Raw genomic sequence first — 115,343 nt, 5'->3', positions numbered from 1 at the left:
CGAAATGCTTCTTGCATATAGAATGGTCTTACGGTTACATTATGTGCATCTGATGCCACAAAATGAGTTAAATTATTTTCAATAAATCGCATAGTCATTTTTTTGGCTTTTTTTCCATTCTTTCCAATAAGACTTGCTGCAGTGATTTGAGATAGTGCACCGTCGGCGATGAAAGAGTAGAGCCGTTCGGGATGGTCAATAATTTCTTGATTCAATTCCGGGTGGACTATAACTGGTGTTATACCTTTAACTTGCAAATCAAAGAACAACTGTTGCGCATATCTTGGAACGTGATGTGTAGGAAACTCAACGAGGATATAGTTCTTGCTGTTATTAACCGTTACTAATTCTTGTGAAACTTCATCATCCGCCATTTCACCGAATATACGCGGCTCTTGCCCTGGAAGGATCTCTAGCCCGATTTGATTGTCTTTTAATAACTCATTTAGCTTTTTAACTCTTTGTAGTACTTCTGACTTTGGATTATTCCAATGACGGTTACGGTGATGAGGCGTCGCTACAATCTGTGTAATACCCTCAGAAACTGCTAGCTTTGCCATTTCCAATGACACAGATTCATCTGACGCACCGTCATCAATGCCAGGAAGTATATGGCAGTGAATATCAATCATTGAATTCAAACCTCCTAAGAGTAACCAATTCAAGCATCAGCTTATTCATTACCATAGTAGCTGTAATAATAATAACCGCTACCCTTCGCCATTGGTTTACCATTAAGAACTGCTCCGAGAATTTTCGCCTTAGCCTTTGTTAAGAGATCCTTTGCCTTAAGTACGGCTTCTTTTTCTGCAACACCGCTTCGGATAACTAAAATGGTACCGTCACAGAGATTTGCAAGTACTTGAGCATCGGTAACCGCCAGAATTGGTGGTGTGTCAATAATAACATTGTCAAATAGCGTTAAAGCATGAGTGATAAAGCTCGCCATTTCTACCGAACTAAGCAATTCAGCCGGATTAGGTGGAATCGGACCACTTGTCAAAACAAACAAGTTATCCACTTCTGTTTTTTTTATCGTTTCTTCAAACTTGGTTAACTTTCTAAGCAGAGTGGTCAAACCGTCGGTATTTGGCAAACGAAAGGTATAGTGCATGGTTGGTTTGCGAAGATCTGCGTCAATCAGTAGCACTTTCTTTCCTTGTTGTGCCATTACTACGGCGAGGTTCGCTGCGGTCGTTGACTTTCCTTCGCCAGGACCTGATGAAGTTAACATAATGGTTTTTAATTCGGTATCAATCTGTGAAAAGTCAACATTGCTTCTGATTGTGCGGTATTGTTCTGCGGTCGTTGATTTTGGTTTATAAAACGCAATCAGATGTCGTTGTTTTGAAACAATCTTATTACTTTGCTTCAACTCTGCCAGCCCCTCTCGCGCGGTGACGTCCTGCTGTATGGACAGAGGATCTTAAACGCTTATTCTTACTGTGATCATTCTTCATTTCAGATATGACGCCAAGTACCGGCAAATTTAAGATTTGCTCAATATCATCTTCATTTTTAATTGTATTGTCTAAGTATTCGAGGAGGAATGCCAATCCGACCGAAACCATTAACCCAACTACAAAAGCGATGGCGAGATTAATCGTTGTTTTTGGTTTTACCGGGTTCAGACTTGAAGCAATATTTGCTGGAGATAGAATGCTGACATTATCAACATTCATCACTTTCTGAACTTGTGATCGAAAAGCAACAGCAATGCCATTGACGATCCTTACAGATTGCGAAGGACTTGTTGTTTCAGCTGTCAGCGTAAATACTTGGGAATTCTGTTCTGTACTTACCGTCAGGATCCCTTTTAACTCATCTGGTGTCATATCCAGTTTCAATTTCTTAATGACCTGATTCAATACAGAAGGATTATTGATGATCACACTGTATGTATTGACCAACTGAACATTTGTCTGAACTGAATTTGTCTGATAGAGACTTGTGTTGTTTGCATTCGATTGATTGACAAGAATCTGGGTTGATGCATCGTACTTCGGTGTCATCAAGAAATAGGTAACAAACGCGCTTGCCATAACTGCTAATAATGTGATTGTCATAATCATAACCAGACGCTTCCGTAGCGTTTGAAAAATATCTTTCAAACTAATTGTCTCTTCCATAGTATCCCCCAACCAACATATACAATATTTTCTTTTTTAAAATTCCGATAAGATAGTAATATTATAGCATAAATCATGTCGAGGAATGTCAACGCTCAAACAATAGTTACTGAAACATTACACTTTAAAAATGAAAAAAACTGATTATTTTCTTAAATGAAATTATATCATTTTAAAATTCAACAATCACTGCCAAAAAAAGGAAATCATCAGTACCAATGATCATAGTTCATTAGTTCCGTTTTTACCTTTTCATACAAATATAGCAACAAAGAATCAGTTAACGAGTCTTATATTATCACATTTTGTCATATATATGTGTAAATTATTACATTTCATTTTTAATACCAAAAGAAAGTATACACCCTTGTATGCATCGAAGAGTTCAAGCTTTGACTATCATCCCACCCCACTTTGTTTAATTTTCGGAATCTTGTCCCATAACTTTTGTTTTTAATATCATCGTCTTCCCGGTATTTCCTGTACCCTTCTCATCTTTCTGCTCGTTGCTTACCGTTGCTTCATGATGAGTCGGTAAAACTTGAGTGACTGACGTTTGGGGCTCATTCGGTCTTTGAACATTCGATTTCAGCTCAGTTGTTTCCTTGATAACATGCTGACCTGGTTTCAGAATTGGCTGAAGTTCAATCGTCTCATGAGCCTGAGGATTCGCTGCTTCATTAACTGGCAAGGTATTTGTTCGATCTCCATCTCTAGTCTCTAGTTCCACTGTAAGATTACCGGATTCACTAATGTTTTGATGATACTCTGGAACAATTAAAGGCTTTCGAAGTGTACGAATGAATAAGAATAACGATATCAAGCTTCCGACTATACCAACGATAATCATCAAGATCCCTTTAGAAATCATAGTGAGCCTCCTATTTGATCCATTTTTTCGCTTTCAATTCATCAATCAGATGATTCAGCGGTGCCATTTGCGGATCATCTTTTCCATTCGGGCTGTATTCTACGGCTTTTTGATAATTATCCCAAACTTTGCTGTAATCTCGGTCTTCAAATGGCTTATTATTTTCCATATCGGCATAGAGTAAGGCGAGTTGGATATAGCAGGTATAGTCATGCGGGTATTTCTTCTTCATTGCCATTAACGTTCTTTCACTTGCTGAGTAGTCATTCATTTCTTGTTCAATAATTGCGATATTACGATACACATAGGGGCGCTGATATCCATCAGAGAGTAATTGTTTAAACTGCGCGATCGACTTTCGATAGTAGTCATTATGGTTTTTTTCAAGTAAACCTTTATCATGATACGCTTCTGCTAGCATTTCATGGATCTGAAGCGGATTTTGGTTCGGCAACAAGCGAAGTCCTTCTTTTAAGATGCCAATACGCTGATCAATGTGCTGATCCTTAAGCGGCTTGGCATGCATTTTATAGAGATCTGCCATCGCGAGGACACTTTTCAGTTTCAGCACATCATCGTTTCCCTTTTCAATGACTCTGCGATACTGCGTGACTGCTTGAGCGTAGGATCCTTTAGCACTTTCTATTTCCCCGTCTACATACCAAGTCGCTTCATCTGCCATATGCATGGCCTGCATCCTCTTCAACACCGCCTGTGCGTCATTGAGTTTCTTGTCGCGGGCAAGTGCAACGGCAAAATCCCGATTATAAAGTGTCGACGATGGCATTCCTTTAGCTGCGATTCCCAAAAATTTCGCTGCATCTTCATTATTGTTTTGCTCGAGGAAGGCTGTCCCCAGCAAATAATTAAACTGAGGGTCCTTGACAACTTCCGGTATTTTCTCTGAAAGCTTCTTAATGTAGGCTGTCTCTTGATCATATTTCCCCTGTAAATAGAGACCTTTTGCAATGCCTTGATACGCACTCAATTCCTGAGGTTCGTAGTGAATCGCCTTATTAAATCGTTTTTGGGCTTTATCATATTGATATACCGCTGAGAGCATATTACCTTCTTTAACCAAAGACCTATATAGCTGCATCTTTTCCGCCTTCACTTCCGAAAATCCTGACAGTGTGATGAAAAAAAACAGAAAAACACAGGCAATTTGAGTGAAAATAGTCATTCTTCTTTTCCGGCGTGCCCGTTTATAGCGTGAAGACATCTTCTCGATATTTTCAAAATTGGATAATAGCTCGCGGGCATTCTGGTAACGTTCATCGGGATTCTGCCGAAGCATCGTTTCTAGGATTTCTTCAAATCCTTCAGAGCACGACGGAAGAATTGTCCGAATCGGTTTACTTAATATAGCGGCACTTGGTGATTCGCCTGTCGCCAATTGATAGAGTGTAACGCCTAAACTGTAGATATCCGACCTTTCGTCCGTTTGCATGCCTAATCGCTGCTCAGGTGCAGCGTAAACGGCCGTTCCCAGAACTTGAGTATCTGTCTTTGATTCCTTTTTATATTCTCGGGCAATACCAAAATCAATAACACGGATTTCACCATCCGGTGTCTTCATTAAGTTCGATGGTTTCATATCTCTGTAAATGATCGGATTCGGATGATGTTCATGCAAATAGATAAACACATCGCAGATTTGTTTTGCCCATTCCACCAAAACAGATTCGGAAATTGTCCCTTCCCGATTCAGTACCTTATTTAGCGACTCGCCTTCAACATAGTCAACAATGATAAATATGGATGTCTTTGTGTCGAGAATGTCAAAGATCCGCGGAAGTTTCGGATGTTTCAGCTGTTTCATAATATTTGGTTCGGCAAGTAAATCAACGGCGACACTTGCTTGCTTGTCCACTTGTTTAATGGCCCATAGTGTCCCTAATTTTATATTTCTAGCCAAATAAACCTTGCCCATTCCGCCTTGACCAAGCACTTTAAGGATTTCATATTTGTCATCAAAGAGTTGACCAATTTTCAGATCCATTATTTATTCACCTCAGAATCAAACAATCTGTACCGCCAGAATCGTTGCATTATCATTTCCTTTATTATTCAGAGCTTCATTGACACATTGCTCGCACAAAATAGTGAGTTCCTCGTTTTCAAGAAGTTTCTGTTGATCAAAAAGCTGTTTTAATCTGGCTTCTTCGACAAAGTTATAGACTCCATCAGAGCAAATTAAATAGATGTCAAGTGACTGTGGGTCCAATATGTTCATATAAGGAAGTACGGTTGCCCCTGCTCCAAGTGCACCGGTCAATACATGCTTATAGGGACTGTCCTCTATTTCTTCACGACTGATTTTTCCTTGCTTGAAGGCCTCCCATGCAGCCGTCTGAATATCGGAAATGCATACGAGTTGATCATCCCGTATTTGAAACACCTTTGTATCACCGACATTGCTGACGATGAGTTTATTTCGGAAGATATTTAGCAGGGAAAGTGTCGTTGCTGTAACGACTCCTTTTTGACTTGCTTCTTCAAAGATAAAGCGATTAATCTGTTCATATTTCTTCTTCATCAGCAATGAAATATATTCAGACGTGTATTTGCAGTTTGATTCAAGTTCACTGCGCAGTGCGTCAACGGTCAGCCGACTTGCATGTCCACCAAATTGATGACCGCCCGCCCCATCTGCGACAGCAAAGCTTGCCATGAGCAACTCAACTTTTGCAAAATGGCTGTCTTGATTTTCAGAACGGATCCCACGTTTGGAGGAGACGCCATATCTGACAAACGGTTTAATCGTCTTTGTTTCGTCTAGGTCTTGACTCGTCACTTGACCAACCTCCGTTATTTAACCACCAATTCGGTTTGGCCGATTTTAAAGAATTGATTCAACTGGATCTCTTGCTGACCTTTCACCGCCGCAGATTCGATAAAGGTTCCGTTTTTGCTTGCCAAATCAACAAGAAAGAGTTTTCCTGACTTCTCATAGAGCAAAGCATGTGTTCGGCCAATATATCCGTCATCCATTATGGTTAAATCAGATTGATCGGAGTCCCTGCCAATTCGCACAACTTCATTACCCGTCCATGTAAATTGCTCTGTTCGGTTACCAACATGATATTCAATAAGATGAGCGGTCGGTAATGGTTTCTGTTCCTTTGGTTGATTCAAAACCATCGTCGCATCCGATACTGGGATTTTCTCTAATTCATTCTTTTCTTCCCTTGAGAGATTGCTGATTGGATGAAGAACTTCTGTTTTTTCTTCAATTGCTGCAGCTACACTCACTCCGTCGTGTCCCGCTTCTTCTCGGTAAACATTTTCGTCATGCTTTGATAACGACGTCGTTTTCTCATCTGAGGACGGTGCATCACTCGTCTGATGCAGTTTCTTGTAAAGCTCATCAACAGGTTGACTCCCTGTTGAACTCTTTCTTTTCATAATGGCAATGATTAAGATAAAGTTCGCAACCAAAGCCACTCCAATAATAATTAATATAGCCGTCATGTTATCCGCCACATTGTCTCCTCCTCTGTATTATTGACTATCTTTTCTTTTCAGGAGCACAGCGCTCAATATGAGACAAAGCACGACAACTCCGGCAAGAATTCCCCAGTTCGTCATAAGAAGATCCATTCGGTGATCAAAATATTCCGGGAGGTCTCTTGGTGGGACCGATGCCTTCGTCTCAATTTTCATGGGCATGCCGTTTATATCAAAGGAGATGCCCAGTCCACGACATACCCATTTGCTGATTGCAAAATTTGAAACAAAGCTGCTCCATCTCTTCAAATCAAACACAAGGCCACTGAACATCAGCTGTGGAATCAGCAGCATCGGAGCGAGACTCATTGCCCGATCTGAGTTTGACACCAAGCAGGAAATAACCAGTCCCATCGCTGTTGATGCAAGCACCCCTAAGAAAAAGGTGATCATCACTTCAATAGAAATGCTGCCCATCAGGCTATGTGCCGGAAACACAATGACATAGCGAAGAATCCAGACAAATAGAACCGACTGAATCAAAGCAAGAATACCCAAAATGCTCATCTTTGACATCAAGTACGGCCAGATTTTCAGGTTCACCATACGTTCTCTTTTATAGATGACTTGTTCCTTTGTGATTTCCTGAATAGAATTCAAAAGGCCGATCCAAACCGCCGAGGAAGCCGTCGTAAAAATGACTTCTTTTGCCGTTTCGTAATAATCAAATGAATTATGCTTCCCAACAAATCCCAAGAGCAATGCAATCACGGGAACTTGAATGATAAGGAAAAAGAAACGCGTGTGATCAACTAAGGTTAGTTTCAAATAACGTGACATCAGTATGCTTAGCTGACGAAAAGAGCTTCTTTTCGCCGTTTTTGGCTTTGGCTTCTCAGTGCCTGTCCCTTGAGTCAAGCTATTTATATATGAATAGTACTGCGACTGTCTGAAGTTCTTTTGCCACAATTCAGCTTCAGAACCAATCCGATCATAAACATCCGTATAGCTGTCCACTTTAAAGAAATCAAGTGCTCCCTTGGGCGGACCGAAATAGCATAGTCTTCCTCCTGTTCCCAGGAAGACAACTTTGTCACAGATGAAAAGATTGGCCGTTGCATGGGTAATCAAGATAATTGTTTTCCCTTTATTCGAGAGCTTTCGCAGTAAGCGCATCATGTTCCGTTCCATACCGGGATCAAGGCCGGACGTTGGTTCGTCAAGAAAGAACAGCTTCGGATCAGCAATCAATTCTACAGCGATGCTCACCCTTTTCCGCTGACCACCACTCAATTTGCTAATGGTAAGCTCTTCTTTTCCTTCAAGCTCCACGTCACTGATCACGCTGCGCACGCGTTCGGAGATTTCCTCTTTTGTTGCATCCTCAGGCATTCTTAATCTGGCAGCATAAGTAAGCATCTGAGTTACAGTCAGGTCGTCATAGACAATATCCTGCTGGGGTACATAACCCATAATATTTTTGTATGCATTGAAATTCGCGTAAAAGTTATCTCCATTAACAAATACGCCGCCTTCCGTTGCCGGTCGAAAGCCGTTTAACGTATCCATAAACGTCGATTTGCCTGCGCCACTTCCTCCGACGAGTGCGACTAACTCTCCAGGCTTAATGGTAATTGTGATATTATCCAAGATTTTTTTCTTTTTCTTCTCTTGAAAAATGCCGTTTGTTTCTTCAACGGTTTTGGAAATGGTAATTGCGTCCAGTTGAAGTCCATGGATATACGAATTGTAGATTAATTTATTTCCTTGAATGATGAACTTTGTCTGCCCAATCATAAAGGTGTCGATGGACTTCAGTCGCACCTTATTCCTGATTTGTTTTCCATTAACAAAGGTACCATTTGTGCTATCTAAGTCTTTAATTGTCAGTCCATCACTACTATTTTCGAGCAACGCATGGTGACGGGATACCAAGCTATGCGCGAGGACGATTGTGTTTCCCTGATCACGCCCGATGGAAACCTTCTCTCCTTCAGAAAGAAAGCATTCATTCCATTTTTCATCTGTATCCGCTTCGAGTTCCGAGTAAAGCATGAGAACGCCTTTATTGTGATGCAGCGTTGGGTCATCAATAAGAATCTGCGTACCATTTTCCAAGATTGTTCGATCTGCCCTTTTTCCGTTGACCATCAATCCATTCGTACTGTGCAAATCGAGGATCTCACATTTCCCATCATGCACGACAATTTTAGCGTGACGTGATGAAACAAGTTGCGAATGGATCTTAATATCATTCTCTGAACCACGTCCGATCGTGTATGATCGATCTTGTGTCAGATTGAATTCAAAAGGGCTGATGAGCTCATGATCAATATATATATTCAAAACCGCTTTACGAATTTTAGTTGACCGTTCAGACATGTCCTTACTCTCCTATTATTTCTTTTTCATATTAAAGAACACGAGAAACAGACCGGCAAATTGAACGAGAATAACTGCCAGCAACACATAAATTAAAAGATTAGATGATGAGCTTGTCGTACTTGGGGTATTTTCCTTAGTCCCACCGATTGAAAAATCTTTGTGGTCCAGTGTCTCATAAATACTTTCGACCGGCGAGAAATCCTTAATCTCATTACCTGCCAGACGAAGTTCTGTCAGACTGTTTAAATTTTCCAATGGACCCACTTCTTCAATCTTATCATTGTTCAAATAAAGAGTTTTCAGCTTTACCAAACCGCGCAAGGGTTCCAGCTCTCTCACTCGTGTATTTGCCAAGTCAAGCACCCGAAGTTCGGATAAATCGCTCAACGGTTTAATTAAGACGATTGGATTGTCTGACAACGCCAGTACTCTCAAATCGTTTAATTCCGATACGGAATAGATTTCAGAGATGTCATTTCCCGAAGCGCGAAATACCTTTAGATTAACCAACTTTTTAACAGGAGCCAAATCTTCAATTCTATTATCACTTAAATGTAAATTCGTTAATTTATTCAGCTTATTAATTCCATTAATAGATTTGATGTTATTATCATCCAGCATGAGCGTGGTTAATTTAGACAGATTATTGAGATCATCAATTTCTTCGATTTCATTTCCATCTAAATAAAGCCGTTCCAATTTGGTCAAGTCTTTCAAAGGAGTAACTGACTTGACTTGGTTATTGGTCAAATCTAATACGACAAGATCCTTTAATTTGGCTAGTTGCGCACTATTAACGATTAAGTTATCTGCGAGGTTTAGATTGGTTAGGCTGCTTATTTGGTCAATGCCGTCCAAGTTTTTAATATGTTCATTACTTGCATCGAGTGTTTTCAGATTGCTTACATCACTTGTGTAAATCGTGCCATTTGGTTTATCAATCGCTTTTCTCACCGAATTTTCCAGATTTTTATCTTTAAATACAACTGCCTTGTCCGCTGCATGCGCTGTAAATTGTATTGGAACGATAAACAGTGCTACTAGTAACAGCACAGTGATTACCTTTGAAAAAGTTGACATATGTTTAGCCCCTCACCTGTTTATGTAAGAATAGAAATTCCCCGGTTAGTTACCAGAGAATTTCTCAATTTATTATTGTTGTGATGATCCTGCACTTGAATCTACGTTCGATGATGAGTCTGTTGATGCTGAAGAATCCGAGCTTTCAGAGTTTGCAGCACTTGTGTCTGATGAAGCATCACTTTCTACTGTTTCCGGAACTGTTGCTGATCCATCCACATTGCTATCATCTTCGTTTGGCACCGCAGGACTCGAAGCGTCATCTTGACTGGAAGAGCTTGATGAAGCTGAATCACTACCGTTTTGTTCTGCCGATTCAATTGACGAGGAATCGGAATCGTCTTCAATAGCCGAAGAGTTATCTTCGTCTTCAAGATCTGAGGAATCTCCTATGTCTTCTTGATCGCCATCACTACCATCGTCAGAAGTTTCCTCATATTGCGGATTGTCATTTGCACTATCGTTATCAATCTTATTAATTGGGATAACATTACCATCTTGATCGATCTCAAAGACGTGCCATACAAATCCTTGTTGATTTTCTGGAACATTAAAAGTCTTCACGAGCCTGTTCTGTTGATATAGTTCTACCTTAGCCTGACTTTGTGGTAAATCCGTTTCAGAATTTTCACCGAAATCATGAACATAATATCTGAATACACCATTTGTCTTTATGAAACTGGTAATGGTTTCAGGTCCAAAGCCATCAGTGTCGTCCCTATCTAGTTTGGCATAGACCATCTCATCACCGTTAAGGTCGGAAGCGTATTGTTTGTTGCCATAATAAATATGGAAGCGTTCCAAAGGATTATCCGCTTTTGGACCGGTTAAGTGGGAATCAAGGTCATCCGGAGTCTCACCCCAGGTTAGTACCACTGAAAATTCTGCTGTTCCTTGTTTCTGAATCGATTCGTTGTGAGCAACTGTTTCAGCTTCTTTAACGGTTATCTCCGAACTTTTTGTAATGTATCCTTCCTTAACAACTTCTAATGTATAGTCGCTCGGACGAATACCAGTTAAATTGTAGTTTCCATTTCCATCCGTAGTCACTTCTTTGATTGGCTGATTGTCTTTAACCAAACGGATGGTTGCCTGGCTGACAGAATCTCCCGTTTGAGCATCTGTAATTGTCCCAGAAACAATACCCAGTTGAATAAATACAGCTTTAACATTTGCATCCTTGTTCACAGTGACGCTGACTGGATTTTCCGTTCCTGTCTTATCACCTTCCCAATGATCAAATACCCAGCCTACATCATCTGCTTCTGCAGTTAATGTCACTGACGTGTTCTCGTCGTATCGAGCAGTATTAGGATTCTGCGCCACATGACCTTTTCCATCTACTGATGTAGTTAATGCGTACGTCTTAGGTTGTTCCGTAGCTGCCGGAGCGCTTGGTTCCTGTTGATTATTTTGAGCAGGTTCTTGTTGCTGTTGCTGAGCAGGTTCCGAGGTTATTTTATTCCCCACGTCAACCTGTTCCGGTTTCGTTAATACGTCTGATTGATTGTCCGTTATTGCATGATTAACGGGATTTACTGAACTTTGTGTTGCTGATTGATGTGATGTTTTTGATGTTTGAGGTTGCTCTGAGGAAGTGCCGCTTGAAGTTGACGCGGTCTGTTCTGCAGTAGTACTTGTTTCATTGGCCGATGTCTGATTTTGAATGTCCTGGCCGCTGATTTCTTCATCATTCGTCTGCTCATCAACAACAGAAAGCTCCACTGAATCTTCTTTTCCATTGTCTTGAGCAACAATTTTTGTATTTCCGGTTCTTTCTGAAGTGAAGGTCACTTGGTCGCCATGTTCGCTCGAAAGATCACCTACACCGCTCTCTATAGTCCAAATCGGATCAACATCCATTGTTTTTCCATTCGCATCTTTGCCGACTGCTTTTAGACTGATGCGCTTTCCGACTGTCACGCTCGTTGAAGGCGAATGTATCTCCAGTTTTGACAATACATGTTTACGTACGGTTAAATTCTTTTCTTCGGAAATTGAACCAACGTTTGCGACAACTGTCTCATCCCCTGACTTTTTTGCTGTAAAGTCAGTCTCTTCTGATGATTTTTCAGACAAACTGCCAAGTTCATTTGGAATCAAAGACCAGGTCGCTTTAACCAACGTTCCTTTTTCATCCGGACTTTTCTTATAAATAGCTTTCAAGTGAGTTTCTTGCCCTACTTGAACTTCGTCTTTATCCGAAACGATTACAATCTTTTGTTTCATCTCGTTTAATCTCGTTTGAATCTCGGCATCTTTCGTTTTTGAAAATCCATCATCTAGTTCTTGGATCGCTGCCAAAATATCATTCATCACGAGTTTTGCATCACTCAGTGATAAGTAAAACTGCGGCTCTTTCGGTATTAATTTTATACCAGCCGTCAGAACTTTAACTGCAGGTTTATATCGCTTTAGGGCCAAATACGATTTTGCCAATCCAATTCGAGCTTCAACATTGTTTTCATCAATGTCCAAAACTTTCTTGTAAGCGATAATTGCTTCTTTGTACTTATGTTCCTTGTAGTAATGATTACCTAGAGACAGCTGTTGTTCAATTGTGCGCGCATTCGCCAGATGTATGGTGAAATATGTACCGAATCCACCAAGAACCAGTAATAGAGCAAGAATAATCAAGAGTGTTTTCTTCTTGCTGTTACCTTTGGGCTCCGATTGTTCCATCTGGATAATCCCTCCCCCGAGTTATATTATTTTTTCTATCTAGTAAATAAGATATAGGTATTTATAAATGATATATTACCATATATTTGATGATGATTGTGGGATATTTTTTCATTTTTTTGGGTATTATTTCAAATATTGTTTTATTTATGAAAGAAGAATAGAACGTTGAATAAATTTAAATAAACCATACAAAAAAGCCCTGCAATGATGCAGAGCTAAATACTAAACGTAAATTTTCACTAATGCCATCAATTTTTAATTCAAACCTGTCCAGATTGATGCAATTGGATCAACCTCAATCTGACTAATCTGAGCGGTGCCGCCCGTTGAAAATAATGCAATTCCTTTTGAATCGAGCGGCTGATCAGGATTCGGATAGATAATTTGTGTCAACGTCTTTTCCCCATCATTAACAAACAGTTCGATTGAGGAACTGTCCACGTAGGCCGTGAGCTTTATGCGGCTTGCTTTTTCGTTTCGTTGAACACTGGTCTGGTTCCGGGTTGACTTCCCGCCGCTGTTTGATTGATCAATAGACACCGTATGGTTCTGGACATCATAGCTAGCGGTGATGTATTTACTGTGATCCTGAGATACTCTGAGGCGAAAGCCCACCTGATCAGGGCGATTTTTAGCGTTCCATGAGAACTGCGCCTCCGCTTTATACTGTCTTCCTAAAACTTGCTTGATTGCCTTTGTACCGCTAAGCTTCAAATCACTCGTTTTGAACGGATTCTGAGTAAGTCGCGCAAGCTCTCGCGCCGGTTTTTGAATAAGTACATCCTCCTTACCTGCGCGAACTAAGGTCAGCTCACGCGGGAGGGACATCTCACCTTTCCAAGGGGAAGTCATTTGCTCGCCGACATAGTCCCAATTGGACATCCAAGAAAGCATCACCGTTCGTTTCATATTACTGAATGTGACTCCAGCGTATAAATCCTCGCCGTAATCAAGCCATTTAGGATGACTCAGCGTTTGTTCTGTGTCCGGTACAAATTCCTTGCCATTAAAACTGCCGACGAAATACTGCATTCCGGATCCTCCGGCAGGCGCTCCCTTCTGCACACTGATCGAGAACACCCATTTCTTTCCCTTTGTTCCCTCAACTGTCATCGGAATTAATTCCGGGCATTCCCAGGCACCGTTGCCAACATCATGTTCTCGGATAATTGCTGATTGGTACGTCCAATGAATCAGATCTGCCGAAGTAAAAATGTCAGCCTCTTGCCCCGCTGCCAGAATCATCACCCACTGTTTGTGCGCTTCATCATACACAACTTTGGGGTCGCGAAAATTGGCCGGATCCCTTGTTGGAGTCGCTTGAGCCGGAATAACCGGATTCTTTTTGTACTGAATAAAGGTTTTGCCATCATCCTTGCTGTAGGCAATGCATTGCTCCTGCACGTCGCGTAATCCTAGAAAATTGCCCATTGAATCCTTGCTGTAGTCGTCATCTCGAACTGCCACAGAGTAGGCACTCGTATAAAAAGCAATCAACGTGTTTTTGCCCAAACCCGAAACGTTAGACTTATCTTTAATGATTGAACCACTGAACACAAATCGTTTTCCATTAGGATTGCCCGCATCTCCATTCGTTGTCGGCCGTCCATAATAGTGAACCGGTTTTGAATCATGGCTAGTCTGCATCCAAAAATCAACCCATGGCGTCGCCTCACGTTGATGAATCGCGACCGGCTGCTCCTTCCAATGAAACAAATCACGGCTGACGGCATGTCCCCAGCTCATATTGCCCCACGTGTTTCCTTGCGGATTCGTCTGATAGAACATATGGTACGTGCCATTGCTGTATATTGCCATCGCAAAGATCCATTTGTGCCATAATTTTGAGCCACTTCGGACAGATTTGAGAGCAGCTCTTGCCATAGAAAGAGCCACCATCGTTCAATGGTGGCTCAGCTTCATTTATTGCTTTATCCCATGGCGTTCTCTCATAGATACTTCACCGTCAATTAAAAGGCTATAAGAGTCATGGATGATCCGATCCAAGATCGCGTCGGCTAAAGTTGCTTCGCCAATGCTTTCATACCAACCTTGTGTATCGAATTGTGAGCAGAATATCGTGGAGACTGTTTGGTGCCTTGCTTCTACAATTTCAAGTAAATCTCTTGCTTCATTCCCCTTTAGTGAAGTAAGAAGCCATTCATCTAGAATAAGAAGATTTACCTTTCGGTACACTTTCATTACCTTTTGAAAAACACCTTCTCCCCTAGCGACAGCGAGCTCATCCAATAGATCTGGCAAACGAATATACTTTACGGTATAAAATTGCCGACATGCAGCGATTCCAAACGCACAGGATAGATAAGATTTACCGTTTCCAGAGGCTCCTTTGATAATCAAATTATGCTTTTCTTGAATGTATTGGCCAGAGGCTAATCGGAGAATTTGAGCTTTATCCAGTTTACGATCCGGATGATATTCAATATCTTCAATGCAGGCTTGAGGATATCGGAATCCGGCATTTTTGATGAGACGGTCCAGCTTGTTGTTTTTTCTGCGATCCCATTCTCGATCTACGAGCAGGCTGAATCGTTCTTCAAAGGATAGGTCATTAAACTGAGGATTGTGAAGCTGTTCATGATAATACTCAGCCATTGCACTTAGGCGCATATCATTTAACTTTGAAAGTGTACTGTCATTGGTCATTTTTCTGTCCTCCCGTAATAAGCTGCTCCTCTAATAAATCCATGGGATTTTTGCTGATCATTGGTATTTCTTTGTTCTAGTGACTCATGCCGCTGTTTATCCTGTCCAGTCTTTAGAATCGTGGTGATGCTTTTGATATTAGGTCTTGGAGAATAACTGAGAGCCCTCATGCATGCATTCTCTAATCGTTCGACTGAATATTTGTCCGCAAGTTTTGAGAGAGCTAAACAGGATTTCAAAGCTTGTTTCTCCACTTTATAGGAATTGAGAAATCCTTGAACCGTTGTCTGTGTATGAGTGCCTATGGTTTTTGACCATGTTAAAAAATGCTCTGAAGTAAAAGTTAAATAGTCTTTATGTTGATCAGGCATATGATCGGGGTTTGTGGATAATTGACCTGAATTTCCATAGAGACGAACATGCGACGCAATGCGCATAACATGATAGAAGACTTCGATAATATACTGAGTCATGCGAATATCTACTTGATGTTTTAAGTATTCATAGGGAACGGAGTAATACATTTTTTCTACAGATATGTGATAATCATAGGGTACGGTAGCTGTTCTCCAAGTGGCTAATTCGTATGGGGAAGCAGGCAAAGGGAGCAGCGCAAAGCTCTCTTCCTCCGCAAAAGCGGATTGTCTACTTCCATTATTTTTCTTTTGAAATGGTTTTTGATTGTATTCAACTAATTTTTCTTTAATGGCTTCATTGAGTTCTTGAATGGAAAAGTACTGACCATTTCTTAATGTGGCAATAATCCAAGTTGATATGATTTTTACGGTTCCTTCGACATTGGGTTTATCTTTGGGATGACGAACTCTTGCGGGGATAATCGCTGTCTGATAATGTTCCGCTAATTCTTGATAGGTCCTATTGATGATAGGGTCTGTTCTTGAGGAATGATCGACACCTGTCTTGAGATTGTCAGGAACAATCGTCCGAGGAACACCATTAAAAAACTGAAAAGCATGGATATGTGCCTGGATCCAGCTCGACGTGCCCATGGACAAAAAAGCCTCTACATACGCAAATTGGCTACACGGAAGGACAGCGACAAAAACATAAGCTGGATTTACCTGTCCAGTGATGGAATCCTTAACTGAAGTCGTTTGACCTGCCCAATCGACTTCCATTGTTTCTCCCGGCTTTCGCTTAATTCGCATGGTTGCTTTTGTCTTGGTGACGTAGCGCGTATAGAAACGACAAAATTGCCGGTAACTCTAGGGAATTTCTCTTTGTTCTCGGCATAATTGAACATACTCATGCCAAAGTAGAGACAAAGTCACACCACTTCGAGCCATTTCCTTGTGAATGTGGACACAGTCCGGCTTCTTTCTCACATCGGATTGATTCTTTTCTGGAAACAGAAGCGCCTGCAGTTCTGCGTCATCCACATCTTTTTCAAGCGGCCATAAAACGTCTTTTTCCTTAGCACGTTTCAAGACGTCACTGACTGTATTCCTAGAACTACCCACGCCTGAAGCAATGCTTCGAATACTTAAATCCTGCGCATGAAGACGTAAGATTTCACGGTATTTGATCACACAAAAACCTCCTATTTAATGAATTTGCACCGATGGTGCATGCCCATTATACAGGAGGTGGCTCTTATCATGGCACAAGTGGCTCTATATTTTGTCCTAACATGCTCTAAATTATGGCACAGCTGGCACTATTCAATGGCAATATACAGCTGTAAACCAAACCGTTCGGATCATTCAGCCATGTTTTCTTAGCTGAATAATGATATTGATCCCGGTAAGGCTGAGCGTAATTAGGATCGACATTGCGCTGCGTCTGCGTCATATTTCGAGGTTTGATTGCTTTCTTTGTTGGTCCCTTGTGAAGCACATAAACGTAAGCGTCAAATAGTCCCCACCTACAAAAAGCGTGGGGATCAGTGTATTATTCATGTGTAGTTAGCTTGCATTCTGCAGGAATAGAATCAGACCAGGGCAGAAGGGCGTCCAATGCGACAACCAGTGCCAAGGCTACCAGCACACTCATGCTTATGAGCCATTTCTTTGTTTTCATAGTGAATCCTTTCGTTTTGAGAAAAAAAGACGAGAAGCTTCTCTCGTCTTTTTTACATATTTTATTATTTTTATAGGTTATTTTGTCGTTACTTGACCTTGTTCGAGCACACTATTTTGTTGTACTTGCGTTTGAGCACCATTCACAGTCAGCAAGAAGCTCGGTGCGAAGGTAGAATGCTGGGTTGATGATATATTGCGATTGGTCATATAGCTTGTAATTAATAGATTGTTTGATCCCGAAGAAACAGGCATTCCATAATAGGCATACGTGTAGGTTCGGCTGTTGAAACCTTCATTACCTGTTAATACGAGTCCAGTGTCATTAAGCGGTTTATAAGGACCGGTCAGATTATCAGAAACATAGCCAAGCATGTAGGTGTTATCCGATGGAAAACCATCAACCCTCTGATTGTAGCCCTTAGTAATCGTAAACAGGTACCATTTTCCATTAATTTTCACTACATTCGGTCGTTCAATCTCGTCAGTCACAAGATTAGCTGTTACAAGCGGCTTCATTACCGTTTTTAATGTGTAGTCATCATTCAACTCAATAATGCCGATTGCAGCATTTGCTTTAATGATGCTGTCCCTATCTGTCCGCGCTAACAGACTGTTCTTGGATGAGTTGAAATAATTATCGTCGCCACCGTAGTACGCTTTGTTGTACAGGGAACGGTACTCCTGATAGCCGTTAGCTGTACCCGTATTTCCTTCAAAAACGAGGTACTTGCGGCCATTCTCTTCCACATAATGCGGATCTCTTAGACAATGATTGTCGCCTGTACCATATTGAAACTGACTGAAATTCTGATACAATTTACCATCGCCGCTGAAAATGGACTTGTGATCCTCAACATCACTAACCTCTACACCTGAGTAATTTGCATCAACATCAATTTTAGCTGTGGTCAGAACCTGCTCATTCCCCGTACGTCCATCTGAATGATTTGTGGCAACGCCTGTATAGAATAAACGGATCTCGTTTCCAATTTTATACGCAGAACCCGACCATTCTTGATTCTGATTTTTTAAGTGTACATCATTTGAATTGGATAAATTTTCACCAGCAAACACTCGGCCGGCATTCTTCCAACTATCAATTGATGTATCGCCAACTTTTTGATAGAACATGTAGATCTTATCCGCCCCTGCCATCGCAAAGACAATATGGTAGCCTTTATATTCAGCAACCGTTCCGTCCGGATTTTGGAGCGGCCAGCTGTCCCACGCATCCATATCTGAAGCCGAAGAAATATTTTTGATTGTTTTGGAAGCAAAGCTTGGTACTTTAAACCGGTTATCATTCACTTGATCTGGAATCTGTGAGTAGTCATATCTTGTGATCTGTGTCGTCCCATAGGTGCGAACATAATCCGAATAACTGCTAGATAAATTCCGCTTATAAATGTAGCCTGTAGTCTTTCCATAGGTAACTTTAAACATTTTAGCTGATTGAGCACTCTTTGTTGTGACTTTGCGATCGACAGAAATCTTCAGTAACCGCTTCTTGCTCGCATTTGACGAGCTATAAATGTATGATGTTCGATTCGTATATCTCTTTAGTGTCTTGGGATTCGAACTGAGTTTCGATTTAAAAATATACCCTTTTCTTCCATTATATTTCACTTGATACATTTTATATGATTTTGATGTTGTCGTTGATAGCTTCGTATTCAGCGGGATACTTTGGATCCTTTTCTTATGTGTCTTCGAATTTGAGTTATAGAAATATGCGCTCTTAGTCACGTAATAATATCGCGTTTTGGATTTACCTTGCGCTGAGGGTACATAGATTACCAAAGCGACAATGAAACATAAACAGATCACTAGACTTGTTCTTACCTTCTTCAAATCGCACACTCCTGACAGTTGTTTGTTCTAAACAAGGAAAACATGGGTTAATGGTAACGCGAGACTTCGAAACAGTCAATTTGAATTTTTTACCGTATGTGTCAAGCTTTTCTCGGAACTCTTTGCTAGAGAAGAACTTCTTAATCCTTAATTTGTACCCCTTAGGTGTTAAACCACACTTCTTCAGGCAAGCGTAAGCACTCTGTTCAGTTTTCCTACTGCACTCGAGGAGGAAGCGTTTATTCCGATTCGACCATGATGTGCACCGATAGAAGGAACCGTCGGTTCCTTCAACAAGGATGCAATACGTATTGTTTTCTTCGTTAGGCGTTCGATGCGTTTGGATGGGAGGAACGAAGAAAGATACGCTGCTCTTAGCGTCCCATTACGTATCCCTTGAATAACTTTAACCATGCCTTCTTCCGACTCACCCCAATGCATGCCACGCTTTTTCATGCGGAACGTCAAATGCCTTTGATTCGATTCCATCGCACCCAATCTCCCGGCATTTTCGGGAAGATTTTCTTTCGCCATACTCTCTCGCCAATCAAACAAACGATCCCAGTGTTCCATGAGATAGTGCTTGACCTTTTCAACCTGCTCAATGCGCCCACCCTCGTCTTGATTACTTTCAAACGTATCCAGCAACAGGATGACCTCTGCACGATCTTTTCTTTGAATCGCCTTTTGTATACGCGTGATCCAAGACTTATCACCATGTAGAGAACGAGTTAGGGATTGAGCGACATGAAACGCATCCAGTTGAACCCAAATGCGCTTGTGTGACCCACAAAAGGCATCTTTAAAATGCGTTTCGTCATAACCTACGCCTCCGTCGCTATTAGCGACAATTTGTGTCTGCCATAAGCGATAACGCTGTTCGACTACGGCTTCAACCTGTTCCCAGAAGGTATCGAGTCCCTTGCTTGTCATAACCGCGTAGGGCTCTTTCAGAAGCCGTCTTTTTCCGTTCTTCACCCAACCCTCATACAAAATAAAATGCTTGATTTCAATGTGTTGCCGTTTCTTCAATCCACGGACAAAGGTTCCATCAGCCTCCGCAAAGAGAAAATTCGGTTGTCGTGTTCCATCCAACTCTCCATTGGCTGCTTGGATCACGCGCTCTTGATCCTGCTTTTCTTGAGCTTCGCCGACTGCTCGAACACAGTGCATGACCGTGGTGTGACTCATTTGAACCTGAGTCCAAGTGGCTAAGGTTTTCACGACCTCCCGGCAAGTCATACGGCTCGCTAAGGTCGCTGTTTCATATTCAACATTTGGCGAATAACGCATGTGTTTTCTCAATTTAAGCAGGTGATCCAATGGATAACAGGCATGTCCTTCCGGGTTAATCATACGCGTATGAGAGAAAGTCACCGGTCCAAATAAGAATTGGAGAACACGCTGGTCCTTATGACTATCTACTTTCCAGCCCTCCGCCTGTTTTTCACGGGTAATCGCTTGGTCAAGCAAAGAAAACACTTGTTCAACGCTATGCCTCATGAACTGATACATATAGGCAGTAGCCTCTTCCTCAAATGCCAACAAGCTCGTTTGATTCTTCCAAATTCCTAATAAATCCTCTATACTATCCATTGAGAAGGCCTCTATTCCTGATGTATTCCGTGGTGGGTATACATTTAGAATAAGGAGCCTTCTCCTTTTCGTCCAGTCAAAAAGGGGATACCAAAAGCATAATTCGAGCAGAAAGAGCTGCATGCTGCTCCATCCTCAAGCACTCACATCAAATTTATCCCCCCGAGAAACATTTTACACATAGTTTTTACCTTAACTAAATTCAACGGTGAATTATAGGGGCATTGATATTTGAAGGCGTCCTTTCGAGATTCTTAGTCCAGTTTTTACCTATATTTTATTATATTAAGTGCTATAGAAATCAGCTATACTACTTAATAAAAAAGAGGTCAAATTCATCCCAGTAATTGATGACTAGATTAGGTTAACAAAATTCCTATTTGTAATAATTGCCAGATATAATGTCTGAGAACATATATCTGGCAATTAATCTTTGTTGGATTGAAATCTGTTATTAGTTACATATGCGTCTTATTGTTTATTTTTTCGGGAATGATTTAAGTAGGTTTGATAAAAAGGTGATATTTTTAATGAGTTCATATGAGATAGTTTTGCATATAATACGTTCCCAATGATGTGTTTTATCATCTTTTTTGTTAAACTAACTTTTTTTCCGTACCATGAACCGTGAAAGTGATGAACTGAATAATCCACTTTTTTATTAAAGGTAGGCTGTTCGAAATACTCCTTTGGATAGATGGAAGTTCCATCAGCTAGCACTTGAAATTTCCCATTAAGTTTAAATTCAGGATAGTGAGACAAGAAATATTGTGTATACATGTCATTATTCGGAGAATTTGCTAACTTCTTATTTTCATAAAGACCCAACAATGATTTAATTAAACTACTATTCTTTTCCGCACCAATTATTGCTGTGCTAAGGTTGCAATCAAACATAAATCCGAAGAAGACTTTATTGGCTAGAAAATCGTTAAAATTTTTCTTTACCTCGACATCAGTATCGAGATAAATCCCTCCAAAATTATACAGCGCCTTCAGCCTTATATAGTCTGTGACAAAAGCAAACTTACCTTGCTCATAATTTTTTTTAGCGTATGCGTTGTCACTAAAATCAGCATTATGCTCGTTCCACTCAATTATTTGATAATCTTTAAATACTTTTTTCCAATTTGATATATACTTTTGTACTGATTCAGGTTTACTTTTCCCGCCTAACCAACAGTAATGAATTATTTTAGGAATACTCATAACAGACCTTCTTCTTTAATAATATTTTGATTATATCATTTGTTTTAAAATAGTTCATTTCAATTGACACTATTTATTAATAATTATGTTTTGAACTATTCTTAATGATTCGTAATTTAATTTAAAGATATCAAAATGTTGTGTACGCAAACCAATGGAATCTATTCTTTTAGAACCTGACCATTTTTTCAAATTCGTAGATGTTATTATTACCGATTTTCCCTTTACAAATTCATCAGCATATAAATAATATATACCACCTTGCTTTTGTATTGATGGACCTTCTACAGCTTGATCAAATGGCATAGTCTGAATATATGTATACCGATCTGTTAATCCTTTCGACTTGTACATTTCAATTGTTTTATTAAATTCATTTTTCACAAAAATCAAGTAATCACTTTTATCTCGAAAAATATATGGATCAATATGATTATCTGATTTTGAATACTTAACTAATTGAGGTGAATTAAAACTGAAAATATTGTTGTCTTTCGCTTTCATAATGTAGGATCTAAAAAATGGTATACTGTTATTCCATACATCTTTTTGCTTTTCTCCTGTGGACAAGCTTACAATGATGCTCACTTTATCATCCTTATCAACAAACCATTGAGGAGCCCATGCCAATTTAAATTGGTTAGGGGTTTTTATAACGCGTTGTTCCCAGTTTATTAAATTCTTCGATCTAGCAACAATAAAATCCTTTTGAAATCCATGGAAGCCTGTGAAGCACACATAAAAATAATGATCATGAAAAATAATTGAAGGATCTCTAACACTGTCTCCCAATGGTTTAAATAATATCTCTGTATTTATTGGTAAAAATGTTTTCATATCTTGTGTAGTATACAAATCCATATTTTCTCCGTGAGGTCCATTAAAAGCAGAAATAATATAAATGTTATGCTTCGTAAGTAGCTCTGCAATTATAAATGATCCGAATAGTATTAAGCATAAAAGAGTTATCAATATCCGCTTTTTTGACATTTATTGAATCTCCTTAAATTAATTGTTACCCAATGAATAGTATTCATATACGCATATAGAATAGTACTTAGATATGCCATAAGATTAGATATGTTATATATCACAATTAGAAAAATTGACTTTAAAAAGAATCGAGAACATCATAGAAATTGCTAGTTCACAATATCATTTATTTCTTGATATCTTCCTAATTACTTCTAATCCATTCTTAAATATTTTATTATTTAGTTCAGAGTGAAGCAAAAATAGAAGTGAGAAATAAACAATGATACCAATAATTATTTGGAGAACAGTAGTGACAAATCCATTATGAAGTACAATTCTAGATAATAAAATGATCACACACATAATGCATCCGGAAACTAAATAAATCCACAGACCACTTAACAACCTTTTTATTTCAATATTCCTAACAATGAATAATAATTGTATAATTGTAACCGTAAGTTCTGCAATAACAGTTGCAATAGCCGTTCCTACAGATTGATAGTGAGGAATCAGGATTAAGTTTGCTGAAAAATTAATAATAGCTCCAACTACTACCGATATAGTGAATTCCCTCATCTTACCAATAGGCAGTAAATATTGAATTCCAAGGACATTGCTCAACGCTATAAATAAAATTATAGGGCTTATAATACATATGAGTAGTCCAGTTTTGCTGAACTCGATTGGAAAATACCATGAAGTGAAATTCTGTGCAACGCCTATCATTCCGAACATTATAGGAAAGGATAAATATGTAGCAAAGTTAACAGACTGATACAAATATTCTTTAACTTTTTGAATATTACCATTTGCATATGTATTTGAAACCCTAGGCAACATGACAACACCCATTGCTGTTACAACCGCAAGGGTTACTTTTACAATTTTATCCGCATAATCAAACAAACCAACCTCCGTTGTGCTTGATAAATAGCCAAGCATTGGTTTATTCAATACCGCGTAAATTTGAATGGCAGCTTGAGGAAGAAATAGAGACAATGCCGGTAAAAAGTGTTTCGTAACATCTATCCATTTAAGTCGAATTATTTGTATTGTTTTTGGAACATAAGCCCATAATGTAATTTGCCCGATTATTTCTGATAACGCTAATATAAGAACATATTTCCAAAGATCAGAAGGTTCTTTAATAAAAATAAATATACAAATTGTCCCAATTACTTTAACAGTTAAATTTCTGAGTACTGTTTTTTTAAAATCTTCCAACCCCATATAAAGCCATGAGACATCAAGAGCTGCTGACAGAATATAGATTGATTGAAGTAAATAAATCATTGGATAATGATGAATAAAAAGTAGAAAAATCAAGAAAGCGACATAGGCAAAACCGGTTGTGATCAGTTTAAGAATAAAAATCGACCAAAAAACCCTGCTCAGTTCTTCCTTGCTGTCACGAACATAAGCTATAGAACGATTTCCATACAAGGCAACTCCGATTGTTCCAAATAAAATAAAGTATTGAATGATTGAATTTGTCAATGCATTGATCCCTACGCCATCACTTCCTAGAGACTTTGCTACATAGGGCATAGTAATTAACGGTACAATAAGGATAAACACTTGATAAATGACGTTATAAATATAATTTCTAGCAATACTCATTTTTATTTTTCCATTCTTTATTTAAATTCTTGATTTATTGTTGCCAATGCTGCAGCTATAACTTGATGCATGTCATAGTACTTATACATACCTAATCTTCCGCCAAAGATTATATTCGGGTATCCATCAGCAAGCTTTTTATATTTTGAATACAACTCATTATTCTCTTTATCATTCATAGGATAGTAAGGTTCGTCGCCTTTTTTCCAGCTCTGAGGATATTCTCGTGTTATCACAGTTTTTGGTTGGTGGCCAAATTCAAAATGCTTGTGTTCAATGATCCGTGTAAATGGGGTTTCAGCATCAGTATAATTCACTACCGCATTTCCTTGAAAGTTATCTTTATCTAATATCTCTGATTCAAATTTCAGGCTTCGATATTCCAAGGTACCGTATTTATAGTTGAAAAATTGATCAATCATTCCAGTGAACACTATTTTTGGATATTGTTCCAAATATTCATCCTTTTCCTCGAAGAAATCTTTGTTCAACTCTACATCAATATTTTCACTGTCCAGCATTTTCTCAACAATTTGAGTATAGCCACCAATTGGGATACCTTGATAAATGTCATTAAAATAATTATTGTCATATGTAAAACGAACGGGTAACCTTTTAATAATAAAAGTTGGTAGTTCGGTTGCTTTACGTCCCCATTGTTTTTCGGTATACCCTTTGATGAGCTTTTTATAAATATCCGGACCAATCAACGATATAGCTTGTTCCTCAAGATTTTTTGGTCGGTCAATACCTGCTTGAACTTTTGAATCTTCTATTTTACCCTTAGCTTGTTCAGGAGTTACAACTCCCCATAGTTTATTGAATGTATTCATATTAAAAGGTAAATTATAGATTTCACCATGATAATTTGCAATAGGACTATTAATATAATGATTAAATTCAGCAAATTGGTTTATATAATTCCATATATCCTTGTTACTTGTATGAAATATATGCGCACCATATTTATGTATTTGAATCCCTTCAACATCTTCCGTATAGATATTGCCAGCAATATGATTTCTTTTTTCTATCACTTTAACCCGTTTACCTCTTTTAGCCGCTTCGTAAGCAAACGTACTTCCAAATAATCCGGATCCAACAATAAGATAATCATACTTCATTTAAATATCTCCAATTCTATTTAGTAAAAATCATTATCTATGCAAATAGTTATTCAAACTTAATTCACTGTCTGTTTATACATAGCGGTCACCCACAACCACATTATTAACATAATAAAAAGATAAATACTATCGACAATTGTAAACGTAAAAATTACGAATAGTAGAACACTAAACATGGCTAATTCTCTATTCTTACGCCAATAATTTTTGAGCAATAGAATCATTGGAATAACATAAAAAGAGAATAGGTAGATTCCTCCCCCTGCAAGAACTTTCATTAAACCAGTACTAAAGCCACTGTCACCATTCGGGAGCAAACGTGAAGGAGCCATGAATTGTTTTAATGCCCCAGTGTTTTCAATTCCATTTCCCATAATTGGTTGCATCATCCACGCTTTAAATCCTGCATAGAAATCGTTCATTCGTATTGAAGATGAAGTGGCCCCTATTTTATTATGCAGCAACACAAAGGATAATGACAGAGAAAACAATCCTATAAACGCTATAATGTAGGGTTTTAATTTTAATGGAATTTTTCCAGTAACTCTCTTATCAATAACAAACTTTAATCCCAAAGCAAAGATTGCCATTAAAATTCCAGTTGTTGACGTAGTTGAAAATAATGTTATCACCAAAATAATTGTTTTAAACGATATTCTTTTCTCTATATACAAATTTATAAACAGCGCAACAGATAATATGAAAGCATACATTGGAGCCTCACAAAAAATAGCTGTATTTCTTGTTACATTCAGCCCAAAAAAATTCACCTGACCTTGCGCAGCAAAAAAAATATTATAGTACGATGGTATTCCTCGAATCCCTCCAAATGAAATACCCTTATAGCCCGTAAAATGAATTAGATTGAGAGTTGGACCAATTATCCAAAAAATCAAAGAGAAAATCGCAAGAATTACCATAATATTTTCCAGCTTTATCCATAAGGCATTTATTCTTTCTTGTGAAAAACTGTAATGAAAATAACATAGAGAGAGTGCCGGAATAACATACATATAATTCAGAAAGTTTTTGCCCAAAGGGTATTTTAAATTATTCAAAATACAAAACAAAAGAAATAGTGCTGTAAATATGGTTAAAAACTTAATTAATACTTTAATATTTATTTTTTGTTTGTAGATAGCAACAAGAGAGTAAAAAGCAATAACGAATAAGTTCGCTAAAAATAGTAGCTGTATTATTTTGTAGTCAGCAATATTAGCACTTTTAAAATAAACAGAGTTACACGTTAATATTAAGAATATGGCTAAGGAATATTCAAGTATATTAATTATTTTATTTATTCTTTGATCGTTAAATACCTCTTTTCGTTGTATAGCAATATTAAACATGATTTTTCCTCCTAAGAAAACTTAGACATTACCCTATATTTCCATTTTGAAACTTAATTCCTATAAAAATGTAACATATCTAATGATCAAAGAACAAATTCACAATAATTCGTTCTTATTCCTTTGCAAATTACTTAAAATAGTCTATCCTTAATAACGCTTATCGACTATAACCATATTTCAAAAGGATAGTCATTAAAACTTTTTTTCAAAGTACAAACCATACAATAAAATCACTAGCCAGTGTGATATTCCCTAGGACCTTTCTAATTAAGCATTTCTAAGATTAATTTGTATTACGACTAGTTCTTTCAATATGGGGATTAAATGTCATCCCAGCAAAAATCCCTTTTATAACAACCTGTACTTTTTTTAATTTATGATCATTTCTATTCACAATAATTTTAGCAATTGTGATCAATTGGTAGCTTAGACATTTAAAATAAGCAAGTTTCCCTTGAAGCTTTGCTGTATACAGGCCATTTCTCACTCCAAAGTAATATCTATCAATTCTGTCATCTTTAATGATATTTACTAAATTATTTTTCACCATTTTATGAAGAACCACACTTTTTGAAACAAAATAACCAGCATTTATTTTTGAAATTCTACGCGTAAATTCAGTGTCATCATTCCATATAAAAAACTCTTTAATTGGGTAACCTACATCATCTAAAGTATCTTTCTTTATAAGTAGGGATACAAAAGAAGCTGAATCAATTCGAATGAGACCATCTTCAGCCATGTCATTCCACTTGAGATTAGTTTCGGGAATATTCATTAAACATGCTGATCCGTCAATCCACTTGACGTTACTCGACAAGAATCCCCATTCTAAATTGGGATTCTCCGCATGCTCCATAAGATTTTCCAAGGATTTCAAATCTGGTACTGTGTCATCGTCCATTATCCATAATAGATCTACGTCTGATTCATATGCTTTCTTTAAACCAAAATTAAAACCGCCGGCACCACCAATATTTTTATTTAATCTAAAATACCTTATATTTGTATCCTTAGACATTATTAATTTCATAAAATCTTCGGTTCCATCTGTACTGCAGTTATCCATTACAAATATCAGATCAACTTTTCTCGTTTGATTCATTACACTATGTAAGCATTCTTTTAAGAGTGCTAGCTTATTAAATGTAACAATGACGCATCCTACTTTTGACATTTTATCTCCTTATTTAAGAAATTAAAAGAAAATGGCCCTACTTAGCCATTATTTCTCTTCTTTCCACTTTTCATGTATTTTATCTTCAACATAATTTTTTATTTCTTTTCTGAATCTATCTTCAGAGAATTGAATCGCATGTTCTCTACAAACTTGTGGTTTAAATAACGATTGATTCTTTTCAAATTTTTCTATCGCTTTCAATAAACTTTCTACAGTTTGTTCATTGAAAAAGAGTCCGGTTGGATTATCATTATTTTCCAATCCACGAACAGTTTCTAATGACCCGCCCTTCCCATAAGCTATAACAGGAGTTCCGCAGGCTTGAGCTTCAACTGGAGTAATACCAAAATCTTCCTCTGCAGCAAAAACAAATGCCTTTGCATTTTGTACATATTTTTTAAGGGAATCAAAATCTTGATAACCAAGCAAGTGAACATTAGATCCTGCTTTATTTTTAACTTTGTTAAAATCCGGACCATCACCTATAACAAATAATTGTGTGTTGGGAAGCTTTGAAAAAGCCTCAACAATTAAATCCATTTTTTTGTATGGGACCATCCTTGATGCTGTAACATAATAATCCTGCTTCACATCATTGAATTGAAAACCATCTACATTTACAGGGGGATAGATAACATCGGACTCTCTTCTATACACTTTCCAAATTCTCTTACCAATAAATTTGGAATTTGAAATAAAATAATCAACTCCATTTGCTGTACGATAATCCCACATGCGTATCTTATGTAAAATATACCGTGCTAACCATCCTTTAATCCCTTTATTTAAACCAGATTCTCTTAAATATTGATGTTGCAAGTCCCAAGCATATCTCATAGGAGAGTGAATATAGGAGATATGTAACTGATTCGGACCGGTAATGATACCTTTGGCCACTGCATGAGAGCTTGAAATAATAACATCGTAACTTGAAAGATCTAATTGTTCAACAGCCAATGGCATAAGCGGCAAATAGCTTCTATATTTTTTCTTTGCAAAAGGTAATTTTTGAATGAATGATGTTCTCACTTGTTTGTTCTTAAGAAATTTCCTCTCAGCTTCTGGCATAAAATCGACCATACTAAAAACATCAGCTTTTGGGAACACATTAAGTATCTGCTCAACCACTTTTTCTGATCCTGCATATGAAACAAACCATTCATGTACAATTGCAATTCTCATTTTATTCACCCATCATATTGTTGTCTTCTTTTCAAACAGCTTCACAAATCGTCTTCCACACATTCATTGCGCACCTTTCCCAAGAAAAACCCGTTGCCTTCTTTAAACCCTTACTCTTATAATTATTTCTTAATTGTTTATCTTTTAAGAGCATTGTTATTTTTTTTGCTATATCTTCTGGATCAACTGGATTACAATATAATGCCGCATCACCGCACACTTCTGGAAGTGAGGCACGGTCTGATACAATTACCGGACATCCCAATGTCATTGATTCGAGTGGTGGAAGGCCAAAACCTTCATAAAGTGAAGGATATACAAAACAATAGGCATTAACATATAGAGTCTTAAGTTCTTCATCAGAAACATAACCAAGATATTTAACATTTTTCGAAAACTGTAGATTTTGATTACTAAAAACCCGTGGGTTAGTTCCCCCTGCGATTACAACATTAATATCAGTATCTCCTAATTTTTCCAATGCAAGTACGAGACTCTTGAAATTTTTTCTTGGATCCATACTGCTGACTGCTAATACATAAGGTACATCATTCAAAAAATACTTTGACAATACTTTATGGTCTTCTTTTTTTTCTTTTATATGTTCATTTCCTTCATATATAACCTTAATTTTTTTAGAACTAACACCTGTATATTTAACAAGTTCATCACATGAAAATTGAGAAACAGTTATAATTTTCATTGCCGTCTTTAATTCAATCGCATATAAAAATTTGTACCATAACTTGAACAACATGGAGAAGTTATTATCCTTTAAGTAGACAGATGCATCATGAATAGTCACTATTTGTTTTCTCTTTGCAATAGGGGCTGTATTGCAAAAATTGACCAACATACCTGACCTTGTATAGAATGGGAGTTCAAGCTGCTCCCATAGATGTCCAGTTAAAAATCCCACTTTAGAATACTTTATATTTTTAAGAGACAATTCATGTATCGTATTTCTTGGTGCAATAATTTCAATTGAATGTGAACTAGAGATCTTATTTTGTTCCAAGAGATTATCCAATTGTAGAATAACTTCATGTGCATAACGTTGAACACCGGTTATAGATTGTGTTAGAAAACGACCATTTATATATATTTTCATAATAAAATTCCTTAATTTATTTTTTAATTTAATAGTTATATAAATCTTATTGAATTCAAAGATTAGATAGTATACAGATTAAGAATATTCTAAATTATACACTCTTAATGGAGAGAGCCGTTGAGAATAAATATTTTAAGATATAGTTCAAGTAATAAATTTCACAATTCTTCATTAGTAAATATGGGTTTTAAAAACTCAAAGAAGTCTTTTCTATATCTGCTAACAGTTAGATACTTCTTAGCTTTTATTAATCCATTTTTTGCTACCTTTTCTCTTAGTTCACTGTTTAAAAGCAATTCCTCTAATGCATTACTCAATGATTCTGGAGAACCTGATTCATGTAATAATCCAGTTTTGTGATCATCAATAATTTCCGGAACTCCACCACAATTTGAGCCAACTACCGCACACCCAGCATGCATTGCTTCTAACAATACTGTCGGGAAAGGATCATCTTCTATTGAGCAATGAACTAATATATCAAACTGCTTCATTAGATTTCTCGCGTCTTTCCTAGCCCCAAGAAATTTAATGTTGGAAAATTTGACTTTTTCAGAAATTAATTTAACTCTTCTTTTGTAATTTTCACTAAAAAATGATCCTACAATAACATAATTAAGAGCATAGCCTTTTTTATCTAGGAAACATGCAGCCTCCATCAATATGTGAAGCCCTTTCCACTCATTAATGGCTCCTACAAAACCAATAGTGAGCTTTTCTGAATGAATAACTCTATTTACATAATCATCTGCTGCTTCAATTCCATTATGAATGCAACGAATTTTTGAGGTAGGAAAGCCAATATTTATTAGGTCTAAACGTACACTGTTTGACACCGCAACTATTTTGGTCGGCTTATTTTTTAGTAGCACAGCTACTTTAGTTAGCATCTTATCTTTAGAATAAAAATCATGGACGTGGAGAAGTACAGGTACTTTTTTGTTAAATAGCGCAATCGTTATATAAAGTAAAGATGCTAAATTATAAACATGAATATAATCTGGATGAATACGTTTAACTTCTTTTCTAATTCTAAACAGAGATATTATTAATTTTATTAACTTACCCAGTTTGATACTCGCACGATTTAACGGAGCTAATCCATCAATTTTTTTAACTCTGAATCTTTTTGATGCAAAGTAATTAAGAATAGGTTTACTTCCACTTAGGACAGTCACATTATCTTTTAATTCACTATATAATTCTGCTGTGACAATTTCAGCTCCTGATGCATTATTTCCCTGTGACACAATAACTATTCTCATATACCCCACACTCACAATTTATAAAGATAGACCAAGCGTTTATCAATAAGCACCTTTTTTGCTAATTACAGACACTACCGTTTTAAAAATTATTTTAAAATCTAGTCTCACCGACTTATTACGGACGTAAAACAACTCAACATTACAACGTTCAGGATATTCGATATCGCTTCGTCCACAAGCTGCCCAATACCCTGTAAGTCCTGGTTTAGCAGATAGGAAGAGGTCTTGTTTCTCTCCATATTCTTTCAGTTCTTCAGAGACAACAGGTCTTGGCCCCACTAAGCTCATTTCCCCTTTTAATACATTAATAAATTGAGGGAGCTCATCAAGGCTCGTTTTTCTTAAGAGACGTCCTATTCTAGTAATTCTAGGATCTTCTTCAGGTTCAAGTTTGTAATTATTGTCAACATACTTTTTATACAACAGTTTATTAGATCTCAGTAACTCTTCTGCGTTAACCACCATTGAGCGAAATTTATAAATATGAAATGTTTTGCCATTTTGCCCGACTCTTTCTTGTTTAAAGAATATAGGACCTTTGTTTTCGCCAAAGAGATATAACAAAGAAATAAACAAAAAGACCGGTGAACTTAGTACAAGACCAACGACTGCACCAAACAGATCCAGCGCTCTTTTAAAGAAAAGATAGGATGTACTGTCATTTCCGAGGTTACGTGTCATAACGGTACGCTGGGTTTCTTCAATGTAGCGTGCGTTGATTTCTGATTTTGGCATAGCCATCGTCTTATCCTCCATCATTCGAGTGGTAGTTTGTTGTCATGAAGAATTTTTTCGATGCCCTTCAAAACATCCTTCTGGATCGTTTTGTCCTGAAGTGCCATCTCGATATTCGTCAATACAAAGCCCAGAGTTTCTCCAACATCAAAACGTTTGCCTTCGAATTGATACGCATAAACACCTTGCAGCTCGTTCAGCTTTTGAATGGCGTCGGTCAACTGAATTTCTCCGCCTGCTCCGATTTCCTTCTTATCGAGGAAGTCAAAGATCTCCGGAGTCAGCACATAGCGACCAATAATCGCCATATTGGAAGGTGGATTGCTTTCCGGCTTTTCAACGAACTTGCGTACATCGAATAAGCGGCCATCCTGTGCCTTCGGATCAATAATGCCGTAACGGTGTGTCTGATTTTCAGGAACTTCCTTGACGCCAATGCAAGAACAGCCGGTCTTCTCATATTGATCCATCAGTTGCTTGATGCACGGTGTCTCCGCCTGAACAATGTCATCGCCGAGAAGAACTGCGAACGGTTCGTCACCAATAAACTTGCGGGCACACCAAACGGCGTGACCCAAGCCTTGCGGCGACTTTTGACGGATGTAATGAATGTCAATTCGGGATGGTTCACGCACTTTCTCAAGTAAATCTAATTTATTTTTTTGAATCAAATTCTGTTCCAATTCGTATGCAATATCAAAGTGATCTTCGATTGCACGTTTACCTTTACCGGTAACGATAATAATGTCTTCAATACCTGCTTGAACGGCTTCCTCAACAATATACTGGATTGTCGGCTTATTGACAATGGGAAGCATTTCCTTTGGTAATGCCTTTGTTGCCGGCAAGAAGCGTGTACCTAACCCTGCGGCCGGAATGACCGCTTTTCTGACCTTTTTCATCAAAAACCCCCCTGAAAAGTGGAGACATAGTCTGTTGTTTGTCGTGAAAGCTCTGGGATGTTGTCTCGCTAAGTAATGAGGACATTCTATGTTATCTCTATTAAAATTAAATTAATGGAATGGTTCAAGAACTCAAGATTCTCTCATTATACACTATTCATATGCGCCGTGAAGCTAAAACTCGACATTTTTTGTCTCGTCAAGCTACAAGCATTATAGCATATTTAATCTTATTGAAAAGAGGCAGATTTGGGAAGAAAGTCACGGGAGTTGATTCTAAAGGCTTTTATTACATATTGTTGCTCTCTATTTACGATTTGTTTACAAGTTTGTTTCAAAGTATTGTGCTGAAAATGTCCCATTGTGTCACTGGCTTGCACTTGTTAAGCTATTTTCTGCTGAAAATGACTTCATCCAATTTTGATTTTATTCCTCGGATGTGACGTAATACACTTCCTCTTCACGGTGCCAGAACGGTCGTGTCGTCTTGCTATACACACGGTAATTTCCGTAAAGCAATGAGTCGAAGTCAATGAGTTTCAGAGCGTACTTCTCATTGAACTGTTCTGCTGCCTGCTCAATGCTTTCGGCTTGTATCGTTGCTATCGGTTTGTTATATGCGTCAGAGATTGTCCTCTTGTCATCGGATTCGTGATAAAACGTGTATACGGCCATTATTGTTCGCTCCTTTATTCTGCAATTGAATGTATGATTCTTTTCTCGCTTTCTCTGTGGAATTCCTTGTAGGCTCGTACACTCGATTAGTTGGGAATCTTGTCAACCCAAGTCATTTCTTGAGACAGATTCTCCGTCGTGTGCGAGCGAATAATGGATGAGACGTGCGGTATTACGGTCTGTGTCCTTTGTCCTGTTTTTGCCATAATCTCGAATTTTGTCGGAAAGTATTTCGTCATTTCGATTTCACTTAAGGTTTTCGCCGTACTCGCCATGATCTTGGGCTATTTGACAATGATCGTTCTTTCAAATAAAGTAAATGTGACTTTCATGAATTTTTCGGATTATTTTCAGGGTACTTGGACTCTTTTTTGCACATCCTTTAATAAAGGAAGATTATGATGAACAAACAATTTGCCGTCATCGGTCTTGGTCAGCTGGGATCAAGCGTCAGCATTGAGTTGAGCAATATGGGCTGCGAGGTCCTGGCAATCGATATTGATTTGGATAAAGTGAATGATTACTCGGATGTCGTGACGCAGGCGGTTCAGGCGGATTCGACCGACGAGAAGGTGCTGCAGGCGCTCGGAATTCGCAATTTCGATCATGTGATCGTTGCAATCGGGCGCAACATTCAGGCGAGCATCCTGACAACGCTGCTGCTGAAGGAATCAGGCGTGAAGGAGATTTGGGCGAAGGCTCAGAATGACTATCACGAGAAGATTCTGAGGAAGCTCGGCGCAGACAAGATCATTCGTCCGGAGGTTGAAATCGGCTACCGAATCGCGCATCTGGCAACCGCGAATAAGATTCTTGATTACATAGAGTTGTCGAAGGACTACAGCATTATTGAAATTGAAGTGACGGATCGGCTGATTGGGAAGTCGATCATGGAAATTGATGTGCGCGCGAATTACGGATGCAACGTAATCGCGATCCGTCGCAACCGCGCGGTCGTTGTCCGCAATATTGGTGAATTGAAGCTTGAGCGCGACGATGTGCTGCTGATTATCGGAAAAAGTGAGGATCTGGAGCGATTTGAGAAAGAGGGCGTCTGAGCTTTTTTTCGGACTCTCCTCCTATTTAAGGCAAGGAGTTTGATATGATGCAATCGACGAAGAAAATACTTTCCGCACTTGACCTCAAGCCCTTCAGATTCAGCCCGCCGCTCTTTCTGTCCATTTTGCTGTTTGTCATTATCGTCATTGGGACTCTGCTTCTAAAGCTGCCGATTTCCACAAGGCATCCGATTTCGTGGCTGGATGCCTTATTTTTATCGACATCCGCTTCGACGGTTACCGGTTTGTCTCCTTTTGAGACCGGTCAGACGTTTACCTTTTTCGGACAGATTGTTCTGATGCTGCTGATTCAGATCGGCGGTATCGGCGTTATGGCCTTTGCCGTATTTTTCGTTATTTTACTGGGCAAGAAGGTTTCGATTCGGCAGAGGCAGTTGATGCAGGAGGCGCTGAATGTTCCGTCGATTGGCGGCGTAATTCGGCTGGTCAGCTGGATTTTAATTTTTTCGTTTGCGATTGAGCTGATTGGGACCTTCTTTCTCGCGTTTCGATTTGTGCCTGAATTCGGCTGGAGCAAGGGGCTTTATTATGGTCTCTTCCACTCGATCAGTGGGTTCAACCAAGCCGGTTTTTCGCTTTTTCCCGGCAGCATGAGTCAATATCTTGGCGATCCAATTGTAAATTTGACAATGGTTATGATGATTACGCTCGGTGGGATCGGCTTCACAGTGCTTGCCGAGCTGCTGTCCACGCACCGCTATCATAAGCTCTCGCTTCATGCTCAGGTCATGATCACCGGGACTTTGATTATTAATGCGGTGGCTGTACTGGCGATTTTCATTATTGAGTATACGAATCCGAATACGTTAGGTCCGCTCAGTCTAGGCGATAAATTCTGGGCGGCATTCTTTCAAGGTATATCGCCGCGAACCGCCGGTCTGACGACGATTGATCCGGCCGGATTGAGCCAAGCATCTCTGCTGCTCACCATGCTGATGATGTTCATTGGCGCGGGCAGTACGTCGACGAGCGGCGGCATCAAACTGACGACGTTTATGATTATCATCGCGCAGGTGTTCACCTTCTTGAAAGGGCGACGCGAGGTTGTGATCAACAAGCGCACTGTGAACCATCAGGTCATTGTGCGGGCGGTGTCGATCATTTCGATTTCGGTGATTGTCGTCTTGCTCGCCGTGTTCCTGCTGTGTCTGTCGGAGAATCAACCATTTGTTGTGATTTTATTTGAAGTCATTTCGGCGTTCGGTACCGCCGGCGAATCGATCGGAGCTACCGCTCACTTCACCGCATTCGGCAAGGTTGTGATCATGTGCGTCATGTTCTTCGGTAAGGTCGGTCCGCTGACGTTGGCGTTCTCCGTGACGAAGCGTTCGCATGTGGATATTCGGTATCCGGATGGGGAAATTTATACGGGGTAAGGGAAAACCGCGAGACCTTGATGTGGAGTCGCGGCTTTTTGATTGGGAGAAGTTCTATGAATAGAGTTAAGCCGCGGCTCGGGTGTTGGGTCGCGGTTTTTTGTGCGTGGATTTGGGTTGGGCTGTAGTTCGTGCGTGGAGCTGGAGGTTTCGTGCATTGGATTTCTGTTTTCGTGCATTGGGTCACTATTTTCGTGCATAGAACTTGGGCAAGGGATGGAGTTTGTGCATAGCGCTCTGATTTTCGTGCATTGGATCACTTTTTTCGTGCATAGGCTCTGTGTGTTCGTGCATAGGATTAGCTCAAGCTCGAGTTCGTGCATGGAGCTAGGGGTTTCGTGCATTGGACTTTGATTTTCGTGCATTGAATTATGATTTTCATGCATTGAACTTGGCCCGGGCTTGAGTTCGTGCATAGCGCTCTGATTTTCGTGCATAGGATTACCTTTTTCGTGCATTGAATCTGTGTGTTCATGCGTAGACTTGGCTCGAACTTGAGTTTGTGCATAGGAATCGGGGTTTCGTGCGTGGGGCATTAATTTTCGTGCATTGGATCACTGTTTTCGTGCATAGGATTAGCTCAAGCTCGAGTTCGTGCATGGAGCTAGGGGTTTCGTGCATTGAATCACTGTTTTCGTGCATAGGATTACCTTTTTCGTGCATTGAATCTGTGTGTTCATGCATAGACCTGGCTTGAACTTGAGTTTGTGCATAGGAATCGGGGTTTCGTGCGTGGGGCATTGACTTTCGTGCATTGGATTACCTTTTTCGTGCATTGATTTGGGCTTTTCGTGCATAGGATTGGATCATAAAGGAAGCTGCGAGACACTGATTTGGATCTAACGGGTTCGGTTGTGAGGTACCAAACAGTAAATAACAGTACCATAATAAGAGGCTCTCCCAAAAGTCTCTTGTTATGGTACTATTTATTGAAAAGCAATTTTTGGGGTGTTACTATTACGAAAAAAAAATTTAAAATACTAGTGGTCATAACGATTTTATTGATCTGTTATTTTTTATTCGTTAAACCTGAAGTTGTTTTCGAAGAGCAATGTCCTGATAAGCCATATAGCTTAGAGATCGTGAGATATGGTACGGGAATTCTGGATATGAAGATCGCTTTTATACATTACAAAATGAATGGTGAAACTGTTGCCACTAAACGACTGGCTTTTTTTAGTAAATTGGGTAGAAATTTTGATGCAGTATGGGATACTTCTACCGACGATTCTACTCGATGGATTGACAAGAGCGTTCATCTAACTATGACCTACGCCAAAAATTTTCAAGGCGACTTGGGCACTAAAAATGTTGATTTCGATTATAACAGTGTAAAACACTAAAACGGCTTGGAGTTTTCCTCCAAGCCGTTTTTAATGAATTTTATTAGGTTATTAATTAGGTTTCTGTCCCTCTCAACCGAACCCATTCATTTGGGTCCACGACTTTTTTCAAAATCCTCTCTGGACTTCTACCTCGTCTTAGTCGCTTACCGCACTTGTATCTGCACTGACGTCGGCCTTTGCCATGCCTCTTCGTTTGATTTCGAAGAAGCCGATGATTAACGCATTGAAGACGACGATTAATCCAACGAGCACCGCGATATCGGTTACGATGCTGCCGCCGATTGAGATCGTTTGCCGCAGGGCATGAACGGTATAGGTCATCGGCAAGTATGGATGAATGGCTTCAAAGAAACCGTTGGTGAGCTGAATCGGATAGGTTCCGCCTGAGCCGCCCAGCTGCAAAACGAGCAGGATGAGCATGAGGAACGCACCGATTCGATCCAGCAGAAGATTGAACAGATTGACAATGGCCATGAATGCCAAGGCGGTCAGAATCAGCACGCCGAGTGTCTGGAATGAGTCAATCGGATTGAGCCCGACGGTGATGATCAGCAGAATATACATGAGTACGGCCTGCAGAATGCCGATCACGCCTAATACGGACATCTTGCTCGCCCACCAGGAAATACTGTTTTTCGGATATTTACTTGGCTTGTATTGATCATAGAGCAGGTTCAGTACAACCGCTCCGATGAATAGACCAATGGACATCATATATGGGGCCATGCCGGTTCCGTTATTCGGTACATTGGCCGCCTCTATGTGCTTGTTGGTTACCGGCGCGGCCATCATTTGATAGGTCTTATTGTCCGGACTAACGCTGGTAATCTTATTTCCGCCTTTTCCAAGCTTATCGGCCAGCGTTTGATTCCCGGTCGCAATTTTCGTCAACCCACTTCCGAGCTTACCCGAACCGTCCGCCAGTTGGCCAGCACCTTGATGAATCTGATCCGCACCGCTGCTGAGTTTCTGGACACCACTGGTTAAGGCGGAACCGTTGGAAGCGAGCTGGTGTGTGCCGCTGGTTAACTCGCTGCTTCCGGTGGCCAGCTGCTGCACACCCTTGGACAATTGCGGCAGTTTTCCATTCAGTGTCTGAATACCGGTATTCAGCTGTGACGCGCCTGTCCGCAGATCCGTACCTTTGTCGGCCAGTGCCTGTGTTCCTTCAGAGACCTTGCGGCTGCCGGTTTGCAACTGAGTCACGCCGCTGCTCAGTGAAGGCAGCTGGCTGTTCATTTGATTTAAGCCGGTTGCTAAAGCGCCTGCCCCTTGATTCAACTGGCTGTTCGAATCCGCGAGTTTGCTTGCGCCTGATGCCAGGGTACTGCTTGATTCGGCCAATTTTGAAACGCCGGTCTGAAATGCAGGCAGCTGCTTGTTCGCCGCCTGGACTTGCGTGTTGGCTTGCTGCAAGCCAGTGTTCAGATTTTGCGCACCGGATTGTAACTGTGAAATTGCTGTGCCCATTTGCTGGTTTTGGATCTTAAGATCATCTAATTGCTGCGCCAAACTTGCGAGCGTTTTTTTCAATTCTGCTTTGGTATTCGGATCTTGAACAGTATCAATGGTTCCTGCAAGTGTGTTCATTGTGTTTTGCAAGTCTTCCATTTTTTTATTATTATCACTACTGTTCACTTGTTTGTTTAACGTGGTCAGTCCTGAACTCAATTGATCGCTGCCATTGCTCAGCTGCTGCAGTCCGTCGCCTAACTTTTGCGAGTTGGAGACAATGCCGGGCACTTGGCTATTCAACTGCTGCATGCCACCGCTAAGTGCTGCGGTTCCGTCCTTGAGCTGGGTCACGCCGTTCGTATAGGTGGATAGGCCAGTGGTTAATTGATTGGAACCATTGCTGAGCTTGCTCACGCCGGTCTGGAGCGGAGCAACATTTGCGGCGAGAGTGTTCAATCCTGAATTGAGCTGCGCGGTTCCGTTATTCACCTGTCCGACGCCTTGAACATAGGTACCGATTCCGCTACTTAACTGACTTGAACCGCTGCCCAGCTTGTTGACACCTTGGCTGAGCGGACCAACGTTTCCGGCGAGCGATTGGATCCCGTTGTTCAGCTTCGTCGCTCCTTGATCGACTTGGTCGATACCTGCAACGTACTTACCAATTCCTTTGTTCATGGTCTGAACGCCGTTCGAGAAGGTGAGTGAGCTGTTTTTCAGCTTCTCCAGTCCGCTTGTCAGTTTCTTGTTGGCTTCAGTCGCTTGATGCGTGCCTGAAACCAGCTTCTTATTCCCCTTGGCGGCCTCATTCATTCCTTTCCCAGCTTCAGCGAGTTCCTTAAACACGGTCCGTGCATAGGTTTCGGCAACCTCTGCCGACACTTTGTCTTTCAATCGGACCACTGCCGATTCCGAGAATTTGGAACCGATGAAATTGTTGCCGGCATTTGTTTTATAGTTGATCTGCATTTTTTTCGGATTCTTATTCAGCAGCGTGGTCGCATGATCCGAGAAGTTCTTGGGGATCGTCACGATCATGTAATAATCGCCGTTTGCCAATCCTTTTTCAGCTTTTTCCTTACTGACAAAATGAAAATCCAGTGATTTCGACTTCTTCATATTTTTGACCATCTCGTCACCAATGGCCAGATTACTGCCCATGTAGCTGACCTTTGTATCGTGGTTGACAACCGCTACGGGCAGGTCGTTCATTTTCCCATAGGAGTCCCACAATGAAGCAAGAAAAATGAGTCCGTACAAGGTTGGAATGGTCATGATGCCGCATAAGATGACAAGAATCATTTTATTGCCGAATATTTTCTTCCATTCACTTCGTATCATCGATGTATTGTTCTTCCTTTCTTAGATCAGTTGACTTCGCGAGCTATGCTTTCCCAGTCAAATGATTTCTTTTCATAGTCATGACTCGTCAGAACATCATCCAGTGAAAAATGGTTCAATTTTTCCTTGAAAAGCCTTTCCGCATCATAGAAGATGTTCAGTACTTCGTTTTCCTTCTTAATCACCGAGTCATTGGTGAAAAACACATGTTCAGCGAGATGTGATGAGTGAATGGCACTCTCTTTGCCCTCAATGGCTTCAAATATATCCAGCATGGTCATTTCAGATGAGGGTTTTGCGAGTGAAAAGCCGCCTTCCTTGCTTGCTGAGGATTCGACAAGACCGGCGACGACCAGCTTGCGAACCATTTTCTTCAAGTATGAATCGGAAACCTGCAGCCGCTGACTGAGCACGAAGCTCTTCAGCGGTTTTTGGTCCACCTGTGTCGCAAGCATCGCAAGGATACAAATCGCCTGTTCCACACCGCTTTTCATTTTCATGTCTGCTTCCCCCTCTCTATGGATCGTTCTTTACTTAGCTATTTTATATCCATAGATACATTTTGTCCATAGATAACTATTATCCAAGGGTTATTTTTTCAGTTTTTCTCGTCATTAGTGAAAAAAATATGTATGTAAAAAAGCAGCGCCATTGTGCGGGCGGCACAAGAACGCTGCTTTTGATCATGATTGAACTTTACTGCTGCTGCTCCATTTTCTTTAATTTTTGTTGAATTTGTTTGACATCACTTACGAGCGTTGCAATGATTTCCGGATTTTGACGATTCTCATGTATTTTATTTTTCAGCCTATTCACATCATCGTGTAAATCATAAATTAATGTGACTAATTTTTCTATGTTCTGATCCAATCCATGCTGCCTCCTTCTTTAAGCCAATCCATAAGATAGATGATGATGCTTAAGAAATGCTTAAAAAAGGAATAAAAAGAGATTTTTCCCAGATTAATTTTGAGTTTTCCTGGATACATGCGGCGCTCGGGCTCGTTTCTCTATTTATGAGCCTTTTTCACCTGATTAATTTTGAGATTTTCCGGAAAGAATAAGCCACCAAACCAAGGTACGATTTGGTGGCTTTACGAACTGATGAATGATAGTGAGTGTTGCGCAGTAGGTCCGCTTCTACCCGCCTCTTCTCAGGCTGAGCACATGCTTACCTTCAGGGATGGACGTGTCTTTCGGTTTGATTGAATAGTGAATGTCATAGTAGACTTTGTTATCTTTTAATTGGAACGTCGCGATTCCGCCTTTGTTATGAAAGCTGTCGACGAAGTGAAATTGTCCTCTGCCCTTGAGATCGATCGGGACCAAATGCTTCATTGTTGCCGGAGCCTGCATATTGCCAAGGATGTTCTCTATTGAAATTTTCACGACGTTATAGACCGGCATGTCAATCGTTACGATTTGTATGGGTTCGGTTGGACCATGATCAGTAAATTGATCTTTATAGTATTCGTTAAAGTTCTTCTTTGTATTGGACCAGATTCCATTATATCCGGTGCCGGAATCGTTGGTTGACGTTGTACTGTTATCACTGCTCGGCCGCGTGCCGTTTGATGCGGCTTTGCTGTTTTTGGTCTCCACTTTTTTGAATACGCCTGAGTAATGCTTATTAAAACGCGCGTAATACTGAGCCCACGCTGTATCTTTGCTGTAAGCCTTATTTCCGGAGACAATTAACGTCTTTTTGTCTTTCGATAAGGTCATGGTCTGTGTCACTAATCCGGCTGCTTGGCCGCCGTCTCCAATCAGCGGTGCTTTCTGCAAGATGATTTGGTTGCCTTTGGTCGTCAGCTCATTACTCCAGGCGACTTGCCCGTAACTGTCCATACCTTCATTGTACAAAATGCGGTCCGGTCGGATAGTTATGGAATGAAGCGGATCGTTCGTGGATGTCCAATACCCGCTATAGGGTTGCTTCTTGACAGTATTCGAATCCATTTTTGCCCCTTGACCGGATGAAGACGAGGCGGTTCCTCTATTTGCGGATGGGGTTGACGGTGCTTCATTCTTCGCATGTTTGCTTGTTTCTGAACTTTTCACATGTGTTTGCTTGGATTTGTGATCGCTTTTTTCTGAATCCGCTCCGCCACAGGCAGCCAACAACACGAGCAGGCATAGGGACACGAGCGTACCCGCTGTTTTTTTCATTGGATCTCCCCTCATTTTTATCGTTTACGAGCATTATAAACTGCAGTATGCCTTTTCGTATACTCTGAATGTCCGACCATGACAAAGTTAAGGCTGACCGCGCAAAAAAGGCAAACGTCCGGTTATAGACATTTGCCTTTTGGTTTCTTTATTTCCCCGGCTTGATCACTTGTCCCATTGGCTTGTGGACGATTTCGCCGTTCTTCATAACGGTTTCGCCGCGGACAATGGTTTCGACTGGAACGCCTTTGACGCGCCAGCCGTCATAGGCGGTGACTTTGCTCTTGCTGTGCAAGTCGGCTGCTTTGATCGTCGCTTCCTTGTTCATGTCGACGATCGTGATGTCGGCCTTCAATGAACTTTTAGCTTATATTGATTTAACACCTTGACCAGTTCGTGTACGGTTGTCGAAGGATTATCTTCGCATGGATTACTAGGTGAGTAACAAGCAAGCAACCTTTCCGCATTCCTTATTGCATATTGTTGATCACCTTTTTCCAATAATAGTTGATATATGGTAGGATCATTTTTCTTATAAGGGCAATCAAGATATTCGTTTAACTTTTTAATGTAGTCTTGTCTCATGATTCCAGAGTTGAGGTATTCAAAATGCAAAACATACCATAGCTCAAATGCCTCATTGGAATATGCTGAATGAAAATTTTTCAGTTGTCTTGTTGTAATTATTGCATTGTTAAACCGTTCTGCCGGAAATTCATCTCGATCAAAAACGCACCAAATTTGATCATAGTTTTTTCCAAGCTTGTGCTGTTCCAAAACGATTTCTTTTGCTCGTTCAACTACGGTCATAGGATCTGCTCCTGCACCATCGACATCTACATTGGTTAACTTGAAACCTCTGAAATAATTTGGTTCTGTTTGCTTACTTTCACAGACAATGAGAATCAAATTTTTTATTTGGCCACGTTGCCCGAATTTACGGCGAAAGTCTTTTGTTTCTCTTCTTCTTCTCGCACGATTCATTTAATTTTCCCTTCCTTATCGGAGAAATCAAATGAACCTATATAAGGAATGGATCCATACTTACCGTGTAAATAATCTTTTTCATAACTTGCATCTTTTCTGACGTTGTAGTCAGATAAGGCATATAAGTCAGTTGCTCCATATTCGTCCTTTTCGGTAAACCAAAGCTGATCTCTTCTGAAAAATTCCTTGCTTAATAAATTCGTGTCATGAGAGTTAAAAATCAGCTGTGCATTTTTTTTATTGAACTCATTTGAATGAAATAAACGAATAATAAATCGTGTTAAAAGCGGATGCAGTTTTGCATCAAGTTCGTCAACAACAAGAATTCTGCCATGGTTTAGTGTATCGATAATTGGTCCCAATAAGGAAATGACTTTCTTTGTTCCCTCCGACTCATTGACCGCCATGCGAAACTTCTCTAGACCTACGAACTGATTATTTCCATCATATTTTTTATGCAGAGTACTGACGCTATGATGTGTTGGCAATTGATCAGTATTGGCAGGTGAAGATAGTCTTTTTATTATTTCATACATTTCATTAGGGATCGGTTCGTCTTCAACAATGAGATCCTCAATACCTAAATCCAGTCTATTAATAAGTATCATTAATTCTTTCTTAGAAGATGCGTCCTGAATTTTTTTCATTGTATAGCTGGCGGTCATGTTGTTTAATCCATCTAAAACGCGCAAATTTTTAAACCAATAGAGGATACCTGTTGCTTGTTCACCATTTAGATTAGCCACTACCGATAAAAATAGCGCATTGCTTCTTGTCCTTTTTTCTAGCCCTTCACCTTCCTGAAAATCTTTCGTTACTGTTATTTCTCCATTCTCACGATAAAAAAGTTCTTTCTCTTTTCCACCTAAATTGGCAATGTATAGCCATTCGTTTTTTACTTCTTTGCGGTCTGCCTGGAAACCATAACGGTACTGTTTTCCTTGATGAACAAATACAATTTCAAATAAACTTGGTTTATCTGCATTTACCGTATTCAGCTTAAAACTGTCAATTCCGCCAATTTCTTCTCCAATTTGTCCCTCTTTCGAAGATGACTGAACAAATCCCCTCATAAACGCAATTGCCTTGATCAGATTGCTTTTACCACTTGAGTTCGCTCCGTAAATAACGGCAGTTTTTAGAAGCTTCATGTTCGGTAACTTTATTAAATGAGTATCTTTATGTTCCGTTATTCTAGAGGCTACCATGCTCAATGTCACTTCATCCCTGAAGGATAGAAAATTACCAACACTGAATTGCAGGATCATACAGCACACCTCAACCTTCGAATTATTCTCGATTTATATTCCTATTATATACATTATGCAGAAATAAAACACGTATATTGAGATTATTTCTCATTTTTTCTAAAAAAAGATAGTGGACGATTTCGCCGTTCTTCATGACTGTTTCGCCGCGAACAATGGTTTCGACTGGAATGCCTTTGACGCGCCAACCATCGTAGGCAGTGACTTTGCTTTTGCTGTGCAGGTTGGTTGCTTTGATCGTAGCTTCCTTATTCCATGTCGACGATCGTTATGTCGGCATCGGTGCCGACTTCGAGCGAGCCTTTCTGCGGGGTAATGCCGAAGCGTTTGGCTGGGTTCTCGGACATCAGCGCGGTCAGCTTCTGCAGGCTGAGCTTGCCTTCGTGGGCTGCGTTGAGCATGAGCGGCGCCATCGTTTTGGTGCGAGGCATGCCGGCCCGCTTTTTTGTGAAAATAAAAATTTCTACGATATTAACCGTAGAAATTATTTTATATATGATCCTTTTCATTCCAATCAATTTTGTGTAATGTATCAGTCCTTATAACAGTGGTATTCGTCGTGTCCGAGATTTGTTATAATTTTTTATGTTGCCTAAATATAGTTTTGATTGCTTTCTTCGCGTTTGATTATACAACGTGAAGGAGGTGATCACGTGGTTCGACGCAGCAAGAAACAGTTACAAAAAAAGCAAGAAGAGCGCCAACACATTCTCATTGAGGAACTACTCATTCCTCTGATTATTGCGATTGTGCCGGTTCTTCTTACTTGGCTACTGTCTCAGTTTTAGGCAACAGAAGGGAATTTATACCCTTCGGAATGATAAAAGACTTCTGACTTACTCAAGGTCAGAAGTCTTTTATGTGGTTCGACGCATTATTTATATTTTTATTGTAGCAAAAAAATTCTCGAATGTCATCTAATGATTAAACATAAACAACAGCCATCCTTCGCCCTAGAATCTGCGCTTAGCCATATATCCTTTCAATATTTTATTGAAAGGTACGGTTTCGTGACTGTTTTGAGAACTGATGAATTATAGTGGTTGTTGCGCAGTAGGTCCTAAACTGCGCAAAAAAGGCAAACGTCCGGATGTGGACGTTTGCCTTTTGGTTTCTTTATTTCCCCGGCTTGATCACTTGTCCCAGCGGCTTGTGGACGATTTCGCCGTTCTTCATGACGGTTTCGCCACGGACGATGGTTTCGACTGGAACGCCTTTGACGCGCCAGCCGTCATAGGCGGTGACTTTGCTCTTGCTGTGCAGGTTGGCTGCCTTGATCGTCGCTTCCTTGTTCATGTCGACGATCGTGATGTCGGCGTCGGTGCCGACTTCGAGCGATCCTTTCTGCGGGTAGATGCCGAAGCGCTTGGCCGGGTTTTCGGCCATCAGCGCGGTCAGTTTCTGCAGGCTAAGTTTGCCTTCGTTGACTGCGTTCAGCATGAGCGGTGCCATCGTTTCGGTTCCGGGCATGCCGGCGGGAATCTCCCATAGGCTGCCCGCTTTTTCTTCAGGCGTGTGCGGTGCGTGATCAGATGAGACGATGGTGATCGTACCATCACTGATCGCCTGCCAAAGTGCTTCTTTATCTTTTTCATATTTGACCGGCGGATAGATTTTCATGACCGGGCCAACCTTCGGATAGTCCTCGTTGCTGAGGAACAGGTAGTGCGGACAGGTCTCGGCACTGACCGGCGCACCTTGCGCTTGGGCGCGTCGGATGGCGTCGGCCGCTTCTGCCGTGGTCACATGAAGCACATGCAGCTTGGCGCCGGAGGCTCTTGAAAAAGAGGTTCCCATCTGAACCGTGACTTCTTCAGCCAAATTCGGCCGTCCGTCGAGCAGCGCATTGTAATCGGTGCGGCTCGCTTTTTTCACCTGCTCTGTGAGCACTTGAATCAGGCTGCTGTCTTCGCCGTGGATGGCCAGCACCTGACCGGTTTTAGCTACGTTTTGGAAAATTTCATACACTTCACCGTCGGATAGCGGCGGCAGGACATCTGTCATTCCCGGCTCATAGTTGTAGGTGAGCTGGAAGGTGTTCTTGTTGACGGCGTAGCCCCAGAAGTACTTGAAGCCGATGACGCCGGCTTCATGGAGCTCGGGCAGCTGCGCGTTGTTCATCGGGCCGAGTGCGATACCCCAGATGCCGAAATCGACATGCGCCTTGGGCGTCAGGTTGGCGACCTGTGCATGGAAGCTTGCTGCATCACGCGTCGGCGGTGTGGTGTTCGGCATGTCGAAGATCGTTGTGATTCCACCGGCTGCGGCTGCCTGGGTTGAGGTGAAAAAGTCCTCTTTGTAGGTCGGACCTGGGTCGCGCGAATGCACGTGGACGTCGATCAGTCCAGGTAGTATGTATTGGCCTGTTGCATCGGTTTCTCTTGTTGCTTCTCCATCGAGCGGCTGCTTTGAGATGGCGGCGATTTTTCCATCATTAATATAAATATGAGCTTGATAAGTTTCGTGTGGTGTGACGATGGTTCCGTTCTTGATGACGTAATCCCAGTTCATCTGTTTTGAGCCTCCATCCGTTCAGTGAGACCACGTGCGGTCTCCTCTGTCTGATTAAATTATACGGGATTTGCACGCGGATGCCAAAATCTTGTCCGCGCTTTTCTATTTGGAAGATCCGCCAGATGAGCAGATCTGTCAGCTCGGAAATTAAGAAGTGAGTTGAGTATCGTTTTGCATGTTTGGTTGAACTTTTAGTTCATTGGGTTCAACTTTTGGTTCATTGGGTTCAACTTTCCTTCGTTTGGGTTGAAATCTTTTTGTTCGGTTCAACTTTTGGTTCGTTGGGTTCAACTTTCCTTCGTTTGGGTTGAACTCTTTCTGTTCGGTTCAATTTTTGACTTCTTTGGCTGAACTTTTGATTCATTGGGTTCAACTTGCCTTCGTTTGGGTTGAACTCTTTTTGTTCGGTTCAACTTTTGACTCCTTTGGTTCAACTTTCCTTCGTTTAGGTCTAACTCGCCTGTCGGGATCTCCGTGTTTTTCTTTAGCTGACATCAACCTGACCGATGAGATCTGTGATTTGGTCAATGTGATGACGTTCCAGATAATCCGTGATTTCATCGGTGATTATATTCATGGCATTCGGTTGAACAAAGGTTGCCGTGCCGATCTGGACGGCCGTTGCGCCGGCAAGGATCATCTCAATGGCATCTTGACCGTTCATGATGCCGCCGCTGCCGATAATGGGCAGGTCGGTTGCTTGGTGTGCTTGATAGATAAGCCTAACGATGAGCGGTTTGACAGCCGCGCCGGACAATCCGCCCATGATGTTGCCAATGCGCGGTTTGCGAGTTTCCGTATCAATCGCCATCGCCAGGAATGTATTGGCGACTGTGAGTGCATCGGCACCACCGCGCTCTGCGGCTTCGGCGATGTCCTGAATGCGCGTCACATTCGGTGTCAGCTTGGCAATCAGCGGCTTGCCGGTCACTTTGCGCACAGTGCGGAGCAGCTCATCGGTGGTCTCCGCACTCATGCCAAAGGCTTGTCCGTTATCGCGAAGATTCGGACAAGAAATATTGAGTTCGAGTGCCGCAACGCCGAACTGCTTGTCCAGCCGCGCGGCAAGCAGTTCGAATTCTTCTATTGATTCGCCGGAAATGCTGGCGATCAGCGGTGGCTCATAGTCTTGATAAACGGGCAGTATGTGCGTGATGTACTGCTCGATGCCTTTGCTTTGAATGCCGATTGAATTGATCATCCCTCCGTCCGTTTCGCAAACGCGCGGTGTTTGATTACCTCCGCGCGCAGACAAAGTGATGCTTTTCGGCACAAGGGCGCCAAGCCGGTTGATGTCGAGCAACGGCGCAAGTTCGGGACCGAATGTGCCGGAAGCCGGCATGACCGGATTTTTCAAGGTCAGGCTGCCGATTCTTACGGATAAGTCAGTCATTGCAGCACCGCCTGACTAATTGGGAATACCGGGCCTTCTGTACAGACGCGGACTGTTTTCAGCTGGTTGCCTTTGCGAATCGTGCATGCGCAGGCGTAGCAGTCGCCGATCCCGCATGCCATGTGTGCTTCAGTTGCAAGCTCCCCTTTTAGATGATAGGTCGCTGCGAGTTCCTGAACGAGCTTGCCCAATCTGCTCGATCCGCAGGTATAGACCGCGCTGATTCCTTCTTCGCAAATTAATGTTTCCGAAAGCGCGCGTACGGATTCTACTGAGCTGGTTCCTTCTTGATCAGTCACTGTGTATACCGTTGCACCCAGTCGGCTCAGTGTGTCTACCGTCAATAGATCGCCTGGCGTTCGCGCGCTCATGATCACGTGTACCTCCATATTTTCGCTACGCGCCTGCCTTGCTAAGGCGTGCAGCGTGGCAATGCCTACGCCGCGCGCAATCAGAAGCAATGCCCCTTGATCCGGCAGCGTAAACCCATGCCCGAGCGGACCGAGCAGGCTCAGCGTGTCGCCTTTTCTCATAAGGGTCATCTGCTGCGTACCGTTTCCTTTGACCAGATAGAGAAACTCGAGACAGCGCGATTCATGGTCATAGTTGTAAACGCTGAGTGGACGCCGAAGCGGGTTCTTCCAGTTATCACTGCACCGGATTTGGAAAAACTGACCGGGTTGAACCGGACGGTCGAGTGCAGACACGTCAAGGGTCATCTGCCAATAACGCCTACTTACAGGATGATTGTCTATTAGTCGTGCATCGAATAATTTCATAGGCTTTGTTTTACACCTGCTTTCGTGTTGGATTCAATGACTGCTCGCTCAAGCACGGCTGCCTCCAGAACCTCGATTCCTGTCATGATGTCTTGTAAATCGGTATGTTCATCAGGATGATGGCTGATACCGCCGGTGGATGGCACAAAGATCATGCCTACGGGGCACAGGACTGCCATGTTCATGGTGTCATGTCCTGCCCCGCTTGGCATACGGATGAATCCAATTTTTTTCTTGCGGCAGACGGTCTCAAAGGTCTTAATGACATCGGCATCCATACGTACCGGGGTTTCATCGCTCAGCAGCGTACAATCGATCTGCAAATGCCGCGTCGCGCGTAAATGATCAAGGAATGTGTAGAGAAATTGAACGACGCGATCCTTAGATGTACGTGAAATACTGCGAATGTCGACCTTCAGATGGGTTTCGCCCGGGACCACATTCATCGCGCCGGGTGCAATCTCAATATCGCCGACCGTGGCTACCGTTCCGTGCTCCATTTCACGTCGGGCGGCTTTTTCGAGCTCAATGGTGATCTCGGCTGCTCCGATCAAGGCATCCTGTCTCTGATTCATCGGCGTGGAGCCTGAATGTGCCGCATGTCCCTTCACACAAATGTTGAACCGCGTCGGCGCGGCGATGCCGCTGACCACACCGATTGGACTGTTTGTTCCTTCAAGCATGGGTCCCTGTTCAATGTGCATTTCCATAAAAGCAGCAAGGGCATGTTTCTGCAGTTGTGCTTCTTCAAGGCGGCCGAATTCAAGACCGCGTTCCGCAAACACGGATTGAATGGTTCGACCCTCCTTATCTGTGAGACTCGCAATATCCCTTTGCTTGATCAGCCCTGCCATTGCCTTACTGCCGATTTGTGAGAATCCGAATCGAGCCGATTCTTCGCAGGCAAACGCAAAAATATCTATTGGATGTTTCGTCCGGATGTTTCGATCATTCAGATCACGCACAATTTCCAATGCTGCAAGAACGCCTATTGCCCCGTCATATTTTCCGCCTTCATAGACTGTGTCGAGATGGGAGCCGATTCCGATCGCCGGAAGCTCCGGACAGGTGCCGGTCCTGCGCGCGATCACATTGCCGGCCGCATCCATTCGTACCGATAGTCCTGCTGCCTTACACTGTGCCATGAAATAGTCGGTCGCTTGTTTTTCCTCTCTACTAAAGGCAAGCCGTTTCATTCCTCGATCCGTACTGCCTATTTTCCCAAGTTCATCCATTGTCTGTTTGAATCTTTGTACCTCTACCATTGCATATCGCCATCCTTAATGCATTTCCTAAGTAATTATGTCATCAGTTGTCTCTCTACGTGTTCGCGCAATGACTTTCTCTCTCGTGCTTGGAAGTAAATAGAGCTGGCCTTCCCGAGAAGATCTCTCGTCAGCCAGCTATTTTAAAACAATGAACTCAGTGCCTGCATCGAGCTCAGGTGATCGCTTGCCTGCTCCGCCACTCGCTGTAATGTCTGAATCAATTTATCTTTATGTGCGTCGAAATAATGATATTCGCCAACCAAGCTCAAGCTGATTGAGGTCTGATCTTTTCCATGAAAAATCGGGACAGATAATGCCGCTGTGCCGAGTTCAAGCTCCTGCTCGCAGTATGCCGCTCTTTCAACTCGTGCCTTTTGAATCTTTTGCCGAAGATCGTTGACATCCGTTAAAGTAAAAGGTGTCAATGGATCCAATTTTTCTTTGTCCAACAGGCGGTCAATCACTGCATTCGACTGAAATGCCATGATAATCTGAGCCGCCGCTGCCGCATGCACCGGCATACGCTGTCCGACATGGACGAAAAAGCTGTTACCTGCACTGGACGGCTGATGCGTATGCGTGCAGAAAATTTCATCGGATTGAAAACGGCAGATAAATGCGTACAGGCCGGTTTCTTCTCCAACCTGCTTGCAATACTGTGCTAGCAAGCCAACAGGATCCCGATTCTGGAGAAACGCACTGCCCCAGGCCATTGATTTCGGCCCAAGCATATACTTTTTCGATTCCGGATCCTGCACCACTAATTGGTATCCCATCATGCTCTGCAGCATTCGGTGCAAGGTTCCCTTACTGAGCAAGGTCTGCCGTGAAAGCTCCGCAATCCCAACTCCGGCAGCCGGGCAATTGCTGATTTGGTCCATCAGCTTTACAAACCGGTCCATCCATTCGATCGTGATCACGTCCTTTCTCTTCGTACCTTTTTAATTAAACGAGATCTTTGCCCTTCGTCTCCGGAACGAGCAGGAGAATCGACACGGCTGCCAAAATATAAACAAATGAGATGGTACCAAGCGCCGCACTGAGTGAATGGTTCATCGCCATAAATCCGATGATCAGCGGACCAAAGCTGCCGATGAATCGGCCTGTATTAAAGATAATATTTTCAGCGGTTGAACGTGCTCGCGTTGAATAGTGCTCAGCCAGCAGCGCGCCGTAACCGCCCATCATTCCGTTTACGAAGAAACCGAGAACAGAGCCGAGCACTACGAGCGTTGTCGGATTGTCAATATGGAAATAGATCCATACGATAATTGCCGCGCATATTTGAAAGGTAATGTATGCCGGTTTGCGGCCCCATTTGTCTGCAAGCCAAGCGAACGTAATAATGCCAATGACCATGCCGATAACCGTTGAAATCGTCCAAACCACGGTACCGTTAATCGTGTAGTGGTGCTGCTGCGCGAGCATCGTCGGCATCCAGTTCATAATGCCGAAATACCCGAAATTCTGCACACTGCAGATGATAATCAAGCCAAGCGTTGTACCGGTAATACGCCAGTTTTTGAAAAGTTCAACGATAGAAATGGAGGATTTTTTTTCATTCTTTGTCTTCAGCCAAATATCCGGTTCTTTTAGGCTGCGGCGTGACCACCAAGCGAGCAGTGCAGGAATAACGCCTACAAGGAATACGCCTTTCCAACCAAAATGCGGTGCGATGAACGCCGCAGTCAGTGTCGCAAGGATCGTTCCTCCTTGATACCCCAGCGCAACGTAAGAAGTGGCGCGCGTCCGGGACTTTTTCGGCCACGTTTCGGTTACAAGGGTCATACCGATCCCGAACTCGCCGCCAAGACCAAGTCCGGAGAGAAACCGGAAAATGTTAAACGTTTCGTAATTTGGTGCGAACGCGCATAATCCAGTAAACACGGAAAATACGAGAATCGTCCATGTGAACACACGGACACGTCCATAGCTGTCGGCCAGAATACCAAATGCATAACCGCCGATCACAACGCCAAGCATGGTAATCGTCGAGATACTTCCTGCCTGCGCAGGATTGAGGCTGTAATAAGCGATAATTAATGGCAGTACAAACGAAAGCATCATCATGTCCAACCCGTCCATCGCATAACCAACAATCGATGCCCACAGGGTTTTGTGCTGATAAGGTCCAATTTCATTCAATTCCACAGTGCTGTTTGACTCGGTCATTTTTCTTCTCTGCCCTTCTTTTTCTGAAATTTGTTATGAGTGCCCAAGGTGTTTATTCAAATGATCTGGATAATCGTTCCATTGAGTGGAACGTCGTTTCTATTTTGAATAAACTAAAATTAAAGGAATGAAGTCATTGTAACCTTTCTTATAAACAAGCAAAAGGATCGTGTCAGAATATATGACAAACTATTTTTTAATTCAACATCATACGATTCATTTTATCGCATGGACATGTTCCCGGGTTCTATTGATTTATCGGCATTTCATGCAAACTCAGAAAAATGGGCACAGCCCACTCCCTATTTCCGCAGTATGCGGACTTTCGCTTTGCGCAGAACGTACTTTCACAGGACATGTAGGCTTTTCGAAAGATCCTTTGCTCCAAATGAAATTTTGAATCGTTAACCTTGTGCTTGAACAGACACTCCTGTTTCCGGGCAATATGTAACGAGTAAAATAAGCGGAGATTTTCCGGTTATGTGCACTATGGAGCTTATTTCGCCGGTAAATAAGGGGAATTTTTCCGTCTATGCAAAGCAAAACCCTTCATTTTCACGTTTTTCGATTGGGATAAGCGAAATTTCTCCGTCTATTTAAGTTATTTTTTCATTCATTTTCTAATTAAGCGGGAATGTAATTTATTTTGTGTAAATGAATGATTTCCTGAATACAGTTAAAACTGGTGATACTCTTACTTGACAGGGGGATAGAGCGCTGCTGGAGAGCAACTTGAGCACCTGAATAAATGAGTTCGATATGCGGATGAACGCGCAGCTTAATTGTGCGGTAGATATCCGGCCAGCGATTTTCCCACTTTTGCAGGCTTTATCTAATCCGTAGACTGGCTTGTGAACTCACTCAGGTTTACATTGAGTCCAAACTGGATATATCTCTATTAAACAGTTAAGGATTTGTATATGGAGGCATTCTATTTTGAAAGAAGATCAATTTGGAGCATTACCAAGAGGAATTAATCACATTGGGCTGACTGTGCCAAATCTTGATCAAGCATCAGATTTTTTAAAAAAAGCACTTGGTGCAGAGTACGTATATGACGGTTTAACTTTAGATGATGCCCCTCGAAAAGGGCGGACGGTAGAGCATCAACTTGGCCTTTCGGATGGCAGTAAAATTATAAAGCAACGTTTGCTCAGAATTGGCAATGGAGCAAATCTTGAGTTGTTTGAGATTGTCTCAGACAAACAGACACAGCCTGCCGGATTGCAGGATTTGGGATGGAATCATATCTCTATTTATGTAGATCATATCGAAACAGCTGTGGCTCGTGCGAAAGCTGCCGGTGCCCAATTTTTATCCGAGATCCACGGAAATTCGAAGCATGAAGATACACCTGAAAACGCCAGCGTCTATTTTGTGACTCCCTGGGGTTCGCTTGTTGAACTGCAATCCATTCCCAACGGATATTATTATCCTGATGACAGCGAAGCGGAGACTTGGATGCCGGAAGGATAATTCATTTATGATCGGTATGAACACAGACATTAAAACTCGGCATAATGGGCCGAGTTTTTTAATGGCTTGCTCACTTATGGGGCAGAACTTGTTTCTGAACAGGAGTCACAAACGGACTTCCGGGACGACTTCATTTTTTCAATTAATCAAGTGGATAAGCGGTCCGAGTGTTTTCTGTTCCAGTCGATTGATTAACGCAGCGATTTCGTTCGCATGCGCGGATGCTTTGCTGAGCTTGGTTTGATGTTCAAGCTGAGAAAGCGGATTTGCGGGACTGCCCTTCGGCTGGTCAACAATCGTTGAAAAGATTTGGCCGGATCGGGTGGTCACTTTGACTGCCGTGTATCGGCCTTTTGGCTGCGCATTCTTGGATGCTTGCCATTCCGGATCATCGTATTTGCGCTGCACTTTGAGCAGCTCGGCACGTGTTTTCTCCGGGATCGGTGTTGGCGCGAACGCGTCCCGTTCCAAAGGCTGTCCGGTTAACGCAAGCCAAACAATGTATTCAATGCAAAAGCGTCCCTCTTCACCTGTCTGCGGTGCGCGAACGAGCAGTGCGCTGTCACCGTTTTTCGGGAAAAAGACATCGATGCAGTCAATATCGGATGCTACAAATCGATGAGCGCGGTATAGGCTTTGTGCTGCATCCGCGCCCTGCATCGCTGCTGAGCAGAAGGTATAACGCTTGAACCACAGTCCTGGCGAGACGATTCGCCAAGGTTTTCCCCATGTTTGCTCCCATTGAGCGATGTCCGGATTGGCGGTCCCATAGACGCGGAAATAACCGTTTGCTTCATTAAACAGCTCTGTCGATCCGGCAATGCCTGCCTCTTCTACTGCTTCATAAGCAAAAACAGCCGAACGTGCCGCCAGTCCTGCGTGCAGCGGCTTAACCGCTGTGCCGACTTGAAAACGAAGTCCGGCACTTTGTGTCGCTGCAATGCCGAGCACCTGCGCCAGCCGAATATCAGGCAGATGCTTAAGCGCGCCAATCGCTGCTGCGGCTGCAATTGCACCGAATGTTCCGGTCGCGTGCCATCCGTGCAGATAGTGATAGGGATTGACGGATTCGCCAAGACGGGCCATCAACTCGACACCAATGATATAAGCGCGCAAGAACTCATCGCCCCTAGTGTCTCCATCAGATACTGCAAGCAGCGCGGACAAAATGGGCGCACTCGGATGTCCGCGTACGCCGGCATGTGTGTCGTCATAATCAAGGTAATGTGCTTGGAATCCATTAAACAAAGCGGCGTTCTGTGCTGTGACGCATATATTGGCGCCGATTAAGGTTGCCGGGCCTTGTTCGCGTGCAACATAATCGCGCAGCCTTGCAACGGCCGATTCCTGAACGGCAGCGAGTGACGACGCGATATAATCGGAAAGTCCGGTTCGCGCGGCTGCCAACGCCTGATCATCCTGCAGCGGATCCGAAGATTGGATTAGCTTTATAATTGTTTCCGTTTGATGGTCCATGTCCCGCCCTCCTTGCAAATTAACTGATCTATTCGGAAGATCCGCCTCCTTCGGCGGATCCGTCCGCTTCTGGAATAAACGAACAGCTTGATTCGAACTTTTTCGTATTGGGATAAATGCTCATTGTTCAATTTCGGCGTGCTGCTGTGCTATGAACAATCCAATGAAAAGACAGGGCTACTGATAAGATCGTAAGCGATTAAGACAATAAATTTTGCCGCACTTATGATACGATTCAGCATCACGCATCCAAATAAGGGGTTCTTTTGTGCTAATAAACAATGATCCCCATTCAGCTCACCTTTGTTTCATTAAGCATTCTTAAAATAAGCGGAGATTTTCCGGTTATATGTATCATGGAGCTTGTTACGCCGGTAAATAAGGGTAATTTTTCCGCTTATGCAAGGCAAAACCCTCCATTTTCATGTTTTTCGTCTCGATAAGCGGAATTTCTCCGTCTATTTAAGCTATTTTTTCGTTCATTTTCTAATTAAGCGGAATTTTTCCGTCTATTTATCAGATTGGGTGCTTACTTGATCGTACAACCGATCCGTGCGGATTAGGAGTCAGCCTCTTATGACCCTATCGTCGTACCTGCAAGGCGAAACGATAAACTTTCTTTACCTGTGAAAAAGGCCGGGCACAGCCCGGTCCTTGGCTGTCAATCTGTGTGAAGCTTTGATCCATTAACTCTGTGACTTGAGCGACACTTCAGATGCTCGCTTGCCGCGGGCGATCCGGGAGCCTCCTCGGACATGCTCATATCTGCGGGGTCTCCCCTGGCTCGCTGGTCCCGCAGGCGTCTCGCGCTTTCGTGTCTAGTTTCCAACTTTTTGTTCATCCGGAAATCATATACTTTCTTTTCCTGTGAAAAAGGCCGGGCATATGTTGGCCCGGCCTTAACTCGTTGCAGATCAGATTGCAGGTGCGGATTCTAATTCTTTGTTCAGGTCGTCCTGCGTGATTTTGATCGGCGTTGATCCATTCTTGCTGAACAGCGCGGTCGGCACGGAAGTTGCGTCGAAGGCAATCGCTTCCTGAGTAATGGTCAGGCTGTACTCTGTGTTGTCTGGCTGCACAGTCAGTCCATAGTTGTCGGTCAGGTAGGTCTTGATTTCACTGTCGTTGAGCGCTTTCCATTCTGCCTGATCCTTGAACAGCTGCAGGATGATCGGGTTGGTTTTCGCCTGATCCTTGTAGTCGAGGAACAGGTGCACCAGGTTGCCCTTGAGCAGGCCGACCTTCGGCTTATCAAACGGCTTGAGAATGAGCTCAAGCTGCTTGTTTTCGATGGCCGGAAGCAGCTCTGTTTCATAGTTTTTCAGATAGTTTGCGCAGTGCGGGCAGGCAAGGTTGGTCATCACAGTCAATTTCAGCGGTGCTTCTTTGGAACCGAAATGAAAGCCTGTATCGGATAGTGTAGGCATGGTGATCCCTCCAATTTGATGTTACTTTTACGCTAACTTAATCTGCGGCGAGGCGCAAGAAATATGCAACGGCTTATACCGGTACTTCTTTGTGCTTGTCAAGTTGCTGCAGGAAACGTCGCGTACGCTCATTTTTTGAATAGCGAAGGACATCGTTCGGTGCCCCTTGTTCGATAATTTTGCCATCCGCCATGAACACGACCTTGTCGGCGACTTCACGTGCAAATTCGATTTCGTGGGTGACAACAATCATGGTCATCTTTTTTTCCGCAAGGTTGCGGAGAACACGTAATACACTGTCGACCAGTTCGGGATCGAGCGCGGAGGTCGGTTCGTCGAGCAGGATCGCTTTCGGATTCACCGCGAGCGCGCGGGCGATACTGACGCGCTGCTGCTGACCGCCGGACAACGTGACGGGATATTGGTCACGCTGATCTTCGAGATTGACCTGTTTGAGAAATTCCAATCCGAGACGCTCTGCCTCACTTTTCTTCATGTTCTTGGCGAGGATCAGTGCGGCGGTCACATTTTGCAGTGCGGTCTTATTACGGAACAGGTTGTAGTGCTGAAACACCATGGCCGTCTGTTGGCGCAATGCGACGACCTCTTTTTTTCCATAATGTTCCGCACCCAGACTTGCTTCGCCGATTTTGATTTCACCTTGATCCGGCTGTTCGAGCAGGTTCAGACAGCGCAGCAAGGTTGATTTTCCGGAACCGGACGGGCCGATAATCGCGACAACTTCACCTTCGTCGACCGTGAAATCGATACCGTCCAACACGACGTTGTCTTTAAATTTTTTGTGCAGATTGTGTACGTTAATCATGCTCATTTTATGCCCTCCTCAATGGTTTCCCAAGCCATTTTTCCAAATAGCTCTGCAGCCAGGAATAGATGATCACAAGCATCCAATAGGTGAGGCCGATTGCCAGGTAGGTCTCGAAAAATTTCAACGAGGCTGAAGCGATCATTTTCCCTTCGGCGAACAGCTCGGTAACGCCGAGTGTGAACGCGAGCGAGGTCTGCTTAATCAGCGATACAAAGGTGTTACCGGTGCCGGGTAAAGCATTGAGCGCTGCCTGGGGCAAGACGATATGGGTGAAAATCTTGAATCTGCTGATGCCGACGGCGAGCCCCGCCTCGAGTTGCCCTTCATCCACGGAATCGAGTCCGGCGCGAAAGATTTCCGCAAGAAAAGATGCTTCCTTTAAGCTCAAGCCGATAATGGCCGTGACCATTGCGTTCAACCCGGACAATGATGGAAAGAGCTGCGGCAGGCCGTAATAGATGATGAAAAGCAGGACCAGTGTCGGCATCGCCCGAAACAGTGAGATATAGACAATAGCAAGCTGCTTGACGCCGGGCAGATTGGATTGACGTGCAAGCGCAATGACCAGTCCGAGCAGGCAGGCGAAGATCATCGATATCACAGCAAGCAGCAAGGTGATGGGTATATAGTTGAAAATCAATGGAAAAACACGAAGCATATAGCCAAAGTCGAAATTCATGATGTCTTTGTCTTCCTTTCTGTCTGAATGGACCGAATGTGTGCGAGGTGCTCGCCAAAATGCATTGCAGTACCTTCTTCAATGCATGCCGCATTAAAGGCGTCGATGAGCCGGCCCCATGATATACCGCCGAGGTCCATTTTACTTCTCAACAGTAATATCTTCATCGAAGTACTTTTCCGAAATTTTCTTGAGTGTGCCGTCTTCCTGCATTTTTTTCAGTTCCTTATCGAAAGCCTTCTGCAACTTTTTGCCTTTGGCATTCTTAAGGAATGGAAAGGCAACTTTATCTTCCGCTGCTGCTCCGTCAATAATTTTTAACGGCAGTTTGTTTTTTTCAATGGTTGCTTTCAGGATCGGGCGTGTGTTGACGAAACCGGCAACCTGATTTTTCACGGCGTCACTGATTGCTCCGTCGCGTGTTTCATAGGTCTTGATTTTAATTTTGGAATCGTATGCTTGCAGGCTCTTCACGTTGTTTGATCCGAGGACACCCGCAACCGTTTTGCCTTCCAAGTCTTTCAAACTCTTAATCTGTGTATTTGCTTTATTCGTTGCAACCTGTGTCGCGTAATAACTATATGGCGTTGAAAATGCATATTTTTCCGCGCGTTCCGGTGTAACTGCTACTGCATTGGCAATCGAATCAATTTTACTGCCGTCCAATTGGCCGATCAAGCCTGCAAAGTCAACGGTCACCCATTTGACTTTGTAATTCAAACGCTTCGCAATCGTCTCGGCCACTTCAACATCAAAACCAACGAGGTTGTCGCCGTCTTTATAGCTGTTTGGGTAGCTTTGTCCGGTTGTTCCGAGTGTGATGGTTTTATTGCCGGATCCTGTGCTTTGCCCGTTGCCGCAAGCAGCAATAGGAAGCAGTAAGAGAATAGATAGTGTGAGTGCAACTAATTTCTTCATAAGTAAAAAATTCCCCTTTTTCCGTTCATGTCGATTTAATGTTGTGTGGACACAGTCAGCGGGTTCGTTTTTCTCCACTGTTCATAGAGCTGCTGATCAAGCACCTTCAGAAAATAAATGGTGATGTGCCCTTTTTTCAAATCAGCCGTACCGACCTTAACGAAGCCGAGCGATTCATACATCGAGGCAAGCCAAGGATGGCTGTCGGCCGTGCCGAGCGTCACGGCGGGCAGATGCAGCTGCTGAATGAGTACTGTTTCCTCAACCCAGTGAAGCAGGTTCTTGCCCAAGCCGGAGTTCTTCTTTGACGGTGCGGTGGCGAACCAGCCGATATGCGGCAATCCGTATGGGCCGGGATTCGGTCCCCACGGAAAACGAAGAGACAGACTGGAGACAAGTTCGCCCTCCTCCTCGATGACGTAGACCGCATTGCCGCGCAAGTGGCGAACAATTTGCTCGCGATCTGCGGTGGCTGCTGCAAAATGGATGCCGAGCTCGCGAATCGATGCATAGGCGGAATGAATGAGCCGATAGTATGCGTCCGTGTCGGCGAGCGTCGCTTTTCGGTAAATATAGGTCATGCTTGTCGCTCCTTTATTGCTGAACCGGCCGACCGAGTACGGTGTCGGCACGCTGCAGGACGCGGTTGATTGCCGTCTGCGTACTGCCGAGATAGTGTGCCGGGTCGAGCCAGTGATCAATTTCTTCTTTACTGAAACGTGAACGAATCTCCGCTTCCTCCCACAGAACATCCTCAAACGGACGTTCCTGTTCAAAGGCGGTCATCGCGCAGGTGTAGACAAGGTGATGCGCGGTTTGTTTGCCAACCTCCTTGCCCAGCTCGAACATTACTTTTTCCGATAAAATCAAGCCATGCTGCAGCTTGAGATTTTTCAGCATGTTATCCTTACGCACCGTCAAGCCTTTCAGAATCCCCTGAGCCAGCTGCAGCTGAGCGGAGAGGTAGATATTCAATTCAGGCAGTGCAATCCATTCGGCGCGCCAGCTCATCGCGTCGCGCTCATGCTCCATGGTCAGTGATTGATGAATCAGCGCGGCTGCATGCAACACTGGCTGTGTCAGACTGGCCAGTCCCTCGCATGAGCTCGGGTTGCGCTTATGCGGCATAGTCGACGAGCCGACCTTGCCGGCTGTGAACGGTTCTTCAATTTCGTCGATTTCTGTATGCATCAGCAAGTAAAATTCATTGCCGATTTTACCCAGAGTACCGCTGATCAGTGCGACCACAGAGGCATACTCAGAAAAACGGTCACGCGAGGACTGCCAGCAAATGTTCGGCACGTTCAAGTCAAGCTTTTCTAATGCTAATTTCTCAATTTCCGGCCCTTTGCCGTCGAACGATGCATAGGTGCCAACTGCGCCGCTGATGTTTCCGGTCAGGACGCGTGCTTTGATTTCCTTGAGCCGATCGAGATGACGCAGTAATTCGTCGAGCCAGATGGCGCATTTAAAGCCGAAGGTAATCGGCAGCGCCTGAACGCCGTGCGTGCGGCCAGTCATGAGCGTATTCCGATACTTCTCGGCGAGGCCGCGAAGCAGGAGAGCAACAGCCTTGGTGTCGCGTTCGACAATAGTGAACGCTTCCTTCAGCTGCAGAACAGTGCCGGTGTCAACGATGTCCTGGGTTGTTGCGCCATAGTGAACGAATTCACCGTAGTCGCCGCTTTGATGCTGCAGCGCTTCAATCGTCGGCATGAGCGTATGCTGCAGTTCGGCGACTCGTGCTGCGATCGCATCGAGATCGTAATGATCCGCGTCGGCATGTGCCTCGATTGCTTTCGCCGCTTTCTCCGGAATTAAACCAACCTCGCCCTCAGCGTATGCAAGCGCGGCTTCAACGTCAAGATGCTTTTGAAAGCGATTTTTTTCTTCCCATACTTGGCGCATCTCCGTAGTGCCGAAGCTGCCGCCGACCATTCGATTATCAATGATGTGTGCTCCCATTGCTACCCTCTCCTCTCACACCGACGCCGTTAGTTTTTTCAATGCCTCAATGGCAAGTGATTCAAAATAGCGCGATGTCGGATAGATGGCGTGATCATCGGCTCGGAATTTCGGATGGTGCAAGGCATAGGGACCGCCGCTGCCGACCATGACAAAAGCGCCGATCAAGCTTTCTTGATAAAAGGCAAAATCTTCACCGATGGAGGTCGGTTCGAGAAGCTTTGGTGTTAAGCCTTCTTTGCCTGCAACATCCAGTGCAAAATCAGTCCATTCCGGATCATTTTCAACGGACGGCGGGCCAGGGAACCATTTGAGTTCGATCTCTGATTCAAAGGTTTCCGCGATTCCGTTAAGGATCGTCCGAAATCGTTCGGGAATATAAGCGCGTACGTCTTTGCTGAATGTACGCACGGTGCCTTCAACAAATGCGGAGGCCGGGATGACATTCCATGTATTGCCGGCGTGTACCTGAGTGATACTGACGACCGCGTTTTCCGTGGATGCGATGTTGCGGCTGACAATGGATTGAAACACATTGATGACTTGTGCGAGAATGACGATCGGATCCTTGCCTTCATATGGGCGGGCAGCGTGTGCTCCCTTCGCGTTAATATGGATTTCGAAACGATCGACACCGGCTGTCAGTGCATGATGGCGCGAACCGATTTCGCCAACCTTTAATGTCGGATCGTTATGCAAGCCGAAAATCACCTTGACGTCATCGAGCACACCGGTTTTCACAACTGACTCCGCACCATGTCCGGATTCTTCACCCGGCTGGAAGATCAGACGAACGGTTCCTTTGAGCTGATCTTCGTGATCCTTCAGTAAATATGCTGTACCAAGCAGCGTTGAAGTATGGAAGTCATGGCCACAGGCATGCATCACCCCGTCGTTTTCCGAAGTGAAGGCGACGCCGGATTGCTCATGAATCGGCAATGCGTCGATGTCCGAACGGAGAGCAATCACCGGTCCGTCTTCTTTTCCGGATACTTCTGCAACCACACCGGTTTTCAGTGGAAGATTGAGTATCTTGATGTTCTTTTCTTCCAATGCAGCTTTAATTTTCTTCGTTGTTTTAACTTCTTCAAAGGACAGCTCAGGATGGCGATGCAGGTCATGTCTGAATGCGATCAATTGCTGTTCCAATAATTGTGTTTCCGAGGTCTGACTCATTATTTAACGATCCTTTCCTTTTGAGAGATTGCAAGTCTTTCAGATTTACTGCTGTGCTTTCGTCACATCAATGCCGAAATATTTATCGGACAGTTTGGCAAGCGTTCCGTCCTCTTTCAATGTCTTGAGCTGCTGGTTAAACTTTTTCAACAGTGCTTGTTCTTTCTTCGATTTCTTTGAGAACGGGAAGCTGATGTGTGTATGAGCAAGCGGCTGGTCAATCACACGCAGTGACAGATTGCTTTTCTTGATCGTTGCTTGAAGAATGGATGCTGCCTGAACATAGCCGGCGACCTGACCTTTGAGTGTATCGGTTTGCGGCCCTTCTCTTGTGTCATAGATCCTCACTTTGATATTCAGCTTATTTTTTTTAATGTAGTCATTTAAAATGTCCACTTTATTTGAACCTGAGACACCACCGACTGTTTTGCCTTCAAGGTCTTTAAGCGATTGAATTTTGCTGTCTTTCTTGACGGCAATGGCGGTTGTTGTGTAGGTGTACGGCGTTGTAAAATCATATTGCTTCGCTCGTTCCGGAGTCACTTCAAATGCGTTGGCGACCGTGTCAATTTTACCGCTGCCGAGTTGACCAAGCACACCGTCGAACGCTGTCAGATGCCATTCCACTTTATAGCCGAGCTTTTTCGCAATCGTCTCCAGCACTTCAACATCGTAGCCGGTCAGTTTCCCATTGTCATCCTTGTATGCGTTCGGATAGCTCTGTCCGGTCGCACCAACGCGCAATATTTTTTCTTGTGATTCTGCTTTACCGCTGCTTTGTCCGCAGCCGGCCACGCTCAGTAGTAAAAGTGCGGCTAATGCTCCTGCAAGCCATTTTTTCATCGTGTAATGCCTCCCCTGATGCTTTGATTTTGTTTAATCCGTTCAACGGCCGCCCGCAATCGCGATAGCGGTACAACCAGACTGACTCGAAAGTAGGATTCGCCGGAAGAGCCGTATGCTGTTCCGGGAACAACAGCAATTCCCAAGTTATCTAATAGATTTTCTGAGTATTGGGTTGCAGAAAAGCCTTGAGGAACCCTGACCCATAGGAAAAACGTTCCTTTTGCCGGATACACTTGGTAACCGAGCGCGGTTAATTCTTCGATTAAGTAATCGCGGCGTGATTGGTAAAGCGCGCGCAGCTGGGCACGTTGATGTTCCTGAGTGCCGAGAGCGAATGCCGCGGCATCCTGCACGGCTCCGAACACGCCACCGACGTTGTTCACCAAATAGTGATTCAAATGCTTAATCAGTGACGCGTTGCCTGCCGCGAAGGCAACCCGCCAACCCGCCATATTGAATGTTTTCGAAAATGTATAGATTTCAATGCCTGCGTCCTTTGCCCCCGGCGTCTGCAGAAAGCTGCGCGGCGCTTCTTCCTCGAATCCGATGTCACCGTATGCGAAATCGTGGACAACGGCAAGGTTATTCTGTTTTGCATAATCGACGGTATTTTCGAAAAAGGCTGCATTTGCCGAAGCCCCGGTCGGATTGTTCGGGTAATTAAGAAACAATAGCTTTGCCTTTTCGCTCACGTCTTGTGGGACATGCGTGTAATCGGGCAGAAAATCATTTTCCTCAAGCAGCGGCAGAGAAGCCGCATGCGCTCCCGCCATTGTGACACCGATCTCATAGCCTCCGAATGCCGGATCGGGAACAAGTGCTGTGTCGCCCGGATTGAGCAATGCCAGCGAGATCGCCGTCAATGCGACAATTGATCCGTTAAATATGGCGATTTCGGTGTCCGGATCGAGATCGACTTGATAGTTTATTTTATAAAAATCCGCGATCGCCTGCTTCAGCTTCTGTTTGCCTCCGTAGGGCGGATATCCTTGATTGGCCGTTTCTTTCGACGCTTGATGAAGGATGCTCACGATTTCCGGAAAGGTCGGCTGATCGGGATTCCCGCGGCCGAGATTGATGACATCGAGGCCTTTTTCCTTCAGCGCCTTGATCTTTTTGGCTTGCTGGGCGAAAAATTTCGGTTTAAGTGCCTGCAACCGCTCTGATGCTGCAAATTCAGTCATGAGTCGTTTCCACCTTTTCTGCGTGCTGCTGCGCGCGTGCCTCAAGTTTTTCAATCGCCGTCCGGACGTGCTCTGCTGTCACGTCAAAGGGCAACTCGTGAATCCGAGAGTCCGAATCGGTCATGTGATAGGCAAGGATGCTCAGCTGCTGCTCGTTGCCGAGTGAAAGTCCGACCTGAGCTAGCTTCGTCGGCAGGCCGAGATCCTGATACAGATCAAGGACTTGTTTTTGTTCCGCCATCTTGCTTTCGAGTTCGAGCTGAAGCAGGATTCCATAGGCAACCAAGGTGCCATGTGGTGCGACTGCTTCGAGTCCGAGAAAGGTCGAGGCGTTAAAAAACGCATGTGCGCCGACGCTTCGGCCATGTGCTTCGGCTAATCCGCCGACGAGTCCGGCAGCGATGAAAATGGTGTCGATGACTCTTTGAAGTGCAAGGCTTGCTGTTTTTTCTTTCACAGCGTCAAGCGCCTGCCTTCCGTTTTCAAAAACAGTATCGCGACAGGTTTTGGCGTAATTAAAGCTCAGTTGGAGCGGCAGGCTCCGTTCTTCCTGCGGAATTTTGCTCAGACGGACGCGTGCTTCATACCATTTGGCGAGCGTGTCACCAAGGCCGGACCGAAACGCCTCGATTGGTGCCTCGGCGATAATTTTTGGTTCGACAAGCACAACGTCGTTTGATTTCCGATGCCTCAGCGTTCCAAGCCGACTGCCGTCTTCTTTATAGACGATGCTGATCGGTGTAAAACTGGCACAGTTCGAGGCAAGTGTCGGCAGCAGCACGCATGGAATGGACTGCTGCGCGGATACCGCTTTGACGGTATCGAGAATTTTCCCACCGCCGACACCAATGATGACATCGCTCGAATGCTGAATGCTTAATTGCTTAATGCGTTCCATTTCGCTTTCCGAGCATTCGCCTTGATGCACAGCTTCAGCAACGTTGGTAAGCTGGTCCAGCGGGAGATAAGGCTTAGCTGCCTCCCATGATCGATGTCCGTGAACCAGTAAGACGTTATGCCACCGCCTGTCATTCAGAATTTCGGGCAGCTGTTCAAACGCGCCGGGTTCATTGCAATAATACTCAGGCCCGAATCTTTGAACCACATGTTCACTCATCTTGTTCCTCCCTCTTTTCCATTATTCCAATTTCTTAAAGGGAGATTTTTTGCTCATGTGTAAATTAAAAAAGCTACTTTCCGCGATAAGAAAGTAACTTTTACTGAGCGTAAACGTTGACTCTTATCTTCCAGTACCGCCCAAGCGGTCTGCTAGATTTAACACCATACACCTAAGTGCTGGTTGTCGGACTTCATCGGGCTAGTTCCCTCCGTCGCTCTCGATAAGAAATGGAATTGTGATGTTAGTATATGGCCTAATCCCCAGTTTGTCAATATGATTTATTTAAATTAAGCAGCATTCCCGATTTTTTCATAATTGAGATGCTTGAGTTTGTGCATTGGGAGTGGGGGGCGTGCATTGATTGGGGTTTTTCGTGCATTGAACCATGATTATCGTGCATTGGATCACTGGTTTCGGGCATGGGGGGGCGATCCTGAGCCCGGTTCGTGCGTTGGCATCGTATTTTCATGCATTGGACTTGGGTTTTCGCGCATTGGACTCGGGTTTTCGTGCATTGGACTCGGGTTTTCGCGCATTGAACCATGATTATCGTGCATTGGATCACTGGTTTCGGGCATGGGGGGATCCTGAGCCCGGTTCGTGCATTGGCATCGTATTTTCATGCATTGGACTCGGGTTTTCGCGCATTGAACCATGATTATCGTGCATTGGATCACTGGTTTCGGGCATGGGGGGGATCCTGAGCCCGGTTCGTGCGTTGGCGTCGTATTTTCGTGCATTGGACTCGGGTTTTCGTGCATTGAACCATGATTATCGTGCATTGGATCATGAATTTCGGGCATGGGGGGCGATCCTGAGCCTGGTTCGTGCGTTGGCATCGTATTTTCGTGCATTGATTGGGGTTTTTCGTGCATTGAACCATGATTATCGTGCATTGGATCATGAATTTCGGGCATGGGGGGGATCCTGAGCCCGGTTCGTGCGTTGGCGTCATGGGTTCGCGCATTGATTTAGGGATTTCGTGCATTGAACCATGATTATCGTGCATTGGATCACTGGTTTCGGGCATGGGGGGATCCTGAGCCCGGTTCGTGCGTTGGCATCGTATTTTCGTGCATTGGACTCGGGTTTTCGCGCATTGAACCATGATTATCGTGCATTGAACCATGATTATCGTGCATTGGATCATGAATTTCGGGCATGGGGGGGATCCTGGCCCCGGTTCGTGCGTTGGCGTCGTATTTTCATGCATTGGACGGGTTTTCGCGCATTGATTTAGCGATTTCGTGCGTTGAATCTCATTTTCCGTGCATGGGTTCTGGTCCTTGTCCCTGGTCGTGCATGGGCATTGGGGTTTGCTATGTCATCATTCAATTTCACACAGCATTGAGCTAGTTTTTAAGCAACAAAAAAAGCGCGGCACTGACCGCGCTTTTTATCTGCATCAGCTGAGGTCTACTTGACCGATCAGGCTGGAGACGGAATGGATATCTTCGCGTATTAAATAGTCGCGAATCTGGTTGATGATTTCAATCATCGCAGCGGGATTGCGGTAGTTTGCGGTCCCGACCTGGACTGCGGCAGCACCGGCGAGCAGCATTTCAATTGCATCGCTGCCGGTCATCACACCGCCGCTGCCGATGATCGGCAGATGGCTGATTTGGTGCACTTGAAAGATGAGGCGCACAATCAGCGGCTTGATTGCTGAACCTGAAAGTGTGCCGATGACATTGCCTAGCTTCGGCTTGCGCGTGTTGATGTCGATGGACATGGCTGAATATGCGTTCGCCACGGTGAAGGCATCCGCGCCGCCCTGTTCAGCAGCGAGTGTAATTTCCTGAATACGCGAGACGGACGGCGACAATTTTGCAATCAGCGGCTTGTCGGTGACGTTTCGAATTTTGCGGATTAAGCTGTAGGTTGACTCGCTGAGCAGTCCGAACATTTGCCGATTGTCATTACTATTCGGGCAAGAGAGATTGATTTCAAAGCCGGCAATCTTATCCCATTTGTTTAACTTTTCGGCAGTCTGAGCGAATTCATCAACGGTTTCTCCGGAAAGATTGATGATCAGCGGCGGTTGATAGGGTTCATACACCGGCAAAACGCGTGCTTCAAAATATTCGATATCCTCGCTTTGAAAGGTCACGGAGTTCAGCATGCTGCCCTCCGCCTCGAAAATGCTTGAAGCCTGCTCTTTGCTGTGTTTGTTCATGGAAATACTTTTCGGAATAAACGCACCGATTTGGTTGGCGTCGAAATCCGGTTTACTTGTTAACTCAAATGTTCCGCAGGCGGGCATGACCGGACTGGTCAGCGTCAGCCCTGCAAAATTAACGGAGAGGTCAGGTTCTTGACTCATCTTTGACCACCCGAGTTTCTTAAGCTTGCTTCTGTCTCTTTATTCATCAACTTACTCACTCCTAATCTTGATGCTTCTTTCTTTACCTTCTGGTGTTGGTCGGCGAGCTTAGGTGTTGTCAGTATAAAGGACTGGTTGGGAAACTTCCAGAGAAATATCTTCCAATTAATCCGTGAAAATAGAACAGACGTCCGATCGAATCGTGACGTCTGAATGTTCAACGTTATTCTGCTGCTTTCAGGGCAAACATCATTTCTGCTTCGCAGGCGACTTCGCCGTCAACGGTGGCGACACCTTTGGCTTTGGCGAAACCGGCACGGAAGCGAAGAATTTCCGCTTCCAGCTTCAGCTGATCACCGGGTCGTACTTGACGCTTGAAGCGGCATTTGTCAATGCCGGCGTAGAGTGTCAGCATGTTCTCCTGCTTACCTTGGCTAAGTACCGCGATGCCGCTGACCTGAGCAAGTGCCTCTACAATCAGGACTCCGGGCATGACCGGATAATCCGGAAAATGACCTTGGAAAAACGGTTCGTTAACCGTAACATTTTTAATTGCGACCGCTTTTTTACCGTCTTCGACTTCAAGGACTCGGTCGACCAGCAGGAATGGATAGCGGTGCGGTAATATTTTTTTGATTTCGTCGATCGTTAACAAACGATCGCCTCCCTTCAATCAGTCCCTTTTCAGGAAATCGAGAATGTGCTGCCAAGTAGCAGGTTCAAAGACTGCCAATGGGCTGCGATGACCGAGCCCGCCGTAACCAAACATTGCACCGGCGGCAAGGGCGATCGCGCAGAGGGCGATCAAGGCGATCAGCCGCTGCCAGATCGGAAAGCGCCGCTTTTTGTAACCGAAGAACGGGTTAAACAATGGCTTTTGTTCTTCGTTTGCTTTTTCCCGCGTTTTGCGTTCGGCCTTTTGTGCCTCTTGTCGTGCTGCTCGGGCCGCTTTTCTCGTTTCCGGACTTGTTTTCGGTTTATTATGTAGCTTTTCGTTCGTTTCCATTACGTGTTCCTCGCTTAACGCAGCAGACCGTTGACCAGACCGGCCATCTGATCGCCGATCGTTATTGATCGCGCGTTCAGCTGATAATTGTGCTGCAGATTAATCAGATCCGCCATTTCTTTGGTCAGATCGACGTTTGAATTTTCCAGCTTGCCTTGTGCCACGCTGCCTGCATTTTCGGCAACCGGCTGAACCACATCATTCAGACCGATGCCGAGCTGTGCTAAATTCGGTAAGGTGTAGAGGCTGTTGCCCTGGTTCTCCAGCAATTGCGGTCGGCTGATCGTAACCAGTCCGAGCTGTCCTGCGTTTACGCGCGCGCCATTTGCCAGCTCAACCGATATCGCGCCGGTACTGCTGATCTGCAGATCATGGTAAGTCGCCGGAATCGTGATCGGCTGTCCGTCTGTGCCGAGCACCGCATCGCCGCTTTTCGTGAGCAGACGCAGGGTGTTCGGATCATTAGGATCCGGCTGCGTATTGAAGGCGCCGGCACGTGTGTATGCTGTTGCGCCGCCATGATTTACGGTGAAAAATTGGTGATCATCGGTCAGGGCGAGGTCGAGCGGATTATCGGTCTGTTGGATCGCGCCCATGGAAAGATCCAGTGACGTATCGCCGATTCGCGCGCCGGAGCCGTCACGAATGCCGGACGGAGTCAATCGGTTGGTTTGGTCCGTCTGATCGGCATCAGCCGGGGTCATGTTGTCGATTTGTTGAAAAAGCAGATCGGTAAACTTCGCGTCCCTGCTTTTGTAGCCGGTCGTGCTGACGTTCGCGATGTTGTCTGCAACCGTCGCAAGCTGCTGCTGAATCTGTCCTAAAGTTACTGCCGAAGCCATCATTTGCCGCTGCATCACACTCACCTGCCCCTATATTTTTTAAAATCTGTTCGAAAAGGAGGACAAAAAGGACCTCATTACCTTTTCCCCGGATTTTTCGAACATCCTCATTTAGCTTATGCGGCCGACTTGATTCACTGCTTTATCAAGTGAGCCGTCAATGATTTGCAGCACCTTTTGGTTTGCCTCAAAGGATCGGTACGATTCCATCATATCGGTGACGGTCTGGTCTGCCTGAACATTGGACCCTTCAACAAAGCCTTGTTTCAGATTAAAGCTAACCTGGCCGTTTCCGTTTGCCGCGGGCAACGCGCCGCCGCCATCGAGACGGAACAGGCTGCTGCCTTCTTTGACCAGCTGATTGGTGTTCGCCGCATAGCTGACTCCGATTTGTCCGTAATTCGCTCCCCCGGATGTAATCGTGCCGTCGGCGGCTACCTGGAATTGGTCGGATGGGAGCTGTATCGGCTGACCGGCAGTATTCACTACCTGATCGCCCACGTCATCGGTCAGATAGCCGGTCGGACTCAAGGTAAAATGGCCGTTGCGTGTATAACGCGCATCGCCGGCAGGTGTCCGGACATTGAAGAGCAGAGCGCCTTCCTGTGCGCCGGTTTGCGGATTGACCGGAAGTGCCGACGTTATGAGCGCGACGTCGGTCGCTTTTCCCGTTTCCGTGACCGTGCCCTGTGAAAAATCGGGAACTGCCTCATCCATATACACACCGGTTGCAAGGTCGCCGACCTCAGTTGAGGCGGTCATGTCGCCGCCGAGCCGGTTAATCAGCTGCTCCGGGAACGTGCGCAGTTTCGTCTGGTCGCTTTTATAGCCGGGGGTGTCCACGTTGTTCAAGTTGTTTGACAAGGTTTCCTGTCTTCTCTGCTGGGCAATCATGCCTGCAGCCGATGTATACAAGCCTCTGATCAATGTCCTTCACCTGCCTGTTTTAATTTCTGCACATTTTGCCTCACACTAAAATTGCGTACGAAGTGCTGAAACGCCGCCAACCGGTGCGGCGGATGCCGCACTTTTGACAAAACGACTTGTCCTTATTCTTGATGCGCAAAAGCGCAGAGCTGTTAATTTGCTTTGCGCTTTGGTAATTTATCCAGATGTTCGAGCATTTTGCCGGCGCCTTCAACGACGCAGGTCATCGGGTTGTCGGCCACTACGACAGGCACTTTCAGCTCGCTTGCGAGCAGTTGGTCGATGCCGTGAAGCTGCGCGCCGCCGCCCGTAAGAATGACGCCGCGGTCGATGATGTCTGCGGAGAGTTCCGGCGGTGTTTGTTCGAGCACGTTCTTTGCCGCGCGGACGAGTGTGCCGACGGAATCGGCGAGTGCTTCTTCGATTTCATTCGAATGAACGGTCAACGTTTTCGGAAGGCCGGTCACCATGTCGCGGCCGCGGATATCCATGCTTTCGTCGCGTGCATTCTTGAAGACGGTGCCGACGGTTATTTTAATTTGTTCTGCGGTCCGTTCACCAATGAGCAGTTTGTATCGCTTCTTAATATAGTTCAAGATCTCTTGGTCGAATTTGTCGCCCGCCAGTTTAATGGACTGGGAGGTCACAATATCGCCCATAGAGAGGACGGCGATGTCGGTTGTTCCGCCGCCGATATCGATCACCATGTTGCCGCTCGGCTGGAAAATGTCCATTCCGGCACCGACTGCAGCTACTTTCGGTTCTTCTTCCAGGTAAACCTGCTTGCCGCCGCTTCGTTCAGCCGCCTGACGAATCGCTTTCTGCTCAACCGATGTGATATGGGTCGGTGTACAGATCAGGATTCTTGGTTTTTTTAAGAAGCCTTTTACATTAATTTTATCAATAAAATGCGTCAGCATGAGTTCTGTGATTTCAAAGTCTGCAATGACGCCATCGCGGAGCGGGCGAAGCGCGACAATATTGCCGGGCGTACGTCCAACCATTCGTCTTGCTTCTTCACCGACTGCCAGCATTTGTTTCGTATCCGTATCAATTGCGATTACTGACGGTTCATTCAGAACGACGCCCTGTCCTTTTACATAAATCAGCACATTCGCCGTACCGAGATCAATTCCGATATCTCTTGAAAACACGTCAAATCCTCCCTGTCAAAACACCCGGAGCACTTCCAGGATATTTATCAATCATTATTTCATTTTATCACAATTTCAATCAAACAGGGAGTCATGTCGAAAAATAATACATCCGGTCGATTTGAATGGTTTCCAGTGTTCGGATTTAGAGCATCATCTCTTTTGGTTTTCGTGTTGAATCAGTGCTGAACTGCTTGTTCGGTATCTTTTTGATATTTCAGTCGCGTTGCTTCCCCTCCTCGAAGATGGCGGATTGACTTATGATAATCGAGCACGTTTTTTACTGCGTTTGCAAGTTCCGGATTGATGTTCGGCAGCCGCTCCGTCAAGTCTTTGTGGACGGTACTTTTCGACACTCCGAACTCCTTGGCTATTACCCGTACCGTCTTTTTTGTCTCCACGATATGCTTTCCAATCTTGATCGTACGCTCTTTGATGTAATCGTGCACACCACTCGCCTCCTGTAATCATGAATGCGAAATGAGACAATCTTTGGAGGAAACGGAACTTATTCAACGCATCATGCTCGTTCCAAGCCCGCCGCGCTCACCTCGAAACCCCGTATGTGAGTTTGTAACATCTTATTAAACGAGTTCCAGTTATATGCCAAAAAGTCAATGGGGACAAGGGTTGACGAGCAGGGGCACGTCCCACTTCATCCGTTCGGGAGCTACGTTGTTGTGGTGCGGGGAACTTTCCATGCTGGGTGCGGGCTGGAAAGTTCTTCTTTTGGAACGAGAATGTGGGAATTGATCCGAACGTAAAAAAACGCGTCCTCTTTGATGGCTGGAGCGACGCGTTTATCTGATGCGGTAGAATTTTCGTGGGGCATTAGGTGGTTTGGTGGGAAATTTTTCTTTTTATATAAGGATGTGGGAATTTTCTTTGTGGAAAATTCCTTCATAATAGATTCGATGGAGTTTGGGGCTCATTCAGTTCAACTTTCCAACGGTTCGGTCTAACTTTTGAAGGGGTCGGTCTAACTTTCTATGGGTTCGGTCTAACCTCCTCTTTACGGTCTAACTTTTATATGATTCGGTCTCATTTTCCATGGTTCGGTCTAACTTTTATATGATTTAGTCTAACTCTTGAAGGGTTCGGTCTAACTTTCCGTGGCTTCGGTCTAACCTCCTCTTTTCGGTCTAACTTTTATATGATTCGGTCTAGTTTTTGATGTGTTCGGTCTAACTCACGCTTTTCGTTCTCATTTTTCTCGAGTTCGGTCTAACGTCTTTTTATTTGTCTATATTTTTTGTAGATTGTTTCTGCCCACTCATGAGATGGGCGTTCATAGTAAAGACCTGGCCCGGTACCATTTCCTTTGGGCCAAAATTCCATCTTGATTAACAAATTTCTAATGAGTTTTCTATCATTAACTCTCAAAAACTCTCTACATTGTTTATTGGTCATTGAGCTTCCAAGCAGGAGAAAATAGTCGAGAATCATTGGTATGTGGGCGTTTTTGGATTTATTTCCACACCTTGGGCAGAGCCAGTTGGCATAAATACGCTGCATGTCGAAGGCACGGCACTTGTCGCAGCAAACACCACGCTGCAATTCTGATTGGTGAACATTGAATAGGGTTAATACATTAGGGGGTTCATCGATATGTTCTTGGAGCAATAACTGTTCAACCTGAGGAAAAAATTTTGCGAGATTTCCGGTGTGCTTATATTTTCCCATTAATTTTTCGATTTTCAGTGGGGCATGTTCTGCATGGAATACATGTTCTTGAACATGTCGTAAATGGCCTGGATTCTCGATAATCGTTGTCGGAAATGCGATCGAGACATCAGCCTCAATCGACAGTTGGGGCACGCCGTAATTGGCAAGCCATTTCCTTAGTAACGCTCTGTGTCGGTCGACTTGTAGAAGTGGATTGGGATAGCCTTCGTACCGATCGGTGACGCGGCGCAGGAACTGTCCGTCTGTCTCAAAACGAACCGCACCAGCATAATTTTTCGATTCCAAAAGTGAAATGAACGTCGGGGTTAGAAGCAGCGTGTCGATTTGACAATCTTTAAGTTTGAGCGCATAAAAGAGGTGCCAATCATCTTTCTGGAATGTATCGAGGAAGTAGGCTAAATTTTGTTCGCCGCGAAAGCCGGCTTGATATTTGGCGAGATCAGCTTCGATTTTCGCCCTTGCCGGATGACCGCTCTCAAGATGTTCAAGTAGCGCTTGGTCAGCAATCACTCGCCAGGGGACATATAATTTTTTTACAATCAATAGACACCATCCCTAATAGTTGATAGATTGTACTTTCGACAATAAGCCTTATTTTTCCTCTTTATAAAGTTTTATGAAATACAGTATAGCTCTCCTCTATTTCTTCCAACTTTTCCTCCTCTTCACAAACCAGTAGAGTACATGAAATTCTATGAGTACCAGCACCTCAACCCAGAGCAGGTACCATGGCCACGGGCCGAGCCAATTCAGTACCGAGACGCCGGGTTTCTTCATTAAATAGAGATAGTTTGCATCAAGCAGCCGATTGACGACAAAAATCACTGCCGCATACCCGTTCAGCCACAGCACCGCCCACCACAGCGAGCGGTACGACGGACGTGCACGCTCAACCGCAACCATGTACAAGCAAGCGAGCACCGTTGCCCCATGCGTTGCGAAAAATTGTAGAAAATGCAGTTGCGGAAAAGACGCGCCAAGGTCCGGGGTCACAAGTGCCTGCACCGCACTGCCGATCGCGACAAAATACAAAATGGCGAACAGTCTCCGCGACCGAGTCAAGAGCATCACTGCCGCAAGCAGCGCCGAAACATCGCTCACCTGAAGCGGAAGCGACGCACGCGCCGACCACGTGCCCGCCATCAGCGTGCCAATTTGATACCCCGCCTCCCCAATCAGCAAAACAGCTGCGAGAATATAGCGCGTAAAAAAGGTCTGCCTGAAAAGAAACAGGCAGACCGCTAACGTCGTGATAACCGTTAATGTGCTTATATGTTCTACCGAAAAGAGTGCGAAGCCGAAGAGTTGCGGATAAAGATATTCAGACAATTTTTTTCACCTCAAAATCATTATGCCGCATCTGCCGGCTTTTTACCCTTCCGATTGGTCTTCCTTCGGCGCTACGGTGCGCTTCAAGAAGAATGAAAGAAGCAGTGAAAGAACGCCGACCACCAGTGCGATAAAGAAGGCTCGGCTCATTCCCGAGACGAGCGCCTGCAGCATCTGAGCCGGCGCTTTTGGATTTGCGGATTGGCTGAGATATGCTTGCTGACCGGACACCATAATGCCGATAAACAGCGCGGTTCCGATTCCGCCCGCGACCTGCTGCAAGGTGTTCATGATCGCCGTGCCGTGCGGATACATCTGCTTCGGAAGCTGATTCATACCCGTCGTTGTCACCGGCATCATCACCATCGACATCCCAATCAGCAAGGCCGCATATAAAATGATCACATACAGCATGCTTTCGGAGACCGTCAATCTGCTGAACAGCCAGATGACGACGCACATGATCACCAATCCTGGTGTAACGAGCCAGCGCGGGCCGAATCTATCAAACAATTTGCCCATTACCGGCGACAGCATACCGTTGATCAGTCCGCCCGGCAGGAGCACAAGTCCAGCGGAGAACGATGATAAAAGCAGAGCTCGCTGCAAATAGAGCGGCAGCAGAATCATCGTCGCGAACAGCGTCACCATAACCAAGATTAAGATGATGGTCGCGAGCGTATACATCGGGTATTTAAAGGCGCGAAAATCGAGAATCGGGTTTGCGATCGCGAGCTGACGCCAAACGAACAGAATTAAACTGGCCACACCGACGATCAACAGGACGAGACCGAGCCAGCCGCCTTCCGTGCCGGAGCCCATGCCATACACGAGTCCACCGAATCCGAGCGTGGACAGAACCACAGAAAACACATCCACCTTAGGCTTCGTCACTTGCGACACATTAGTCAGGAAGCGGGCCGCAAACAGAATCGAGAATACGGCGAGCGGCAAGACGAGATAGAAGAGCCAGCGCCATGAAAGCGAGGCAATGATCAGCCCGGACAAGGTCGGACCAAGTGCCGGTGCGAACATGATTACGAGTCCGATCAATCCCATTGCGCCGCCTCGCTTGTCCGGAGGGTAGATGAACAGAATGGTGTTCATCATGACCGGCAGAATGAGTCCGGAGCCGGCCGCTTGGATAACACGACCGACCAGTAAAAAGGAAAAGGTCGGTGCGAATCCGCAAATGACGGTGCCGATGAGGAAAATAGTCATCGCGCCGAGAAACATCTGTCGTGTTGTGAACCAGCCGGTTAGTAGTGCCGTTACCGGCATTAAGATGCCGATCACGAGCAAGTAAGCGGTGGTCAGCCACTGAACCGTTGTCGGCGTGACGTGGAAGTAGCCAATCAGATCGGATAGCGCGATGTTCAGCAGTGTCTCATTCAGGATCGCAACAAATGCGCCGATGATCAGAGCGACGGTAATCGGACCGCGTTTAATTTCTTGCTTTGTTGCTGCGAGTGTTGTCATCAATGAAAAACTCCCTGTCTTTATTCCCTATTATATAGAAGAAATTTTTTGCGGTCAGAAAAAGAGTCTGACAAAATGTCTGAACTTTTTGCCAGGCTCTTTCCTATTTATTACCTTAACTGTATTTGTTTAAAAGTTAAAGTTGTCAGGATCTGCTCCGAAGCGTTTATCTTCATTCAATGCGTCGATTTTGTCGATGTCTTCCGGAGACAGTTCAAAATTGAAAATGTCGGCATTGCTGATGATATGCGCCTCCTGAGTCGAGCGCGGAATGGTAATAATTTCATTTTGCACATCCCAGCGCAGCATGACTTGAGCGGCTGTTTTACCGTATTTTTCTCCGATCGCTTTGAGAGTCGGATGATTGATCAGCCCGCCGCTTCCAAGTGGCGAGTAGGCTTCAACGGCGATACCCTTTTTGTAGCAGTAGTTACGCAACGGCACCTGGGAGAGGAGCGGATGCAGCTCGATCTGATTGACAGCCGGCGTGATCTCCGCATCCTGCAGCAAATCCTCAAGATGATGCTCGTGGAAGTTGCAGACACCGATCGCACGCGCACGGCCATCCTTATACAATTTTTCCATCGCCTTCCACGTTTCCTTGTACTTTCCTGCAGTCGGCCAATGGATCAGATACAGATCGACCGTCTCGATGCCCAGCTTCTTCATGCTCGTATCAAAAGCCGCCAGCGTCGCATCATAGCCCTGGTCGGCGTTCCACACCTTTGTCGTGATGAACACATCGTCCCGTTTCACTCCGGATTGACGCAGCGCTTCGCCAACGCCGGTCTCATTGCGATAGATCGCTGCCGTATCAATCATCGGATACCCGGCCGCCAGCGCAGACCGAACCGAATGGATGACCTCCTCGCCGTCCTTCACCTTCCAGACGCCAAGTCCGAAGCCTGGCATAGGCAGTCCATTATTAAGTTTTACCGTATCTTTCAACGACTGAATCATTTCATCCGCCCTCCTTATCATACTTATTTTCTCACAGATTCCAATTAGAGAAAATAAATTTGCTCATTATATTCTGTACCAATTTGCACAGGTTATCATGCATTGAAATGGAATCAGAGACGAGCAGATTCGAGCCGACCAACTTATGAGTAAACGCTGGCCTTTATAAAATTGATTCCGATTTATGCATTGATTGTCGCACTTTTATGTATCAAAATTCAGCTTTTATTTGCGTAGGGTTGGGTTTTACTTTTGTGTGATTGGCTTTCACTTTTCTCATGTTCGCTTTAACTTCCGGAGTTAGCTTTTATTATCCCCAGGATCGCTTGATAATACGTTTTACCAGGTTCACTGCAAAAAGAAAAGGTGCCCGCGGGCACCTTTTTCTCTTCATTAGTTAATGCTGGGCCGACCAGTACCATGGGCTGGTTTGCGCCAGATTGTCACTGGTCGTACTGTCGTCGCGCTCGGATAATTGCGCGGACAGATCCATAAACCAGTCACGGTCGGATGTAATCAATGCAAGATCGGTCATGCTGCGCAGTTCCTGGCCGTTCAACGGCGTAACCGGGAACGGCTTGATCAGGTAGCCGAGTGTTTCGATCACTCGACCGACCGTCGTTTCGCGGTCGCAGGCAACAACGTGGATCTTGACGGTCCCTTCCTCATGGTTGTAGTCAACGACAAAACCATGCATGAGCTCGCCATTTACCGTTCTGCCTTTTACCCAATCGCCTTTTTTCCATTTGGATTCATGTTGCATCAACCTTCACCACCGATCTTTTTTATATGTTCCTTCATTTTTCCTTTGATTCGTGCAGCAATCAGCACGTCATGCTCCGGAAGCTGCTCGGTCGATGATCCCGTTCGCTTGATCAGCGAAGCAATCGACCAATGTTCAAGATATTCTTCGAGACCGCGTTCTGCGCCTGTAAACGCAAAGTCCATTACAGAGCGAATTCGGTCGAATTCAGGGTCCTGCTCACAACCGGCGGAACACCAGCTGAGCTTTAAAGGGGTGCAAGAAATAGATTGATAGATCCGTGCCAATGTGCACTCGCTGGGATCACAGCCGATCCGATAGCCGCCGCCGAGACCTTCCTTCGTTTCGACGAGACCATTCTTACGTAGAATACTCATAATCTTGCGAATTCGTGCCGGATGCGTATGCACCTTTTGCGACAGCGACTCGCTGTTCCAGACGAGATCCGGCGTCCCGGCGAGCACAATCAGGCAATGAACCGCAATAGTAAACTGACTGTTCATTCTATGATTCCCCTTTTCGGAGATTAGTGTAATTATAATAGATACAGTTTCGAAAATCAATTGATTCCTACGTAAAAAGTGTTTTTGCCAGCATTTTACACCGTGATTCATAGTTTTTTCCAGTCATATCAAGGTTTGTGCATTGCCATATTTTGCGGAAAACATGGCGTTTCGAGATTTGTACTATTTTTTGAACACACGCATCGCTTCATAATAATTGGTGATTGGATGATAGTCTGTTTTTGTAAGTGGGCTTTTTTCATAACCGATGCGGAGATTCGCGCGGCCGAGCTTCGGATACCACGCTCCGTAGCGATGATCAATGAAGTGTGCCCAGCAATAGCCGAAAAGCTGGCGATAATTATTTAAATAAAAATCGGCGTCCGGCGCTGCAGCGGCAAGCCATGCAGAGGCACCGAGCGCTTCGGCCATTACCCAGTAGTATTTATAGGGATCAAGAATCCGTCCATCCGGTGCCATTGAAAAATAGAGTCCGCCATACACGTGATCCGTCCCTGCTTTCCATGCGGTTCGATAGAGAAAAACGGCGCGATCAACAAGCCACTGCTCCGGCACATAGTCATGCAGCTTCATCAAGAGCTTGCTCCATTCAATTGAGTGACCGAGAACGAATCCGTACAGCCGAAATTCGTTGTTCTTATATTCGGCATGCTGCCTCCAGTCCGGCTGCCAATCGCGATTGTACTGTTCCCAGATCAATCCACCCGTTTGGTTGGCCAAGGTGATGGTCACAGAATGCGCGAGTGTCATTGCGCGTCGCAAGTAAGCCTGCTCACCGGTGACCTCAAAGGCAGCAATCATCGCTTCACAGGTGTGCATGTTCGCGTTTTGCCCGCGATAAGGATCCGTCACGCTCCAATCACGATTTTTTGCGTCGAGATAGAGCTGATGCTCATCGTCCCAAAGATGTTTTTCCAAAATTTGCACCTGGGCATTGAGCAGCGGACGTGTGCTGCCGATTCCCGCCTTGCCGGCTGTTGCCAGCGCGAGCAGTACGAAGGCTTGACCGTACATGTATTTTCCGTTGTCGGTCACCTTTCGCTTTTCCGCCTGCCAAAAATAGCCGCCGTAGTCATGGTCGTGCATCACCTCTTCGAGAAAACGCAGACCGTGCTCCGCCATGGCTTTCCAGCGCTGCGGACCGCCAAGTAGGAAACCGATGCTGAATATGTAGATGAATCGCGCGGTACCGACGAGCGATTTGGTTTCATAATCGCAGATCGTGCCATCATCAAGGTAACAATGATAATAGCCGCCATTCACGCGATCGATACACTGCGGATCATAAAAATCGATCGTCTCGAAAATTTGCTTGCACAGCCAATCCGGATCAAAAAATGCCCGGCCGCCATCAATCTTCTCATCAAGCATTGCGCACCCTCTCTCTGCAGGTAGTCATACTAGATGTATGCAGCGTGACGGCTTGCTATGAAAACAGTGTGGAATTCGAGCGATCGAATACAATGAAAAAAGTGAGCGGAACGCATGAACTCACTCTCAGACCAGGCTCATGTTCAAAAATCGTAATCCAATGCACGATAATACAAATTCTATGCACGAAAAAAAGAACGGAACGCATGAACTTACTCTCAGACCAAGCTCATGCTCAAAAATCGTAATCCAATGCACGAAACTATTCGTTCTATGCACGATAACCCCAGTCCAATGCACGAAAATGTGAGCGGAACGCATGAACTTACTCTCAGACTAGGTTCATGTTCAAAAATCGTAATCCAATGCACGATAATACAAATTCTATGCACGAAAATGTGAGCGGAACGCATGAACTCACTCTCAGACCAGGCTCATGTTCAAAAATCGTAATCCAATGCACGATAATCCTAGTTCAATGCACGAAAAAAAGAACGGAACGCATGAACTTACTCTCAGACCAAGCTCATGCTCAAAAATCGTAATCCAATGCACGAAACTATCGGTTCTATGCACGATAATCCTAGTTCTATGCACGAAAAAAAGAACGGAATGCATGGACTCACTCTCAGACTAGGCTCATGCTCAAAAATCGTAATCCAATGCACGAAACTATCGGTTCTATGCACGATAATCCTAGTTCAATGCACGAAAAAAAGAGCGGAATGCATGAACTCACTCTCAGACCAGGCTCATGTTCAAAAATCGTAATCCAATGCACGAAACTATTGGTTCTATGCACGATAATCCTAGTTCTATGCACGAAAAAAAGAACGGAACGCATGAACTCACTCTCAGATCAGGCTCATGCTCAAAAATCTTAATCCAATGCACGAAAGTATCGGTTCTATGCACGATAATCCCAGTCCAATGCACGAAAAAAAGAGCGGAATGCATGAACTCACTCTCAGACCAGGCTCATGCTCAAAAATCGTAATCCAATGCACGATAATCCAAATTCTATGCACGATAATCCCAGCCCAATGCACAAAAATGTGAGCGGAACGCATGAACTCACTCTCAGATCAGGCTCATGCTCAAAAATCGTAATCCAATGCACGAAACTATCGGTTCTATGCACGATAATCCCAGCCCAATGCACAAAAATGTGAGCGGAACGCATGAACTTACTCTCAGACCAAGCTCATGCTCAAAAATCGTAATCCAATGCACGAAACTATCGGTTCAATGCACGAAAATTAGGTCCTCATGCACGAACCCAGACCTGACGAAAAAGTTCAACCGACTAACACAATCATGAAATTCGTATCCAATCGAGAAATTTTTAGCAACAAAAAATCCTCCCCACACCGCATAAGCGGTACGGGGAGGATTTATGTTCATGAGCGGCGGCTTGGTTTTTTCACAAAGAATGCGAGAATCAATGCCGCTAAAATAATCAATGAAGCAACGAAGAACGCGGCATTGACGCCACGGATCAGCCCGTCAACGCCATATTTCTGCGGGTTGAGCGCGGTTGAGGCCATGACGGTGAACAGCAGCGCCGTTCCGATTGATCCGGCAACCTGGCGCATGGTATTGTTCATGGCGGTGCCGTGCGGAATCATGTTATTCGGCAGCTGGTTTAAGCCGGCTGTCGTTGTCGGCATTAAGACCATCGACAGGCCGAACATGCGCCCCGCATTCACAAGAGCCAGATAAGCAAACGATGTTGATACGTCCAAGCGGCACAGCAGCAAGGTCGTCACCAAAACAATGATGAGACCGGTGATTGCAAGGCCACGTGCGCCGACCTTATCAAAAATTCGTCCGGTGATCGGGGACATGACGCCCATCACAATTGCTCCCGGGAGCAGCATCAATCCGGATTTGAGCGGCGAGAAGCCGAGCATCGTCTGCATGTAAATCGGCAACATCGTCGCACCGGCAATAAACGCCGTAAAGCAGAGCATGCCGATCACCGTTGTCAGTGTAAAAATCGGGTAGCGGAACACCTTGAATTCCAGAATCGGCTGTTCAAGTCGAAGCTGCCTGAGAATGAACACCGTGAGTGCCACGGCACCCAGTGCGAGTGTCAGCAGTACCTCCGGATCCCCCCAGCCATGACTTCCGGCAATACTTGATCCGTACAGCAAGCCGCCAAAACCAAGCGTTGAGAGAGCAATCGACAGAATATCCAGCTTCGGATACGTCCGCTTGGTCACATTTTTCAAAATGAAAAAGGCGAGAATAAAATCAAGCAGCGCAACCGGAAGCACAACATAGAACAAGATACGCCATGAATAATGATTAATCAGCCAGCCGGACAAGGTCGGACCGATCGCCGGAGCGAACCCGATCACCAGACCGAAGATGCCCATGACCGATCCCCGCTTCTCAATCGGAAAAATGATAAACATAATCGTCATCATGAGCGGCATCATGATCCCGGCACCCATCGCCTGGATGATACGACCGATAATCAGAAAAAAGAAATTGTTCGAGACAAGACATACGAGCGTGCCGACCGTAAATGATCCCATCGCCGATAAAAACAGAGCGCGCGTGGTGAACCTTCCCTCGAGGAAGGCCGTAATTGGAATCATAATCCCGTTGACAAGCAGAAACACCGTCTGAATCCACTGCACCATGACCGACGTCAAGTTCAAATCATGCATAATGCTCGGCAGCGCCGTAACAAGCAGTGTCTGATTCAGAATCGTTATAAACCCACCAAAAACCAAGACAAGAACAATCGGTACCACATTGAGATTCCGGTGGACCTGAATCCTATTTTCTTCCATAATACTCATTCCAACACTTCTTTCTAAAATGTTCATGATTGACAATGCTGATTAGAATTCACCGATCATCAGCACCGGGCAACCTATTCATCATATCATGAAAATTTTATTCGTGTAAGCATTATGAAGGGAACCTAATCCACCTGAGCAAAATTTACAATGCTCTTAATAAATACGCAATACACCGCTGTTTACCGTTGCATCAAACGTGTAGGTTCCTGATCCATGGACACCGCTGATCGTTTTGTCGCCGGTTTGCTTCTCTTTGAGCGGCAGGATGCAGCGAAGCATTCCACTGTTCGTCTTTCCGTTGAGGCGGAAATCTGCATCATTCGGCAGATCAAAATTTGCCAGGCCCGAGTTGACCGAAGCCTTGACCGGTCCGCTCAATTCGGTGATGCCCATCTTCAAATTACCGGAATGCACCTGCGCATTGAACGCTCCGGAGAAATGGGTAACCTTTAAATTGCCCGAACGAAGATCAAGCGTTGCCGACCGCACATGTAATTGATCCATCTCCAGATTGCCCGAATGTACAACCAATTGGGCAGAGTCGGCAGAAATCCCCTTCACGTTAGCAGATCCCGATGAAACATTCACCGCAAGCTTTCGATAAGTCGCCTCATCATCAAAGTTTATCGTTCCCGAGCCAATATCCAAGCTGAGCGCCCGAGCATAGCTGCGCGGAATCGTAATCGTTACCTTAGAGCGGTCCCACCAGGAAAAAAAGGAGAACTGCCTGTGCGTTTTCACCTGAATCGAGTCACCCGACCGTTGAACCGAGACACTCCCTTTGCCGCTCAACTTGGCGCGCACTTTATTCCCTTCACCGAGCACAACTTCCGCTCGAATACTTCCCGTTTTAACTTGAATCTGATTCACCTGCTTTGTTAAAGTTGCCGAGCTTTGCTGCTTGCCAAAGGGCAACCCAGGTAAATGAATCGGATTGAAAAAGATCAAATACACAACCACAACAATAGCCAGCACAATCGCAAACCGTTTCATACAAATCGCCTACCTTCCTTAAAGTAATGTCATGTAAAAAACTTGGCTCCGCCAAGTATCTGAGGCAACGTTTCGTGGAACATCCATCGTCAGCGGTGATGCTTTACTTAGTATAAAAAAACGCCGGCGATCAAGTAACCGTCCGGCGTTCTATAAATGTATACGTCTTAAGTGCTATCTATTCAGGCTTCCGGTTCATCCTGCCAGCCTTTGCAGGCATTGACCCATGATTTGCCGTTGCCTAGGCTGTACAGGTCATCAATGGTGAGCTCAATGGCGGAATTGCTGCTGCCGCATGCCGGGAACACGGTTTCGAAGCGTTTCAACGATTCGTCCATAAACACCGGCCAATCGTGTGTCAGACCAAATGGACAAACGCCGCCGACCGCGTGACCAACGAGTTCCAGCGTTTCTTCGGGCGAAAGCATATGCGCTTTGAAGCCGAATTCATGGCGGAATTTTTTATTGTCGATCTTGGCATCGCCAGCCATGACGACCAGCATCGCACCTTCCTTATTTTCGCCGCGAAAGGCGAGCGTTTTCGCGATCCGTTCCGGTTCCACATGCAAATGCTCCGCCGCCAGCTGCACCGTCGCGCTTGAGAGTTTCAGTTCAATGACATCCTTTTCACGGCCGACCGACCGAAAATAGGCCTTCACTTTTTCCACAGACATCCTAACGCCTCCCGTTCCTCTTGCATTATCGTCAAGTTTAGCAAAAAATAGTGTCCTGTCAATCCGTACTGGTTAATATATACTTTGCAAAATCTACGGATCTATTATAAATTTAAACTATTATCATTCGCGCACTTGCACGGATACTTTGGGAAAATCATAAAGAAGGGGTTGCGCATGGCAGAATTATTAACGGGAAAAGAAATTTGCGGACGCTACAGCGATCTTCAGCATGACGCGTTCGGCACTGATGACCATCAATTCAAGCTGATCACAATCGAGAAGGAAAAGTTGTATGACGTGCCTTGCTCGTTCAGCAGCAATGGAAAAAATCTGGTGACCTATAAAGAATGGGCAAACGACCCGGAAAATTACGATGATTATCATACCGATAACGTCAAGCAGATGGTTGATTATATACATGAAGGCGGAAAGCTGCCGCCAATGATGGTCAATAAGGATTTATGCTTGTATGACGGTCAGCATCGACTGACGGCATACAGCCTGATCCCGGAAATCAAGGAAGTCGAAGTATACAAGGAAGTCTGACATGAAGCGAGCGCCGCGGCGCTCGCTTTTTTACTTGGCAGCTGATGTTTCTTTTTTAAGCATATGCGTGATCCAATAGCCGAAACCAAGCCGGACTCCGGCGATGGCAACTACAAGTCCATGTCCCATGTCGCTATCTAAAGTACTGAGATACCAAGCCATCAGCATACCTTCGAACGTCACCTGTGCAATCACTAGATTGCTGATTTGTTCAAGCGTTTTGACGCTGACTCCCTTGTTCGCTTTCAACGCTTTAATTGCTTTTTCGTTCAGAATAAATGGAACAAAATGGCTGTCAAATTTGCCTCTTCTAAACTTAATAAATCCAATCAACATGCATACGATGACGATACTGACTATTGAGAGTGCTATATAGAAAAACATCCGCTCACCTCTTCAATTCGCGGACCCACTCCGCAAACGTATATTGCCAATATTTTCCCGAAAGCGGTACTTCATCCGCTTTTCCCGAATCGAGTTGCTCAATCAGGCGGCGCCACAGGTCCTGGCGATTCCGGTCCGCAAAGCGATACGTCCATTTTTCCACAACCCATAGAAACAAAACAAATGTCAGTGCCACGTTCAGCAGCGTAAAGAAACTGCCCAGATCAACAGACAGTAGGAGTCCGCCAAACAATCCGCAGATCAGCATGATAGCGACGATGATCAATTTGACAATTTGAAAAATCTTGCCTTTCTTTAAGATGCTCTCCGACTTCGGCACATGAAGGCTGGCCTCAGTCCGTTCCATCAGTGGAAGCAAATAATCGCTCGTTGGAATTTCAATTTTTTTATCGTAATGGTCGACGAGTTGATTGACGGCCTTCACTTCTTCCTTCTTTCCTAAATAACGGTGACCCTTCATGACAATGGCTGAGACCAACGAAGGAAAGGCGAGACAAATCAATACCCACATGATGATGTATTGGTTAAGAGGGAGATCGCTAAGCTCATCCCGATGGGCCAGCAGCTGATCGATCATGGTCGCATCAATTAGCGCATGGTAAAAAATCATGATGAAGACGAGCAGCGAACAGACTCCGGCAACCGATCTTACGATCCGGAGCGGCGACTGGGTTCGAGCATTGTAGTCCTCCCACGTAATACTCGGATTGGCGGCCCATGCTCTGAATGTAAAATTGATTAAGGCAACGATCACGAAGAAGATCAGTGCGCTCAAGCTGATCCAGACATGGCCAAGGTTGAATGTGAGGCCGATCGCGCCGAGCCAAACCACGAATACGATCGCATTCTCTATGTATAGGCGGCGACGCTTTTTGCTATGATCTTGATTCCAGTGAATCCATTTGGCACGTTGCTGTTCTTCCGAGTTGACATGAATCCCGCTCAGCAGCGCCCAGAAATAAAATAAGCACAAAAAGACAAGGACTAACGACATCGTGAAGCCTCCCTGATTACTCGTTTCTCATATTGTAGCAGAGTATAGGAAAAAGATGGCACCGGATATTCGGAGCCATCTCTTTTTGCATGAGAGAATTTTTTAACGGCATGCCGGATGCCATGGAAATTGCGGGCACCACCACGGTCTCGGCGGACGCGGCGGCTGTTGCGGGAACGGTACCCCGCGCGGCGGATACGGCCCGAGATAAGTAAGTCCGGACATATCTGTAAAATGTTCCTGGTGCTGTACCCAGCGCCGCTGCTGCGGCAAATAGACATTCATGCTGACCATGCCTGTATTCTGGTTGACGCCGAGCAGTTGGATCAGCATCATCTGATTATAGCTGGCGAGCCGCGTTTGATAGAAATGGCCGCGTCTGCCGCGATTAAGTTCTTGCTGAATCGCGTTTGTCGGAACAAGAAACGGCTGCGGTTGTTCGCGTTCATCGTAATAATCATCATCATATTCGGTCACATACCTGTAAGGCTCATATTCATATGATTCATAGCCATACGGATACCCAGATCCGTTTGGATCGTCATACATTTTTATAAACACCTGCCTATCTTGTTTGTAATACTATATGCCGGGCATTTTCATTGGGTTGGGCTGTGGCCCAGTTTGAAGCTATGAAGAAAAAGACGGCTCTGCATGATGCGGGTGCCATCTTTTTTCATCAGCAGCCGGGAAACCAAGAATATTGCTGACACCACGGCGGACGCGGCGTACCGGTACCTTGGCCGCCTCCTTGCGTGCCGCCCGGTCCACCACCTTGCGTTCCTCCTTGGCCGCCGAGTGGCGGAGGGGTCGGACCAAGATAAGTCAGTCCGAACATATCCGATTTATGCTCTTGATGAAACATCCATTGCCCGGTTTGCGGCATGTAGACGTTCATACTGACCATGCCGGTTGTTGGGTTTATACCAAGCAGCTGGATCGTCACTAGTTCACCAAAGCTTGCCAGCCTGGTACGGTAATAATGTCCGGTCCTTCCCAGCTTAATTTCATTTTCAATTGTCGCCGTCGGCAGCAGTGTCGGCATCTGTTCACGATAAGGATCGTACGCATTTTCATTAAATTGATTCCCATTATAATAGCCATAAGGATCGTAAAAATAACCATCCTCGAATTCGTTTGTCATACAGTCACCCGCCCCTCTCATTATGTATTACTATATGTCGGGCGATTGTATTGGGCTGGGCGCGATCAAGCCCAATTTCAATTTTAATTATTTTGTTTGTGTAAACGTTTTCTAATACGGCTTGTTGATTCGATTTCTATTATTATGCAGTGTTTTGGCTTCATTTTTACTGTTTTGTCGTTTCGTTTTTTTTCGGGAAATTTGTTATTCTCTTTTTAAAAGATCTTTGAAGTTAAGGAGATGATTGATTGATCAAAAAACAGAGAACGATGCCCCATATTCTCCGTCAACTAAGCGCGTTGAAACGCCGCCTCCCTCCAAATCATCCGCAATTCGCGCTGATTTGCCAGGATGAGAAAAATCGCTCGAACGGATATAAAGGTGAGGAAGCGATTGATTATTACCTTGCCGATCTGCCGGATGATTTCTCCATCTATCATGGCCTGCGCCTGCCGATGAACCATTCCTTTTTCCAAATGGACACGCTCATTCTAACCTATTCCTTCCTATTAATAATTGAAATTAAGGCACTAAAAGGAGAGGTCTATTTCGACCCGGTGTTCAAACAAATGATCCGAACACTCAATGGTAAGTCGGAAGGATTTCGTTGTCCGATTGTGCAAGTAAAAAGGCAAAATGATTGTCTGAGTCGTTGGTGCGCGGCCCACAGATTTCCGCAAGCTCCGATTGAAGACTTCGTCACGTTCAGCAATCCTGAAACCATACTCAAAACAGCTTCCGGCAATACAATCGTTCCTCGAAAAGTCTGCCACATGCACCAAGTTCCCGATCGCATTCAGGCACTCACGCGTGCTCCGGTTAACATACGCCTAACCGATCAAGAACGCGATCGGCTCAACGATCAACTTATCCAAGCCCATACACCACTTATCCAGAATGTGCGTGAGCTCTATCATATTGATGACAAAGACCTACTCACCGGCGTTCAATGTCCAAACTGCCACGCCATCCCCATGATTCGAGCCCATGGCAGCTGGCATTGTTCACGTTGCGGCCGAGATTCAAAAACCGCGCACCACACCCTGCTTGACGACTACTTCTTGCTGATGTCACCAACTATAACGAACCGTGAGTTCCGACACTGGGCGCACCTAGATTCTCGAGCGCAGGCAACGAACCTGCTAAAGAACATGAACCTTCGCTATACAGGCACACAGCGACATACAATTTATCACGAACCTGATCAACATTGAAAAACCAGCCTTCTTTGACGGCTGGTTTCTTCTTTTGTCTTTATATAGATGTGTACAAGCCTCGGCTTGTACACTCCTTTTGATCTTTCGTGCATTGGATCACTGGTTTCGTGCATTGGCCAATTGATTTGGTGCATTGACTCGGGTCAGACTGGCGTTCATGCATTGAGCAGTGATTTTCGTGCATTGAACCAAGGTTTTCGTGCATTGGATCACTAATTTCATGCATTGGCCTACTGATTTGGTGCATAGGCTCGGATCAGGCTGGCGTTCATGCATTGAGCACTACTTTTCGTGCATTGAACCAAGGTTTTCGTGCATTGGATCACTAGTTTCATGCATTAGCCAATTGATTTGGTGCATAGGCTCGGATCAGGCTGGCGTTTATGCATTGGGCACTAATTTTCGTGCATTGAACCAAGGTTTTCGTGCATTGGATCAGTAGTTTCATGCATTGGCCAATTGATTTGGTGCATTGACTCGGATCAGGCTGGCGTTCATGCATTGGGCACTACTTTTCGTGCATTGAACCAAGGTTTTCGTGCATTGGATCACTGGTTTCATGCATTGGCCAATTGATTTGGTGCATTGACTCAGATCAGGCTGGCGTTCATGCATTGAGCACTACTTTTCGTGCATTGAACCAAGATTTTCGTGCATTGGATCACTGGTTTCGTGCATTGGCCTACTAATTTGGTGCATTGACTCGGGTCAGACTGGCGTTCATGCATTGAGCAGTGATTTTCGTGCATTGAACCAAGGTTTTCGTGCATTGGATCACTAATTTCATGCATTGGCCTACTGATTTGGTGCATAGGCTCGGATCAGGCTGGCGTTCATGCATTGGGCACTACTTTTCGTGCATTGAACCAAGGTTTTCGTGCATTGGATCACTGGTTTCATGCATTGGCCAATTGATTTGGTGCATTGACTCAGATCAGGCTGGCGTTCATGCATTGAGCACTACTTTTCGTGCATTGAACCAAGATTTTCGTGCATTGGATCGCTAGTTTCGTGCATTGGCCAATTGATTTGGTGCATAGGCTCGGATCAGGCTGGCGTTCATGCATTGAGCACTAATTTTCGTGCATTGAACCAAGGTTTTCGTGCATTGGATCAGTAGTTTTGTACATTAGCCAATTGATTTGATGCATAGGATCGGATCAGGCTGGCGTTCATGCATTGAGCAGTGATTTTCGTGCATTGAACCAAGATTTTCGTGCATTGGATCAGTAGTTTCATGCATTGGCCTACTGATTTGGTGCATAGGCTCGGATCAGGCTGGCGTTCATGCATTGAGTACTACTTTTCGTGCATTGAACCAAGGTTTTCGTGCATTGGATCGCTAGTTTCATGCATTGGCCAATTGATTTGGTGCATTGACTCAGATCAGGCTGGCGTTCATGCATTGAGTACTACTTTTCGTGCATTGGATCACTAATTTCATGCATTGGCCAATTGATTTGGTGCATTGCTTTTTGGATGTGATTTGTTGACATCCATTCCCTAGCATTTTATACTGATATCAGCTACTTGGCATTGCAAAGTAGCTGATTTTTCACACTGGTATCTTGTTTTGCAACATACCGTTTTAAGAAAGGAGCAGCTATGTCTGTTCGGACCCAGCTTTTGAAAGGTGTGCTTGATGGCTGTGTGCTGTCGATCATCGAAAAGGAATCCGTATATGGTTATGAATTATCAAAGAAGCTGCAGCTGGCCGGATTGAGTGATGTCAGTGAAGGGACGATCTATCCGGTGCTGCTGAGGTTGCAGAAAAATGGTTATATTCGCGGGGAGATGCGGCCGTCGGAATCGGGGCCGGACCGCAAGTATTACTCGCTGACGGACGATGGACTTGCAGCGCTGAAGGAACTGGCGCTGGAATGGGCAAATATCGCCGGTCCGGTCACGACATTAATGCAAAGGAGGCACACAAATGATTAGCTCAAAACAACTAATCTCGGAAAATAATGAAAGGCGCAAGTTGCTGACTAAGGAAAATGAAAAATACTATGATGATATGCTCGTCTATATTCGATTAAAGGCAAAATCATCGGATCAGGAAAGCGAAGAGGTACTGATGGAGCTGCTCAATCACTTGATTGATGGACAGCAGGATGGAAAAACGGCGGCCGACATCTTCGGTGATGATCCAAAGGGATATGCAGATGAGCTGATCAGCGAGCTGCCCAAAGCGCACTTGCGCACCAGGCTTCCGTTTCTCAGCTATCTGTTAATCAACCTCATCTCTATATTTTTACTTGTCCGAGGCGCCGCTTTATTTATCGGCGGCTTCTTCAAGCCTGCGGACGCGACCGTCTTTATCGTCAAATCTACGCTGATTACGGTTTACTGGCTCTTGGCGATCGCATTTCTTATCTGGTTCATTTTGCATCTTGTCGAGAACGCTCTCTTCAAAAAAGTAAGCAATTGGAAAGATGTATTGAAAGCCGGGCTGGTTGGTATCATCAGTTTTGGTCTAGGTACTGCGCTGCTGTATCTGATTCCCAACTTCGGCCCGTCCTTCTCATTCGGCTGGCTTCCGTCGCTTGTGAGCGGTGCCATCCTGTGGCTGATCAGTTTTTGGACAAAGAAAAAGTTTAACCTTTTTTAGGTAGGGAACCCTAGTGTACAAATGAACAATTGCGGCTTGGTAAAAAAGGAATCGTTTCCCCTGTTCTTCCGATCGCTAACGAACCCGACCCGGACTGTTCGCCGCCTTGCCGCCCATGCTTTTCGGCGCGCTCGCCTGAAGCACAAGTGAAACGCCGGATCTGCATCACACGTAAATGACCTGAGGAGGGATCCAATGAACGATTATGAATTGCGCGCTTATGATGAAATCATGGCTTGGAAGCGCAAGATGCTCAAGCCCTCGAGTTTGCTCAATCGTATGTCTAAAAAAGTTCAGGCAAAAATGAACGGGTATATACCTGAAAAAGTGCAACATGCGATCACGGCGGCAATAAAAGGTATGGTTCAATCGACACTGACCGGTTCGCATTGGATCACCAAAAAGAATCAAGCTGCCGGTTTGTCACTGGAAGAAAAAGATCGAATCGTGACTGAAAAATTGTCCAATTACCGTAAAACCGCTGTTGTAGAAGGTGCGGGTACCGGTGCAGGCGGAATCCTGCTTGGCCTGGCCGATTTTCCGCTCCTGTTGTCCATCAAAATGAAATTTCTTTTTGATGCGGCATCGGTTTATGGTTTTGATACGAAGAAATATGAGGAGCGGATCTTCATTTTGCAAGTGTTTAAGCTCGCTTTTTCGAGTGATGACGTGCGGAATGAGACGCTCGAAATCATTGAGAATTGGGAGACGCGCAAGCAGGAATTTATGGAGATGGACTGGCAAGAGTTCCAGCAGGAATATCGGGACTATCTCGATTTTGCAAAAATGCTGCAGCTGATGCCCGGAATCGGTGCCGCAGTCGGTGCAGTGGTCAACTATAATCTGCTCGACCGGCTTGGTGAAACAGCAACGAATTCTTATCGGCTGCGCCTCCTTACCGCCCAGCCTAAATGGATTGAATCATCATCGCCGAAAGACTAAGGCCTTTTCATTGATGAGAGAATCAGTGCGACACCATGAACCGGCCTCATTACAAAAAAACAGGAGAGCAGCAAAATGATTGCTGCTCTCCTGTTTTTTATAAAACTTTGCTTAGAAATGCTTGCGTTCGTTCCTCTTGCGGGTGTTCGAACAGTTGGTTTGGTTCATTTTCTTCTACTATATAGCCGCCGTCCATGAAGATGACGCGGTCGCCGACTTCACGTGCGAAGCCCATTTCATGAGTAACGACAACCATCGTCATGCCATCCTTGGCGAGCTGCTTCATGACATCGAGCACTTCGCCGACCATTTCCGGGTCAAGTGCCGAGGTCGGTTCATCAAACAACATCATCTTCGGTTCCATCGCAAGTGCGCGGGCAATCGCGATACGCTGTTTCTGACCACCGGATAATGAATCGGGGTAGGCATTCGCTTTTTCTGCGAGCCCGACCTTGCCGAGCAGTTCCATTGCTTTTGTCTTCGCCTGTTCCCTGCTCACCTTTTTCACCTTAAGCGGTGCGATCATAATGTTGTCAAGCACAGTCATATGCGGGAACAAATTAAACTGCTGAAACACCATGCCGACATCCTGTCGAATTTGGTTGATGTTCGCTTTTTTGTCGGCAATATCCGTGCCTTCAATGTATACATGCCCGGAGGTGATTGACTCAAGCAGATTAATGCAGCGGAGCAGTGTCGATTTGCCTGATCCGGACGGACCGATGACAACGACCACTTGCTGCTTCTCCACTTCAAGATTAATTTTTTTCAATACTTCATTGTCGCCGAACGACTTTTTCAAATCTTCTACTTTGATCATCATTTTGTCGCCATCCTTCTTTCCAGGCGATTTACTAAGAAGCTCATAGTCAAGGTCAGGATCAGATAGATGAAGGAAATCGTCAAGTACGGTGTCCAGACGATTGCATACTGCGCGCCCATTGCCTGCGCCCAATAGGTCAGTTCAGGTGCCGCTATTGCCGCGATCAGCGAGCTGTCCTTAATCAGACTGATGAATTCATTGCCCATCGGCGGAAGCACGCGACGAACGGCCTGAGGCAATACGATATAGCGCATGGCCTGGAGCTTGCTCATTCCAAGTGAACGCGCCGCCTCGGTCTGACCTTCGTCAATAGATTGAATACCGGCACGAAAAACCTCGGCTATATATGCTGCCTCATTCAATGAGAGTGCAAGAGCACCGGCGAGAATGCCGTTTGATTGACCAAAAACGGCCGGAACGACACCAAAATGAATAATAAGAATTTGTACATACAGCGGCGTTCCTCGAAAGAAGGTAATGTAGCAGATAAACGGCCATGACAACGCCTTATTATTGATCATTTTCCCGAAACAGACAAGTAAACCGAGCAGTGTCCCGAATACGATGCCGGCAAGTGAAAAACCGACCGTAAATAATGTTCCGCTTGCAAAAAAGGGCAAATATTCTCTGATGATGTCCAAAGGGTTAACGCCCAAATGAATCCTCCCCTAACTTAAAAAGTTGCTTAACAAGATCGTTAAGCAACCTCTATCTGTAACTCGTTGGTTTAAAAGCTTATTGCTGAGCTTTCAATGTATCAAGGTCCGGAGAAACTTTAAACCATTTTTTATAGATTTTTACATAAGTACCGTCGCTGTACAGCTTGTTGATTGCCTTGTCGAAGACCGGTTTCAGCTTGCTGTCTTTCGGGTACATGATCCCGTAGAATTCAGGTTCGAATGCATCTTTGTCTTCAACGACCTTCAAATTCTTGCTTGGGTTGTTGCGTGCATATTGCTCAATTACCGTGTTGTCGGCAACGACCGCATCAGCACCCTTGTTTAGCATTTCCATGATTGCCAGGTTGATCGTCTTGAACTTTTTAAGCTTTGGATTGTTCTTGCCGACAATTTTTTCAACCGCAGCTTGTCCGGTTGTGCCTTGTTGAACGGCAATCGTTTTTCCCTTCAGGTCGGCAGCTGATTTAATCGTGCTGCTTTTAGCTACAAGAATTTTGTTTGTTGAAAGGAAGTAAGGTTTAGAGAAATCATAGGTCTTTGCACGATCAGCAGTGATTGAGATTGCTGAAATACTCATATCAGCCGTCTTTGATTTCAGTTCGGCAAACACAGGGTCCCAACCGACATTGACCAGTTTGTATTTGTAACCGGAAGCTTTGCTGAGCGCCTTCATAATGTCAACATCAAAACCGACCATCTTACCCTTGTCCAAACTTTCAAATGGCGGATAAGTCGCATCGTTAACCACGCGCAATACTTTTTTCGTTGCTGCTTTCTTAGATGATGAACCGCTGCCGCTGCCGGATGAACAGGCCGTGAATATTAAAACGAATGCCAGTAAAAGTGATAAAACAGATAATTTCTTTATCATTTAAAGCTTCCCCCTGTATCTTTCTAATTAATTGCGAATTAAATTATTTTTAATTATACTCTCTCTTTGAAAGTGATAGCAAGATAAAAGTTGAATTTTAGAACAATTTAAGCATTTTCATGAGAGGAAAGCTGACAAAAAGACCGAAGAGGTCATCCCCTTCGGTCTTTGCTAAGTATCGTGAATCAGCCGAATACTTTGACGCGTTCGTCGATCGGTGCGAATTCCTTTTCACCAGCCGGTGCTGCACTATTGCCAAATGGCATTTGCGCACGGAGCTTCCAGTTCTTCGGAAGATTAAATTCTGATTGAACCGCCTCGTCGATCAGCGGATTGTAGTGTTGCAGTGATGCACCGACGCCGATTTCAGACAGTGCAGTCCATACTGCAAATTGTGTGATCCCTGTGCTGTGTTCCGACCATACAGGGAAGTTGTCGGCATACAGTGCGAATTGTTCCTGCAGACTTTTAACAACATCCTGATCTTCGAAGAACAGTATGGTTCCGACACCTGCGTTAAATGAAGCGAGCTTTTGTGCGGTTGAGTCGAATGGCTGACCTTCAGGAATTACTTTGCGCAGTTCCTTTTCTGCAATACCGCCTTCACCCCAAATTTTTTCACTCTCAGCTCCGAACAAGACAACAGCATGCGCCGTCTGTGAGTTGAAAGCGGAAGGTGAGTATTTGACTGCATCCTGAATCGTCTTAATGATTTCTTCCTTGCTTGCTTTCACGTTCTTATCTAAGGCATAGATGGATCTGCGATTTTCGATTGCATTAATAAATGTGTTTGCCATGAGTAAAAACACTCCTTAACTAATTAATTTTTCTTTACTTACATAAGTATAGTTTATGATTAAAAAAAAGTAAACCATTTGCACTTACTTTTTTTCAGTCGCATGTTCTCCATACCATTTGTTCGCCCAATTGTGTACTTCTTCCAAAATCGGTTTCGATTCGATTCCCATCTCAGTCAAACGATAGGTAACCTGGACCGGATAGCCCGTGTCGACCATACGTTGAATAATGCCCATCTCTTCCAACTCTCTCAGCCGTGCGGACAGCATCCGATCACTTAATTCAGGAATTGCTGCAGAGATTGAACTAAAATGAGTTTCCCCAGATAGGAGCACTTCTATAATCAAACCATTCCATTTTTTTCCTAGAATCTGAAAAGCTTTCTCAAATTTGGGACAGACTGAAACCGCTCTTTGCATAATGCTCACCCCTCTCTATATTGTACTATACATACAAAAAATAACCAACTAACTTTTATTAATTAAGTGTCTTTTTATCCTATTCGTAGTTTGTCATTTAAAAAGGGTCAAACTGGTCGACCGTCTAGGCTGTTCACATGCGTCTTTTTCGCAATGCAAAGCGACATCATCGCAGCGAGCAGACATGCCGCCCCGGCCGAGATGAAAGGAACGTTATAGCTTCCGAGCATGTCGCGCATCACTCCGGCGCCATATGCGGCAATGGAAGCCCCAAGCTGGTGGGCGACTGCCACCCATCCAAAGATCATGCCCGCTTTTGCGTTGCCGAATTCTTTTGCGGCGAGCTTCACCGTCGGCGGCACGGTTGCAATCCAGTCCAAGCCATAGAAAACGGTAAAAATCATTAACATTGGATTCGAAGCATCGAGCGCATAGGGAAGAAAAAGAAGCGAAAGCCCGCGCAGACTATAATACCAAAACAGAAGCTTTCGGCTGTCCATGCGATCAGACAGCCAGCCGGACAACGTGGTGCCAAGCAGATCGAATACACCCATCGTCGCCAACATGCCCGCCGTTGTGACCTCCGGGATACCATGATCGTGGCCCGCCGGGATGAAATGTGTCCCAATTAAGCCGTTGGTCGAGAGTCCGCAGAAGAAAAAGGTGCCGGCAAGCAACCAAAACGTGCGATTCGTTAAGGACGATCGCAGTGCAACCAGCGGCGCGAGCAATGCGTTCTCTTTGATCTGCTCCGGTTTGACCACTTTTGTTGATCCATATGGCGCAAGACCCAAATCATACGGATGGTCACGCATCCAAACGGCAACGATAACCATTAATACCGCGATCACTGCGACAATTGTGATCATCGCATAGCGCCAACCGGCATCAACCGTTATTTTGGCGAGCAATGGAAGGAAAAGCAACTGACCGGTCGCTGCACTGGCTGTCAATATTCCTACAACCAAACCGCGCCGCTTCTGAAACCAATTGCCGCTCACGGTTACTCCAAGCACATTTGCCATCATACCCGTGGCTAATCCGGAAACAAGTCCCCATAATAGTTCGAATTGCCATAAAGCATTCATTATTGGTGTCAACGCCAAGCTCGCTCCAAGTACTGTTAGCGAAATCACGACCATCTTTCGTATCCCGAAACGCAGCAGTAAAATCGCCGAGAACGGACCAACCAAGCCATATAATAGGATGCCAATCGAAATCACACTGGAAATGCTGCCGCGGCTCCAGCCGAATTCGTTCTGAAATGGAACAATCAGCACGCCCGGCATCGATCGCACACCGGCGGAAACAAGAAGCGTCAGGAACGTGACCAGAACAACAACCCAGCCATAGTGTATTTTTGCTAACTTCATACGTCACCTCGAGTCTTTTTTTTTCGTCGTATACAAAACTCGGTTCATTTATTTTTCTTTAAGCTGATCACTTGAGCGCACCAGTTCTTGTGACAAAAGATCAGATGCTTCTTTGCCCAGCACGCGCTCATACCTTTGATGAAGTCGGTTTGACGCATTGCGAATCTCTTGTTCCAGTGCTCGTCCGGAGGCAGTCGGATAAACAAGCACCGTTTTTCCCTGCGTCTTCCTGCGCACAAGTTCTCTTCGTTCAAGCTTCTCGATAAATCGCGTTAATGTGGAGGGCGCAATATCCAATTGTTCGGCCAGTTTTTTCTGCGTGCTCCCCGGATCCTCAATAACGAGTAACAGTAAATAACCGTACATCGGGCTGAACCCGGTCGGCGCGAATTCTTCATCCGCCATTTTAGTGATGACCCGACTTAATCGATTGGTTGTAAAATAGAGACAGTTATAGCGAAAGTCGCTCACTTTGCAGCGCCTCCTTTTTTATTTTAAGGTTTTTAATTTTCGTTTGTATGTACAACTAAATATATAAAAACTGGTTTAAGATGTCAAGACGGTCAGTCGCACGTAAAATAAGCGGAGATATTCCGGTTATGTGCACCATGGAGCTTTTTTCGCGAGTACATAAGAGTAATTTTTCCGGTTATGCAAAGCAAAGCCTTCCATTTTTACGTTTTTCGATTCGATAAGCGTAATTTCTCCATCTATTTAAGCTATTTTATCGTTCGTATTCTAAATAAGCGGAAATTCTCCATCTATTTATCAAATTGAGCACTTGCCGCAGACGATCCGGGAGCCACCTCGTGCAGACTCGTGCCTGCACTTTGATTCACAAGCTCTTGTTTGGCCACTTGTAAAAAAGAGCATCTCAAAGTCAAAAACAGACTTTTGAGACGCCCTCTTCATCACTTATTCTTTTAATGGTCGAATCGGCAGCAGCATGCCGATCAAGACGATCGCTGCGGCACCAAGGAAGATCCACTGCATTGAGTTACCGGCTGCTACAAAGGACAAGGCCAGAAATACAGCCAAGTCGCAGCATGAGTCGACGATCGACAGCAGCGAGATCGTCGTCGCACGAACCGTTGATGGAATGTAATCGTTACTGATCTGCGAATAGATCGGATATCGGATCACTTGAACGATCCGCAGTAAAATGAATACACCGATCGCAAGCCACAGCGTCGATCCCGTAAATGCTGCCAAGACTAAGCCGATAACCGACAACGCGCCGGTTACGAACATTAGCGCAATACGCGAATAATGATCGGTCAGCCAGCCGATTGAACGCGAGGCGAAAAATCCGAGCACGGCGGCACCTGCATAGAACAAACCGACGACTTCAACCGGTATGCCCGCATGAGTCAAGAACGGCTGGTCAAAATTCTTGAACACCGCACCCACTGGAATGAACACGAGCGTGACATTTAGGAACATCAACAGCAGGAGCGGCTTGTGCCTGATCACAAGAAAGCCTTCCTTGACCTGGCGAAGCGGATTCTCGAACGGTTCTGCGGCGCGTTTCGGCTTCTTCAATAAGAGTGTCAGCGCAAGTTCAACCAATTGAAACGCAATGGTGAGCAGAATCAGCAGATCAAATTGCGACGTGCTCAAGTCTTTTGCCGCGTAGGCTCCGAACAGAACCGCGACAATCATGGCAATGAAGCTGCCGGATTGAATTTTCCCCATCGCCTGATCCATCCGATGTTCCTCGCCACTTTCTTTCAGAGACTCATAGATGAATGCCTCATCGGCTCCCGAATAAAAGGTGACGGAAAAACCATTGATAAAGCTGTATGCAAAAAACATCCATGGCTCCGATGCGAAAAGCAGTAAAGCAATACTCGCTATTCTGAGCACGGCACCGGTAATAAAGGAGCATTTGGCACCGAAACGATCTGCGTACACGCCGGTGGGAACCTCCCCAATCAGCACGGCGGCACTCCAGCAGAACAGTACGATGAAAATGTCCTGCGCGCTCAAGCCGCGCTGCATATAAAAAAGTGTCATGACCGGCTGTAGGAAATTCATGGTGCCGAAAAAGTCGGACCAAAATAATAAGCGGATATTATATGAAGCAATTGTTTTCAAAATCGTTCCCACTCTCTAATTAATTTTTGGGTTAATTAGGAAAGCAGGAGATCGTACAAACGTTAGTCCATGCAGCCCCCTGCTTCCTGATTTGAGAAGAAGAGTTGTACTTTTTGCATAGATAAGTCCCCCTATTTTTTGATGCTCTCATTATATCAGATTCAAAATGTTTTGAATGTCTTTCTTGGTTCTTAGAATAACCGTCTTTTCTTGAAAAAGTGCGAAATCATGTAAAACTCGCTGCTTCCCCTGTGTCTGAAATTGTGCATTCCACTCAAACATTCGTCGGAGAATGTGAAGGGTCGGCCGGTAGTTGACTTTTTCCAAACGCAATTCTTGTCGGACAAACCGTTTGAGAATTCGATATTTTCGGATGCGGTTTGGCGGGTCTAGAAAAAGAATCCGATCCGCACGCTGTATGGCGGGCAGTACCCAATCCGCGTACTGAGCACCTTCAATGATCCACGCATCTGTCTTCAGTATGTCTTGCAAAACGGCATCGCGTTCCGACGGTGTTCGACGCCTGTCACCCTCAGAGTGGCGTTCCCAAACCACATTATCGAGCTCATAAGCAGCGACTCCCGTTTTATCTGCGATTTTACGGGCAAAGGTTGTTTTGCCGCTGCCGACCGAGCCGATGATATAGATTTTCATGGGTTCCCCTCCATCCGTTTTTTTCTCCAGTGTAGCGGATCCGAGCATGATCAACCAGACAAATTTTTGCATTTTCTGCGTCCGTGACGGCATTTTTTGGTACACTTGATTTATTCTGTAATGAACGGGAGCCTCTCTTCATGGAAAAAACTGCTGTACTGCTCGTCAATCTCGGAACACCGGATGCTCCGGATGAAAAATCGGTACGCCGCTATTTGGCCGAATTTCTCAGCGATCCGCGCGTGATTGATTTGCCGCGCTGGAAGTGGCTGCCGATTCTGCACGGCATCATTCTGCGCGTGCGTCCGAAGAAATCGGCAATGCTCTATCAATCCGTATGGACAGATGCAGGCTCACCGCTCCTGCTCAATGGACGCCGGCAGCAGGCGGCACTTCAGGAACGATTGACCGATACCGGCGTGAAGGTTGTGCTGGCGATGAGCTACGGAAAGCCTAATTTAGATGCGGAGTTGCAAAAGCTGCATCAATGGGGCGTGCGCCGTCTTGTTGTCGTACCGCTTTATCCGCAATACTCCTCGACGACGGTTGGTTCAATCTGGGACGGACTGCAGCGCTCTCTTGCCGACTGGCGCGATTTGCCTGAGCTGACGTTCATTCGTGATTATCCGGATCAGCCGAGCTATATCGCGACCTTGGCTGATCGCATCCGCAGCTCTATTGCCGAGCACGGTATGCCTGAGCGGCTCCTTCTTTCTTATCACGGGATTCCGATTCGCTACGCGCAAAACGGCGATGACTATCCGCAGCGCTGCCAAATCACAACCGAACTCATCAAGCAGCAGTTTCCGGAGCTATCGATTTTAGAAACCTTCCAGTCGAAATTCGGCAACGAGGAATGGCTGAAACCGGCGACGATTGATACGGTCCGCGCGCTGGCCGCACAAGGCGCAAAGCAGATCGCCGTGATTGCACCCGGCTTCAGTGCCGATTGCTTAGAAACGCTGCAGGAACTTGCGCAAGAAAATGCCAGAGCCTTTTATGAAGCAGGCGGGCAGCAGTTCAGCTACATTCCTGCCGCCAATGATCATCCTTTTTTTATTGATTGTCTGGAAGATCTGGTGCGGCGAAGACTGCATTGCTCCAATTAAAAAAGATCGGGAAGCTGTCCCGATCTTTTTTCTGCATCCATTATTTCTTTAAAAATTTCTGCACTCCGGCAACGGCGTAGTCATGATCCAGCTGCGGCGTCATTCCGGCAACGGTGACCGAACCGATGACCCCTACGTTCCGAACGCGAATCGGGAAAGAGCCGCCGACCGCTTGATATTCGGAAGGCGGGAGCAGTGAATTTTTATCATGGGTCATGCCGCCTGCCTCAAAGCGCTTGCCAATATAAAAGGAGCTATGATTATAATGGTCTACCACTCGTTTCTTTCTCCCAAACCAGTAGACGTTTTCCTCAGAGGTTCCTTCCATTAGATAGGTGAACAGCGGTACGCGATTACGTTCGATATGAATGGCGATTGACTTGCCGTTTCCCTTTGCATAGTCAATCAGCAATAGTCCAAGCTGAAGTGCATCTTCATTAGTGAACTGATCAAATTGCAGTTCATTTTCGAGCTGTTCTAATTCTTGCAAGGTCATCGTGAGTGCCCCCCATTAAAATAGTTTTTGTTTTTTATCCAACCGATAATTGATGATCGCGAGTACACAAGCCGTACCGGACATCAATGCCCCGACCCAAGCCGTATCCAGATAGGTAAAGAAATCAACCGTCCATCCGCCCAGGGTTGACCCGACAGCAATACCTACATTGAAGGCGGAAATATTTAATGCAGATGCAATATCACTCGCCGCAGGGAATAGCTTCTCGGCAAGACCGACCATGTACGCCTGAACACCCGGCGACATCATAAACGCGAACAGACCGAGCAGGCAGATCGAGATAAGACTCAACGTTTTATTCGGCAACAGCCACATCTGCAGCAAAAGCACGACGGACTGGAGCAGGAAAACCAGACGAAGTCCTTTTACAGGATGTGTGTTGGCAATTTTTCCACCCAAAATATTGCCGATTGCGACGGCCACACCGTAGAGGAGAAGAAGCCATGAAATGGACGAGGCAGAAAATCCGCTCACTTTTTCGAGAATCAGCGATAAAAAGGTAAATAAGGTAAATGTTCCGCCAAAGCCGAGACAGGTCATGACAAAGGCCATGAGAATGCGCGGGTTGCCAATGCACTGCATCATGTCCTTCAGCGTGGGTACCTGTGCATTCTGTTTGATGCGGTCAATCGTGAACACGTTGATGATCAGGCCTATTAAGCCCAGCACAGCAATAAGAACAAAGGTCGCGCGCCAGCCAAAATGCTGTCCGATGAATGTGCCTAGAGGAACACCGACGATGGTCGCAATTGTCAATCCGGTAAACACAATAGCAATCGCCGTTCCCCTTCTCTCAGTCGGTACAAGTGAAGCAGCAACGACCGCAGCAATCGCTAAGAAAACACCGTGCGTGACCGCTGTAAGAACACGCGCCAGCATCAGCCATTCATAGTTTCCGGAAACGGCCGCCACAACATTTCCCAGTGTGAAAACGGTCATGAGAAGAATTAAAAAGCCTTTCTTTGGGATACGTCCGGTCAGTGCTGCAATGATTGGTGTGCCAATCGCGATCGCTGCCGCATACCCCGAAATCAGTGTCCCGGCCTTCGTCACAGAAATTTGAAGATCTGCGGCAATCGTTGGCAGCAGGCCGACAATGACAAATTCGGTCGTGCCAATCGCAAACGCACTGATTGCCAGAGAATAGATGCCAACGAGCGCCTTTGTGGACATTTCTTTCATTGTTAAACCTCCATTAAAAAAGTACCATCAGTCAAGCAATTTAGAAATTTGCTTGCTGCAAGCCATCAATTTTTTACTCAGGAGTCTGTCTTTCTTTTTTATGAGCCGGGATGCCGGTCCGGATAAGGCCACTGCAGCAATCACTCGATCATGATAAAAAATCGGTGCTGCAACACAGCGGAGACCGACTTCCGTCTCTTCATCATCGACGGAGTATCCCTGATCGTGTATGACGGTTAAATGGGCACGAAGCAAGTGAAAATCGGCGAACGTTTTCTCTGTTTTACGCACGAGTGTCAGCTGTCGAAACAAGGACTCGCGCTCATGATCATTGAGAAAGGCAAGGATGGCTTTTCCCAGTGCACTTAAATGTGCAGGCGCCCGGTCACCGATTTCCGAATGACTGCGAATCGCATGATTTCCATCAACCACTTGAGTGGTGACGATATCGGTTCCGATCAGCGTTCCCACATAGACGGTTTCGCCAAGCTCCGCGCTCAGCTGATAAAGCGGTGCCGCCGTCAGCCAATTCACTTTTACTGATTCAGGTGCGGAATAGATGCTGAGTTTATGACTTGCCCGATAGGCTTTTCCTTCTTTTTTCACGTAGCCCATCGCTTCAAGCGTATAGACCAAACGAAAAGCAGTGGATTTATTTAAGTCCAATTGATCAATCATATCGCTAAGTGTCAGCTCTTCTGTCTGACGCAAAGCATCCAAAATCAGGAGTCCCTTTTTTAAGGTGGCCACCTCATATTGACTCATTCGGTTCACCTCTTTCTTGGATGTGCTCATCTTAAACAGAAAAAGGCCGGAAATCAAATATCGATTCTATTGTTTCTATAATTGAAACTTGGGGACGGGTATTAAAATAGCCGGAAGCTTCGCGTGCTGCCGGCATTTTTAGATCTATTCGATTTTGGAGCCTGAGTCGGTGTACGCGTTTCTTTTGAAGGATTTTTCACGCGGATTTTATCTGTGGTGTTGCTTGCGAGTTACGATGACCTTGCTTTCTTTTTTAATGCGCGGATCGAGACATCATGTTCGCCGAGCATTTCAAAGATCGCTGCTTGATTTTCAAGCATTTTTGTCCATGGATTGCTGATTGCGATCGACTTTTTCATCAATTTTTTTCACATAGCCATGCAGCTTATCGACGTCGCTGCTCAGCGCTGTCAGTTTCGCATCGGTTGCTTCCTGACGACTGTGAACAGCTTTAAGAATCCGGTTCGTTTCATTAAGCTGCGTCTGCATCAGGTCTTGCTTTTCTTCCATATGGATCATACGTGTTTCCATATTTCCCATGCGGCCGTCCATACTTGTCAGCTTATCGAGGATTAACTCAAGTACCTTTTCACTCATCCGTTTCCCTCCTTCCGTACAATTGCTTCGCTCATGATGTCTGTTCATTTTTGTAATTAAAGTATAGCAAAAAAAATGTAGATTCTAGAAAATGTGTAAGAGAAATTCGCCAATTTGTCAACCACGATTCTGCCCCATCGGAATCACCGCTTCCGCTTGATCACGTGCGTCAGATGCGACCGGCACTGATTTATCGACCGCTTTGACGATTTTATCGAGCAGTTTCATCGATTTATCGAGCAGTTTGCGAAGTTGATCGACCGCTTCCACCGATTTGTTTTGCCCATTAAAAAAAGCCGACTCCGCAAATGGAATCGGCCGCAACGTGTATTCAATTAAAAATCAAAATTGTCCGGGTCAGCGCCTGTGCGGTGATCTGTGTTCAGTGCGTTGATCGCTGCCATGTCTTCAGCTGTAAGCTCGAAATCAAAGAGCTGTCCGTTTTCCTTGATGCGGCTCGCGTTGACTGACTTCGGAATAGCGATCACGCCGCCTTGAATATGCCAACGCAGAATAACTTGAGCCGCTGATTTACCGTATTTCCCGGCAATCGCTTGAATCGTTTCATCCTGGAGCAGCTCGCCGACCATTAAGGGCGCCCAAGCTTCCAGACGAATGCCATGTTTCTCGCAATAATCTTTTAACGGCAGCTGTGAGAGTCGTGGATGACGCTCCACTTGATTGACGACCGGAACAATGTCGGCGTCCTTGAGCAGGTCTTCAAGATGATGGATTTGAAAGTTGCTGACACCGATGGCGCGCACTTTTCCTTCCTTATATAAATGTTCCATCGCACGCCATGTATCTTTATATTTACCGGCAACCGGCCAGTGGATCAAGTAAAGATCAAGATAATCCAGACCAAGTTTATCGAGACTTTCTTGATATGCCTTCAAGGTCGAATCGTATCCTTGATCTGCATTCCACACTTTCGAGGTGATAAACAGATCCTCGCGCGTAAGACCCGTTTCTTTGAGCGCCGCTTTGATTCCTTTTCCAACACCGGCCTCGTTCTGATAAATTGCAGCTGTGTCAATCAGGCGATAGCCCGAATGAATCGCCGTCTGCACGGACTCGGCAGCAACCTGCTGATCGTTCACTCTGAATACGCCCAGCCCCATGATTGGCATTGATACGTCATTATTTAAAACCACTGTTTTCTGTGTCAATGGTCACCCTCCTTTATAAGTCTTCTTATTAAGTATAAAAGATAAAGTTCTTTTTAAATAGTACGCACCTTATTGTTATATAGGCACAAAAAAGTAACCATGATCAGAATGACTACTTTCCCCCGGTTTCATTCAGCAGTCTTGCTTTTTTGAAAAGACCACAGCCGTATGAATCATATTTTTCAGCACCTCGGCATTTATATCCGCAAGCTTATTGACGTAGATGCAGGCTTTTCCTCGTGTATGTTTGCCAAAATCCGGTGCAAATTTTTCATAATCCTCATCTTCCATCATCAGGTACAGGCTGATCTTCGCTTTTCTCGGAGAAAATCCGGTAAGCGGGGCATCGCCTTCATGCCCGGAGGCGTACTTATAATGATACGAGCCGAATCCGATAATGCTCGGTCCCCACATTTTTGCCTCATAACCAGTTGTTTCTGTAAAGAGATTGAGCAACCGATAAGTGTCCTCGCGTTTTTTCGGATTTTCCACCGTTTCAATAAATTCAATCACACTGTTGTCGGTCTCTTTCGTTTTTGGTTCGTAGCCCATATTCGTCACCTCACTCATTTTTTTGCCTTCAGTATGAAAATGACCTTTCCTGTACATTTTAAACAAAGACGCGAGATCACGGAAAATGCGGATTGTCAAAGGCATTATTTTCTAAATAATACTGTATAATAAAAGTGTTGCCATTTTCAACGTGGCGTGCGCTCGCTTGGAAGCGAAACATGTTTTAATAGGAGGTTACTTAATGGAAACACTCACTCAAAATAAGGTAGTCCATGGTTTTCGACTGCTGCATACCGACACAATCCAAGACATTCACTCAGAAGCCTATGTGTTCGAGCATGAGAAAAGCGGCGCGAGGTTATTGTTTCTGAAAAACGACGATGACAACAAAGTCTTCTCGATCAGTTTCCGCACGCCTCCGGAAAATAACACCGGCGTTTTTCATATTCTTGAGCACTCGGTTCTTTGCGGTTCCGATAAATATCCGGTCAAAGAACCGTTTGTCGAACTGCTCAAGGGTTCGCTGAATACGTTTTTAAATGCGTTCACCTTCAGCGACAAAACGATGTATCCGGTAGCCAGTAAAAATGACAAAGATTTTCAGAACCTGATGGATGTCTATCTCGATGCGGTCTTCCATCCGAATATTTATAAATACAAGGAAATTCTGCAGCAGGAAGGCTGGCACTACGAACTGGAAAAAGCAGACGATCCGATCCATTACAAAGGTGTCGTCTACAACGAAATGAAAGGTGCCTTCTCTTCCCCTGAAGGACTGCTGATGCGCGCGAACCAAAACTCGCTGTTCCCGGACACGAGCTACGGCTATGAATCCGGCGGCGATCCGCTCTACATTCCCGATCTGACCTACGATTACTTCCTGCAATGCCATAAAAAATATTACAGTCCGGCCAACAGCTACATTTATTTGTACGGAAATATGGATATTGAAGAGAAGCTTGCCTATCTCGATCAGGCTTATCTTGCCGGTTATGATCGCATTGAGGTCGATTCCTCAATCGCAGTACAGAAGCCGATTGGCAAAATTAATGAAATCATCAAGGAATATCCGGTGCTCCCTGATGCAGACTTGAATGATAAAACATATTTGAGCATGAATTTCGCCGTGTCGACCTCTACCGATCCGGAAACGTATCTGGCGTTCGATATTCTCGATTATCTGCTGCTTGACAGTCCTGCCGCACCGCTGAAAAAGGCAATTCTCGACGCAGGCATCGGTCAGGATGTGTTCGGCTCCTACGATAACAGCATTCTGCAGCCGTTTTTCTCAGTAAATGTAAAGAATGCAAACGAGAGTCAGAAGGAAGCCTTTAAGAAGGTTGTTTTCGATACGCTGAGAACGTTCGTCAAAGACGGTTTGGATAAAAAACAGATTGAAGCGGCGATCAACGTTAAAGAATTCCAGCTGCGTGAAGCGGATTACGGTTCCATGCCGAAGGGCCTGATCTACAGCATTATGTCGATGGACAGCTGGTTGTATGACGAAGATCCGTTCATACATTTGAAATTTGAAAGCACCTTGGCAAAAATCAAGCAAGCGTTGACGAGCAACTATTTCGAAGCGTTGATTGAAAAATATCTGATTAACAGCAATCACCAAACTTTTGTTACGATTGCGCCGTCTAAAACAATTGCGGAAAAAGAAGCGAAGAAAGTCGAAGCTGCTTTAGCAGATGCAAAGCAAAAGCTGGATGCGGAAGGCGTGCAACAAATTATTGATGAGACGAAAAAGCTGAAAGAGCGTCAATCCAGTGCTGATACTCCTGAAGATTTGCGTAAAATCCCGACCCTTGCGCTGTCTGATGTTGAGCGGAAAGCGGAAGACCTACCGCTCAAGGAGACTGCAATCGACGACGTCAAAACACTCTACCATGATCTGGAAAGCAACAAGATTGCCTACGTTAATCTTTATTTTGATGCGACGGCGGTCCCTGCAGATCAAATTTCCTGTCTTACACTTTTGCAGGAAGTACTTGGAAAAGTCGATACGGAAAAATACGCCTACTCGGATTTGGTCAGCGAAATCAACATTCAAACCGGCGGCATTGATTTTGACAATCAGACCTTCAGTGACAAATCAGATGATGACGCCTATGCACCGAAGTTCTCCGTAAAAACCAAAGTGCTTGTGGAAAAGCTGCCTCAGGCGTTCGCGCTGATCCATGAAATCCTGTATCACAGCAAATTTGACAATGCGGCACGTATTCGCGAAATTGTCAAAGAGATCAAGTCGCGCGTGGAGATGTCCTTCAACCAGAATGGTCAATCCGTTGTCGTCCGTCGACTGGGGTCCTACTTCTCGCAGGCAGCGGCTTACAGCGAAAAATTGCGCGGCCTTGATTTCTATCAATTTATTTCAGATCTGGATAAAAATTGGGATGCGCGTATCGACCAGTTGTCCGATACTTTCGCGTCACTTGCAAAGCAGCTGTTTACGAAAACTGCATTGACTGCAAGCGTAACGGGCAACTCCGAACTACTGAGTGCGGTTGAGAAGCAGTTCAGCACACTGGATCTGCAGACACAATCAGCTCCTGGCCGCAGCTCGAATCAATTGCCGGCGCCAGAAGCGAAAAATGAAGGATTGATGACATCCAGCAAGGTCCAGTACGCGGCCAAGGGTGCCAACTTCAAATCGCTCGGCTTCGATTACACAGGCAAGCTTCAGGTTTTGAAAAAAATTCTGTCGCTTGACTATCTGTGGAACCAGGTACGCGTCATGGGCGGTGCGTACGGATGTGGCCTCGCACTCGAGTCCGCGGGCAACATGATTTTCTGGTCATACCGTGACCCGAACCTGAAGGAAACGCTGGCGATCTACGATGAAGCAGCAAAATTCGCTGAAGCGTTCGACGCCGACGATTTCGAAATGACGAAATATATTATCGGAACCTTGTCTGACCTAGATACACCGCTGACCCCGCGCGGCAAGGGCAGCATGGCCGATGCTCAATATTTCAAAAACATTACCCAGGCCGACGTACAGGAAACACGCGACAATGTCCTTGATACAAAGCTGTCGGATATTCAGGCATTCGGCAAACTGCTGAAAAAAGTTACCGATCAAGGTCTGGTCTGCGTCCTCGGCAATGAAGGAAAAATCCAAGAAAACAAAGACCTGTTTCAATCCTGCATCAACATATTCGACTGATTCAGATAAAGAAAGAGCTGTGAGCGATCTGCTCATAGCTCTTTTTTTTAGATTTTGATCTTTCATGGATTCGAGATTCGGTTTAAACTTTTTGAGGTTCGGTCTCACTTTCCTTTGATTCGGTCTAACTCTTTAGCGTTTCGGTCTCACTTTTCCTTGATTCGGTCTAACTTCTGATTTTCGGTCTCACTTTCCTTTGATTCGGTCTAACTCTTTAGCGTTTCGGTCTCACTTTTCCTTGATTCGGTCTAACTTCTGATTTTCGGTCTCACTTTCCTTTGATTCGGTCTAACTCTTCAGCGTTTCGCTCTCACTTTTCCTTGATTCGGTCTAACTTCCCGCGGAGTTTGGTCCATCCGCTTAACCTTGGGCTTTAATGAATTGATCGAAAGTGTTTGATTTCAATGTTACTAAAGACGGCAGTTCCGTCCTCGGAGTACAGACTGATCCCTTGGTCGTTCAGGTTCGGAAAGGCTTCGTTTGTGAGAACGGTTCGCCCATCGTCTGTGAAAACTTCGATACTTGTTTTATCGACAAGGATTTTAAGATGCACGCGTTTGGTATCTTGAGCAAGCGGTGCACGGCTTTCCAAGTACTTTTTACTCTTATCCGGCTGATTTGTGAACGTGCGATTAACATAAAGATAGCCGCCTTCAGCAAATACTCCGACATCGATATGCCGTTTTTCATTGTCGGATTCGCGCAGCCGGAGCCCGACGTTGCGTGCATTGGTCCACGACAGATCGACATCAAGCTGATAGGCAGTTCCGTGCACATCGAGTGTTTTCGAACCATTCACGCGGACTGTTTTCAGCCGCTGCGTTGATTCGACAAGCTTATCCAGTCCGGCAACCGGCTGAGAAGCAAGGCTGTAACCATCGTCCTGCTTAACCAAATGAATTTGGCGCACGACCGAGTTCACGCCGTTGAATTTGTCCTTTTTCAGAGTCGGCGTGGTGTTAGGATAGTCCCAATTATTCATCCATGCGATAGCATAGCGCGAATCGAGCTTGTCTTTCGCCTTTCCGTTATCGAATGTCACGCCGGCATACCAATCGAATCCGTAGTCCAGCCATTGCGGCGTATCTTGATCAGCAGTAAATTTTTTCCCGTCAAAATCACCGGTCCAGTATGCATATGTGTTCGGAAGTCCCTCTGCTTTTCCATTGGCGCTTGCACCGAGCACCCACTTAACCGTTCCGTCACCGGCACGCAGCTGAAAGAGATCCGGGCATTCGATCACTCCTATATTCTGTGTCATGAAACCATCCGTGTAGTGCCAATCCTTTAGATCATTCGATTCATAGAACCCGATTTTCGATCCTTCGGCAAGCAGCAAGATCCATTTATGGCGCGATTCGTCCCAGATCACCTTCGGATCGCGGAAATCCTTGACACCGGGATTGGGCAATATCGAATCCTCATTGTCTTGCTTAAATGTTTTCCCGTCATCGGTGCTGTACCACAGAAATTGCTCCTGATCACGCTGCGCGGGCGGCTGAGTCACAATGGCAACCAGTGCATTTTTTCCAAATCCGGCCGTGTTTTCCGGATCGCGCACAACCGATCCGGTCCAGATGTCACCGTTTTTATTCGTGTATTTTGGAATGGCGACACCATCATCCTTCCAGTGCACGAGATCCTTCGATGTGGCCAGTCGCCACTCCGTCCCGTTCCCTTTCGGATAATCGCGATTGTACAAATAATAATAATGATACTTGCCATTAAAATAGAGCGGCCGCTGCGGATCATTCATCCATTTATCCGGCACTGAGAAATGATAGACCGGTCGATAAGAATCTTCCTTTTTATGTGTCACTTGTTTCTCCTTCGGCCGAAATGATTGAGACAGGACAAGCGCTATTATCACAAGGAGCAGACCGAGCATCACCAGACTGCTCACAATCCAAACTTTTTTATTCACAAGAATAACCTCCAGCATGTCACAGCATTCATCGTCGCACATTTTTTACGCAAAAAATGAAAATGTCGCCTATAATCGACATTATTTTCTCTAATGCTTATTATGATCCATTATGTTCAGGGATATGAATAACCATTTCGCAATCTATTTTTGTGTAAAAAAAGACTCCTGATTTGGAGTCTCAATTTTCCTGCTATGAACTAATGACTTACCTTCTCGATTATTAGTCAATGGTGAGCTGACCTTGATCAAGAATGCTGTCCGGTACAACCGATGACCGTGAGCCTTGAAGTTTCACAAGGAAGCTTGGCGCAAAGGTTGAATGCTGGTCATCAAATGTCCCTCTGTTGGTCATGTAGCTTGTGATGACCACCTTGTTCCCTTTTTTCTGAGGCACAGCAAAATGCGAGTAGTTCCATGTGATGTCATCCGTATCCAGATCCATCTGCAGAACCAGTCCGCTGCCATTCAACGGATGATACGTACCGGTGAGCGAGTCGGATACAAAGCCGAGCATGTACACATCTTTGTCGCTGATTCCGTCAATGGTCATTTTCGCACCGCGTGAATCGGTGAACAGGTACCATTTGCCGTTCATTTTGAATACATTTGCACGCTCAATTTCATCCGTAACCGTGTTCGATGCAATTAAAGGTTTCATAACTTTCTTCAAGGTGTAATCATCATTGAGTTCAATGATTCCAAGCGCACCGTTAGCAAGTGACGCAAGATTCTTTTTCGGGCTGTCGAGCAGCGCTTTGCGTTCCTTTTGGAAATAGCGCAGGTTGCCGCCGTAGAATGCACGATTATTGAATTGGTCATCGCCTTGGTAGCCCACTTTCGTTCCGGTGTTTGCTTCAAATACCAAATATTTGTGTCCGTTATCTTCAACATAGTGCGGATCACGGAATGTGTGGTTGTCCGCGCCTTTGTCGCCGGCTGCGAATTGATCAACGGTTTGATAGTATTTGCCGTCACCAGCGAAAATTGACTTCAAATCTTCGATGCCGTCTACCTTCAATGAGTCTGCGTCCGGCTGTGAGAGATTGATCTGTGCGGTTGTCAGTGTTTGTTTTCCGTAAAGCTTCTTGCCCTCGTCCCAAGGCTGACGGTTGGTATAGAACAAACGCACCTTGCCGTCCTTAGTCAGCGTCGCCGATCCGGACCATTCCTCAGCCTGATCTTTTAATATCTGATCGTTTGTTTTCAGATGATCATCAGCCTGGAAGACGCGTCCTGCATTTTTCCAGCTGTCGATCGATGTATCGCCTTTCTTTTGATAGAAGAGGTAGATGAACGTATCGCTGCCGACTTTCGGATCACCGGCAAGTGCGAAGACAATATTATAGCCCTTGTAATCGGCAACTGTGCCATCTGCATTTTGTAGCGGCCAGCTGTCCCAAACATCCAGGTCAATCGTGTTTCCGTCCTTGTCCTTGCCTATTGCCGACGGAAGATTCTCAATCGTTGATTCATCAAATTCAGGAACCTGGAACCGTTCATTTTCCTGCTGATCCGGAATCTTACTCATATCATAACGTGTCAGATGCGAGATGCCATACGTTTTATTCTTTCCAAAGTAATCAATTGGCTTTGCCGATGCTTGCGTGCTACCGCCAATCATAAAGGTTGTGACAAGCAGCGCGGCTGCCGTCTGTTTTGCGATTTTGCCAATGTGCATGTTTTCCTCTCCCTGTTCCTTATTTGTCTTGCTGCATCATTTCATGGAACCGAGCACCTTGTCTGCGTGCTTCTCTCTTTGTCATTTCCCATGAAAAAGATAATTGTCAACCGGTCGTCAAAATGTCGGCGTCGGTTCCCCACAAGAATACGTGGAAACCAATGAACTCGTCAATTGAGCAAATGAAGGATAAAAACGTAGACTTTGCCAAATGAATTATTTAAATCATAGGTCTTAAGACACATGTACTATTGCATTAATGACAAACAGTGTCATATTCTCTAATGCAGCAGAACAGTTTTTCATTTTGAATGATTGATGTTCGATTCATGCCTGTCCTAAACTCCTTTATACATGTGAAAAATGTAAACGCATGCTCCGTTGTAATTAACGATTTGCATGTATTGTCATGAAAAAGTAATAAAAATGGGTCTAAGAGACCGTGAGCAAAAAATATTTTTGGATAATTTTACTATAAATTAATTTAATTCGCAAAACTAATATTATAAGTTAAAATACTAATAAAATTAGTTTTGTGGAGGTCATTTGTATGCGCCTATTAAAATACGATCACTTTTATCAGCTGACTTTTTTTCCGACTTTGTTTCCCGTGAATTGCTACCTCGTTGAAGAAGAAGATGCACTTACGTTAATCGATTGTGCGCTTCCATCAAGCACACAATCAATTTTGAAAGCTGCAAAACGGATTGGTAAACCGATTACTCGTATTGTCTTGACTCATGCACATGGCGACCATGTCGGTGCACTCGATTCGTTGAAAAAAGCACTCCCGAGTGTCACCGTCTATATTTCCAAACGTGATGCGCGCCTGCTTGCCGGAAAAGTTGACCTTGATCCTGATGAACCACAGCTTCCCATTCGCGGGGGTATCCCTAAAAATATTCAAACCGTACCCGATCGCCTTGTGCAAGAAGGTGATACCATCGGCCGTCTGCTGGTCGTATCCAGTCCCGGTCATACCCCCGGCCATATCGCATTTTTCGATCGAGAATATGGTGCACTTTTTGCCGGTGATGCTTTTCAAGTGCGCGGCGGGATTGCTGTCAGCGGTCAATTAAAATGGTTCTTCCCGTTTCCCGCACTCGCAACATGGAGTAAGGAAAATGCTTACACAAGCGCGAAAAAATTACTCAATTTAAAGCCTCACTATTTGTCCGTAGGGCATGGTCGCGTGCTTGAACACCCGGAACAGGCAATGTCTGGAGCGATCAGCTTCACCGAGCAAAAAATGAAGGAGAATTAAGATGCGCCAAGGACTAACGAAACAGCATATTATTAAACAAGCCGCTCAGCAAATTGAGGAGAACGGTCTGCATAACCTTACGCTCGCCGCGCTCGCTCAGCGACTTCACATCAAAACACCGTCACTTTATAATCACATAAACAATCTAACCGATCTGAGGAACGGCCTGTCCTGTTATGGATTGAGTATGCTCACGGAACAATTGATTCAATCCGCACTGGGTAAATCGCAGGATGATGCCCTGTTCGCCATAGCCGGTACCTACATCGCTTTTGCAAAAGAGCATCCAAATCTCTATGACGCAATCATTCATGTACCTGATCCCACCGATCCCGATCTTCATCAAATCGCAGAAAGGCTGCTTAACTTTTTGTTTAAAATTCTTGAAGGCTATCCTTTGAGTGAGGAGGATCGCGTTCATGCTGTTCGCGGATTGCGCAGTATTGTCCATGGATTTGCCAGTTTGCAGCTGCATCAAGGATTTAACATGAAAAATGATCAAGACGAGTCTTTGAAATGGATTCTTTCCGCTTATCTTGCGGGGCTGAAGTTGAATTTGTCAAATAAGTCATAAAAGATGCTTGTCGATTGATCTGATCCATTAAAAATGCCGCCCGATCACACTGATGATCGAACGGCGTTTATTCTTCTCACCCTTCTAGTTGTGCGTTGAATTCTTGGTTTC

General features: G+C 44.7%; 107 protein-coding genes and 1 riboswitch (1 of these 108 running past the window's edge). Of the genes, 15 read left to right on the top strand and 92 right to left on the bottom strand.

Annotated features, from left to right (window positions below; all coding sequences use genetic code 11):
- The 28 genes from AC6F33_RS02965 to AC6F33_RS02830 form a co-directional block, all read right to left on the bottom strand.
- Positions 1-632, bottom strand: the 5' portion of a protein-coding gene (locus tag AC6F33_RS02965) for a tyrosine-protein phosphatase (protein WP_500777691.1). The gene continues 136 nt to the left of window position 1, outside the view; 632 of the gene's 768 nt are visible here — the first part of the coding sequence; the start codon lies at positions 630-632; its stop codon lies off the left edge, out of view.
- A 41-nt stretch (positions 633-673) separates the two neighbouring features.
- Positions 674-1,375 carry a CpsD/CapB family tyrosine-protein kinase gene (locus tag AC6F33_RS02960; protein ID WP_500777690.1) on the bottom strand — a complete coding sequence of 234 codons (702 nt, stop codon included), beginning with the start codon at positions 1,373-1,375 and terminating at the stop codon, positions 674-676.
- Complete coding sequence (locus tag AC6F33_RS02955; RefSeq protein WP_500777689.1) at positions 1,362-2,129, bottom strand: YveK family protein; 768 nt, start codon at positions 2,127-2,129, stop codon at positions 1,362-1,364. Before AC6F33_RS02955 ends, AC6F33_RS02960 begins: the two co-directional genes overlap by 14 nt.
- Before the next feature lie 418 nt (positions 2,130-2,547).
- Positions 2,548-3,000: a hypothetical protein gene (locus AC6F33_RS02950; protein ID WP_500777688.1), complete on the bottom strand. Its 453-nt coding sequence runs from the start codon at positions 2,998-3,000 to the stop codon at positions 2,548-2,550.
- Positions 3,001-3,010: 10 nt separating this feature from the next.
- Positions 3,011-5,002 carry a protein kinase domain-containing protein gene (locus AC6F33_RS02945; protein WP_480947899.1) on the bottom strand — a complete coding sequence of 664 codons (1,992 nt, stop codon included), beginning with the start codon at positions 5,000-5,002 and terminating at the stop codon, positions 3,011-3,013.
- Positions 5,003-5,020: 18 nt separating this feature from the next.
- Positions 5,021-5,797, bottom strand: coding sequence for a PP2C family protein-serine/threonine phosphatase (locus AC6F33_RS02940; RefSeq protein WP_480947900.1), 777 nt, complete (start codon positions 5,795-5,797; stop codon positions 5,021-5,023).
- Between the two features lie 14 nt (positions 5,798-5,811).
- Positions 5,812-6,486 (bottom strand): FHA domain-containing protein, encoded by a 675-nt coding sequence (locus AC6F33_RS02935; protein ID WP_480947901.1) that lies wholly within the window; start codon positions 6,484-6,486, stop codon positions 5,812-5,814.
- A gap of 18 nt (positions 6,487-6,504) precedes the next feature.
- On the bottom strand, positions 6,505-8,832 hold the full coding sequence (locus tag AC6F33_RS02930; protein ID WP_480947902.1) for an FHA domain-containing protein: 2,328 nt from the start codon (positions 8,830-8,832) through the stop codon (positions 6,505-6,507).
- A 15-nt stretch (positions 8,833-8,847) separates the two neighbouring features.
- Positions 8,848-9,915: a leucine-rich repeat domain-containing protein gene (locus tag AC6F33_RS02925; protein WP_480947903.1), complete on the bottom strand. Its 1,068-nt coding sequence runs from the start codon at positions 9,913-9,915 to the stop codon at positions 8,848-8,850.
- Positions 9,916-9,987: 72 nt separating this feature from the next.
- Positions 9,988-12,597: a carboxypeptidase regulatory-like domain-containing protein gene (locus AC6F33_RS02920; RefSeq protein WP_480947904.1), complete on the bottom strand. Its 2,610-nt coding sequence runs from the start codon at positions 12,595-12,597 to the stop codon at positions 9,988-9,990.
- 258 nt (positions 12,598-12,855) lie between these two features.
- Positions 12,856-14,484: a glycoside hydrolase family 32 protein gene (locus AC6F33_RS02915; RefSeq protein ID WP_480947905.1), complete on the bottom strand. Its 1,629-nt coding sequence runs from the start codon at positions 14,482-14,484 to the stop codon at positions 12,856-12,858.
- 39 nt (positions 14,485-14,523) lie between these two features.
- Positions 14,524-15,267 carry an IS21-like element helper ATPase IstB gene (gene istB, locus AC6F33_RS02910; RefSeq protein WP_480947906.1) on the bottom strand — a complete coding sequence of 248 codons (744 nt, stop codon included), beginning with the start codon at positions 15,265-15,267 and terminating at the stop codon, positions 14,524-14,526.
- A complete protein-coding gene (gene istA / locus AC6F33_RS02905) occupies positions 15,264-16,436 on the bottom strand; it encodes an IS21 family transposase (RefSeq protein WP_500777687.1) in 1,173 nt (390 codons plus the stop codon). The genes istB and istA overlap by 4 nt, the downstream gene beginning before the upstream one ends.
- A gap of 57 nt (positions 16,437-16,493) precedes the next feature.
- The gene (locus AC6F33_RS02900) at positions 16,494-16,817 is read right to left on the bottom strand and encodes a hypothetical protein (protein WP_480947908.1); all 324 of its coding nucleotides are present in this window, start codon (positions 16,815-16,817) and stop codon (positions 16,494-16,496) included.
- Between the two features lie 567 nt (positions 16,818-17,384).
- A complete protein-coding gene (locus AC6F33_RS02895; protein WP_480952899.1) occupies positions 17,385-19,160 on the bottom strand; it encodes a glycoside hydrolase family 68 protein in 1,776 nt (591 codons plus the stop codon).
- Between the two features lie 183 nt (positions 19,161-19,343).
- Positions 19,344-20,756, bottom strand: a complete 1,413-nt coding sequence (locus AC6F33_RS02890) for an ISLre2 family transposase (RefSeq protein ID WP_255749021.1) — start codon at positions 20,754-20,756, stop codon at positions 19,344-19,346.
- Positions 20,757-21,227: 471 nt separating this feature from the next.
- Positions 21,228-21,965: a glycosyltransferase family 32 protein gene (locus AC6F33_RS02885; RefSeq protein WP_480947911.1), complete on the bottom strand. Its 738-nt coding sequence runs from the start codon at positions 21,963-21,965 to the stop codon at positions 21,228-21,230.
- A 69-nt stretch (positions 21,966-22,034) separates the two neighbouring features.
- Positions 22,035-22,955 (bottom strand): family 43 glycosylhydrolase, encoded by a 921-nt coding sequence (locus AC6F33_RS02880; protein WP_480947912.1) that lies wholly within the window; start codon positions 22,953-22,955, stop codon positions 22,035-22,037.
- A gap of 165 nt (positions 22,956-23,120) precedes the next feature.
- On the bottom strand, positions 23,121-24,563 hold the full coding sequence (locus tag AC6F33_RS02875; RefSeq protein ID WP_480947913.1) for a flippase: 1,443 nt from the start codon (positions 24,561-24,563) through the stop codon (positions 23,121-23,123).
- A gap of 17 nt (positions 24,564-24,580) precedes the next feature.
- Complete coding sequence (gene glf, locus AC6F33_RS02870; RefSeq protein WP_480947914.1) at positions 24,581-25,687, bottom strand: UDP-galactopyranose mutase; 1,107 nt, start codon at positions 25,685-25,687, stop codon at positions 24,581-24,583.
- Positions 25,688-25,746: 59 nt separating this feature from the next.
- Positions 25,747-27,039, bottom strand: coding sequence for a hypothetical protein (locus AC6F33_RS02865; RefSeq protein WP_480947915.1), 1,293 nt, complete (start codon positions 27,037-27,039; stop codon positions 25,747-25,749).
- A 286-nt stretch (positions 27,040-27,325) separates the two neighbouring features.
- Positions 27,326-28,219, bottom strand: a complete 894-nt coding sequence (locus AC6F33_RS02860; RefSeq protein WP_480947916.1) for a glycosyltransferase family 2 protein — start codon at positions 28,217-28,219, stop codon at positions 27,326-27,328.
- A gap of 48 nt (positions 28,220-28,267) precedes the next feature.
- Positions 28,268-29,404, bottom strand: coding sequence for a glycosyltransferase family 4 protein (locus AC6F33_RS02855; protein WP_480947917.1), 1,137 nt, complete (start codon positions 29,402-29,404; stop codon positions 28,268-28,270).
- A 31-nt stretch (positions 29,405-29,435) separates the two neighbouring features.
- Complete coding sequence (locus AC6F33_RS02850; protein WP_480947918.1) at positions 29,436-30,515, bottom strand: glycosyltransferase family 4 protein; 1,080 nt, start codon at positions 30,513-30,515, stop codon at positions 29,436-29,438.
- 161 nt (positions 30,516-30,676) lie between these two features.
- Positions 30,677-31,783 (bottom strand): glycosyltransferase family 4 protein, encoded by a 1,107-nt coding sequence (locus AC6F33_RS02845; RefSeq protein ID WP_480947919.1) that lies wholly within the window; start codon positions 31,781-31,783, stop codon positions 30,677-30,679.
- Between the two features lie 42 nt (positions 31,784-31,825).
- Entirely contained in the window at positions 31,826-32,467 is a 642-nt protein-coding gene (locus AC6F33_RS02840; RefSeq protein WP_480948271.1) for a sugar transferase, read from the bottom strand.
- 74 nt (positions 32,468-32,541) lie between these two features.
- A complete protein-coding gene (gene galU / locus AC6F33_RS02835) occupies positions 32,542-33,423 on the bottom strand; it encodes a UTP--glucose-1-phosphate uridylyltransferase GalU (RefSeq protein ID WP_500777686.1) in 882 nt (293 codons plus the stop codon).
- Between the two features lie 426 nt (positions 33,424-33,849).
- On the bottom strand, positions 33,850-34,098 hold the full coding sequence (locus AC6F33_RS02830; RefSeq protein ID WP_480947921.1) for a hypothetical protein: 249 nt from the start codon (positions 34,096-34,098) through the stop codon (positions 33,850-33,852).
- A gap of 398 nt (positions 34,099-34,496) precedes the next feature.
- On the opposite strand from AC6F33_RS02830, the gene AC6F33_RS02825 reads away from it, so the two are divergent.
- Positions 34,497-35,156, top strand: a complete 660-nt coding sequence (locus AC6F33_RS02825; RefSeq protein ID WP_304654791.1) for a potassium channel family protein — start codon at positions 34,497-34,499, stop codon at positions 35,154-35,156.
- 47 nt (positions 35,157-35,203) lie between these two features.
- Positions 35,204-36,553: a TrkH family potassium uptake protein gene (locus AC6F33_RS02820; RefSeq protein WP_500778130.1), complete on the top strand. Its 1,350-nt coding sequence runs from the start codon at positions 35,204-35,206 to the stop codon at positions 36,551-36,553.
- A 1,481-nt stretch (positions 36,554-38,034) separates the two neighbouring features.
- On the opposite strand, the gene AC6F33_RS02815 is transcribed toward AC6F33_RS02820, so the two are convergent.
- From AC6F33_RS02815 to AC6F33_RS02780, 8 genes are all read right to left on the bottom strand, one after another.
- Entirely contained in the window at positions 38,035-40,695 is a 2,661-nt protein-coding gene (locus AC6F33_RS02815; protein WP_500777685.1) for a YhgE/Pip family protein, read from the bottom strand.
- A gap of 26 nt (positions 40,696-40,721) precedes the next feature.
- On the bottom strand, positions 40,722-41,195 hold the full coding sequence (locus AC6F33_RS02810; protein WP_500777684.1) for an Rrf2 family transcriptional regulator: 474 nt from the start codon (positions 41,193-41,195) through the stop codon (positions 40,722-40,724).
- Positions 41,196-41,391: 196 nt separating this feature from the next.
- A complete protein-coding gene (locus tag AC6F33_RS02805) occupies positions 41,392-41,565 on the bottom strand; it encodes a hypothetical protein (RefSeq protein ID WP_500777683.1) in 174 nt (57 codons plus the stop codon).
- A 270-nt stretch (positions 41,566-41,835) separates the two neighbouring features.
- Positions 41,836-42,864 carry a hypothetical protein gene (locus tag AC6F33_RS02800; RefSeq protein ID WP_500777682.1) on the bottom strand — a complete coding sequence of 343 codons (1,029 nt, stop codon included), beginning with the start codon at positions 42,862-42,864 and terminating at the stop codon, positions 41,836-41,838.
- A gap of 148 nt (positions 42,865-43,012) precedes the next feature.
- Positions 43,013-43,219 (bottom strand): hypothetical protein, encoded by a 207-nt coding sequence (locus AC6F33_RS02795; RefSeq protein WP_500777681.1) that lies wholly within the window; start codon positions 43,217-43,219, stop codon positions 43,013-43,015.
- The gene (locus tag AC6F33_RS02790) at positions 43,216-43,848 is read right to left on the bottom strand and encodes an RloB family protein (RefSeq protein ID WP_255747290.1); all 633 of its coding nucleotides are present in this window, start codon (positions 43,846-43,848) and stop codon (positions 43,216-43,218) included. Before AC6F33_RS02790 ends, AC6F33_RS02795 begins: the two co-directional genes overlap by 4 nt.
- Positions 43,845-45,119, bottom strand: coding sequence for an AAA family ATPase (locus AC6F33_RS02785; RefSeq protein WP_500777680.1), 1,275 nt, complete (start codon positions 45,117-45,119; stop codon positions 43,845-43,847). Before AC6F33_RS02785 ends, AC6F33_RS02790 begins: the two co-directional genes overlap by 4 nt.
- A 248-nt stretch (positions 45,120-45,367) precedes the next feature.
- Positions 45,368-45,550: an amidohydrolase family protein gene (locus AC6F33_RS02780; RefSeq protein ID WP_255747291.1), complete on the bottom strand. Its 183-nt coding sequence runs from the start codon at positions 45,548-45,550 to the stop codon at positions 45,368-45,370.
- Between the two features lie 222 nt (positions 45,551-45,772).
- On the opposite strand from AC6F33_RS02780, the gene AC6F33_RS02775 reads away from it, so the two are divergent.
- Positions 45,773-45,907, top strand: a complete 135-nt coding sequence (locus tag AC6F33_RS02775; RefSeq protein WP_255747293.1) for a hypothetical protein — start codon at positions 45,773-45,775, stop codon at positions 45,905-45,907.
- 328 nt (positions 45,908-46,235) lie between these two features.
- On the opposite strand, the gene allB is transcribed toward AC6F33_RS02775, so the two are convergent.
- The 6 genes from allB to AC6F33_RS02745 form a co-directional block, all read right to left on the bottom strand.
- Entirely contained in the window at positions 46,236-47,630 is a 1,395-nt protein-coding gene (gene allB, locus AC6F33_RS02770) for an allantoinase AllB (RefSeq protein WP_500777679.1), read from the bottom strand.
- A gap of 487 nt (positions 47,631-48,117) precedes the next feature.
- Complete coding sequence (locus AC6F33_RS02765) at positions 48,118-49,026, bottom strand: dihydroorotate dehydrogenase (protein WP_500777678.1); 909 nt, start codon at positions 49,024-49,026, stop codon at positions 48,118-48,120.
- Positions 49,023-49,805, bottom strand: a complete 783-nt coding sequence (locus AC6F33_RS02760; RefSeq protein ID WP_500777677.1) for a dihydroorotate dehydrogenase electron transfer subunit — start codon at positions 49,803-49,805, stop codon at positions 49,023-49,025. Before AC6F33_RS02760 ends, AC6F33_RS02765 begins: the two co-directional genes overlap by 4 nt.
- A complete protein-coding gene (locus tag AC6F33_RS02755; RefSeq protein ID WP_500777676.1) occupies positions 49,802-51,070 on the bottom strand; it encodes a Zn-dependent hydrolase in 1,269 nt (422 codons plus the stop codon). Before AC6F33_RS02755 ends, AC6F33_RS02760 begins: the two co-directional genes overlap by 4 nt.
- A gap of 143 nt (positions 51,071-51,213) precedes the next feature.
- Positions 51,214-51,993: an IclR family transcriptional regulator gene (locus AC6F33_RS02750; protein ID WP_500777675.1), complete on the bottom strand. Its 780-nt coding sequence runs from the start codon at positions 51,991-51,993 to the stop codon at positions 51,214-51,216.
- Between the two features lie 25 nt (positions 51,994-52,018).
- Positions 52,019-53,245 (bottom strand): MFS transporter, encoded by a 1,227-nt coding sequence (locus AC6F33_RS02745; RefSeq protein WP_255747303.1) that lies wholly within the window; start codon positions 53,243-53,245, stop codon positions 52,019-52,021.
- A 936-nt stretch (positions 53,246-54,181) separates the two neighbouring features.
- On the opposite strand from AC6F33_RS02745, the gene AC6F33_RS02740 reads away from it, so the two are divergent.
- The gene (locus AC6F33_RS02740) at positions 54,182-54,721 is read left to right on the top strand and encodes a VOC family protein (RefSeq protein WP_500777674.1); all 540 of its coding nucleotides are present in this window, start codon (positions 54,182-54,184) and stop codon (positions 54,719-54,721) included.
- A gap of 138 nt (positions 54,722-54,859) precedes the next feature.
- Here the strand turns inward: AC6F33_RS02740 and AC6F33_RS02735 are convergent, their stop codons facing one another.
- The 11 genes from AC6F33_RS02735 to AC6F33_RS02685 all read right to left on the bottom strand — a co-directional run bounded on the left by AC6F33_RS02735 (position 54,860) and on the right by AC6F33_RS02685 (position 66,338).
- Complete coding sequence (locus AC6F33_RS02735; RefSeq protein ID WP_500777673.1) at positions 54,860-56,197, bottom strand: MmgE/PrpD family protein; 1,338 nt, start codon at positions 56,195-56,197, stop codon at positions 54,860-54,862.
- A gap of 914 nt (positions 56,198-57,111) precedes the next feature.
- Entirely contained in the window at positions 57,112-57,624 is a 513-nt protein-coding gene (locus AC6F33_RS02730) for a thioredoxin domain-containing protein (protein ID WP_255747314.1), read from the bottom strand.
- A gap of 73 nt (positions 57,625-57,697) precedes the next feature.
- On the bottom strand, positions 57,698-58,450 hold the full coding sequence (locus AC6F33_RS02725; protein ID WP_255747413.1) for an amino acid ABC transporter ATP-binding protein: 753 nt from the start codon (positions 58,448-58,450) through the stop codon (positions 57,698-57,700).
- Between the two features lie 7 nt (positions 58,451-58,457).
- Complete coding sequence (locus tag AC6F33_RS02720) at positions 58,458-59,132, bottom strand: amino acid ABC transporter permease (RefSeq protein WP_500777672.1); 675 nt, start codon at positions 59,130-59,132, stop codon at positions 58,458-58,460.
- 141 nt (positions 59,133-59,273) lie between these two features.
- Positions 59,274-60,050, bottom strand: coding sequence for a transporter substrate-binding domain-containing protein (locus AC6F33_RS02715; RefSeq protein ID WP_255747318.1), 777 nt, complete (start codon positions 60,048-60,050; stop codon positions 59,274-59,276).
- Between the two features lie 35 nt (positions 60,051-60,085).
- Positions 60,086-60,631 carry a GNAT family N-acetyltransferase gene (locus AC6F33_RS02710; protein WP_255747319.1) on the bottom strand — a complete coding sequence of 182 codons (546 nt, stop codon included), beginning with the start codon at positions 60,629-60,631 and terminating at the stop codon, positions 60,086-60,088.
- 13 nt (positions 60,632-60,644) lie between these two features.
- On the bottom strand, positions 60,645-62,015 hold the full coding sequence (gene purB, locus AC6F33_RS02705; protein ID WP_500777671.1) for an adenylosuccinate lyase: 1,371 nt from the start codon (positions 62,013-62,015) through the stop codon (positions 60,645-60,647).
- 15 nt (positions 62,016-62,030) lie between these two features.
- A complete protein-coding gene (locus AC6F33_RS02700) occupies positions 62,031-63,191 on the bottom strand; it encodes an amidohydrolase (RefSeq protein ID WP_500777670.1) in 1,161 nt (386 codons plus the stop codon).
- Positions 63,192-63,236: 45 nt separating this feature from the next.
- Positions 63,237-64,034: a transporter substrate-binding domain-containing protein gene (locus tag AC6F33_RS02695; RefSeq protein WP_500777669.1), complete on the bottom strand. Its 798-nt coding sequence runs from the start codon at positions 64,032-64,034 to the stop codon at positions 63,237-63,239.
- A complete protein-coding gene (locus tag AC6F33_RS02690; protein ID WP_500777668.1) occupies positions 64,031-65,221 on the bottom strand; it encodes an aminotransferase class I/II-fold pyridoxal phosphate-dependent enzyme in 1,191 nt (396 codons plus the stop codon). The genes AC6F33_RS02695 and AC6F33_RS02690 overlap by 4 nt, the downstream gene beginning before the upstream one ends.
- Complete coding sequence (locus AC6F33_RS02685; RefSeq protein ID WP_500777667.1) at positions 65,214-66,338, bottom strand: iron-containing alcohol dehydrogenase family protein; 1,125 nt, start codon at positions 66,336-66,338, stop codon at positions 65,214-65,216. Before AC6F33_RS02685 ends, AC6F33_RS02690 begins: the two co-directional genes overlap by 8 nt.
- 120 nt (positions 66,339-66,458) lie before the next feature.
- A riboswitch (SAM riboswitch) is annotated at positions 66,459-66,568 on the bottom strand.
- A 158-nt stretch (positions 66,569-66,726) separates the two neighbouring features.
- Here AC6F33_RS02685 and AC6F33_RS02680 point away from each other — a divergent pair.
- Together AC6F33_RS02680 and AC6F33_RS02675 are read left to right on the top strand one after the other, a co-directional pair.
- Entirely contained in the window at positions 66,727-66,999 is a 273-nt protein-coding gene (locus AC6F33_RS02680; RefSeq protein ID WP_500777666.1) for a hypothetical protein, read from the top strand.
- A gap of 30 nt (positions 67,000-67,029) precedes the next feature.
- Positions 67,030-67,272, top strand: a complete 243-nt coding sequence (locus AC6F33_RS02675) for a hypothetical protein (protein WP_500777665.1) — start codon at positions 67,030-67,032, stop codon at positions 67,270-67,272.
- A gap of 474 nt (positions 67,273-67,746) precedes the next feature.
- Here the strand turns inward: AC6F33_RS02675 and AC6F33_RS02670 are convergent, their stop codons facing one another.
- From AC6F33_RS02670 to AC6F33_RS02590, 17 genes are all read right to left on the bottom strand, one after another.
- Positions 67,747-68,664, bottom strand: a complete 918-nt coding sequence (locus tag AC6F33_RS02670; RefSeq protein ID WP_500777664.1) for a dihydroorotate dehydrogenase — start codon at positions 68,662-68,664, stop codon at positions 67,747-67,749.
- 223 nt (positions 68,665-68,887) lie between these two features.
- The gene (gene fabZ / locus AC6F33_RS02665; RefSeq protein WP_480947950.1) at positions 68,888-69,319 is read right to left on the bottom strand and encodes a 3-hydroxyacyl-ACP dehydratase FabZ; all 432 of its coding nucleotides are present in this window, start codon (positions 69,317-69,319) and stop codon (positions 68,888-68,890) included.
- 18 nt (positions 69,320-69,337) lie between these two features.
- Positions 69,338-69,670, bottom strand: coding sequence for a DNA-directed RNA polymerase subunit beta (locus AC6F33_RS02660; protein WP_480947951.1), 333 nt, complete (start codon positions 69,668-69,670; stop codon positions 69,338-69,340).
- 14 nt (positions 69,671-69,684) lie between these two features.
- The gene (locus tag AC6F33_RS02655) at positions 69,685-70,527 is read right to left on the bottom strand and encodes a flagellar hook-basal body protein (RefSeq protein ID WP_255747414.1); all 843 of its coding nucleotides are present in this window, start codon (positions 70,525-70,527) and stop codon (positions 69,685-69,687) included.
- A 96-nt stretch (positions 70,528-70,623) separates the two neighbouring features.
- Positions 70,624-71,439 (bottom strand): flagellar hook-basal body protein, encoded by an 816-nt coding sequence (locus tag AC6F33_RS02650; protein ID WP_500777663.1) that lies wholly within the window; start codon positions 71,437-71,439, stop codon positions 70,624-70,626.
- Between the two features lie 152 nt (positions 71,440-71,591).
- The gene (locus AC6F33_RS02645) at positions 71,592-72,593 is read right to left on the bottom strand and encodes a rod shape-determining protein (protein WP_480947954.1); all 1,002 of its coding nucleotides are present in this window, start codon (positions 72,591-72,593) and stop codon (positions 71,592-71,594) included.
- A 179-nt stretch (positions 72,594-72,772) separates the two neighbouring features.
- Positions 72,773-73,042, bottom strand: coding sequence for a sporulation transcriptional regulator SpoIIID (spoIIID, locus tag AC6F33_RS02640; RefSeq protein ID WP_023509445.1), 270 nt, complete (start codon positions 73,040-73,042; stop codon positions 72,773-72,775).
- A 775-nt stretch (positions 73,043-73,817) separates the two neighbouring features.
- Positions 73,818-74,822: a nuclease-related domain-containing protein gene (locus AC6F33_RS02635; RefSeq protein ID WP_500777662.1), complete on the bottom strand. Its 1,005-nt coding sequence runs from the start codon at positions 74,820-74,822 to the stop codon at positions 73,818-73,820.
- A 96-nt stretch (positions 74,823-74,918) separates the two neighbouring features.
- The gene (locus tag AC6F33_RS02630; RefSeq protein WP_500777661.1) at positions 74,919-75,608 is read right to left on the bottom strand and encodes a YwaF family protein; all 690 of its coding nucleotides are present in this window, start codon (positions 75,606-75,608) and stop codon (positions 74,919-74,921) included.
- A 42-nt stretch (positions 75,609-75,650) separates the two neighbouring features.
- Positions 75,651-77,087: an MDR family MFS transporter gene (locus tag AC6F33_RS02625; RefSeq protein WP_500777660.1), complete on the bottom strand. Its 1,437-nt coding sequence runs from the start codon at positions 77,085-77,087 to the stop codon at positions 75,651-75,653.
- Positions 77,088-77,216: 129 nt separating this feature from the next.
- Positions 77,217-78,047: an aldo/keto reductase gene (locus tag AC6F33_RS02620; RefSeq protein WP_500777659.1), complete on the bottom strand. Its 831-nt coding sequence runs from the start codon at positions 78,045-78,047 to the stop codon at positions 77,217-77,219.
- A gap of 397 nt (positions 78,048-78,444) precedes the next feature.
- Positions 78,445-78,810 carry a hypothetical protein gene (locus tag AC6F33_RS02615; protein WP_255747416.1) on the bottom strand — a complete coding sequence of 122 codons (366 nt, stop codon included), beginning with the start codon at positions 78,808-78,810 and terminating at the stop codon, positions 78,445-78,447.
- Positions 78,810-79,313: an Rrf2 family transcriptional regulator gene (locus tag AC6F33_RS02610; RefSeq protein WP_500777658.1), complete on the bottom strand. Its 504-nt coding sequence runs from the start codon at positions 79,311-79,313 to the stop codon at positions 78,810-78,812. The genes AC6F33_RS02615 and AC6F33_RS02610 overlap by 1 nt, the downstream gene beginning before the upstream one ends.
- Before the next feature lie 183 nt (positions 79,314-79,496).
- Positions 79,497-80,705: an AGE family epimerase/isomerase gene (locus AC6F33_RS02605; RefSeq protein ID WP_500777657.1), complete on the bottom strand. Its 1,209-nt coding sequence runs from the start codon at positions 80,703-80,705 to the stop codon at positions 79,497-79,499.
- 1,400 nt (positions 80,706-82,105) lie between these two features.
- A complete protein-coding gene (locus AC6F33_RS02600; RefSeq protein ID WP_255747340.1) occupies positions 82,106-83,518 on the bottom strand; it encodes a DHA2 family efflux MFS transporter permease subunit in 1,413 nt (470 codons plus the stop codon).
- Positions 83,519-83,674: 156 nt separating this feature from the next.
- The gene (locus tag AC6F33_RS02595) at positions 83,675-84,514 is read right to left on the bottom strand and encodes a DUF4097 family beta strand repeat-containing protein (RefSeq protein ID WP_500777656.1); all 840 of its coding nucleotides are present in this window, start codon (positions 84,512-84,514) and stop codon (positions 83,675-83,677) included.
- 182 nt (positions 84,515-84,696) lie between these two features.
- Positions 84,697-85,188 (bottom strand): YbaK/EbsC family protein, encoded by a 492-nt coding sequence (locus tag AC6F33_RS02590; protein WP_255747344.1) that lies wholly within the window; start codon positions 85,186-85,188, stop codon positions 84,697-84,699.
- A 177-nt stretch (positions 85,189-85,365) separates the two neighbouring features.
- Between AC6F33_RS02590 and AC6F33_RS02585 the strand changes: the two genes are divergently transcribed.
- Positions 85,366-85,737 (top strand): ParB N-terminal domain-containing protein, encoded by a 372-nt coding sequence (locus tag AC6F33_RS02585; RefSeq protein ID WP_255747346.1) that lies wholly within the window; start codon positions 85,366-85,368, stop codon positions 85,735-85,737.
- A gap of 30 nt (positions 85,738-85,767) precedes the next feature.
- Here the strand turns inward: AC6F33_RS02585 and AC6F33_RS02580 are convergent, their stop codons facing one another.
- The 4 genes from AC6F33_RS02580 to AC6F33_RS02565 all read right to left on the bottom strand — a co-directional run bounded on the left by AC6F33_RS02580 (position 85,768) and on the right by AC6F33_RS02565 (position 88,280).
- On the bottom strand, positions 85,768-86,121 hold the full coding sequence (locus tag AC6F33_RS02580) for a hypothetical protein (protein WP_480947960.1): 354 nt from the start codon (positions 86,119-86,121) through the stop codon (positions 85,768-85,770).
- Positions 86,122-86,125: 4 nt separating this feature from the next.
- Complete coding sequence (locus AC6F33_RS02575; protein ID WP_500777655.1) at positions 86,126-87,136, bottom strand: hypothetical protein; 1,011 nt, start codon at positions 87,134-87,136, stop codon at positions 86,126-86,128.
- Between the two features lie 102 nt (positions 87,137-87,238).
- The gene (locus AC6F33_RS02570; protein ID WP_500777654.1) at positions 87,239-87,685 is read right to left on the bottom strand and encodes a hypothetical protein; all 447 of its coding nucleotides are present in this window, start codon (positions 87,683-87,685) and stop codon (positions 87,239-87,241) included.
- Between the two features lie 130 nt (positions 87,686-87,815).
- A complete protein-coding gene (locus AC6F33_RS02565; protein ID WP_480947963.1) occupies positions 87,816-88,280 on the bottom strand; it encodes a hypothetical protein in 465 nt (154 codons plus the stop codon).
- A gap of 248 nt (positions 88,281-88,528) precedes the next feature.
- On the opposite strand from AC6F33_RS02565, the gene AC6F33_RS02560 reads away from it, so the two are divergent.
- The 4 genes from AC6F33_RS02560 (at position 88,529) to AC6F33_RS02545 (ending at position 93,050) form a co-directional block, all read left to right on the top strand.
- Positions 88,529-89,494 carry a nuclease-related domain-containing protein gene (locus tag AC6F33_RS02560; RefSeq protein ID WP_480947964.1) on the top strand — a complete coding sequence of 322 codons (966 nt, stop codon included), beginning with the start codon at positions 88,529-88,531 and terminating at the stop codon, positions 89,492-89,494.
- Between the two features lie 1,608 nt (positions 89,495-91,102).
- Positions 91,103-91,438 carry a PadR family transcriptional regulator gene (locus AC6F33_RS02555; protein ID WP_255747357.1) on the top strand — a complete coding sequence of 112 codons (336 nt, stop codon included), beginning with the start codon at positions 91,103-91,105 and terminating at the stop codon, positions 91,436-91,438.
- The gene (locus tag AC6F33_RS02550; protein WP_500777653.1) at positions 91,431-92,108 is read left to right on the top strand and encodes a DUF1129 family protein; all 678 of its coding nucleotides are present in this window, start codon (positions 91,431-91,433) and stop codon (positions 92,106-92,108) included. The genes AC6F33_RS02555 and AC6F33_RS02550 overlap by 8 nt, the downstream gene beginning before the upstream one ends.
- Before the next feature lie 195 nt (positions 92,109-92,303).
- Complete coding sequence (locus AC6F33_RS02545) at positions 92,304-93,050, top strand: EcsC family protein (RefSeq protein ID WP_500777652.1); 747 nt, start codon at positions 92,304-92,306, stop codon at positions 93,048-93,050.
- Between the two features lie 97 nt (positions 93,051-93,147).
- On the opposite strand, the gene AC6F33_RS02540 is transcribed toward AC6F33_RS02545, so the two are convergent.
- The 9 genes from AC6F33_RS02540 to AC6F33_RS02500 all read right to left on the bottom strand — a co-directional run bounded on the left by AC6F33_RS02540 (position 93,148) and on the right by AC6F33_RS02500 (position 100,765).
- Positions 93,148-93,870: an amino acid ABC transporter ATP-binding protein gene (locus AC6F33_RS02540; RefSeq protein WP_255747418.1), complete on the bottom strand. Its 723-nt coding sequence runs from the start codon at positions 93,868-93,870 to the stop codon at positions 93,148-93,150.
- Positions 93,870-94,529: an amino acid ABC transporter permease gene (locus tag AC6F33_RS02535; RefSeq protein WP_255747363.1), complete on the bottom strand. Its 660-nt coding sequence runs from the start codon at positions 94,527-94,529 to the stop codon at positions 93,870-93,872. The genes AC6F33_RS02540 and AC6F33_RS02535 overlap by 1 nt, the downstream gene beginning before the upstream one ends.
- A gap of 79 nt (positions 94,530-94,608) precedes the next feature.
- Positions 94,609-95,424, bottom strand: coding sequence for a basic amino acid ABC transporter substrate-binding protein (locus AC6F33_RS02530; protein ID WP_500777651.1), 816 nt, complete (start codon positions 95,422-95,424; stop codon positions 94,609-94,611).
- Positions 95,425-95,609: 185 nt separating this feature from the next.
- Positions 95,610-96,221 (bottom strand): nitroreductase family protein, encoded by a 612-nt coding sequence (locus AC6F33_RS02525; RefSeq protein WP_255747367.1) that lies wholly within the window; start codon positions 96,219-96,221, stop codon positions 95,610-95,612.
- Between the two features lie 84 nt (positions 96,222-96,305).
- Entirely contained in the window at positions 96,306-96,641 is a 336-nt protein-coding gene (locus AC6F33_RS02520; protein ID WP_255747369.1) for a winged helix-turn-helix transcriptional regulator, read from the bottom strand.
- Between the two features lie 107 nt (positions 96,642-96,748).
- Positions 96,749-98,014 carry an MFS transporter gene (locus tag AC6F33_RS02515; protein ID WP_500777650.1) on the bottom strand — a complete coding sequence of 422 codons (1,266 nt, stop codon included), beginning with the start codon at positions 98,012-98,014 and terminating at the stop codon, positions 96,749-96,751.
- A gap of 48 nt (positions 98,015-98,062) precedes the next feature.
- On the bottom strand, positions 98,063-98,485 hold the full coding sequence (locus AC6F33_RS02510; RefSeq protein ID WP_255747372.1) for a MarR family winged helix-turn-helix transcriptional regulator: 423 nt from the start codon (positions 98,483-98,485) through the stop codon (positions 98,063-98,065).
- 444 nt (positions 98,486-98,929) lie between these two features.
- A complete protein-coding gene (locus AC6F33_RS02505) occupies positions 98,930-100,114 on the bottom strand; it encodes an MFS transporter (RefSeq protein ID WP_255747419.1) in 1,185 nt (394 codons plus the stop codon).
- 147 nt (positions 100,115-100,261) lie between these two features.
- Complete coding sequence (locus AC6F33_RS02500) at positions 100,262-100,765, bottom strand: P-loop NTPase family protein (protein ID WP_500777649.1); 504 nt, start codon at positions 100,763-100,765, stop codon at positions 100,262-100,264.
- A 140-nt stretch (positions 100,766-100,905) separates the two neighbouring features.
- On the opposite strand from AC6F33_RS02500, the gene hemH reads away from it, so the two are divergent.
- Positions 100,906-101,874: a ferrochelatase gene (gene hemH, locus AC6F33_RS02495; protein WP_500777648.1), complete on the top strand. Its 969-nt coding sequence runs from the start codon at positions 100,906-100,908 to the stop codon at positions 101,872-101,874.
- Positions 101,875-101,914: 40 nt separating this feature from the next.
- On the opposite strand, the gene AC6F33_RS02490 is transcribed toward hemH, so the two are convergent.
- The 7 genes from AC6F33_RS02490 to AC6F33_RS02460 form a co-directional block, all read right to left on the bottom strand.
- Positions 101,915-102,370 carry a heme-degrading domain-containing protein gene (locus tag AC6F33_RS02490; RefSeq protein ID WP_480947971.1) on the bottom strand — a complete coding sequence of 152 codons (456 nt, stop codon included), beginning with the start codon at positions 102,368-102,370 and terminating at the stop codon, positions 101,915-101,917.
- 15 nt (positions 102,371-102,385) lie between these two features.
- On the bottom strand, positions 102,386-103,573 hold the full coding sequence (locus AC6F33_RS02485; protein ID WP_500777647.1) for an MFS transporter: 1,188 nt from the start codon (positions 103,571-103,573) through the stop codon (positions 102,386-102,388).
- Positions 103,574-103,600: 27 nt separating this feature from the next.
- Positions 103,601-104,338, bottom strand: a complete 738-nt coding sequence (locus tag AC6F33_RS02480; RefSeq protein ID WP_255747382.1) for an IclR family transcriptional regulator — start codon at positions 104,336-104,338, stop codon at positions 103,601-103,603.
- A 312-nt stretch (positions 104,339-104,650) separates the two neighbouring features.
- Positions 104,651-104,935: a hypothetical protein gene (locus AC6F33_RS02475; protein ID WP_500777646.1), complete on the bottom strand. Its 285-nt coding sequence runs from the start codon at positions 104,933-104,935 to the stop codon at positions 104,651-104,653.
- 117 nt (positions 104,936-105,052) lie between these two features.
- Positions 105,053-105,205: a hypothetical protein gene (locus AC6F33_RS02470; protein ID WP_255747386.1), complete on the bottom strand. Its 153-nt coding sequence runs from the start codon at positions 105,203-105,205 to the stop codon at positions 105,053-105,055.
- Positions 105,206-105,270: 65 nt separating this feature from the next.
- On the bottom strand, positions 105,271-106,065 hold the full coding sequence (locus AC6F33_RS02465; RefSeq protein ID WP_255747420.1) for an aldo/keto reductase: 795 nt from the start codon (positions 106,063-106,065) through the stop codon (positions 105,271-105,273).
- Between the two features lie 171 nt (positions 106,066-106,236).
- Positions 106,237-106,656, bottom strand: a complete 420-nt coding sequence (locus tag AC6F33_RS02460; protein ID WP_255747422.1) for a DUF1801 domain-containing protein — start codon at positions 106,654-106,656, stop codon at positions 106,237-106,239.
- Between the two features lie 202 nt (positions 106,657-106,858).
- Between AC6F33_RS02460 and AC6F33_RS02455 the strand changes: the two genes are divergently transcribed.
- Entirely contained in the window at positions 106,859-109,789 is a 2,931-nt protein-coding gene (locus AC6F33_RS02455) for an insulinase family protein (RefSeq protein ID WP_500777645.1), read from the top strand.
- 373 nt (positions 109,790-110,162) lie between these two features.
- Here the strand turns inward: AC6F33_RS02455 and AC6F33_RS02450 are convergent, their stop codons facing one another.
- Both AC6F33_RS02450 and sacB read right to left on the bottom strand, forming a co-directional pair.
- Entirely contained in the window at positions 110,163-111,731 is a 1,569-nt protein-coding gene (locus tag AC6F33_RS02450; protein ID WP_500777644.1) for a glycoside hydrolase family 32 protein, read from the bottom strand.
- A gap of 205 nt (positions 111,732-111,936) precedes the next feature.
- Positions 111,937-113,394, bottom strand: coding sequence for a levansucrase (gene sacB / locus AC6F33_RS02445; RefSeq protein WP_500777643.1), 1,458 nt, complete (start codon positions 113,392-113,394; stop codon positions 111,937-111,939).
- Positions 113,395-113,944: 550 nt separating this feature from the next.
- On the opposite strand from sacB, the gene AC6F33_RS02440 reads away from it, so the two are divergent.
- On the top strand, positions 113,945-114,658 hold the full coding sequence (locus AC6F33_RS02440; RefSeq protein ID WP_500777642.1) for an MBL fold metallo-hydrolase: 714 nt from the start codon (positions 113,945-113,947) through the stop codon (positions 114,656-114,658).
- A gap of 1 nt (position 114,659) precedes the next feature.
- Positions 114,660-115,232 carry a TetR/AcrR family transcriptional regulator gene (locus tag AC6F33_RS02435; protein ID WP_500777641.1) on the top strand — a complete coding sequence of 191 codons (573 nt, stop codon included), beginning with the start codon at positions 114,660-114,662 and terminating at the stop codon, positions 115,230-115,232.
- Positions 115,233-115,343 lie beyond the last annotated feature (111 nt).

Source organism: Sporolactobacillus sp. BBK16-2 (genome assembly GCF_059878335.1).
This window is presented reverse-complemented; position numbering and strand designations above follow the sequence as displayed.

Coding starts and splice junctions, on each gene's coding strand:
- AC6F33_RS02545 (WP_500777652.1), top strand. CDS start 92,304: ATGAACGATTATGAATTGCGCGCTTATGATGAAATCATGGCTTGGAAG.
- AC6F33_RS02815 (WP_500777685.1), bottom strand. CDS start 40,695: ATGATACGAAGTGAATGGAAGAAAATATTCGGCAATAAAATGATTCTT.
- AC6F33_RS02880 (WP_480947912.1), bottom strand. CDS start 22,955: ATGTCAAAAAAGCGGATATTGATAACTCTTTTATGCTTAATACTATTC.
- istB (WP_480947906.1), bottom strand. CDS start 15,267: ATGACCAATGACAGTACACTTTCAAAGTTAAATGATATGCGCCTAAGT.
- AC6F33_RS02725 (WP_255747413.1), bottom strand. CDS start 58,450: ATGATTAACGTACACAATCTGCACAAAAAATTTAAAGACAACGTCGTG.
- AC6F33_RS02620 (WP_500777659.1), bottom strand. CDS start 78,047: ATGATTCAGTCGTTGAAAGATACGGTAAAACTTAATAATGGACTGCCT.
- AC6F33_RS02610 (WP_500777658.1), bottom strand. CDS start 79,313: ATGAACAGTCAGTTTACTATTGCGGTTCATTGCCTGATTGTGCTCGCC.
- AC6F33_RS02720 (WP_500777672.1), bottom strand. CDS start 59,132: ATGAATTTCGACTTTGGCTATATGCTTCGTGTTTTTCCATTGATTTTC.
- AC6F33_RS02660 (WP_480947951.1), bottom strand. CDS start 69,670: ATGGAAACGAACGAAAAGCTACATAATAAACCGAAAACAAGTCCGGAA.
- purB (WP_500777671.1), bottom strand. CDS start 62,015: ATGGGAGCACACATCATTGATAATCGAATGGTCGGCGGCAGCTTCGGC.
- AC6F33_RS02520 (WP_255747369.1), bottom strand. CDS start 96,641: ATGCAAAGAGCGGTTTCAGTCTGTCCCAAATTTGAGAAAGCTTTTCAG.
- AC6F33_RS02890 (WP_255749021.1), bottom strand. CDS start 20,756: ATGGATAGTATAGAGGATTTATTAGGAATTTGGAAGAATCAAACGAGC.
- AC6F33_RS02540 (WP_255747418.1), bottom strand. CDS start 93,870: ATGATCAAAGTAGAAGATTTGAAAAAGTCGTTCGGCGACAATGAAGTA.
- AC6F33_RS02575 (WP_500777655.1), bottom strand. CDS start 87,136: ATGTCGTTAGTCCTTGTCTTTTTGTGCTTATTTTATTTCTGGGCGCTG.
- AC6F33_RS02930 (WP_480947902.1), bottom strand. CDS start 8,832: ATGTCTGAACGGTCAACTAAAATTCGTAAAGCGGTTTTGAATATATAT.
- AC6F33_RS02440 (WP_500777642.1), top strand. CDS start 113,945: ATGCGCCTATTAAAATACGATCACTTTTATCAGCTGACTTTTTTTCCG.
- AC6F33_RS02530 (WP_500777651.1), bottom strand. CDS start 95,424: ATGATAAAGAAATTATCTGTTTTATCACTTTTACTGGCATTCGTTTTA.
- AC6F33_RS02480 (WP_255747382.1), bottom strand. CDS start 104,338: ATGAGTCAATATGAGGTGGCCACCTTAAAAAAGGGACTCCTGATTTTG.
- AC6F33_RS02760 (WP_500777677.1), bottom strand. CDS start 49,805: ATGAAATTATTCGATGCACGACTAATAGACAATCATCCTGTAAGTAGG.
- AC6F33_RS02465 (WP_255747420.1), bottom strand. CDS start 106,065: ATGCCAATCATGGGGCTGGGCGTATTCAGAGTGAACGATCAGCAGGTT.
- hemH (WP_500777648.1), top strand. CDS start 100,906: ATGGAAAAAACTGCTGTACTGCTCGTCAATCTCGGAACACCGGATGCT.
- AC6F33_RS02685 (WP_500777667.1), bottom strand. CDS start 66,338: ATGAGTGAACATGTGGTTCAAAGATTCGGGCCTGAGTATTATTGCAAT.
- AC6F33_RS02885 (WP_480947911.1), bottom strand. CDS start 21,965: ATGAGTATTCCTAAAATAATTCATTACTGTTGGTTAGGCGGGAAAAGT.
- AC6F33_RS02790 (WP_255747290.1), bottom strand. CDS start 43,848: ATGAATCGTGCGAGAAGAAGAAGAGAAACAAAAGACTTTCGCCGTAAA.
- AC6F33_RS02950 (WP_500777688.1), bottom strand. CDS start 3,000: ATGATTTCTAAAGGGATCTTGATGATTATCGTTGGTATAGTCGGAAGC.
- galU (WP_500777686.1), bottom strand. CDS start 33,423: ATGAAAAAGGTCAGAAAAGCGGTCATTCCGGCCGCAGGGTTAGGTACA.
- AC6F33_RS02785 (WP_500777680.1), bottom strand. CDS start 45,119: ATGATCCTGCAATTCAGTGTTGGTAATTTTCTATCCTTCAGGGATGAA.
- AC6F33_RS02455 (WP_500777645.1), top strand. CDS start 106,859: ATGGAAACACTCACTCAAAATAAGGTAGTCCATGGTTTTCGACTGCTG.
- glf (WP_480947914.1), bottom strand. CDS start 25,687: ATGAAGTATGATTATCTTATTGTTGGATCCGGATTATTTGGAAGTACG.
- AC6F33_RS02810 (WP_500777684.1), bottom strand. CDS start 41,195: ATGAAAATGAAAAGCGGTGTGGAACAGGCGATTTGTATCCTTGCGATG.
- AC6F33_RS02690 (WP_500777668.1), bottom strand. CDS start 65,221: ATGACTGAATTTGCAGCATCAGAGCGGTTGCAGGCACTTAAACCGAAA.
- AC6F33_RS02755 (WP_500777676.1), bottom strand. CDS start 51,070: ATGGTAGAGGTACAAAGATTCAAACAGACAATGGATGAACTTGGGAAA.
- AC6F33_RS02850 (WP_480947918.1), bottom strand. CDS start 30,515: ATGAAAATATATATAAATGGTCGTTTTCTAACACAATCTATAACCGGT.
- AC6F33_RS02855 (WP_480947917.1), bottom strand. CDS start 29,404: ATGAGAATTGCAATTGTACATGAATGGTTTGTTTCATATGCAGGATCA.
- AC6F33_RS02875 (WP_480947913.1), bottom strand. CDS start 24,563: ATGAGTATTGCTAGAAATTATATTTATAACGTCATTTATCAAGTGTTT.
- AC6F33_RS02825 (WP_304654791.1), top strand. CDS start 34,497: ATGATGAACAAACAATTTGCCGTCATCGGTCTTGGTCAGCTGGGATCA.
- AC6F33_RS02490 (WP_480947971.1), bottom strand. CDS start 102,370: ATGACCTTGCAAGAATTAGAACAGCTCGAAAATGAACTGCAATTTGAT.
- AC6F33_RS02915 (WP_480947905.1), bottom strand. CDS start 14,484: ATGGCAAGAGCTGCTCTCAAATCTGTCCGAAGTGGCTCAAAATTATGG.
- AC6F33_RS02765 (WP_500777678.1), bottom strand. CDS start 49,026: ATGACTGACTTATCCGTAAGAATCGGCAGCCTGACCTTGAAAAATCCG.
- AC6F33_RS02525 (WP_255747367.1), bottom strand. CDS start 96,221: ATGGCAAACACATTTATTAATGCAATCGAAAATCGCAGATCCATCTAT.
- AC6F33_RS02555 (WP_255747357.1), top strand. CDS start 91,103: ATGTCTGTTCGGACCCAGCTTTTGAAAGGTGTGCTTGATGGCTGTGTG.
- AC6F33_RS02840 (WP_480948271.1), bottom strand. CDS start 32,467: ATGACACGTAACCTCGGAAATGACAGTACATCCTATCTTTTCTTTAAA.
- AC6F33_RS02485 (WP_500777647.1), bottom strand. CDS start 103,573: ATGAAAGAAATGTCCACAAAGGCGCTCGTTGGCATCTATTCTCTGGCA.
- AC6F33_RS02500 (WP_500777649.1), bottom strand. CDS start 100,765: ATGAAAATCTATATCATCGGCTCGGTCGGCAGCGGCAAAACAACCTTT.
- AC6F33_RS02580 (WP_480947960.1), bottom strand. CDS start 86,121: ATGTTTTTCTATATAGCACTCTCAATAGTCAGTATCGTCATCGTATGC.
- AC6F33_RS02745 (WP_255747303.1), bottom strand. CDS start 53,245: ATGACCGAGTCAAACAGCACTGTGGAATTGAATGAAATTGGACCTTAT.
- AC6F33_RS02780 (WP_255747291.1), bottom strand. CDS start 45,550: ATGCCTCGCACCAAAACGATGGCGCCGCTCATGCTCAACGCAGCCCAC.
- AC6F33_RS02570 (WP_500777654.1), bottom strand. CDS start 87,685: ATGTATGACGATCCAAACGGATCTGGGTATCCGTATGGCTATGAATCA.
- AC6F33_RS02450 (WP_500777644.1), bottom strand. CDS start 111,731: ATGCTGGAGGTTATTCTTGTGAATAAAAAAGTTTGGATTGTGAGCAGT.
- AC6F33_RS02955 (WP_500777689.1), bottom strand. CDS start 2,129: ATGGAAGAGACAATTAGTTTGAAAGATATTTTTCAAACGCTACGGAAG.
- AC6F33_RS02730 (WP_255747314.1), bottom strand. CDS start 57,624: ATGCCTACACTATCCGATACAGGCTTTCATTTCGGTTCCAAAGAAGCA.
- AC6F33_RS02680 (WP_500777666.1), top strand. CDS start 66,727: ATGATTATCGTGCATTGGATCACTGGTTTCGGGCATGGGGGGGCGATC.
- AC6F33_RS02715 (WP_255747318.1), bottom strand. CDS start 60,050: ATGAAGAAATTAGTTGCACTCACACTATCTATTCTCTTACTGCTTCCT.
- AC6F33_RS02590 (WP_255747344.1), bottom strand. CDS start 85,188: ATGTCTGTGGAAAAAGTGAAGGCCTATTTTCGGTCGGTCGGCCGTGAA.
- sacB (WP_500777643.1), bottom strand. CDS start 113,394: ATGCACATTGGCAAAATCGCAAAACAGACGGCAGCCGCGCTGCTTGTC.
- AC6F33_RS02565 (WP_480947963.1), bottom strand. CDS start 88,280: ATGACAAACGAATTCGAGGATGGTTATTTTTACGATCCTTATGGCTAT.
- AC6F33_RS02460 (WP_255747422.1), bottom strand. CDS start 106,656: ATGGGCTACGAACCAAAAACGAAAGAGACCGACAACAGTGTGATTGAA.
- AC6F33_RS02675 (WP_500777665.1), top strand. CDS start 67,030: ATGGGGGGGATCCTGAGCCCGGTTCGTGCGTTGGCGTCGTATTTTCGT.
- AC6F33_RS02945 (WP_480947899.1), bottom strand. CDS start 5,002: ATGGATCTGAAAATTGGTCAACTCTTTGATGACAAATATGAAATCCTT.
- AC6F33_RS02515 (WP_500777650.1), bottom strand. CDS start 98,014: ATGAAGTTAGCAAAAATACACTATGGCTGGGTTGTTGTTCTGGTCACG.
- AC6F33_RS02670 (WP_500777664.1), bottom strand. CDS start 68,664: ATGAGTCAAGAACCTGACCTCTCCGTTAATTTTGCAGGGCTGACGCTG.
- AC6F33_RS02820 (WP_500778130.1), top strand. CDS start 35,204: ATGCAATCGACGAAGAAAATACTTTCCGCACTTGACCTCAAGCCCTTC.
- AC6F33_RS02625 (WP_500777660.1), bottom strand. CDS start 77,087: ATGACAACACTCGCAGCAACAAAGCAAGAAATTAAACGCGGTCCGATT.
- AC6F33_RS02925 (WP_480947903.1), bottom strand. CDS start 9,915: ATGTCAACTTTTTCAAAGGTAATCACTGTGCTGTTACTAGTAGCACTG.
- AC6F33_RS02800 (WP_500777682.1), bottom strand. CDS start 42,864: ATGAAAAAAACAGCGGGTACGCTCGTGTCCCTATGCCTGCTCGTGTTG.
- AC6F33_RS02550 (WP_500777653.1), top strand. CDS start 91,431: ATGATTAGCTCAAAACAACTAATCTCGGAAAATAATGAAAGGCGCAAG.
- AC6F33_RS02595 (WP_500777656.1), bottom strand. CDS start 84,514: ATGAAACGGTTTGCGATTGTGCTGGCTATTGTTGTGGTTGTGTATTTG.
- AC6F33_RS02920 (WP_480947904.1), bottom strand. CDS start 12,597: ATGGAACAATCGGAGCCCAAAGGTAACAGCAAGAAGAAAACACTCTTG.
- istA (WP_500777687.1), bottom strand. CDS start 16,436: ATGCGAATTAAGCGAAAGCCGGGAGAAACAATGGAAGTCGATTGGGCA.
- AC6F33_RS02475 (WP_500777646.1), bottom strand. CDS start 104,935: ATGAGTGAAAAGGTACTTGAGTTAATCCTCGATAAGCTGACAAGTATG.
- AC6F33_RS02605 (WP_500777657.1), bottom strand. CDS start 80,705: ATGCTTGATGAGAAGATTGATGGCGGCCGGGCATTTTTTGATCCGGAT.
- AC6F33_RS02860 (WP_480947916.1), bottom strand. CDS start 28,219: ATGTCAAAAGTAGGATGCGTCATTGTTACATTTAATAAGCTAGCACTC.
- AC6F33_RS02435 (WP_500777641.1), top strand. CDS start 114,660: ATGCGCCAAGGACTAACGAAACAGCATATTATTAAACAAGCCGCTCAG.
- AC6F33_RS02655 (WP_255747414.1), bottom strand. CDS start 70,527: ATGCAGCGGCAAATGATGGCTTCGGCAGTAACTTTAGGACAGATTCAG.
- allB (WP_500777679.1), bottom strand. CDS start 47,630: ATGAACTGGGATTACGTCATCAAGAACGGAACCATCGTCACACCACAC.
- AC6F33_RS02845 (WP_480947919.1), bottom strand. CDS start 31,783: ATGAGAATAGTTATTGTGTCACAGGGAAATAATGCATCAGGAGCTGAA.
- AC6F33_RS02735 (WP_500777673.1), bottom strand. CDS start 56,197: ATGGACCATCAAACGGAAACAATTATAAAGCTAATCCAATCTTCGGAT.
- AC6F33_RS02830 (WP_480947921.1), bottom strand. CDS start 34,098: ATGGCCGTATACACGTTTTATCACGAATCCGATGACAAGAGGACAATC.
- AC6F33_RS02615 (WP_255747416.1), bottom strand. CDS start 78,810: ATGCAACATGAATCCAAATGGAAAAAAGGCGATTGGGTAAAAGGCAGA.
- AC6F33_RS02585 (WP_255747346.1), top strand. CDS start 85,366: ATGGCAGAATTATTAACGGGAAAAGAAATTTGCGGACGCTACAGCGAT.
- AC6F33_RS02600 (WP_255747340.1), bottom strand. CDS start 83,518: ATGAGTATTATGGAAGAAAATAGGATTCAGGTCCACCGGAATCTCAAT.
- AC6F33_RS02865 (WP_480947915.1), bottom strand. CDS start 27,039: ATGTTTAATATTGCTATACAACGAAAAGAGGTATTTAACGATCAAAGA.
- AC6F33_RS02700 (WP_500777670.1), bottom strand. CDS start 63,191: ATGAGTCAGACCTCGGAAACACAATTATTGGAACAGCAATTGATCGCA.
- AC6F33_RS02695 (WP_500777669.1), bottom strand. CDS start 64,034: ATGAAAAAATGGCTTGCAGGAGCATTAGCCGCACTTTTACTACTGAGC.
- AC6F33_RS02710 (WP_255747319.1), bottom strand. CDS start 60,631: ATGACCTATATTTACCGAAAAGCGACGCTCGCCGACACGGACGCATAC.